We start from the raw sequence: 97512 nt of genomic DNA, 5'->3' as shown, positions 1-97512 counted from the left end.
CCATACTTGTTATGCCCACTGCTATGGTAGGGGAGCTTGTGGATGGGTGTGTCAATCGGATTCTCCGGGAGGAAGATGATATTGCGTCCGTCGTTGATGTCGTAGTTGGTGCGGAGGATGATCTTGATCTGCTCGATCGTCAGTTCTTTGTAAAATACGTTCGCCGGGAGCAGATGGTGGGCCTCCCATGAATAGGGAAGGCTGGTACCGATGAAATCCACTCGCTTCCCTTTCCTCGAGCTCAAGAAGAGAACAGCCGTCTTGCGTCGATAGTACCGGCGCAACACGGGCTCTTTCTCCGCCTGATATTCGGCGTTGGCCGAGTCGTAGCTCCCTAGAGATGGCGTAGGGAAGAGTTGGAAGAAGTTGGAGCGGTAGTCGGGTGCAAAGAACCTGTACTGCGCATACTGCGTCTGATCATAGATGTTACGAACCGCATCGCTCTTCGAGCCAATGTAGTTCCATGCGTTCCAGGCGTAGTACGATTGGACGTAGGCTTGCTTGAGCTTGCCCTCGTGGAAGACATAGGAGTGCCGCCCCGGAGCGAGATTGCCACGGACCCGACTCTGACCATCGATATGATCAGGATTTTGATCCGCCTTCGCTTCATTCTTGGATGGCGTATGCGTCGCTGGGTTCTTGAGCCGCAGCCGGTAGACACGCGCGATGAACTTCTCCTCAAGGGACATGTTCTTCTTGGATTGTCCAGACATTGAAGCACCCCTTGCCTGTGAATTGAGACTAGCACCACAACCACCGCGGCAGAGCCCTGTGCCAGGGAGACAGCAGGGGGCCACTCACCCCGCGCGTGCCACGGCCCGGGTCTTCCGCAGCAACCGGGCCAGCGCCTTCTCGTCCGCGGCCTGTGCCAGCTCGCGCGCCCCCGTTGGGTTTGTACGGTCGGCGAGCGTCTTTTCCCACCGGACGACGTCGGTCACGTAAATGCCTGTCTTGGCGATGCCGAACTGAAAGTCTTGCGGCTTCAGCCTGTCTGAAGGCCCGGCGTGGACGGGCCGCGGACCCGCGGGATGTCGAGGCCCGCCTCCGGTGAGCCCGGAGGCGGGGCATGACGGGCAGGAGTGTTTGCTTCGCCCACCCGGAAACCTGGCGGGTCTCCCGTCTACTTCTTCGCCGCGCCCTTCTTCTTGCCCTTCGCGTCCGCCGCCTTGCCCTGCTTCTGCAACTCGAGGACGTAGTGCGTGAGCGCCCAGCGATCCTGCTCGGCGAGGTGCGTGAAGGGCACCATCGTGCTTCCCGGAATGCCGGTGGTGATCGTCTTGAAGATCTCCTCCGGCTTGTTGCCCTTCTTGAAGGCCTCGGCCACGAAGTTGCGCGGCTTGGGCACCAGATACATGCCGGCCGGACCGTTGCCCTCGCCCTTCTCCCCGTGACACGACTGGCAATACGAGGTGTACGCGGTCTTGCCCTTCTCGAGCAGTTCCGGCGTCGCCTTGGGCGCATCGGCCGCGACGGCGGGACCCACCACCGCGACGGACAGCATCAACCCCATCCACTTCATGGACATCCTCACGACTTCTTTCCTCCAGTGAGCTTGTGGCTGCTGATGGGCAGGGTGCGGATGCGCTTGCCCGTGGCGGCGAAGAGGGCGTTCGTCACGGCCGGCGCGATGGGCGGCGTGCCGGGCTCTCCGACGCCGCCGGGAGCCTCGCCGCTCTCGACGATCTCCACGGCGACCTCCGGCATCTCGTGGGGAGCCAGCATCGTGTAGTCGTGGAAGTTGCTCTGCTCGACACGCCCGTTGCGCAGGGTGATCTGCCCGCGCAGCGCGGCGGACAGGCCGTAGACGACACCGCTCTCCATCTGGGCGATGACCGTGTCGGGGTTGACGTACCGGCCACAATCCACCGCGACCCAGACCTTGTGCACGGTGGGCTGGCCATCCGCGGAGACCGACACCTCCGCCACCTCGGCGACGATGCTCCCGAAGCTCTCGGCGATGGCGATGCCACGGTGCCGCCCCTCCGCCGGCGGAGTCTCCCATTTCGCCATCCGCGCCACGGTGTCGAGCACCTTCACGAAGCGCGGGTGCGACTTCTCGAGCAGGGCCCGGCGGTACTTGTACGGGTCCTGCTTCGCCGCGTGCGCCAGCTCGTCGATGAAACTCTCCACGTAGAAGGCGTTGTGGGAGGAACCCACCGAGCGCCAGAAGCCCACCGGCACGCCCGTGTCGACGACGGCCGCCGCGATGTGCTGGTTCGGGCACTCGTACTTCATGTCCGCCAGGCCCTCGATCGTCGTCATGTCGATGCCACTCTTGGGGAGGCCACCGAACATCGTCCAGCGCTGCATGATGGAGGGGCTGGCGATGCTCGCCGTGAAGGCCACGGGGAGGCCATCCGCACCGAGCCCGGCCCGCATCTTCACGAGGCTGGCCGGCCGGTAGAAGTCGTGCTGCACGTCCTCCTCGCGCGACCAGATGAGCTTGACGGGCTTGCCCACGGCCTTCGAGGCCTCGATGGCCTGGAGCATCACGTCGTTCTCCGCCCGCCGGCCGAAGCCACCGCCGAGGTAGGTGGTGTGGACGATGACCTGCTCCTGGGGCACCTTCGTCGCCATCGAGACGAGCATCTTGGTGAGGGTGTGCGACTGCGTGCCCACCCAGAGCTCGATTCCGTCTGGCCGGACGTGCGCCGTGCAGTTGAGGGGCTCCATCGGCGTGTGGGCCAGGAAGGGCGTCGAGTACTCGGCCTCGACCTTCACCTTCGCCGTGCGCAGCACCTTGTCGGGCTCGCCCTTCGACGCCGCCACCGGGAGCTTCTTGCCGCCGGCCGCGGTGCGCAGCTTCTTCTCGATGTCCTTCGAGGACAGCCCGGTCGTGGCGCCCTTCGTCCACTTCGCGTCGAGGCCCGCGGCGGCCGTCTTCGCGGTGAACCAGCTGTCCGCGACGACGACGATGCCCCCGGTCACCTTCACCAGCGACGTGCCCGCGGGCATGCCCTTGGCCAGCGCCTCGAAGTTCGAGCACTCCCCGCCGAAGACAGGCGAGTGGCGCACGGCCGCGTAGCGCATCTCCGGCACGACGACGTCGATGCCGAAGAGGGGCTTGCCCGACACCTTCGCGGGCGTGTCGAGCCGCTTCATCGGCTTGCCCACGAGCTTGTACTCGGAGGGGGCCTTGAGCTTCGGCTCCTTCGGGATGGCGTCGGCGGGCAGCGCGGCGGCGGCGGCGGTGAGCTCACCGAAACCCGCCTTGCGGCCACTCGCCGCGTGGACGATCTGACCCCGCTCGGCGCGGCAGCTCTCCGCGGGCACGCCCCACTGCTTCGCGGCGGCGGCGATCAGCATGTGGCGGGCGGTGGCGCCGATGCGCTGGAGGATCTCCCAGGTGGAGCGCACGCTCGTGCTGCCACCGGTGATCTCGAAGGGCGCACCGGTGTAGTTGAACTCGGCGTCCGAGGGGGCGGGCTCGACCTGAATCCTGCTCCAGTCGGCCTCGAGCTCCTCGGCGATGAGCATGGGCATGGCCGTGAAGATGCCCTGGCCCATCTCGCTCTTGGCCACGTAGATGGTGATGAGCCCGTCGGGGGCGATGCGCAGCCACGTGTTGAGCTTCGCCGCCTGGGGCGCCTTGCCCTCGGTGGGGCCCGTGGCGGCGAACGCCTCGGCGCGGCGCATCGGGTTGGCGGGAAGGTGGAAGCCGAGCACCAGGCCCGCGACCGTCGCGGCGCCCGACTGCACGAAGAAGCGGCGGGAGAGCCCCACCGGGTTGTTCGTCTCCTGGTCGGTCTTCATGGTCAGGCCTTCTCCTCGGAGTTGAGATCGATGGCGAGCTTCACGGCCTTGCGGATGCGGCCGTAGGTGCCGCAGCGGCACAGGTTCGTCATGGCCGCCGAGATGTCGGCGTCCGTGGGCTGGGGCCTGGCCTTGAGCATCGCGGCGCAGGCCATGATCTGCCCGGACTGGCAGTAGCCGCACTGGGGCGCATCCGCCTCGATCCAGGCGCGCTGCACGGGGTGGCTGTTGTCGGAGCTCAGGCCCTCGATCGTCGTGACCTCGCCGCTCACCGCCGCCACGGGCATCAGACAGCTGCGCACCGCGGCACCATCGATGTGCACCGTGCAGGCTCCGCACATGCCCTGGCCACAGCCGAACTTCGTGCCGAGCAGCCCGAGCTTCTCGCGGAGCACCCACAGCAGCGGCGTTCCGGGCTCCGCCTCGACCGTCACATCCTTGCCGTTCACCTTCAGATTCTGCGCCATGCGACCTCCCTCCGGACCCGAGGGGAGCTTCGTCCGGAGTGTGGAATCCCCAACGCAGGAATATCGGGGAACGAGGCGCGGGCCAACGGCCTTTGACACGGCCAGCCCCCTATGACTGGGGGCTGGGGAAAGGCCCTACACCCGGTACGAATCCATGTGCTCGCTCGGTTGGACGCCGACTTCGGCGTGCACACGCCATCCTCTTGTCGGTTGGCATGCTACTCCGTCCCCCACCTCCTCACCACGTTCTGGGGCTCGACGCTGCGCCACCGGCTCGGGGCACGGAAGCTCGGCCTCCAGAAGCCGGCCTACCGCCTCGCCGAGATGCTCGGGCTCATCGACGACGCGGGGGGAAGATGGCGACCTATGGGGACGGGTGAAACGCTCACATCTTCTTCTCGCCAGTGCTGGCGCTTTGGCCGCTGAAGATCGCGCCGTAGTCGATGACGAGGCTGAGCTGCCCCAGCCACTGGCCCTGCGTGAACATCAGATCGCTGTTGTTGACCTGGACCTCCTTGCCCCACCCGGCCATCGCGGTCAACGAGCCGTAGCTGAAGACGGGCAGGGTCCAACTGAGGTACGCGCCGTAGTCGAGCGGCACCCAGAAGCCGTTCCGGAACGGCTGCGACTTCGCCATCAGGGCCAGGCCCACGATGTCGAAGCCCGCGGTGGCCCGGAGCGCCAGCCCTCCCGCCCAATGCGGCGCGATCATGAAGCCGAGGTTGATCGGCAGCCGGAGGTAGATGTCGTCGGAGCCGGGGACGGACGCCTCCGAGTAGAAGCCGACCGCGGGCCGGGTGCCACCGCCGAAGTACAGCCCCGGCAGCAGGAACTCGTCCCAGCCGGAGAGCATCAGGCCCGCCTCACCGAAGCTCGGGACCTGTCCCTCCGCGCCCGGCTGGAAGCCGCGGTACTCGTTCACCGTGCTCCACTTCACGAAGACGCCGCACGGGTAGCCGCCGAACTCCCCGGGCGCCGCCACGCGATACTTGTAGGTGAGGAAGCCGAACTCGCGGTTGCGCTCCGCCTGCTTGCGCCGCCCCTCGGCGGAGGCCATCGCGTCGCCCGCGGTCATCAGCGAGGCGCACACCAGTCCGCTCGAGTCGAGCAACGCGATTTCCTGCGTGTCCGCCTTGACGCTTCGCTGCGAGAAGTCGAAGGGCTGGCCCTCGGGGTTCTCGTCGGCATCGATGTTGGCGGCCTCCGCCGACATGGCGCCGCGGCTGTAGACGATGTGGCTGCAGCCGCTCAGCGCGACGCAGAGGACGACGGCCAGCGGGAGGACACGACGGGACGACGGAGGCATGACGAGCTCCTCGGAAGAGACGGTGCTGTGAAGGGGGTCAGGGATTGCCAGGCGCGGGCATCAGCGACTCGATGCTGACGACGGCGTTGACGCCGAAGCGCGTGGAGAAGCCGCCGCGGAAGGGGAGATCCAGCCAGAGCGGGGAGCCGTAGACGAAGTCACCCACCACGGTGAGCGGCTTCCAGGGCGTCGTCCACGCCGCCTCGAGGCCGCCGTACCAGGACAGCCGTGGGGAGCCCAGAATCGCCCCCAGTAGCGGTGATACCAGTCCGACGTGCAGCTTCCCGGTCAGGCCGACGTTGCCCGGCAGCCGCACGCCGATCTTCCCGTTCGCGAAGACGTCCAGCCCGAGGTAGTCGTGCTCGAAGCCGATCCCCGCCTGCTCATCGAGGGACCAGCTCTCCAGCAGCATCGAGGCGCCGACGGACGCCATCACCGGCAGCCCCTCCGGGTCCCACACGAGCGGCTCTCCCCCAATGTCGAAGGCGAGGTAGTCCCCGCGCTCGAACCGGCTGCCCCCCGCGCCGGTGAACGTCGTGCTCGCCGGTCCGAGGCCCAGCCGCAGATCCGCGGTGATCCGCGGGCCCGGGAGGATGTCGTAGGGCTTGTAGGAGTACTCGACGACGTCGCCGCTCTTCGCGCCCGCCGCGACGGCCTGGTCGATCGCCGCGTCGCGCGCCGCCGACTGGCGTCCGATGTTCACCAGCGCCGCGAGCAGGATGCCGCTCGTGTCCACCAATCGGAACTGGTGGTACATGCGGGAGTAGTCGACCTGGCGTTTGTACTCGAGCGGCGAGGTATCCGGCGAGGTGTCCACCCGCGCCGCCGCCACTCCGGCGCCGTAACCGACGCTGACGCAGCCCGAGGAGAGAACGCCCACGGCGATGAGCAGCGCCAGTGCACGCTTCGAGTCCACACGCGCGGCCGCCACGTCAGTTCACCGTGTAGACGGAGGCCAGGTTCGCGGCGACGTGGAGCTTTCCGCGGACTTCCGCGGAGCCGCTGCCGATGGCGATGCTCCAGCACCCGGGCGAGACGGTGAACTCGTACGTCTTCCCGTCCTCGATGCCGGTGCGCGCGGGGAGCCGGTTCAGGCCGTAGGTGGAGCTGTCACAGTCGGACAGCAGCACCGCGCCGAGCGTGTAGCCGCTCTTGTTGTCGATCACGATCTTCCCGGTCGGCCCGTTCGGATCGCGGATGAGGGGACCGCCCTGGATGTACGACATGACCGCACCGCAGCCGGTGCTGACGACGGACAGCGCGAGGACGGCACCCACCACGAGGCGTTTGAGCGAAGTTTCAAGCATGCGACAGATGTACCGCCGCATGGATTCATGCCGCTATTGCATGGGCATGTTAGGCCGAAAGGTAGGTGTGGGTAGCCACGCCGACACCCGCGTCCCCTGGGAGGACGACTCCACCTGCGCGGTGCCGCCCACGCTCTCCACCCGCGTCCGGAAGTTCTTGAGGCCGCCCTCGCTCCGCTCGAGCGCGCCGTCGGCGAGTCCCCGGCCGTCGTCCTCGACCAGGAAACGGATGCCGTCCGGCTCGCAGCGGAGCGTGACGCGGATGTGCCGGGGCTGCGCGTGGCGGGCGGCGTTGTGCACCAGCTCCTGAACGGCGCGCACCAGCTCGAGCGCCACCTGCCCATCGAACTCCACGCGCGGGTCGGCGGCGAACGCCTCCACCACCACGTCGCGGTCGCCGCCGAGCTCACGGCACCGCTGGGCGAGCCGCGCCACCACGTCCTCCCAGGGGCGCGCTGGCGCACGCAACGCCCAGACCACGGTGCGCAGCTCGTCCATGCCGGAGCGGAGCCGCTCGAGCAGCTGCCCCACGTCGCTCTGCACGGGGGATCCCTCGAGCCGCTGGTGGAGCATGCGCGCCGTCCAGGTGAGGCTGGCCAGCTCGGTCCCGAGCCCGTCGTGAAGGTCGCGCGAGATGCGGTGACGCTCCTCTCGGAGGCGCAGCTCGGCCAGCTCGGCGCGGAGGCGGTCCCGCTCGTTGCGCGCCTCGGTGAGGCCGACGAACAGCCCCCGGAGCACGGTGCCCACCACCACCACCACGCCGCCGATGACCGCGGAGAGCGCCGCCTTCGCGGGCTCCCCCTGGAGGAGGAATAGCAGCGCGAGCACCTGGGGCGCGACCACGAAGGCCAGGCCCTCGATGATGCGTCCGTTGGCATCCATGGCGACGATCACGCTCAAGCAGGCGAAGAGCAGCCAGAACGGGCTGAGCGGATTCCCCGACGCCCACACCAGGGACAGCATCGTGAGCGCGGTGGTCAACGTCTCGAGTGCACACAGCCACCAGTAGGCCGGCGTGGCCCCCCGGCGCCAGAACACCACCGCCGCGGTGAGCGAGACGAGCGTGAACACCCCCATGGCCAGCGCGGTGTCGCGGAGCGTGACCTCGAGCCGCGCGGAGACGCCGGGGATGAGCGGCACCAGTGCCACCGCCAGCGCCCCCGCCATCAGCACCGCCACCGCACGGGGCGCGCGCATCCCGCGGTGTGACTCCACCAACGGGCCGCTGGAGGGGGGACTGCCGACGAGGAGACTCAGCTTCATGGGACGAAGAGGCCCAACCGGACGGCCGCGCTCACCGCCTCGGCCTTGGAGCTCACCGCGAGCTTGCGGTACACGCTGCGGACATGCGCCTGGATCGTGCTCAGGCTCACCGCCATCCGGGCCGCCGCCGCGTCATAGCTGGCGCCGTGGCAGAGCAGCACGAGCAACTCGCGCTCGCGCGCGGTGAGCGGCTCCTGCTGGACCACTTGCGGAGCCCAGAAGCGCCGGACCACCCTCCGGGCCACCGTCGGCGTCATCGGCGCGCCACCCGCGACGGCCTCGCGGATGGAGCGGAGGAGGACCTCCGAGGTGGAGTCCTTCAGCAGGTATCCCTGTGCTCCGGCCTGCAGCGCGGGGAACAGGTGCGCGTCGTCGTCGAAGATGGTGAAGACGAGGCCGACGGCGGTGGGGTGCGTCGTCCTCAGCTCCGTCAGCACCTCCACGCCGGAGCGATCCGGGAGGCCGAGATCCACCAGCGCGCAGTCCACCGGCTTCTGGCGCTGAAGCCAGGAGATCGCCTCGCCTCCGCGAGAGAAGGCTCCGGCGATGCGCATTCCGGACTCGGGTGCCTCAAGCGCCTGCCGGACCGCTGCGAGCAGGTTGGGGTCGTCTTCCACGACGACGACGTTGAGCATGTAGGCAAGTTTACTGCGAGCGCCTCGGATCATGACAATCCGAGACAAACCCCGCTGCTCGCCTGGGAGTAACGCGCTGCGTCGTACCTCGCTGGAGGGGGCTCAACCCATCCGGCGCATGTCGCGCCGAGCCGTCTCCAGCCGGGCGTACAGGGGACGCACCCACCGCTCCACGGCCTCGCGGGCCGGACCGGTCAACGCCCGCTGCTTCATCGCGGAATCGTCCTCGAAGGGGAGGGCGGGGTTCTTGGCATCCTTCCCCATGGCCTCGCGCATCACCGCGAGCTCCTCCCCCGAAAGCTCCAGGCCGAAGAGCTCCGAGTACAGGGAGGGAATCACCGCGGGAAGCTCGCGGTACTCCACGAGCCGCGCGGGTCCACGGCGGGACTCCCAGGCGCCGAGGGCGGCCTCACAGAGGGAGGCCAGGACGCGGGCCCCATACTCCTCGCGGGGCATGCCGGGGAGCTGCTCCGGGCTCCACCCCAGCAGGGCGGGCTCGAGCACGCCGGGCACCAGATGGGCACCGCTGTGGCGCAGATGCGAGGCCATCACCTCCACGGGGTCCCGGTAGAGGAAGAGCCACGGCACACCCGGGAAGGCGCGCTGAATCAGCGGCCATTGCAGCAGGGCCCACGCGTCGAACTTGATGAACAGGTGCCGCTCGGTCGCATGGCGCTTGCGCCCGAGCACGCTCACCATTCCGCGCAACCACGCGATGCGCTGTTCCTCCGTGGGAGTCTCTTCCCCCCAGCGGGCGCGCAGCACCGTGTCCACGGGGGCCGGCTCGGAGAGCACGATGTTGCGAGGCAAGGCCGCCAGCGTCTGCGCCAGCAGGGTCGAGCCACAGCGCGACATGTGGAAGATGAGGCCCGTGGGAGGCAGCCCGGGGCTCAGGGCCTCCAGCTCCGCCAGCTCGTCGAGTGACGTCTGGTGGCGGAACAACCAGTTGAAGGGGTAGCGGAGCCGCCGTTGAATCGTGTCGTCGAAGAAGGGCTCGGTGAAGCGCTGGCCGCCCAGGTGGCACCACTCCACGTCGAACCCGCCCTCGCGCGCGTGGACGCGGACGGGAAACCACTCGGCCAGCAGCGTCGCGTCCATCGTCATGGCCATCGCTCGAACCAGGTGCGGCGCGCCTCCTGCCAGACGGCCCGCACCTCCTCGGAGGTGAAGTGACAGCCCCGCTCCCCGCCCAACCTCACGACGAGCTCCAGGAAGGCCGCCGGGTCCTGTACGTCCCGGAGCCGTGCCTGCAACTCCGGCTCTCGCAGGACGAGGGCACGAAAGCGCTCGAACGCCTCACGCGGCATCGGCGGCCTCCCGCACCGCGCGCGCGAAGAGCGCCCGCAGCCAGTCATCGAGCACGCAGTCCAGCACCAGGTGGATGCGGTCCACCTCCCCGGTGTTGTCCACCCGGTGCGGCTGGTTGACGTTCAGGTACCAGCACTCGCCCTCGCCCATGAGGACGCGCTGGCCGGACAGGAAGAAGCCCACACCCGCATGGGTCACCACGGGGATGTGGAGCCGGACTTCTCCGTCCTCGTAGCCGAGCCGGTAGTCGCGGTGCTCGCGGATGCGGGCCCCGGCGGCCAGCTTGAGGAACCGGACCGATTCGATCCGGCAGGCGAAGGCGGACAGCACTTCGCGGACTCCGGGGCAGCGCTCCAGCACGGGCGTATCCGCGTAGGGCTCGCTCGCGGCGGGGTCCGGGTACAACCGTCCGGCGACACCTCCCACCGAACGCAACGCCACGCCACTCCACTCGCCCTCGTAGGTGCTCGTGTTGAAGTGGGCGACCCATTCCTCCGGGGCCAGGCGCCCCAAGTCCTCCCTCAGGCGCCGCGCATCGAAGCGCAGCGGCAACCGCAGGCTGTCCGGCACGGCGTCCCTCGAGTCCATTGTCCCCATCATGCCTCCTGCCACCTCCCGGAGGCTTCCGGAAACATTGCGGTGTCGCTATTGGCGGAAGGCCAATAAGATGGCCCCATGGGTCTTCCGGTGCGTGCCGCGGTGCTGCAGGTGGTGAATGGTCCCTTCGCCATCGACGAGGTGGAGCTCGAGCCGCCGCGGACGGGCGAGCTGCGGGTGAGGGTGACGGCGAGCGGCATCTGCCACACAGACCTCACCTACCGGGCGGGCGCGGGCCGCTTCCCGTTCCCGGCCGTGCTGGGCCACGAAGGCGCGGGGGTGGTGGAGGCAGTGGGGGATGGCGTGACGGATTTCGTGCCCGGTGACGCGGTGGTGCTCAGCTACTTCTCGTGCCGCGCGTGTGGCACGTGCACCCGCCGCCATCCCGCGTACTGCGAGCACGGGTACGCGGGGAACTTCTCCGGTGCGAGGCCCGATGGCTCCTTCCCCATGCGGTGGCAGGGGGAGCCGATCCGCTCCAGCTTCTTCCACCAGTCCTCGTTCGCCACGCACATGCTGGCGCACCAGCACAACGCGGTGAAGGTCGACGCGTCCGCGCCGCTCGAGCTGCTCGCGCCGCTGGGCTGCGGGTTCCAGACCGGCGCGGGCGCGGTGCTCGAGGCGTTCCGGCTCGAAGATGGGCAGCAGCTCGCGGTGTACGGAGCGGGCGCCGTGGGCCTGGCGGCCATCATGGCGGCGCGAGTCGCCGGCGCGGCCCGCATCATCGCCGTGGACCTCAGCGCGGAGCGGCTCGAGCTGGCACGCGAACTGGGCGCCACCGACACCTTCCTGGCGGACGAGCCCGAGCTCACGAAGACGATCCTGAAGCGAACCCGGGGCGGTGTGGACTTCGCGCTGGAGTGCGTGGGCTTGCCCCAGGTGCTGCGTCAGGCATTCGACGTGACGCGGCCCCTGGGCACCTGCGCGTTGCTCGGCCTGCCTGGCCGTGGCGCGGAAGTCTCGCTCCCGATGAGCGCGCTCCTCTCCGGGAAGAAGCTGGTGGGCATGCTGGAGGGGAATGCCGACCCGAAGACCTTCATTCCGCGCCTGGTCTCCCTGCACGCGGAAGGACGGTTTCCCATCGAGAAGCTGAGCCGCCCCTACGCCTTCGAGGCCATCAACGACGCGGTTCACGACATGGAGACGCGCACGGCAATCAAGCCAGTGCTGCTCATGCACGGAGGAAGGACGCCATGACCTTCGACGAAGCGGTGAAAGCAGGGCGCATCCACATCGAAGCGGCGCTCGCGTTGTTCGACGGCCTGCCCACGGTGGAGCTCGCCTTCATGCACGGCAGGTGGAAGGGCAGTGAGCTCCAGACGGGGCACGCGATGGACGGAATGCTCAGCGCGACGGGCTGGTACGGCAAGCAGTTCATCGACGCCGAGAGCGTGCACCCGCTGCTGTTCTTCACGGAGGACCGCGCGTCGGTGTTCCCGGTGGACCCACGTAAGTGGCCGTCGCCGGAGATTCAAGGCTTCGTGGGCGCGCACCGGGCCAGGGTGGAGACCGGGAAGTTCAAGGCGCGGCTGCGCATGACGGAGTACCGCGGGAAGCTCAGCGCGACGATGATCTACGACGACTGGCCCACCCTCGACGTGTTCCGGAAGGTCGACGCGGACACGGTGCTCGGCGCGATGGACGCGCGAGGAATGGCGGCGCCGTACTTCTTCGTCCTGCGCCGCGATTCCGCCGGTTTCACAAGAAGCGCTTGAGGAGGCCGAGCTTCCCGCCATAGGGCGGGTAGCGCAGCTTCATGTCGAGCGTGAAGGGCCGCTTCACCACGCTCTTCTTGTGACTGAAGGCATCGAAGCTGGCCTGGCCGTGGTAGCCGCCGATGCCCGACTCGCCCACTCCCCCGAAGGGAAGCCCCTCGACGGCGAAGTGAACGCACACGTCGTTGGCGACCGCTCCGCCGCTCGAGGTCTCCGTGAGGACGCGCTCGTTCACCGCCGCGTCACGCGCGAAGCTGTAGAGGGCGAGCGGCTTCGGACGGGCGCGCACGAAGCGGATGGCGTCGTCGATGCTCGGACAGTCGACGAGCGGGAGGAGGGGACCGAAGATCTCCTCCTGCATCAGGGGGCTCGACAGCGGTGCATCGGTGATGACGGTGGGCGCGAAGTAGCGGCTGGGCGCGTCGCGCTCGCCGCCGAAGGCGATCTGGCCGTCGGCCGCGAGCGCGGCGATGCGCTCGTAGTGGCGAGGGCTGACGATGCGGCCATAGTCGCCGCTCGTGCTCACATCGGCACCGTAGAAGCTTCTGACGGCCTTCTGGACCAGGTCGATGAAGCGGCCCTTGAGCTCGGGTGGAATGAGCACGTAGTCCGGCGCCACGCAGGTCTGTCCGGCGTTGACGTACTTGCCCCAGGCGATGCGTCGCGCGGTGACCTCGAGGTCCGCGCTTCTGTCGACGATGCAGGGGCTCTTTCCACCCAGCTCGAGCACGGTGGGGGTGAGGTGCCTGGCGGCGGCTTCGGCCACCACCCGGCCCACCTGGGTTCCACCGGTGAAGAAGATGAGGTCCCAGCGCTCCGCGAGGAGCGCCTGGCTCGCCTCCACGCCTCCCTCGACGACCGAGACGACTTCCTCCGGGAAGGCCTCGCCCAGCATCCGCTTGAGCACCCCCGAGGTGGCGGGTGACAGCTCACTGGGCTTCAACACGGCCGTGCAGCCCGCGGCGAGTGCCCCGATGAGCGGCGCCATCGACAACTGGTAGGGGTAGTTCCAGGGGGAGATGATGAGCGTCACGCCGAGCGGATCCGCGTATTGGTAGGCCCGCGCCGGCTGGATGATGAGGGGCGCGGACCCCCGCCGAGGCTCCATCCACGCCTTCACGTTCTTGAGCGCGGTCTTGAGCTCTCCGTAGATGTTCCCGACCTCGGTGAGGTAGGCCTCCTCCGGGCTCTTCGAGAGATCCGCCTTGAGGGCGGAGAGAATCTCCGCCTCGTACTTGTGCGCCGCCCGTTGGAGCGCCAGCAGCCGCTCCCGCCGCCATTGGAGCGGGAGCGTGACGCGGGTCTCGAAGTAGGCACGCTGTTTTTCGACGAGCGCCTTCATGTCGGACGAAGGCGGAACGGCGGCGAGGTTGCTGATACTTCGAGCCATGGGACTTCTCCTTCCGGGGGAGGGGGCTACTTCAGGAGCTCGCCTTTTTCGGCCTTCTCGACGAGCGAGGCGGGGGGCAGGAAGTGCTTCCCGTAGCGCTCCGCGAGCTCGCGCGCGCGGGTGACGAAGCCGCGCGGCCCCGTGCCGGTACGCCCTTCGTAGCCGTTGATGTATTGCACGACACCTCCCGTCCACGGCGGGAAGCCGATTCCGAGGATGGAGCCCACGTTCGCGTCGGCGGCGGAGCGGAGGACGCCTTCGTCGAAGCACCTCACCGTGTCGATCGCCTCGGCGAACAACATCCGCTCCTTCATGTCCTCGAAGGGGATGGTGTAACCGGGCCTGGTGTAGTGCTGGGCGAGCCCCGGCCAGAGGCTCGTGCGCTTGCCATCCACGTAGTCATAGAAGCCGCCACCGGTGGAGCGGCCCTTGCGCTGGTGCTGATCGATCATCGCGTCCATGACCGCGTAGCTGCCGTGATCCATCCACGGCTTTCCAGCGGCCTCGGCGGCGGCCTTGGTCTCGAGGCGGATCTTCCGCGGCAGGGTCAACGTCAATTCGTCCACCAGCTGGAGCGGAGCCGCGGGGTAGCCCGCCTGGAGGCCCGCCTGCTCGATGGAGGCGGGAGAAATCCCCTCGCCCACCATGGCGATGGCCTCGTTGAGGAACGTGCCGATCACCCGGCTGGTGAAGAAGCCCCGGCTGTCGTTGACGACGATGGGCGTCTTTCCAATCTGCACCGCGATGTCGATGGCCTTCGCCAGCGTGGCGTCGCTCGTCGTCTTGCCCGCGATGAGCTCGAGCAGCGGCATCTTGTCCACCGGGGAGAAGAAGTGCATCCCGACGAAGTCGGCCGGCCGCTGCACGCCCTCGGCGAGCAGGGTGATGGGCAGGGTGGAGGTGTTGGAAGCAATCACCGCGTCCGGGGCGATCACGCCTTGAATCTCCTGGAAGACCTGGTGCTTGAGCTTCACGTCCTCGAAGACCGCTTCGATGACCAGGTCACAACCCGCGAGCGCGGCGGCATCCGCGGTGGGGTGGATTCGCGCCAGGAGCGCGTCGCCCTTCTCCTTCGTGGACTGGCCCTTCTGGATGGCCTTCTCCACGAGCTTGACGGAGTACTGCTTGCCCTTCTCGGCGGAGGCGAGGCTCACGTCCTTGAGCACCACGTCGATACCGGCCTTGGCGCACACATAGGCAATGCCCGCGCCCATCATCCCGGCCCCGAGGACACCGACCTTCTTCGCCGTGTGCTGCGGGAAGCCCTTCGGACGGCCGCCGCCCGAGTTGATGTGCTGCATGTCGAAGAAGAACGCCTGAATCATGTTCTTCGCGACCTGGCCGGTGACGAGCTCGGTGAAGTAGCGCGACTCGATGGTGAACGCGGTGTCGATGTCCACCTGCGTGCTCTCGACGGCCACCGCCATGATGGCGCGCGGCGCGGGCATGTTCGCGCCCTTGAGTTGCTTGCGCAGGTTGGCGGGGAAGGCGGGCAGGTTCGCCGCGAGGGAAGGGGAGGACGGGGTGCCGCCCGGAATCTTGTAGCCCTTCTGGTCCCACGGCTGCTGTGCCGTGGGGTTCGCCTTCACCCACGCCTTGGCCGCGGGCAGGAGCGCTTCCACCGAGTCCACCACCTCGTGCACGAGGCCCAGCTCCTTCGCCTCCTGGGGCCGGTAACGCTGGCCCTGGAGCAGGACCTTCATCAGCGCGTCCACGATGCCGAGCATGCGCACCGTGCGCACCACGCCGCCGCCGCCGGGAAGCAGCCCGAGCGTCACCTCCGGAAGCCCGACCTGCGTGCCCTTGACGTCGGCGACGATGCGCCGGTGACACGCGAGCGCGATCTCGAGCCCGCCTCCGAGCGCCGCGCCGTTGATGGCCGCGACCACGGGCTTGCCCAGGGTCTCCAGCACCCGCAGCTGCGCCTTGATCTCCTGCCCGAGCTCGAAGACCTTTTTTGCCTCGTCCTTCTTCACGTCGCGCAGATCGTTCAGATCGCCCCCCGCGAAGAAGGTCTTCTTCGCCGAGGTGATGATGACACCCGTGAGGGTGTCCTTCTCCTTGGCCAGGCGGTCCACGGTCGCGCGCATGGACTTCACGTATGCGGCGTTCATCGTGTTGGCGGACTGGCCCGGATCATCCAACGTCAAGACCACGATGCCGTCGGCGTCTCGTTCCCAGCGGATGGTGTTCTGCTCGCTCATGGGTTCGCTCGAATGTTGTCGAAAAGAAGAGGGGAAGAGGTTCAAACGCGCTCGACGAGGGTGGCCACGCCCATTCCGCCGCCGACGCACAGGGTGACGACAGCGCGGCGCGCCTTGCGCCGCTCGAGCTCGTCCACCACCGTTCCGAGAATCATCGCGCCGGTGGCCCCGAGCGGGTGGCCCATGGCGATCGCGCCGCCGTTGACGTTCATCTTCTCGCTCGGGATGGCGAGGTCCTTCTGGTACTTGAGGACCACGGAGGCGAAGGCCTCGTTGAGCTCGAAGAGGTCGATGTCCCGGACGGAGAGGCCGGCGATGTCGAGCAGCTTCCGGGTGGCGGGAATCGGGCCGGTGAGCATGATGGTCGGGTCCGCACCGGACGTGGCGACGGCGGCGATGCGCGCCCGCGGCGTGAGGCCGAGCTCCTTGCCGACCTTCTCCGAGCCCAACAGCACGAGCGCCGCGCCATCGACGATGCCCGACGAGTTCCCCGGAGTGTGCACGTGGTGGATCTTCTCCACGAAGTGGTACTTCTGCAGCGCCACCGCGTCGAAGCCACCGGCCTCGCCAATCCCGGCGAAGGAGGCGTTGAGCTGACCGAGCGAGGCCACGGTGGAGTCCGGACGCATGTGCTCGTCGCGGTCGAGCACGGTGAGGCCGTTCTGGTCCACCACCGGGACGACGGAGTTCTTGAAGTATCCGGCGGCCCAGGCCTTGGCCGCGCGCTCCTGCGACTGCGCGGCATAGCGGTCCACGTCCTCGCGGGTGAAGCCCTCCATCGTCGCGATCAGATCCGCGGAGATGCCCTGGGGCACGAAGTAGGTGTCGTAGTTGGTGGCGGGGTCCAGGGCCCAGGCGCCACCGTCCGAGCCCATCGGGACGCGCGACATGCTCTCCACTCCGCCCGCGATGACCAGGTGCTCCCAGCCCGAGCGAACCTGCTGGGCGGCCAGGTTCACCGCGCTCAGGCCCGAGGCGCAGAAACGGTTGAGCTGGACTCCACCCGTCGTCTCGGGGAGTCCGGCCGCGAGCACCACGGTCCGGGCGATGTCCGCACCCTGGTCCCCGACCGGAGAGACCACGCCGAGCACCAGGTCGTCGATCCGCTGGGGATCCAGGTTCGGGTGGCGCTTCTTGAGCGCATCCACCAGGCCGACGAGCAGCGATACGGGCTTGATTCCGTGCAGCGCGCCCTTCTTGCCCTTGCCGCGAGGGGTGCGAACGGCGTCGAAGATGAAAGCTTCCTGGCTCACTGAGAGCCTCCTTGCGAAACGATTGAGGTGGGTTCAGAGGGAACGGGCGACGAGCTCTTTCATGACCTCGTTCGCGCCGGCGAAGATCCGCAACACGCGGGTATCGGCGAACAGGTGGGCAATAGGGTATTCCTTCATGTACCCGTACCCTCCAAAAAGTTGCAGGCAGCGGTCCACGACGATGCAGGTCTGGTCCGTTACCCAATATTTGGCCATGGCCGCCGTGGTCACGTCGAGCTGGCCCTGGAGGTGGGACTGGATGCAGTCATCGACGAAGGTGCGGCAGACGCGCCTCAGGGTCGCGCACTCCGCGAGCTCGAAGCGGGTGTTCTGCAAGGCGATGAGGGGCTTGCCGAAGACGTGACGCTGCCTGGTGTACTCGACCGTCACCTCCACGGCCCGCTCGAGGCTCGCCATGCCGATGAGCGCCGTGACCAGCCGCTCCTGGGGCAGTTGCTGCATCATCTGGACGAAACCACGGCCCTCCTCGCCGCCGAGCAGATTGACCGCGGGGACCTTCAGGTCATCGAAGAAGAGCTCGGTCGTGTCCTGGCCCTTGCCGCCGAGCTTGTCGAGGATGCGGCCCCGCTCGAAACCGGGCGTCGTGTCGGAGACCTCGGCGCACAACAGCGAGATGCCGGCGTGGCCCTTCTCGTCCCCCGTCCGGACGGCGATGATGAGGAAGTCACAGACGTAGCCGTTGGAGATGAACGTCTTCGCGCCGCTCACCCGGTAGAAGTCGCCGTCCCGCACCGCGCGGGTGGAGATGGCCTGGAGGTCCGAACCCGTCCCCGGCTCGGTCATGGCGATGGCTCCCACCCACTCGCCACTCGCGAGCTTGGGCAGCCACTTCTGCTTCTGCGCCTCGGACGCATAGGCCAGGACGTAGTGCGCGACGATGGAGCTATGCACCGCGAAGCCCATCGAGGGGTCCCCGGCGCGGATCTGCTCCTCGACGAGGACGGCCTCGTGCGCGAACGTCCCGCCGCCTCCGCCGTACGCCTCCGGGATGGACATGCACAAGAGCCCAAGCTCGCCCGCCCGTCGATAGAGCGCCTTGTCCGGATGACCCTGGGCCACGTGCTTGGGCACGTTGGGAAGGACCTCTTTCTTGAAGTAGGTGGCCGCGAGCCCGCGCACCTGCTCGAGCTCGTCCGAGCTCCATGGGGAACGTCTCGTCATGTCTGCCTCTGGGGTTCCGCTCTAGAGTCCGAACGTCTTGCCGATGATGTCGCGCTGGATTTCGCTCGTGCCGCCATAGACGGTGGAGATCACCGTGGCGCGCAGATGCGATTCCATGTCGTACTCGGTGGCGTAACCGTAGCCCCCCATCATCTGCACGCCCTCGAGCGCCACGCGCTTGGCCGTCTCGGTGGCCTTCAGCTTCGCCATGGAGGCCTCGCGGGGGAGCATCCGCTCGGGTGCTTCGTCCGCCATCGCGGCCACGCGGTAGAGGAGCAACTCGCAGCAGTCGAGCTCGGTGGCGAGATCCGCGATCCGGTGCTTGAGCGCCTGAAAGGAGCCGATGGGCCGGCCAAACTGCTTGCGCTCCTTCACGTATGCCACGGCGTCATCGAACGCCCGCCGGCCGCGGCCGAGCATGGTCGCCGCGAGGATGAGCCGCTCGCTGTTGAGTCCCGCCATGAGCTGGGGCCAGGCCTGGTCCACGGCTCCTACGACCGCGCTCTCGGGCAGGTAGCAGTCGGTGAAGTAGACGTCATTCACGTCCTTGCCGTTCAGGGTGGGGATGCCGCGAATCTCCACTCCCGCCGTGCCCGTGGGGACGCAGAACATCGTGAGGCCCTCGTGCCGCGAGCTCGAGGTGTTGGTGCGTGCCACGAGCAGGAGATGGTCCGCGATGTGCGCGTTCGAGCACCAGGTCTTCTGCCCGTTGATGATGAATCCTCCCGGCGTCCGGGTCGCGCGGCAGGTGATGGCGGCGGCGTCCGAGCCAGCCCCGGGCTCGGAGATCGAGATGGCCTCCACGCGGCCCCCGGTGATGCCGCCGAGGATCTTCTCGCGCTGGGCCTCGGTCCCGAACTTCGCGTACGGACCGGCGGCGACCACCGTGGTGACATAGCCCCCCACGGGCGCGAGCCCGTAGGCGATCCGCTCGGCGAAGAGACAGATGTCGGACATCCCTCCCTCCGAGCCGCCATACTTCGAGGGGATGCCCACGCCCAGCCAGCCGAGCTCCGCCATCTGCGCGTAGAGGGCGGGGTTGTGGGCCTCGGTGCCGTTCTGGGTCAAGGTGTCGCGCTGTGCGCGCGTGCCGGTCCTGGCGCGACAGAACGCGTCGATGGAGTCCGCGAACGCGGTCTGCTCCGGTGTTCTCGCATGCATGGATGTCCCCTGGGTGTGGGTTCCGGGAGGTGATGGGTCAGGCGTCCGCGTAGAGCGCGTCGATGCGCCCGGCGTACTGCTCGAGGATCACGCGGCGCTTGAGCTTGAGGGTGGGCGTGAGCTGGCCCGTCGCGGGAGACCACGCCTCGGGGACCACCTCGAAGCGCTTGATCTGCTCCGCGCGGGAAAGCCGGGCGTTGGTCGAGGCGACGAGCGACTCGAGCTCGGCGCGAATCGCCGGATCGCGCGTGAGCTCGGCGAACGAGCGCGACGCGAGGCCATGCGCTTTGGCCCAGAGCGGCGCGGCGTCCGGGTCGAGGGAGATGAGCGCCGTCACGTAGGGCCGACGGTCTCCAATCGTGATCGCCTGGGCGACGAGCGGATGGGCGCGCAGCATGCCCTCGATGCGGGATGGCGCGATGTTCTTCCCGCTCGAGGTGATGAGGAGTTCCTTCTTCCGGTCGGTGATGGTGAGGAATCCGTCGGCGTCGAGCGTGCCGATGTCGCCGGTGGCGAGCCAGCCGTCCGCGTCGACCGCGCTGACGATCTGTCCGTCCGCGGCGAGATAGCCGAGGAACACCACGGGGCCGCGGACGAAGATTTCATCGTCGCTGGCCAGCCGGAGTTGCACCCCGGGAATGGGCCGGCCCACGGCACCGAGGCGGAAGTCCGCGGGCGTGCTGATGGTGGCGCAGCCGGTGGTTTCGCTCATGCCCCAGACCTCGAGCACCTTGAGCCCGAAGCCTCCGAGGTACTCGAGAATGTCGACGGGGATGGGTGCCGAGCCGCTGCTCGCCCACTGGAGCGCATCCAGCCCGAGCGTCCTGCGCAGGGGCTTGAGGACCCTGGCCTCCACCTCCGCGGCCTTCTGCATGAGCTCCGGGGGAACGGTTCTTCCGGCGCCTTCGAGCCGGAAGACCTCCACGGCCACTGCATGAGCGGCGAGGATGGGCTCGCGCTGGGAAGGCTCGAGCGTGCCCAGCCTGGCCCGCAGGCCCGCGGCGAGCTTCTCCCAGACGCGCGGTACTCCGAAGAACGCGGGGGGAGACACCTTGGCCATCAGTGGCACCACACCCGCGGGATCCGTGCAGATGTGCATGTGCAGCGCCTTGTAGAGCGCGCGGTAGAAGCCGAGCTCGCGCTCCGCGATATGCGCCAGCGGGAGATAGGCGATCGACGGGGACTGCATGGGGATGGGGACGGCGATGTCCACCGCGACCGCCTCGTAGAAGGCGTTCCGGTGGCTCAGCACCACGCCCTTGGGATCGCCCGTGGTGCCCGAGGTGTACATCATCGCGATCGGATCCTCGGGCCGGATGGTCCTCCAGGCGTCCTCGAAGACCGCGGGTTCCCCCTGGTGCAATCCGCGGCCCCCGGCCTCGACCTCCGCGAAGGAGACGAAGCGCGTATCCCCGGCTGGGATGGCCGATGCATCGAGGACGATGAGCCGTTTGAGCGCCGGGAGCGTTTCGAGCACCGGCCGCCACCGTGCGACCTCCTCCGCGCCCTCCAGTACCGCTACCGTGGCCCCGCTGTGCCTCGCGACGTAGCCCACCTGCTCGGTGCTCAGGGTCTGGTACGCGGTACAGGGGATGGCACCGAGGTGGACCGCGGCGAAGTCGATGATCCAGTGCTCGGGCCGGCTGGACATCATGATCAGCATCCGCTCGCCTCGCCTCAGCCCGAGCGCGCCGAGCCCGCGAGCGAGCGCGGCGGTCTGTTCGCGCAACTGCGCCCAGGTGAGCGTCTTGTCTCCGGCGGTGAGGGCGGGAGCGCCCGCGTATTCCTCGGCATTGCGTTTGAGGAGCAGCGGCAGCGTGAGCTTGCTTGCCTGTGATTGGCACTGCGCTTCCAAAGCTGCGAGAGACGGACCCATGGGCACCTCCTCGACTCAATGGCCAGACGTGGGGGGATGTTTCGCTTCAGGGGTCGACGTAGAGGTCGAGCAGGACGTCGGGGCCGCCCCCGTAGTGGCTGAAGTCGGTGATGCCCTCGGCGCGAAGGACGTCTTCGTCGATGAAGGTCTGTCCCGTGCAATCGCGTGGCGGACGCTGGAGGATGGCCACGGCCGCATCCGCCATGATCTCCGGCGAGCGGGCCCGCTGCATGGAGGCGTCGCCTCCGAGCATGTTCTTCACGGCGGCGGTGGCGATGAGCGTCCGGGGCCAGAGGGCGTTCGCGGCGATGCCGGCCTCGGCCAGCTCCGCGGCCCAGCCGAGCGTGAGCAGGGTCATCCCGTACTTGGCGAGCGTGTACGCCGGGTGCAGGCCCATCCAGCGCGGTGCGAGGTTGACCGGTGGCGAGAGCGAGAGGATGTGCGGGTGGGGAGACTTCCGCAGGTGCGGAATCGCCGTGCGTGTCAGAAGGAACGTGCCCCGCAGCTGGATCTGCTGCATCAGGTCGAAGCGCTTGACCGGGAGCTCTTCGGTCTTGAGCGGAGCGAGGGCGCTCGCGTTGTTGACGCAGAAGTCGATGCCACCAAAACGCGCCACGGTCTCGTCCACGGCCCGCTGCACGGCCGCTTCGTCGCGCACGTCGCCGACCACCGCGAGCGCCTGGCCGCCCGCGGCTTCGATCTCCGCGGCCGCCGTGTGCACCGTCCCGGGCAGCCGTGGATCCGGGGTGTCGGTCTTCGCCAGGAGCGCGACATTGGCCCCCAGCCGCCCCGCGGCGACGCCAATCGCCAGCCCGATTCCGCGGCTTCCTCCGGACATCAACAGCGTGCGTCCCGCGAGCGGCTTCGAGGTCATTGCTCGTCCTTTGCCCGCTTGCGCCCCTGCCCCCGGGCGTCGCCGCGCTCGGACTGGGCGTTTTGATGGAGCTGGGGGAACACGTCGCGCACGATCGTGATGAGCGCTTCGCTCAGGAGCAGGTGCGCGTCTTCGCGCGAGAGTGTCCCGCCGCGGATCCACTCGCGGATGGTGGCCTTCACCAGACCGCCATAGGAGCGAATCATCGCCCGTTGCCGCGCGTCACTTCCGACCTCGACCTTGAGGCCCAGGAACTCGAGCGTCTTCAACGCGGACACGTCGTCCGCCTCCGAGATGATGCGCTCGATCTCCGGATCCGCGCCGATCCCCCCCGCGCTGGTGATCGCCACATACGTCTTTCCGTGGATCGCCACCGTATCGAGGTACCACTGCACGCTGCGCTCTACCCGCTGCCGCAAGGTTCCCGTCATGGGCACGCTCTCTTCCAGGCCGGGCATCAGCAGCATCCTCTTCACGACCTTCAAATAGAGATCCCGCTTCTGCCCGAAGTAGTGATTGATCAATCCCCGGGCGACACCCGCCTCCCGGGCGATGTCCGTGGTCGAGACTTCCGAGTACGGACGCTCGCCGAAGAGCCGCATGGCGCACGCCAGGATCTGTTCCCTGCGCGTGTCCGGCTCGAGCCGTTTCCAACGAGGAGCGAGGGCCGGGCTCATGATTTCTGCTCCCTCCAGGGCAGGAACGTCGGCAGGTCCCGCTCCAACGTTCGGGGGAACTTCGCGGGCCGCTTCTGCAGGAACGACATCACACCCTCCTCGGCGTCCGCGTTCTGGGCACAGCTCGCGATGAGCTGGCTGTCGAGCACGAAGGCGGGCTCGGGAGACGGGAGCGCGCTCATACGATAGAGGGCCTGCCGGATGACCGCCACGGATACCGGCGCGGTGTTCTCGACCAGATCGCGGGCGAGCGCATGGGCGGCATCGAGCAGCGCGCCGGGCTCGTGGAGGGACTGGACCAGGCCCGCGCCGAGCGCCTCTTCCGCCTGGATCAGACGGCCACTCACCATCCAATCGAGCGCGCGCCCCATTCCGACGAGGCGCGGCAGGAACCAGCACGAGCCCGCCTCCGGATAGATGCCACGCCGGCTGAAGACGAAGCCAAAGCGGCTGTCTTTCGCGGCGAGGCGGAAGTCCGCGGGGAGGATCATCGTCGAGCCCACGCCCACCGCGGCACCACGGACAGCGGCGATGACGGGCTTCCGCAGCGCGAACATCTTGCGAGTCACCCGGGTCGCTGGCTCGATCCATCCTCGCTCCAGGTGCTCGAGATTCGACACCTCGAACGAGCGGCCGCTCAGGTCCGCTCCCACGCAGAAGTCCTTGCCAGCGCCGGTGAGGATGACCACGCGCACGTCTTCGTTCGCGTCGGCGTTGGCGAGCGCGTCGCCGAGCTCGTCCGCCATGGTCACGGTGAATCCGTTCCTCGCCTCGGGACGGTTCAACTCCAGGGTCGCGACCCGGTTCGCAACGGAGAACCGGATGTGTTGGTAGCTCATGAGTGGGGCCTCAATGCGGGGGATGATGGGGGCTTGTTGGCAGCATGTCAACAGCAACAGTCTTTGAAGGACTTCCTGTGAGGGCATGCCGGGTGTCCGACGTATTGCGTCATGCTGGACGCGCGGGTCAAAGTCCCCCAGGCTGCGTGGCAAGATAACGGCGGAGATATGGGCGAAATCTATCTGGTGCGGCACGGTCAGGCGTCGTTCGGCACGGATGACTATGACCGGCTCTCGGCCGTCGGGGTCGAGCAGGCGCGGCGGTTGGGGAACTGGTTCCGCATGCGCGGTCTCACCTTCGATCGTGTCGTCGTCGGATCGCTGTTGCGCCACCGCCAGACGCTGGAGGCGACGGGCTACACCGGACTCGAGCCCGAAATCCTGCCGGGCCTCAACGAGTATCACTTTCACGCTCTGCTCGAATGCCATCTGGAGCAGTGTCCGGTCGAACCGCCGTTGGACCTCAAGGACGCGCGCGTCTTCTACCGCCAGTTGCGCCTGACCCTCGGCGCCTGGGCTGACGGTACGCTGCGGCATCCTCGGTTGCCGGAGAGCTGGAGCGACTTCGAAAGCCGCATCCGCGCCAGCCTCCGCGCGATGGTCGACCCGCCCGATGCGCAGCGCGTGCTCGCCATCAGCTCCGGCGGTGCCATCAGCGCGCTGGTGCGCGAAGTGCTCGGCCTCACGGTCGAACAGATGATCACCATGAACCTGCAAATGGTGAATACTGGCATCACCCGTCTGATGTTCAAGGGCGACAAGGTGCGGCTGCAGTCCTGGAATGCGCAGCCGCATCTGGAGCGCCCGGATGCGGAACACCTGATCTCGTATACCTGACTGTCTTCAAAGGGGAACCCATGGACTTCGAACATTCGCCCCGAGTCACGGAGCTGCGGAATCGGCTCAATGCCTTCATGAAGGAGTACGTCTATCCGAACGAACACACGTTCGCCCAGCAGGTGCAGAAGAACCGCTGGGTATCGCCGCCGATCGTCGAGGAGCTGAAGGCCAGGGCGAAAGCTCAGGGGCTGTGGAACCTGTTCATGCCGGGCACCGAGCATGGTGGCGCCGGCCTGACCAACCTGGAGTACGCGCCGCTGGCGGAAATCATGGGCCGCGTGTTCTGGGCCGCCGAGGTCTTCAACTGCTCCGCGCCCGACACCGGCAACATGGAAGTGTTCTCGCGGTACGGGACGCCCGAGCAACAGAAGAAGTGGCTGGAACCGCTGCTGGAAGGGAGGATCCGCTCGGCCTATGTCATGACCGAGCCGAATGTGGCTTCCAGTGACGCGACCAACGTCGAGCTCTCGATCCGCGCTGACGGCGACGAGTACGTCATCAACGGCACCAAGTGGTTCGCCACCGGAGCGATGCACGAGAACTGCCAGATCTTCATCGTCATGGGCAAGACGGATCCGGACAATCCGAACCGCCACCTGCAGCAGTCCCAGGTGCTGGTCGAACGTGGCACGCCGGGCATGATCATCAAGCGGCCCCTGTCGACGCTGGGTTACTGGGAGGAGCCGCACGGCCACGCCGAAATCGTGTTCGACAACGTGCGCGTGCCGAAATCGAATCTCCTGCTCGGCGAGGGCCGCGGCTTCGAGATCGCCCAGGGCCGCCTGGGCCCGGGCCGCATCCATCACTGCATGCGCGTGATCGGCGCCGCCCAGCGCGCACTGGAGTACGCCTGCAAACGCGTGGAGAATCGCGTGGCCTTCGGCAAGAAGCTGAGCACGCAGGGCTCGGTGCGCGAGGCCATCGCGGTGATGGCGTCCAAGGTCGAGATGTGCCGCCTGCTGACGCTGCGCGCGGCGGACAAGATGGACCGCGCCGGCAATAAAGAGGCGAAAGACCTGATCGCGATGGCGAAAATCATGGTGCCGCAGCTCGGCTTCGAGGTCATCGACATGGCGATCCAGATGCACGGGGCCGGTGGTCTGACCGGGGATTATTTCCTCGCCGAGGCGTTCAACTACGCACGCTGGTGCCGCATTGCCGATGGTCCCGATCAGGTCCACATGATGGCGCTCGGCAAGCAGGTCATCCAGGAGCTGTCCGCGCTTTGAGCGAGGAGGCGTATCCATGTCTGAAGCAATCGACACGCTGAATGTCGAAAATCTGCAGGAGTATCTGGCTGCGCGGATCTCCGATTTCGGCACGATTCAGGAATGCACCAAGTTCGCGGGCGGTCAGTCCAACCCGACCTTCCTGGTGCGTACCGAGAAGAGCAGATACGTCCTGCGCCGGAAGCCGCCTGGAGTGCTGCTGAAATCGGCGCATGCGGTCGACCGCGAGTACCGTGTGATGAAGGCGCTGGCCGCGACCCAGGTACCGGTGCCACGGATGTTGACCCTGTGCGACGACGACAGCGTCATCGGCTCGATGTTCTATGTGATGGAGTTCGTCGAGGGCCGCATCTTCTGGAACAGCGCGCTGCCGGAACAGACACCGGCCGAACGCCGCGCCATCTATGGAGAGATGGTGCGTGTACTCGCCGCGATGCATACGGTCAACCTGGAGCAGGCCGGTCTCACCGACTACGGCCGCCCCGGCAATTACTTCGAGCGTCAGATCAAACGCTGGACCGAACAATACAGGGCCAGCCAGACCGGTACCCTGCCGGCAATGGAAAAGCTGATGGAGTGGCTGCCCGCCAACGTGCCGGCCGACGACGGCCGGGTCGCGCTGAACCACGGCGACTACCGCATGGACAATGTCATGTTCCACCCGGCCGAATCGCGCATCGTCGCGGTGCTCGACTGGGAGCTGTCGACGCTCGGCCACCCGTGGGCGGATCTCGCGTATCAATGCATGAATCTGCGCCTGCCGCCGGACGCGGCGATCCCTGGCCTCGGCGGTCTCGACCGCGAGGCACTCGGCATTCCCTCGGAAGAAGAGTATGTCGCGCGCTATTGCGAGCTGACCGGTATCAAGGCCATCCCGAACTGGGATTTCTACATCATCTTCAGTTTCTTCCGCATCGCCGCGATCCTGCAGGGCGTCTACAAGCGTGCGCTCGACGGCAATGCGTCGAGCAAGAAGGCCATGGACTACGGCGCGCTGGCCGGTCCGATCTCGGAAATGGCCGTGGCGATGATCCGATGACCCCGTCAGAACGCAGGAGGGCACCATGAGCAAGAATCGTTTTGATCTGACCGGCCGTGTGGCGCTGGTGACCGGTGCGTCGAGCGGTCTCGGCGAACATTTCGCGCGGGTCCTGGCCGAAGCCGGCGCCAAGGTGGTGGTCGCCGCGCGCCGTGTCGAGCGCTTGCAGCAGCTGGCCGAGAGCATCAAGAGTGCCGGTGGTGATGCCGCGGCCGTGGCCATGGATGTCACCGATCCCGACAGCGTGAAAGCCGCATTCGAGGAGGCGGGCAGGTTCTTTGGCACCATCGATGTGCTGATCAACAACGCAGGTGTCGCCCGATCGATGCTCTTCGCGAAGACGCGGGAAGAAGACTGGGACTTCGTCGTCGACACCAACCTGAAAGCGGCGTGGCGCGTTGCCCGTGCGTTCGTCGATCAACTGAGCGCGGCCGGCAGGCCGGGCACCATCGTCAACATCTCCTCGATCCTCGGTATCGGAGTCGGCTACGGAGAATCGCTGTATGCCACGTCCAAGGCGGGCTTGATCCAGCTCACCAGGCACATGGCGCTGGAGTTGATGCGCAACAACATCCGCGTCAACGCGCTCTGCCCCGGCTACATCGAAACCGAACTCAATTCCGGTTACTTCCAGTCAGAGCGCGGTCAGGCCTACCTCAAGAACAACATTCCGTCGAAGAAGCTGGGGTCGGTGGAAGACCTTTCGGGCGCGCTGCTGCTGTTGGCCAGCGACGCCGGCGCCTTCATCACGGGTGTCGCACTGCCCGTCGATGGCGGACATCTGCTGCATTCACTGTAATCACCCGGCCTCTGGCTGGATTGAAGCCAGAGGCCGGGGTTCTTGTTTCGGAGCTCTAGAGCGTCTTCATGTACTCGATGATGGCCCAACGCTCGGTGTCCGTGAGCGATTGGGTGAAGTCGTGCCCGCCGTTGCCCTGTCCATAGAGGTGCGAATTGAAGATCATTCGCGAGCGGATCTGCTTCTGGGTGACGGGCGGCGGTGACTGGTAGGCGAGCGAGTTGTAGTTCGCGACGAGGTTGGCGATGTTCGCGAAGACGATGTCAGGCGTCGCCATCTCCTGGCTGCAGGGGATGAACGGGTCGTTGAACGGGACATCACCGCAGGCCAGTGGCGTCACCTTCCAGCCGAGCTTCGCGAAGTCATACGAGTCGTAGCTCGCGTCGTAACCCGCGTTGGTTCCCAGCACGTTGGCGGAGGTCTGCTGGCGCTTCCACACCGCCCGGCGGTCCGACGGCTTCAGCACATCCCAGAGGGTGGGCACGCTCCCGTTGTGGAAATAAGGCGCGGAGGCCCATGCGCCGTAGAGCGGCGTCGCGATGTAACCGAACGGCTCGAGCCACGTGTTCGGCCCTTCGGGCGAGTAGATGGGCCCGGTGCCCCTGTCATACGCGCCGCGCGGCACGCGGCGCAGTGCGCTCGTGATGGGATCGTCGTAGAAGGGGCCGTGGTCGGGCGCCTGGTCGTTGTAGGCGAGGAAGGACGTGTTCCAGGCCCTGCGCTTGCGCTCGTCGGCCATCAGTTGTTCGCGCGCGGGATCCGTCCGGATGGTCTCGATGGGCGTGATGACGCCGGAGATTCCCTTGAGCCGGGGATCGGGCAGGTACGCGGGGTTGGCGGCGTAGCGCGGCGAGTAGACGCCATGGCAGCTCGCGCAGGAGCCGTTGCCTGGAGTCTTCGGGATGTTGGCGTTGGCACCGTTCGCCCAGAGGTCACGCTCGTGGAAGAGCACGGCCCCTTGCTCGGCGAGCGCGGTGTTGATCGGCTTGGGATAGAGGGGAGGCGAGAGCGAGAGGAAGAAGTTGTCGTTGTCCTCGAACTCGACGGTCAGCGCGCGGCGCTCCGCGGGCGAGCTCCCCAGGTTCGCGATTCCAAACGCCATCTCCGAGCGGACGTTGTCCGAGGTGAGCGCTCCATCCCAGAACTGGCGCGTCTTGAACGCGCGGTACCACCAGTTGGGCGCACGGGACATGCCTCCCGCATGGGTCGGGAAGTACTCGAGCAGGCTCGGCACCATCGCGAGCGAGTCCATGTCGAAGAGAGCGGGCAGGAGGTCAACGATGCCGATGGCATCACTGGTGCCGCGGCCCACGCTCCAGGGAACGGGCGCGAGCTGGAGCACCGTCCCCACGCCCGTGGAGCGGAAGAAGTCGGACTGGATCAGCCCGGCGTCGATCGCGTCGTTCGAGCGGCCCCACACGAAGCTGGCCTCCTGCTCGGTCCCGAGCCGTGAGTCGTGGCAACCCGAGCAGCCGGAGCTGATCTTCCCCGTGTAGCGTCCGTTCTTGTCCCTCTCCTGGACGATGCCCAGCGGAAGCTGCCCGCTGCCGCCATTGGTGAGGTTGGGGTCCTCCCACGGAAGCGGGTAGGGGTTGCGGAAGGGAGCCTTCGCGAGCCCATACCGTTTGATGATCTGCTCGTCGAAGTCAGAGGGGCGGAAGAGGTAGCCCCAGAGCGTATAGAGATAGTAGTAGGAGCGCGCGTCAGTGAAGGGCTGGAAGTAGGCGCGGGTCTCGATGTTCTGCTTGCCCCGGGCGACGCTTGCGCGAAATTCGCCGCAGGTCGCCGGATTCGGAGGCAGGTTCGAGATGAACGGCGCCGGTGGCGTGTGAAGGTCCACCCAGTAGGCATTGAACTGCACCGCCGCCCCAGGCTTGTTGACGCCGGGCACCACCAGGGTGCGCGGATCCACCGGCAACGGAGTGGAGTCCGGTTTCCCAGCGCATGCCGCGGCGAACGGCGACCGGGTGGTCGTCGAATCCAACAACGGCAGCGGGTCCGCGGCTGCCTGAGACCCGCTCAGGGCAAGAAACAGGACACCCGAAAACGCTAACTCACGCTTCCACCTCAGTCTCATGGCGCAGTCTCCATCTCGTATTGGCACGGTGCCAACAAGGCGCTTTGTAAACTGCCAGTGTGGGCAGCCACAATGCGCAGTGCGTCAACGAGTAGCGTCGCGGGCCGCATCATCCGGTGGAAGACAGAGAGAATCTGACTCGAGCAGTTGGCCGAGGAGCGGGCACTGGAGAGGTGTTGTTTCGAGGTGTTGTTCGGGGTGCCGGCCGTGTCGACGGCCAGCCAGTTCGCGAAGTTCAGAGGACCCATGCTGTGCGGGCGACGTTGGACCCAGCCCTTCAGGCTCCCTCAGGGCACGAGGCCGAAGACGTTCAGGGTGGCCGTGGAGCCGGTGGGGTCCTGCACGTATTCCTTGCCTCGCCGCCTGCTCGCATCACCGTGCCGGGCGTACCCAGCCCGCCTGCGACCGCTCCCCGCGGCATAACGACCGTTCGGGCAACGTCCCGAATCATCGAGCGCCGGTACTGTCACATTCCTCCCGCTGACGAAGCACGCCGACCTTGTGACCGGCGTCGCTGAGGCCTTTCCGCACGTATGAAGAGAGCACCGTGGAACTGCACATTCGAGGCGTATCCAAGACGTATCTCAACGGCGTGCAGGCGCTGAAGGACGTGACGCTCACGATCCCCGCGGGGATGTACGGTCTGCTCGGGCCCAACGGCGCTGGCAAGTCCACGCTGATGCGCATCCTGTCCACGCTGCAGGAGCCCGACGCGGGTAGCATCCGGCTCGGCGACATCGATGTCCTGAAGCAGAAGGATGACGTGCGGAAGACGCTCGGCTACCTGCCGCAGGAGTTCGGCGTCTACCCGAAGGTGAGCGCGGAAGAGCTGCTCGAGCACTTCGCGCTGCTCGAGGGCATCGCGGAGCGTCGTGCACGGAAGGAAGTCGTTGAAGCGCTCCTGCGGCAGGTGAACCTGTGGGAGGTGCGCAAGCAGAAGCTGGACGGCTACTCGGGCGGCATGCGTCAGCGCTTCGGCGTCGCCGTCGCGCTGCTGGGCAATCCGAAGCTGATGATCGTGGACGAGCCGACGGCCGGCCTCGATCCCGCCGAGCGCGTGCGCTTCCTGAACCTGTTGAGCGAGCTGGGTGAGAACAGCGTCGTCCTGCTGTCGACGCACATCGTCGAGGACGTGAGCGAGCTGTGCACGCGGATGGCGATCATCGACCAGGGAGAGATCCTGCTGGAGGCAGAGCCGCTGCGCTCGGTCGCCGACCTGCACGGCCGCATCTGGCGCCGGATCATCTCGAAGCACGAGCTGCCCGCGGTGGAGCGCGAGCATGCGGTGATCTCCACGAAGCTCCTCTCCGGGCGCACGGTCGTGCACGTCTTCAGCGACGCGTCGCCCGGCCTCGGCTTCGAGCCCGTCAAACCGGACCTCGAGGACGTCTACTTCAGCACGATGGCGGGGCACATCGGCCGGCGCCGCGAGCAGCCGCGGCCGGAGGTCGCGCCATGAAGTTCCTGGCGATCTTTCGCTTCGAGCTCGCCTACCAGGGACGCCGTGCCTGGCCCTGGCTCTTCTTCGCCGTCCTGCTCGTCTTCGATTTCCTGATGACGAGAGATGCCTCCCTCTCCGAGGCGCTCTACGAGGACTTCTTTCTCAACTCGTCATTCGCCATCGCGAAAACCACGGTCTTCGGCAGCCTGATCTGGCTCCTGGTGGCCGCGCCCGTAGCCGGCGACGCGGCGGCGCGGGACGTGGCGGCGGGCATGCATCCCCTCATCTACACCGTCCCCGTCAGCAAGGCCGAGTATCTCGGGGGGCGATTCCTCGCCGCCCTCGTCCTCAATTCGTTGATCCTGCTCGCCGTGCCCGTGGGCATCCTGCTGGCCGTCTACGCGCCTGGGGTGGATGCCGAGGCGATCGGTCCGTTCCGGCCGGCTGCATACCTCACGGCCTACGCCTTCATCGCGCTGCCGAACGCCTTCGTCGCGACGGCGCTCCAGTTCTCGCTGGCGACGTGGAGCGGCCGTGCCACGGCAAGCTACCTCGGAAGTCTGCTCCTCTTCTTCATGGCCTTCTTCGTCGCCTCCGTCGTGCTCTTCAAGCGGGGTCTGGGGACGCTGCTGGATCCGATCGGTATCCGCTTCATCGTCGAGGATCTGTCGCATTCATGGACGACGAACGAGAAGAGTTGGCGCCTGCTCGCGCTGAAGGGCACGGTGCTCACGAATCGCCTCCTGTGGCTCGGCATGGCGCTGGGCGCTCTCGCAATCACCTCCCTGCGCTTTCGCTTCGCCCATCGGACCGAGCGCAGGAGGTGGAGGCGAGGGATGCGCCGCCGGGATGCGCACTCTCCGATGTCAGAAGATATCGGCGTCACGGCGAGCGCGCCCATCTCCGTCCCGCGGGTCCCTCGGACGTTCGGCTTCGCCTTCCACGTGCATCAGACGCTCGCCATCGCGTGGATGTCGTTCCGGACCATCGCGACGAGCTGGGCAGGACTCGCCCTGCTGGTGGGCATTCCGATGCTGACGGTGCCCGTGGTGCTCGATCAAATGGTGTCCATCGGCGCCCCGCTGGTCCCCACGACCGCGCGAGTCCTCAGTGAACTGACAGCCCCTCTCTCCGCCGAGCTGAGCCACTGGGTGATCATCCCGCTCCTCATCGTGTTCTTCGCCGGCGAGCTGGTCTGGCGGGAGAGGGATGCCGGACTGGGCGAGATCACCGGCGCATTGCCGGGGTCGGAATGGGCCCCTCTCCTTGGCAAGTTCCTGGGACTCGGCCTCGTGCTCGCCGTGTTCATGGCTCTCCTGACCACGGCCGGGATGCTTGCTCAGGTGATTCGGGGGTATCAGGACTTCGAGCTCGGGCTGTACCTGAAAGTCCTGTTGGGGCTTCAGCTTCCCGAATACCTCCTCTTCGCGCTGCTCGCGCTCGTGGTGCACGTGCTGGTGGACCAGAAGTACGTCGGCCACCTGGTGGCCATCATGGCCTTCGTGTTCATCGCCGTGTTGGCGGCGGTCCTCGGGATCGAGCACAACCTGCTCGTCTATGGGGCCGGCCCGGGGTGGACCTACACGGAGATGCGCGGGTTCGGTCCGTTCCTCGGGCCGTGGCTGTGGTTCAAGCTCTACTGGGCCGCGTGGGCGCTGCTGCTCGCGGTAGTGGCGAGGCTGCTCTGGGTGCGTGGCAAGGAGAGAGTCCTTGGGGTGCGGCTCCGGCTGGCGCGCCATCGTTTCATGCGGCCCACGGCCTGGGTCGCCGGCGCGGCGGCGGTGCTCATCCTGATGCTGGGCGGCTTCATTTTCTATAACACCAACGTCCTGAACCCGTATCTCAGCGGGTCCGACATCACCGAGCGGCGCGCCGAGTACGAGCGACGCTACAGGCGGTACGAGAGCATCCCGCAGCCCCAGCTGACAGGAACCCACCTGCGAGTGGAGATCTACCCCGAGCGGCGGGCGGTGGAGATCCGCGGCTCCTACCGCCTGGTGAATGGCAGCGCACTGCCGATCGATTCCATCCACGTGGCCACGGCGATGAGTGGTGTCGAGACCCGAGCGGTCACCTTCGACCGGACGGCGACGCTCGCGGTCGACGACGCGGACCACGGCCACCGGCTCTACGCCTTCGAGAGGCCGCTCGAGCCCGGCGACACGCTGCGGCTCGACTTCGAGGTGCATGTCGAGCAGCGTGGCTTCGGCAACCGCGGCGTCGACCCTTCGGTGGTGGCGAACGGCACCTCCTTCACCCATGGGGCGTGGTTCCCCTCCGTCGGCTATCAGCGGCATCGCGAGCTCGTGAGCGCTTCGGACCGGCGGGCACACGGGCTCGAGCCGCGCCCGGTGATCGCCTCTCTCTCCGACGTCGAAGCACGCGAGCCCGCGTCGCGTGGTGGGGGGAGCGCCTTCGAGGCGGTGGTGGGAACGGACGAGGACCAGGTCGCCGTCGCGCCGGGAGCGTTGCGCCGGGCGTGGACCGAGGGCGGCCGCCGCTACTTCCACTACTCCAGCGATGCCCCGATCGGGAGCGAGTGGGCCTTCTTCTCCGCTGACTACGCGGTGCACGAAGGACAGTGGAAGGATGTCGCGATCCGGATCTTCCATCACCCGGAACACACCGCGCACCTGGACCGCGTGATGCGAAGCGTGCGGGCCTCGTTGGGCTATTACACCGAGCAGTTCGGTCCCTATCCGTACCGCCACCTCAGCATCGTCGAGCATCCCGGCCGCCTCGGTACGGGGCTGCACGCCGAGCCCAGCATGCTCACCCATGGAGAGGGCTTCCCCTTCTGGAGTCCCGAGGATGAAGAGAGGAGCCTCGATTTCCCCTCTGCGGTGGTGGCACACGAGATGGCGCACCAGTGGACCCTCCCGTACGCACTCGTCGAGGGGGCACCGTTTCTGAGCGAGGGGCTCGCCTGGTACTCCGCGATGCAGGCCGTGAAAGCGTCACGCGGGGAGGAGCAGCTTCGGCGGCTCCTGGCCTTCATGCGCCAACCCCATCCGTACCCGCCGATCCGCCGCGGTGAACCGTTGCTCCGGGCGCTCGATCCGTACCTCGCCTACCGCAGGGGTCCCTTCGCGATGTACGCCTTGAGCGAGTACGTCGGTTCGGAGCAGGTGAACCTCGCACTCCGGCGCCTGATCGAGAAGCACGACGCGGCCGGGGCTCCCCGGGCAACCACCCTGGACCTGTATCGCGAGCTCCGCGCGGTCACGCCTGACTCGCTGAAGCCCCTCCTGCACGACCTGTTCGAGGTGAACACGATCTGGGAGTTCAAGACGGAGCGAGCCATGGCGGAGCAGCTCGGAGCAGGCACATGGCAGGTGACGCTCGACGTGCGGGCGCGCAAGGTGGTGTACGACAGCACGGGCGTGGAGACAGAGGTGCCGATGGACGAGGATGTGCCGATTGGCGTATTCGGCCCGGCCGGGGAGGGCGCTGGTGGGTTGAGCGCGCCGCTGGATGTGCGGCTGCATCGCATCCGTTCCGGCGAGCAGACGATCACGGTGACGGTGCCGCGCGAGCCCGTCCTGGCCGGTATCGACCCGTACCACCTGCTCGACTGGGAGGAGCGTGCTGATGACGACAACATCGAGGCGGTGAAGGCCAGGCGCTGAACGACGGGCGGCCTGGCGATGTTCTAGCGCAGCAGCTCGCCGAGGTACTCGGTGGCATACGGGGCCAGCAGATCGCTCTGGAGGCGGAACCTGTCGCTTGAGCGCGTGGTAGCGCGGCGAGAGCACGGTGTATTGGGTGCTCTTGCCCTGCCACAGAAAGGTGAGCGTCCCCTTCATGAGCAGGACGGGGCGCTCCTCGGTGCCGAGGCGGGCGGTATAGGCCTTCCGGGCCCCCGTGTACTGCTGGTGGAAGAGCGTATTGAGGGCGGTGAGAGGCTGCTCCGCCGGGGCTGGGGTGGCGCTCCGGACCGCCGCGGGAGGCGCGGCGTCTGGAGTTGAGGCCGGTGCGACCGCGGTGGCGGCGGTCTGGCAGGCCGTGAGGCAGAGCCCCACGCAGGCAGAGAGCAGCAGGAGGCGGGCGGAGACGCGGGCGGGCGGCATGGTGCGCGGAGTCTCGGAGTGGGTGTGCCCACCATCAATCACCGCGCCTGACGGGTGCAAAGGCCGCGTCAGGTTTTCTTCAAGTGCGCTTGCCCGAAGCGTGGAGTCACGGGTCTCGGTTTACAGCCGGTGTTTAGATCGGCATGAAGACCTTGAAGCCGCTGCGGCCGCCCGCGCCCAGGGTGTTGCTCTCCACGAAGTCGCTGTAGGAACTGCGGCCGTCGCCCGAGGTGATGGCGGTATGGCCGTAGATGCTGCCGAGGCGGGTGGAGGTCTTCTCCCAGGTGAGCACGAGGCCGGGAATCTTCAGCGCTTCGGCAAGCGACAGGTTCACCTGCTTGAACTTGTCCCTCGGCAGGTTGTTGTCGATGTCATTGCCGTTGCCCCACACCTTGATGCCGTAGGTGTTTTGAATGGCGCGGCTCACGCCCGTGGCGCAGAGGCCCTGGCTCGAGTAACCACCCATGCTCAACGCCACCGAGCGGGCGTTGTTGGCGAGAGCGGAGTTGCCGCGCACGCCACCGCTGCTGGGGGGGGTCGTGGGCGTGCCGCTCACCGTGATGCCAAGCTTGTTCCAGGTCTTCGGCCCGACGACGCCATCGGCGACGAGGCCCTTCGCGCTCTGGAAGGCCTTCACCGCCGCGGTGGTCTTCGGACCGAACTGGCCATCCGCCGCACCGGCATTGAAGCCGAGCTGATTGAGCCGGTTCTGAAGCGCGGTCACCGGAGCGCCACTGTGGCCCTGCTTGAGCGTGGGGCCGCTACCGCCCGTTGCTGGCGCCGAGGGAGCCGTCGCGCCATTCAGCTTGCTCCAGGTCTTCGGCCCGACGACGCCATCGGCGACGAGGCCCTTCGCGCGCTGGAAGGCCTTCACCGCCGCGGTGGTCTTCGGACCGAACTGGCCGTCGGCCGCGCCCGGGTTGAAGCCGTGCTGGGCGAGGCGCTTCTGCAGGTTGGTGACGGAGGCGCCCGTCGCCCCCTGCTTGAGCGTGGGGGTCGCACCGCCGGCGGGAGCCGCGGTCAGCCTGGCCCAGGTCTTCGGCCCGACGATGCCGTCGGCGACGAGGCCCTTCGCGCTCTGGAAGGCCTTCACCGCCGCGGCCGTCTTCGGACCGAACTGGCCGTCGAGCGCGCCCGGAGAAAAGCCCGCGTTGGCCAGCGCCTGCTGAAGAGCCTTCACCGAAGGACCGGACGCGCCGAGCTTCAATGTGGGCTTCGAAGGCGAGCTGGCTGCGGCGAGGGTGCTGCGTGGGGCGGCGGAGACACGCATTTCGAAAACCTCGTAAAATGTGACTTGCCGAGGGTTATCGCCCTCAGGGGACCGCAAGTTGCGTCCCCTCTTCGCCACAGCAGTCATTCCGGGGGGTTGCGACACACGCGCTCCCGGGGGCCGCTTTTCCCGCACTGTCAGTGATCCAATCTGTCTGGATTCCTTCAATACCCCAGGAAACGGTTTTTCAGCCCCAGAGGGGGGAGTCATGCGGATCCTGGTATCGCTGCTCGCGGCAGCACTCGTGCTCACGGCCTGTGAGCCCTCGGTCTTGGACCGGAGCTTCGCCACGACGACGCTGGAGGCGGCCACGCTGGAGCCGGCCAGCGGCACCCCGAGTGACACCCCGCATCTAGAGGAGGAGGTCACGACCCTCGAGGCCGCCGTCACCGGGACGCCGAACCTCACCCTCTCCCTGCCCTACAGCCCCACGCCGCTCACCGGGACGATCACGGTCCGGGTGTTCGCCAACAACCTCTCGGGGGTGAGCGATTACGACGTCCTCCTGGACGGCACCACGCAGATCGCGCACGGCTGGCTCGTCCATCCCTATGACTCCGACGAGACCTCCTGGAACACGAGGCCCGTGGCGAATGGCGCCCACACGCTGATCGCGCGGCTCAAGGACCACTCCGGCAACGTCATCGCCACCACGCCGGTGATGAACGTGACGATCGACCAGGACCTCGTCCCGCCCACGGTCTCCATCCTCTCTCCGGCGGACGGCACGACGGTCCACGAGACCGTGAGCGTCCAGGGCACCGCGTCGGATGACCGGGGCATCTACATGGTGCGGGCTTTCGTGGATGGAGTCCTGTTCAACATCGACTTCAGTGCGCCGTACGCCTTCGACTCGCTGTACGTCAAATACCTCTCCAATGGTCCGCACACGTTGACGTTGGAGGCGTGGGACTTCTCGCAGAACGTGACCACGTCGGCGCCCATCACCCTCATCATGGACAACGACAACACCGCGCCGAGCGTGGTCCTCACCGCGCCCTCCAGCGGGACGGTCGTGCCGGGAGGACTCGTCACCCTCACGGCGGACGCCTCGGATGACCGGGGGCTCGCCAAGGTCGTCTTCCTGCTGAACGGCTCGTGGCTCGGGGAAGACACGACGGCTCCCTACTCCGTGCAGTGGAACTTCGACTACGCCATCAGCGCGGACTACACCCTGACCGCCCAGGCCCATGACCTGGCGGGCAACACGACCACGAGCGCCCCGGTGCCCATCACCCTGTTCAAGCCCGGCACCGCCGTGTTCGACCCCGTGCTCGGCGTCCCCGTGTGCGACACGGTGAACAAGGTGTGCGACACCGCGAAGCTGGTCGAGGACCGGAACACCTCGGAGCCGCACGCGCCCAACACGCTCGACGGCTGTGCCGACGGGCCGGGGCTCGACCAGGTCTATTCCGAGCGGATTCAGCGCATCATCGTGACGCGCGTCGGTGGGGAGCTCCTGGCCGAGAACCGGCGGGCCCGGGTCGACGTCCTCGTCTCCGGAGACCCGGTCGGTGAGGATGTGCTCGACCTGTTCTCCGCGAGCGATGCCACGAACCCCTCGTGGACCTGGCTGACCTCGGTCACGGGGACCATCTACGGGACCCACTGGCTCTCGGCGGAGGTGGTGCTGCCCTCGGGCGACCTGCAGGCCATCCGCGCCCAGTTCCAGGCGGTGCGCACCAGCCCGGTGTCGTCGTGCAGCACGGGCTCGCGCGACGACCATGACGACCTCGTCTTCGCGGTGGGCCCGCCGACGGATGCCTTCCCGCCGACGGTGAAGATCACCAGTCCCTACAGCACCACCAGCTACAACCTGCCGGTCGGTGGCGTGGTGCCGGTGGTCGTGGCGGCCGAGGACGACATGGCGGTGACGCGGGTCGAGGTCTACGTGGACGGGACGCTGCTCGGCACCGACACCAGCGCGCCCTACGAGGTGATGTGGAACAGCGGCGCCGTGGCGGATGGCACCTACTCGCTCACGGCGAAGGCCTATGACCCCGCGGGCCGCGTCACCACCTCCACGGCGGTCGTGATCAAGACCGACAACACCGGGCCGAGCACGGTGCTCGTCTCACCGGTGCCGGGGGCGCTCCTGCGGGGCAATGTCGTGCTCGATGCCACGGCGAGCGACCCCACCGGCGTCATGGACATCGAGTACTTCTCCGGAGAGACGGAGCTCAGCGCGTTCCCCATCTCGCCCCAGACGTCCCACGCGGCGACCTGGAACACCAGCTGGCCGAGGCGGGACGGGGTCCATCGGCTCACGGCGAGGGCCGTGGACCGCCTGGGCAACGTCGGCATCTCCACCGAGGTGGTGGTGACGGTCGACAACACCCCGCCGTCCACGGAGTTCACCGCTCCGCAGGCGTACACCTGGCTTCGGGGAATCGTCCCGGTCAGTGTCAACGCCACCGATCTCAATGGTGTGACGAAGGTCGAGTTCTACGCGGGCGAGACGTTGATCGGCACGGACACCACGGCGCCCTACGAGGTGAACTGGGACTCGAGCACCGGACCCGATGGCAACGTCTCGCTCAAGGTGCTGGCCTACGATCTGGCGGGGAACGACACGCGGAACGTCGTGACGGGCGGCCGTCCCGTCTACGTGGACAACACCGGACCCACGGTGGCCCTCACGTCTCCCGCCAACGGGGCCTCGCTGTTCCTGCTCACCACGTTGCAGGCGAGCGCGAGTGACGCCCAGGGTGTCACCCAGGTGGTGTTCTACGACGGCACCAAGGTCATCGGCACGGACACCACGTCGCCCTACAGCGTGAGCTGGAACCTGCTGTCGGTGACCAAGGGCTTTCACACGCTGACGACCAAGGCCTACGACGCGGTGGGCAACGTCACGACGTCGGCGCCCATCACCGTGAAGGTCAACTGACCGGCTCGGAGCGGCGGGTAGCTTTCAATGGAGGCGGCGGGAATCGAACCCGCCGCCTGGCACTCCCTCACGAGGTTCCACGGCGTCTTCGCTCCAGGCGCGCAACTGCGGCCATTTCTGGTCCCCCAAGCAGGGGCGAGGTCGGAGCCGGAGGAGGAGAGCCCGTCCTTTGCCGCGACGATGGAGGAGCCGAAGAAGGAGCGCACACCACGATTGGACCAAGCTGGGCTGCTACGTAGGACGGAAAGCGCTGGACGTGTTCGCTTGCTCGAGGTGTGGAGGCAGGAGGTGGGTCTTCACTCTGGGTGATTCAAACCTCGTCGAACCGGGCGCCCGTCACGCCCAGTCGTTGCATCGCCTCCTTGATGCTCTCCGAGACGATGAGGGCAATCTCCCATCCCCAGGGACGGAAGAGGTGCACGCCTCCGACCTGAGTGGGATCGATCCTCAAGCCGTACACGGAAAAATATTGCCCGGTCTTCTCTGGTACTCCGTCTTCGGGCGTCCAGTGATTGACCTCTTCGCAAGCGGCATCATCGATACATTTCACGACGCGCAGCACATTCAAGAGGCAATATTGCTCAGGCTGTGTATCAACGTTCGCCGGGATGAGCTGTACGTCGGTCGGTGCCAGTTCGGCCAGGACCGAGGCCACCTTGGCGTGGACGACTGGTGCTGTATCCGCCAGGGAGAAGTCGAGCGCTCTTCCGGGCTGGAGGAAGGGAGCTCGAACAGGTCCGGTGACGCGTAGGGGCTGGCCCTTGAGGAATACGCCACTTAGAGGCTGGCCCGTCCGTGCATCGGTCGGGGTTCCCAGTATCCACCCACCCGGGACATTCACGTCATCCATCAGTTGGAAGTAGCGCATCCGCCGGGTATCCCTATCCTGCCGCAGGTGTCGTAATCAACTGGTTCAGTCTTGTTCCAGGAGTCGAGCACTCCACGCCCAACCGCCAAAGCGCTCGCGTGAGTCGTTCACGGCATTGCACCACGCCGACGCAGTCATCCGTGGCGAGCTTCAATACGTCACGAACCTGCCGATGGTACTGCTCGGGATGCGGGCCCCGGTGGCCTTTGACCCTCACCGTGTTGGCGGGGTCGTTCAAAGTCATTCCCGCCTTTTCGAATATCTCTCGGAACCTTGGCGTCCACGGCCCTCCACGGGCGTCGGACGTGTCATTCTTGTTGGTTGCGAGGTGGTGGATGTCTCCGTCCTCGTCCTCCTCCTCGTCGAGCCGGGCGGACTTGGGGGCAGGGGACTTGCTGGCCTGCTCGATTTCCGATTTGACCTGTTCGGCCGCGCGGCCGATTTCCCGGAGTTGCTCTTCCAGCACCCGTTTCTGACGGGATTCGTAGAGCGTGGGATCCTCATCGCTCTGGATGGTGACCAGGGAGAGGAAGATAACGCCCACTCTCCCGAGCACCGAGACCGTGCTTCGGGCCGCCATGGCCTCGCCTTCGGCCGCGAGAACCTCGGAGCTTGCCGCGGTGCTCGCTTGGGCGGTGACCATCGTTCGTCCCGTCTTCGCGGCGAACTGGTTGTAGTCCGCCAGGGCCTTTTCCGCGCCCGTGAGCTTGCCGCTGAGCAATGCCCACTGTTCCGGCGTGAGCTGGCCACGAGTCGCCGTCAATGCCGCCTTCGCATGGTCCAGACGCGCGGCGATCTCCGCGCTCGTGTCGCCGTAGGCGGGGCTTGTCCCGAGCAGAAGCGCAGCCACCGCGAGCCATGCCCTGAGTGCCTTCGCTGACATTTCAGTCTCCTTGGAGTACGCGAGCGTAGACGAGCATCGGGCTCACCCACCATCAATTGCGTCTCCCGGTACTCGCGGGCCTCCGTGCTCATCGTTCATTGAGCGTGAAGCCCCATCTCGTCCAAGACACCCAAGAAACCCAGGACCCCTGCCGCGCACCTCCAGGGAGGGCGGCCTGGGTTGGCGTGTACTCCGGATTTGGTCCAAATTTGGTCTGACAAGAACCGATTGGGTCCCCTGAGGCGCTCCGCGCCTCCTCGTTAGGAGTGGGGTCGACTCAAGGCGGCGGGCAACCTCTAAGCCACCCGAACTAAGTTCGGTCAGGGGGTACAACCGCTGAGGCCGAGAAATCGGGCCTTGGCGCTGGGCCCCCTGAACGGAATTACTTCTCTTGGCTTAGTGGAGGCGGCGGGAATCGAACCCGCCGCCGGAGGCTTCAGAGGTACCCGCGCGCCTTCAGGTTCTTCTCGATGCGCGCGTGCACGTCGCCCACGTTCAGCTCCAGCGGTGTGCCGGTAATCTGCCCGTAGGCCGCGAGGTACTTCTCCGCGAGCGACACGCGCACGTCATCCGGGATCGCCGGCGGCGTGCCGTGGCCCTGGAAGCCCCGCTCGCGGATGAGCCACTGGCGGATGTTCTCCTTGTCCAGCATCCGCTGGTCCTCGCCCTTCGCGAAGCGCGCCTCGTACTCGTCCGCCACCCAGTAGCGGCTCGAGTCCGGCGTGTGGATCTCATCGATGACGTACAGCTCATCGCCCACCTTGCCGAACTCGTACTTCGTATCCACGAGGATCAGCCCGCGCGTGCGCGCCCACTTCTGGCCCTCGAGGAACAGCCCCTTCGCCGCCTCGGTGATGCGTGCCCAGTCACGCGCGCTCGCCAGGTTCTTCGCCAGGATCTCCTTCTCGGAGATGGGCTCGTCGTGCTGGCCGTACTGCGCCTTCGTGGACGGCGTGATGATGGGGGAGGGGAACGCCTCGTCCTTGCGCATCCCGTCCCCGAAGGGCACCCCGTAGGCCGTGTGCGTGCCCTTCTGGTAGTCGCGCCACAGGCTGCCCGTCAGGTAGCCGCGCACCACCACTTCCACCGCGAAGGGCTCGCAGGCCCGCGCCACCGTCACGTTCGCGTCCGGCACGTCCAGCACGTGGTTGGCCACGATGTGCTTCGTGCGCTCGAACCAGAACGTCGCCAGCCGGTTGAGGACCTCGCCCTTGAAGGGGATGGTGGTCAGCACATGGTCGAACGCCGACAACCGGTCCGAGGTGACCAGCACCAGCCGGTCTCCCTGGCGGTACGTGTCACGGACCTTCCCCTGGTAGTGCTGGCCCAGGGTGGGCAGGTTCGTCTGCCGGAGCGTATGCGGAAGCTGCGCGTGGAGTGCGGAGGTGTTCACAGGAGGCGCCTCTGCCCCGAAGCGGGGCGGAAAGGAGGCGCGACTCTACTGGCCCGCGCCCGGCAGGGAAGCGGGACCTTGGGCCGCCGCCATGTACAGGAACGCCGGGTTGATGCGCAGGATGCCGTCCACGTACGCCACCGCGTACGGCGCGCCCGAGGCCCGATCCACCTGCACCCCTCCCGCCGGGTTGATCCGCCAGTGCGCCAGCAGCGTGCGGGCCACCAGCTCAGCCGCCTCGCGCTCCGACAGGCCCTGCAGGCCCTCGCGCCGATCCTCCGGCCAGCGCTCGCCCGCCCGTCCATCGAAGCTCAGCTGCAGCGGCGCTCCCGCGTCTGGCGCCAGGAGCAGATCCGTCCGCGCCTCGAAACCCGGGGCCGCCACCAGCTCACCTCGCTGACTGATGGGGAACAGCACCGGTGCCTGTGGAGACAGACCCGCCTCCGTCTCGGAGATGCGGGCCACCTCGCGGTACAGCTCCAGGCGGGTGGTGGATGTCTCGAACTCGAGCAGCTCTGGCGGACTGGTGAGTGCCTGACGCGCGCTCAACGAAGCGCGCACGGGTGCACCCCCGACGCCACAACCGGTCAGGGTTACGAGAGAGAGAAGCAGGCTTGCGACCCAGCGACGCATCACCCGGGAATATACCGATGCGGGTCTGACACGGAAAGCTAAACTCGGAGGCATGCTCGCGGCCGTGAACTTGACCGTCGTCCTCCACCAGACGCGATCACCGGACAACCTGGGGGCGGTGGCCCGGGTGATGGCCAATTTCGGATTCTCCCGTCTCATCTTGTCCGACCCCGCCACCTACGCCTTCCGAGCGGCCGAGCGCCTCGCGGTCAAAAGCGACTCCGTCCTGGACGCCATGGCCGTGGCCCAGAACCTCCCCGAGGCCCTCAAGGACTGCGTGTACGCGGTTGGCACCACTTCTCGCACACAGCTCGAGGGCCGCACGGCGCTCACCCCCGAGGAGGCGATGGCGCGGCTGGCGGATCAGAGCCGGCGGGGGAGGGTGGCGCTGGTGATGGGGGGTGAACAGCGGGGGCTGTCCAACGAGGAGCTGGCCTTCTGCACGGACTTCCTCGTCATCCCCACCAGCGAGGTGCAGCCGTCCATGAACCTCGCCCAGGCGACGGCGGTGCTCCTCTATCTGTGTTCGCGCGAGGGCCGGAAGCTCGCGGAGCAGCCCGTGGCGCCGGTGGCCCCGGAGCAGGAGGGCGCGAAGATGGGGACGGTGCGCGCGCTGGGCGAGCGGATGCGCCAGGTGATGCTGGAGGCGCAGTTCCTCAACCCGCAGGCGCCGGAGCACATCCTGATGGAGCTGGAGCGGAGTCTGTTGCGTGCGGAGCTCACCCAGCGCGAGGCGGAGCTGTGGCTCACGGCCTTCAAGCACGTGGGACGAGCGATGGGCGGGGGGAAGGGCACTCCCGGGAAGGGAGCGCCCTCGCGAGGCCCCGGCCAGGACGGCTAGGCGGCGGCTTCGGCCTTCTTGTACGTCTCTCCGTAGTGCTTCTCGCACAGACCGGCCTTGGACGTCTTCACGCGGCAGTCCGGCTTGGAGCAGGTGCGGTAACGGGAGTGGGGCAGCTCGCCCTGCCGCCACTTCTTGAAGTGGAAGAAGCAGTAGCTCTTGGCGCGGTAGGGACGCTTGCAGCCCTCGACGGTGCAGGCCTTCTTGCCACCGGCCTTGGCCACGCGCGGCCACTTCTTCAGGGTCGTCTTCTGTGCTTCAGCCATGGAAATGCTCCTGTTGCGATAACGGTGCCTCGCGTCACCATGGGGAGACCCGCGGGGCGTGCAAAGGCGCTGTCTGTAGCTCTGGCCGTATCGGAACGCAAGGAGGCAGGCGGGGATGCGGGCGCATCCCCCGTTTTCCGGCTTACGGGGAGGGGGCGTCCGGGCCGCCGCTGCCCCCCACCCCTGGCTGCTCGCTCGCCGGGGGCCCCTTGGCGGCCTGCTGGACCTCGGCGGGGAGCTCCTCGAGCCTCACCCGGAGCTTCAGGGGCCGCTCCCCCCGGCGCACCCGGAGGACCACGCTGCGGCCCACGCCCTGGGCCGCCACCTGCCAGCGCAGCCTGGCGGCGCGCTCCACCTTCGCGGTGTCCAGGGCCTCGATGACGTCGCCCACCTGGAGCCCGGCGCGCGAGGCGGGGCCCCCATCCGTCACCTCGGACACCACCACGCCCCGGGCGTTCGCCAGCCCGTAGGCCTCGATGGCGTCCGGGGTGCAGTCCAGCACGGACACGCCCATCCACCCGCGGCGCACGCGCCCGTACTTCCGCAGGTGCGGCACCACCGCCTTGGCGATGTCCACCGGGATGGCGAAGCCGATGCCCTGGCCCGCCACGTTGACGGCGTTGGCGATGGCCACCACGTCCCCGTGCACGTCCAGCACCGGCCCCCCCGAGTTGCCCGGGTTGATGGAGGCGTCCACCTGCATGTAGTCGAAGTCCCCGTCCCGGCCGTTGGGCGTCACGTCCGTGCGGCCCTTGGCGCTCACCACGCCCGCCGTCACCGAGTGCGTCAGCCCGAAGGGGTTGCCGATCACCACCACCCAGTCGCCCACGTCCACCCGCGACGCCGACGCCAGCTTCAGCACCGGCAGCTTGCGGCCCGCGTCGATCTTCAACAGCGCGAAGTCCGTGCGCTCGTCCTCGCCCACCAGCTCCGCGGGGTACTCCTCGGGGTAGCCCCGCTCGGAGAGCACCGAGACGGAGATGCCCTCCGCGCCTTCAATCACGTGGGCGCTGGTGAGGATGTAGCCGTCCGGATGGATGAGGACGCCCGAGCCGATGCCCTTCTGCTGCTCGCCATCGGCGGTGGTGCCCGGCTGCACCGTGGTGATGGACACCACCGCGGGCATGGCCGACCGGGCCACCTGGCTCAACACCGAGCGCTCCTCTCGGACGGAGCGCTGTTGCGCCTCCACCCACAGCCGCTCGCCCTCTCCCCGCCGCGCGCCCCACGCTGGCGCACCCAGGGTGCCGCACAGCACTGTCGCCAGCGAGACACCCCACCACCACCGTCCACCCGTCATCGTCCCGCCTCCGACCCCCGCCCGCCTCGCAAGAAGCTAGGGAGGGGGGGTCCAGAGGGGAAGCGGGGCGGCCGGCAAGGGTGGGGAACCCTACTTCTTCTGGGCGATGATTTTGTCGATCGCCGCGCGATCCTCATTGGTGATGCGCTCGCGCGGCGCCGCGGCGGCCTGCTTCGTCGTCCGGGTGACGGTCTCCTTGGCGTCGTCGAGCGCCTCCCTCAGCTCGCCCTTCACCCGCTCCACCTTCGCCGGCTGGACGTGGCGCTTCCACTCCCGCTGCGCGTACTCCATCGGCGTCCGTCCATCGATCTCACCGATCGCCAGGAAGACCCCGAGTCCCACCGCACAGCCCGTCCACACCAGGAACTTCAAGAAGCCCATGGTTTACATCCTCCTACCCCCTCATACACGGGGGAGGGGGAGTCGGCCAGTTTCTGGCAGGAGGTGGGGAAGGGCGCTGACAGCGAGCGGGGGGCCCTCTAATGTGCGCGGCCTTGCAGCCCGAAGAGCTCTTCCAGGCCGCCCAGAAGCGGGCGGCGACGATCTCCCTCCCGCGAGCGCAGGAAGCGCAGGAGCAGTTGCGCGCGCAAGCCTTGGCGTTGTTCGCCCGGATTCCGGAGCCACCGGTGTACCACCGGGCGGAGGACCCCGCCCGGAAGGCGGCCGAGGCGCTGTTGCCAGAGCTGGAGAAGGTGCTGGCGATGGCGTTGGCGGTGGCTCGCGAGGCGGGACACTGGGAAGCCACGGAGCGCATCCTCGCGGCGCTGAAGGCGCACGGCGAGGCGCTGTGCCACACGGTGGGCGGGAGGCTGGTGCAGGCGGAGGAGGCGTGGCGGCGGGCGATCGAGCTGGAGCGCCAGGCACATCCCACGCGGGCGCTCGGGACGAAGGAGGCGGTGGTCCCGGCGGTGTACGACCGGGCGTCGGGGGCCTCGCGGTACGACCCGCGGCAGGAATCGGTGGCGCAGGTGAAGCTCATCTGCCCCAACACGGGCTGCAAGCGCATCAACGACTTCGGGTTCGTGCCGGGGCCGGGGACGCGCCGCTACGTGTGCCCGGCGTGCGGCACGCCGTTCCTCGCGTACTTCGGTGAGCTGCGCGGACTGGAGATCGAGCACAAGAGCAGCTCGCGGCGCTACTTCTTCACGGTGGACGAGGTGAGGGGCTCGGGCAGCTCGCGCATCGAGTTCGAGGAGGCGAGCGGCGAGGAGTTCCCGGTGGCGAGGAGGGACCTGCTGGTCTTCCTGTACACCGAGGCGCGCGAGCTGAAGGTGGTGCGCAACCTGACGAACGACCGGCTGATGTGGATTTCGCCGGCGGGCTCGTGCTTCGTGGTGACGGCGGCGTTCGGCGAGGGGGCTCCGGAGCTGGTGGCGTTCCGGGAGTTCCGGGACGAGGTGTTGCGCCGCCACGGGGTGGGGCGGGAATTCATCCGGGTGTACTACCGGTATGGGCCAGGGGTGGCGGAGTGGGTGGTGAGGAGGCCTGGGGTGAGGCGGGGAGTGCGGGGGGTGCTGAAGCAGGTGCACCGGGTGTTGAAGACGACGAGGAGCGCAGGCACGTGACGGAGCAGCGGAACGCGGACACCGAGGGACGGCCGGAGCAGGTGGGCGAGGGGAGCACGCCGGCGCCCGAGCGCCAGGGTTGGAGCAAGGTGCTGCTGGTGGTGACGGCGCTGCTGGGCCTGGCGGGGTTGGGGTACCTGGGCGTGCAGGAGGCGCTGAGGGGGCGGCTGGCGTCGGATGGGATGTCGGCGCCGTCGGTGTCGATGCAGACGTATGACGGCAAGAAGCTGTCGCTGTCGGATCTGCGGGGCAAGGTGGTGATGCTGGACTTCTGGGCGACGTGGTGCCCGCCGTGCCAGGCGGAGATGCCGCACCTCATCAAGCTGGCGAAGGAGTACGAGCCGAAGGGGCTGGTGTTCGTTGCGGCGAGCCGGGACGAGATGCCGGACGCGCCGCTGTTCGTGGAGGAGTTCATCATCAGCCGCATGCCGGACCTGGCGCCGTACGTGGTGTACGCGCCGGACGAGATGGCGGCGGCGTTCCAGGTGACGGCGTTGCCGACGCTCTACTTCCTGGACCGGGAGGGCCGGGTGGTGGACGCGCAGCGGGGCGCGCTCTCGGAGGCCGCGCTGCGAGCGCGAATCGAGCGCGCCCTGGGGCAGTAACCTCAGAACAGGTGGTTGAAGTCCAGGTAGAACCCCGAAGTGCCATCACTCGGGCTGACGCCGTAGTCGAGCCGGAGGATGAAGTTGTCCTGCCAGGCGATGCGAAGCCCGCCGCCGCCCGCGTAGCGAGGGCGCCCCCCGTCCAGGAAACGCAGATCGGCCCAGGCCTGACCGGCGTCGAGGAACGTGACGAGGGTGAAGTCCAGCTGCTGATTCCACGGAGCCACCGAGAGGAACTTCCAGCGCAGCTCTCCGTTGGCGAGCGCCTTCACCTGGCCCTGGAGCCGGTTCTTGATGATGCCGCGGGCGGTGTACACGCCGCCGATGCCGCCCCAGCCCTCGCGCCACTCCACGCCGCTGAAGGAGGAGAGGAGGAAGAAGGGAACATCTCCGCCCATGACATCGACGAAGAGGCGCAGGGCGGCCACGAGCCGGTCGTCGAACACGGGGTGGTAGAAGCGCAGGTTGGCGGTGGCGCCCCAGTATGAGAAGGCGCTGCCCGTCACCCCGGTGGCCCCGCGCAGCGCGAGCTCGTGGAACATGCCGCGCAGGGGTGCCGGCTCGTTGTCGCGCAGGTCCAACAGCAGGCCGGCGGTGACCTCGGCGGTGCGGAAGACGTCCGGCGCGTCCGAGTCACCGTTCAGCCCGGTGAGCATTCCCGCGTGGGCGTCCTCCATCAGCCGGGAGCTCCTCGCCTGTCCCAGATCCTCCGCGTTGTAGCGTGTCCGCACGGTGGTGAGGCGGAAGCGATAACCCAGCGCCACCTGCAAGGGGCCGATCAGGGGCCGGCGCACGTTCAGCATCACGCTGGGCAGGGAGCGTTGCTCGAAGGTGTAGTAGCGCAGGCCGCGGAAGTCCGGGTTGCCCGGGCAGGCGTTCGGGTTCGACGCCAGGGCACCGCGGTCCTCGCACGCGGCGAAGGCGGGCTCGTACCCCGCCGAGCTCCCCAGGCCGTAGTACGGCGAGAACCGGTCATTGAGCAGGCTGACGTCCGAGGTCAATCGCCAGGGGGAGGACAGGAAGCCCGGCGCATCCATGATGAGGCGGTGCATGCCCACCCCATTGGTCGTCTGGAAGAACTGCGCGATGAAGGCCATGCGGTAGGGCCGCTGGGTCCCATCGCCCGAGTCCACCACCATCAACCGGGCGCCATACCCGAAGCCCTCGTCGCTGTTGAAGTTGACCAGCGGCAGGCCCTGCACGCCCCAGCCCGTCCGGGGCGCGGGAGCGGGCTGGGGTGTGGGGAGGGGCTCGGGGCCGGGGGCCTCGAGGGCTTGCTTGGGGGCCTCTTCCGCCCACGCGGGGGCGGTGGCCAGCGCGGCGGAGAGCACCACTGCCCACGTTGTCCGAATCGGATGCATGGAAGACTCCAGGTACGTCAGGGCCGCAGCAACCAGGCCACGGCAAGTCCGAGATAGGTGCCCACCGCGTAGCCCATGATGCCGGTGGTGAGACCGGACACCATGAGCTCGCGGTTGCCCAGGGCGCGTGCCACCGGACCGATGAAGGGGGGACCGAAGATGGTGGCGGTGGAGGTGATGAGGGCGGTGTCCGCGTCGATGCGGAAGAGGGCGGCGAGGGCGAAGTGCATCCCCACGGCGAGCACCACCATGCCCGCGCAGAAGACGAAGACGAAGAGGCCCGTGTCGCGCATGCGGCTCGCGTCCGCGAGCGTGCCGACGGCCACGCAGAAGACGAGCAGTGCGTAGTCTCCCATGGCGTAGCTGCCGGGCAGCTCGCGCACGGAGGGCAGGAAGGACGCGGCCAGACTCAGCGAGGTGATGAGCAGCAGCACCACCGGTGCCTCCATCCCGCCGAACACCAGGAGCGTCCCGCCCACGGACACGCCCACGATGAGCGCGGCGAGGAGGAAGGCCAGTGCCATGCCGCGCGCCTGGCTCCAGGTGAATCCCCCGGTTCCTTCCGCCTCCTGCGCCTCACCGTCATCCCAGCCGGTGGCATTCGGGAAGCGGGGCAGGAAGAGCAGGGCGATCCGCTGGGCCACCGTCACCAGGATGAGGAGGTAGACGGCGCCAACGATGATGTCCGCGGTGTTGAGGAGGATGAGGGTCTCCTCGCGGACGCGGAGCGCCAGGCCGATGGCGTTCATGTTGGCGGTGCCGCCGGTGTAGACGCCCACCAGCATGCCGGACATCTTCCACCACTCGTCCGAGCGGTCCGACAAGGCGAAGCCCACGACGGCGGCGCTCACCATGGCGGACAGGCACGCGAGGCCGAAGGACAGCAGCGTGGGCCGCGCGAGCCGCATCCACCGGGGCACGTTCGTGGTGAAGAGGAGCAGGGGGATGGCCAGCGGCACGGCCGCCTCGCTGACCGAGAGACTCAGCCGCTCCTGCAGCCCCAGCCCCGGGATGTTGCCGAGGATGATGCCGAAGGCATAACAGACGACCACGGGGCCCACCCAGGCCACGGGTTTGAGGTGGCGCGCGGCGAGCAGGGAGAGCCCGGGGAAGCCCACGAGCGCGAGCACCTGGAAGAGCCCCATGGAGGTCATGGGCTCACTCCTGCTCGGGGACGTCGTACAGCCCGTCCATGAATTGGAGGATGAAGCCCTCGGCGTCCTTGGGGTCGGGGAGGGCGCCGAGCATGCCGTACATGGCGGCGCTGCCATCCGGAGCGGGCTCACCAGAGGCGAGGCTGGTGGCGCACGCGCGCAGGTCCGCGAGGAAGGGCTTCACCACCGCCGCATGGGCCGGCGTCACCATCAGGTGCAGCGCGGGAGGCATCATCTGCCGGTCCAGCTTCCAGCCGCGCGCCTCCATGGCATCGCCCAGCGCGTAGACGTCCAGCGTGTCCGAGGAGAAGGCGAAGATGCTGAGCGAAGGCTTGCCCAGCAGCTTCAACCCGGGGATGGCGGCGATGCCCTCGCGCAGCGACTTCGAGGTATCGAGCACCGTGCGGGCCAGCCGCAGGTAACCCTCCTCGCCGAGGTACTTGAGGATGGCCCAGGCCGCGGCGATGGCACCACCGGGGCGGGTGCCGGCCATGGAGGGAGAGGCGTAGATGCCGCCGCTCCAACCCGCGTAGGTGAAGAACTGGTGCCGGCGCAACTCGGGCGTGCGGTAGAGCACGATGGAGGCGCCCTTGGCGGCGTAGCCATACTTGTGCAGGTCCGCCGACAGGCTGGTGACGCCGGGCACGGTGAAGTCGAAGTCGGGGATGTCGTGGCCGAGCCGCTTCGCGAAGGGCAGCAGGAATCCGCCGAGACAGGCATCCACGTGGAAGAGGACACCCTTCTCCTGGGCCATGGCGGCGAGCTCGGAGATGGGGTCCATCACCCCGTGCGGGTAGGAGGGCGCCGAGCCGACGACGAGCACGGTGCGCGGGCCCACGGCGGCGCGCATGGCCTCCACATCCGCGCGGAAGTCGGACGCGACGGGGACGTTGATGGGCTTCACCCCGAAGTAGTGGGCGGCCTTCTGGAAGGCGGGGTGGACGGAGGCGGGCAGCACCATCTCCGGCTCGGTGATGCCACGCTCGGCGCGAGCGAAGTCCCGGGCCGTCTTGATGGCCATGAGGATGGACTCGGTGCCACCGGACGTCATCGTCCCGGCGGCGGTGGGGCCGTGGAAGAGATCCGCCGCGATGGTGAGCACCTCGGCCTCGAAGCGCCTCAGGCTGGGGAAGGCCAGGGGGCTGAGGCCATTCTCCGACATGAACTCGGTATAGGCCTCGGCCGCCACCCGGCGGATGTCCTCTCCCGCGTTGTAGACGAGACTCCACGTCCGGCCCTCCTGCCAGCGTGCGTCCTCGGTGCGCATCGCGCGCATCCGGGCGAGCACGTCTTGATGGGACAGACCCTGGGAAGCCAGGCGGGGGCTCTTCGACATCGCATCTCCGGGAGAGGTGGGGGGAAGGCTGCTCCCGGTACTATAGGGGAAAGGCCGGGAGGATTGCTCCCGGCCTCCCCCTTCGGCTCACTCGCTCCGGTCGTTCCAGGGCTTGCATGGCCCGAACAGGCGGGCATCGGTGTCCTTCTCGTAAGGCATTCCCCTGGGCATGTTCAGGACCTCCATCTGCATGCCCCACGGGGTCAGGAAATAGACCCAGCGGTCACCGGCGATGGGCCCCTCGGTGAGGGTCTGCGGCTCGCCGAGGATCTTCACGCCGGGCACCGAGCGGAGGTAGTCGACCGCGGCATCCACGTCCTCCACGTCGATGGCCAGGTGATGGCCGCCCCAGTCGCTGTTGCGCGGGAGCTCCCGCCGCTGCTCGGGCGCCGTGTACTCGAACAGCTCGAGGTTGGTGACGGGCCCGAAGCGGAGCATGGCGATGTGCGTCGAGGCCCGGGGGTGCACGTTGAGCTGGCGCGTCATCCAGTCGCTCTTCGTGTCCTCGACGGGGCCGATCCGGTACAGCAGCTCGGCACCCAGGACGTTGACGAAGAAGTCGACCGCCTGATCCAGATTGGGAACGGTATAGGCGAGGTGGTGGACGTTGCGTGCTCCGGGAATGCCCTGGCTGGTACGGCTCATGAGGAAGTCCTTTCGTGTGTCTGGGTTGAATCCATTTCGATTGGAATGTGATTACGGGCGGCCCGCGTACTCCTGGTTGGCGATGGCGCTCATCAACAGCAGCCCGCCATCCACGGTGACGGTGACGCCCGTGATGTAGGCGGCGTCAGGTTCCGCCAGGTGGGCGATGAGCGCCGCGACCTCGCGGGAGCGCCCGGGCCGGCCCATGGGAATCGCGGGCCGGGAGAGCTCCGCCGCGTCACGGCTCTCGGGGACTCCGTTCATCGGCGTGGCCGTCTCTCCCGGGCTGACCGCGTTGACGGTGATGCCATGCGGCGCCAGCTCCAGGGCCATCACCTTGGTGAGCAGGCCCAGCCCGCCCTTGGAGGCGCAGTAGGAGGAACCTCCCCGGATGGGCACCAGCTCGTGCACGGACGTCACGTTGACGATGCGCCCGCCCCGCCCTCGAGCCACCATGCGGCGCGCCGCCACCTGGGCACACAGGAAGGGGCCGGTGGTGTTGATGGTGAGGATGCGCTGCCAGTCCTCCGGCGTCTCCTCGAGGAACGAGGCGCGGCGGTTGACCCCGGCGTTGTTGACGAAGACATCCACTCCGCCCAGCTCGCTGGCCGCCCGTTCCACCGCCTCCGCGGCGGCGCTCGGGTCCGTCAGGTCCATGCGGAAGGCCAGGGCCCGTACGCCGTGGGCCTCCACCTCCGCGGCGACCTGCCGGGCTCCCTCCGCGTTCGAGTTGAAACCAATCCCGACATCGAAGCCCTTCTGGGCCAGGGCGATGGCGGTGGCCTTGCCGATGCCGGAGCTGGCACCGGTCACGATGGCGATTCGCTCGTTCATGTCTCTTCCTCCAGCAATTCGTATCCAGCCTGGGCGAGGCTTCCCGCGCCCAGGTAGCCGTAGACCGTCCGGGTGGTGACGCCGGGATCGGTCTGGAATCCGTGCCATTCGCCGGCCGGGATGTAGGCCAGGTCGCCCGGGTTCAACCGCACCGGGCCGTCCTTCGTGAGGTGCTCGCCACCGCCTTGCAGCACCAGGAAGAACTCATCGGCATTCGGGTGCCGGTGGAGCTGGTGGCTGCCTCCCGGGGTGAACGTCGAGGTGGCCACGACCACCGAGCGCGTGCCGACGGTCTGGCTCGTCGCCAGCCAGTGCACGCCCATGTCGATGAAGCCACCGGCCTCGCCCAGGGGACTGTGGTTGCCCTGGTCCGCCGTCCGGGAGATGCGGCACCCGCTGCCGGCGCTGTGCGCCTCGTGGGGCTTCGCGTCCCGCGGGTCGTTGGTTCCGCCGTACACCACCAGGAGCATCGTGTCCTGGCCGTGCTCGGTCTCGAAGGCGCGGCGGGTCCCCGGCGCATTGAACACGCCCTCGCCAGGGGTCAGCCGCCAGGTGTGCCCGTTCGCGCGCCAGTCCCCCTTGCCGGACAACAAGAAGGTGACCGACTCGGCTCCCGGCAGGCTGTGCTCCGGGAGCACGCTTCCCCCGGACAGCTCGTGGATCATCAGCATTCCGAGCGCCTCGGGGATGAGCTCCCGGTTGACCAGCCACTGCACGCCGCCAGTCCGCTCGAGGGTTCGCCGGATCATGACGTCCTCCCTTCGTTGAAGCGCAGCAGCACCTTGGGGGGACCCGAGCGGCCATGCTCGAGCAGCTCGAAGGCGTGCGCGGCCTGTCCCGGCGAGAGCACTCCGGCGATCAGCGGCTTCGCGTCCAGCACGCCATCGACGAAGAGCTGGATCGTCCGGTCGTAGTAGTCCAGGCCATGCCGGATGCCGAGCAGATCGACTCCACGCAGGACGAGCTCCCCCGGCACGAAACCAGACACCGGCTCGTTCGCGACGCCCACCACCGCCACCCGGCCACCCGTCGCGGCGAGCTCCACGCCGCGCAGGAAGGCCCGCGAGGAGCCGGAAGCCTCGATGACCAGCGAGTAGGCCCCGCTCCGGGCCTGCTCGGGCCGCAGCGTGCGCCGGGCACCGCAGGCGGCGGCCAGCTTCAGCCCCGCCTCGTCGATGCCGATCGCATCCACGTGCCGGGCCATCCGCGAGGCGAGCTGCACGGCGAGCAGGCCGATGGTTCCGGTCCCCACCACGGCGACCTCGTCCTTCAGGCCGCAGCCGGCCTTGTCGAAGCCACCCACCACGGTGACCGTCGGCTCGATGAACGCGGCGTTCACGTCGGAGAGGGCCTCCGGCAACGCGGTGAGCGAACGCATGGGCATGCGGATGTACTCGGCCGCGGCGCCCTGCAGGCCATACAGGCCCACCTCCACCAGCCGCTCGCAGTGCGCCCGCTGTCCTCGGTGGCACATCCGGCACAGGCCGCAGGGAACCATCGTCTGGCCCACCACCCGGTTGCCCACCGAAATCCCTCGCACCTCCTTGCCCACGGCGGCCACCTGGCCACACCACTCGTGGCCGAACACCAGCGGAAGGCTCGCCCGGCCATCCCGCAGGTACGAGGCGGTGCCGTGCAGCAGCTCCAGATCGGTTCCGCACAGCCCGACGTACGAGGGGCGGATCAACACCTCGTCCGGCCGGGGTCCCGGGATGGGAATCCGGGTGAGCTCGACCCGTCCCGGCGCTGTGATCGCCACCGCTGTCATCGAGCCTTCCGGCCAGGCTCCTGTTGCCATCGTACTCATGCCACGGGCCTCCTCATGGGCAGGGATTGGGAGATGGAGCGGGGCATCACGACGAGCCAGAGCAGCTCCAGGCCGTCAGCCCCACTGGTGATGCGGGCGTCCGCCCCGGTGGGCAGGAGCACCAGCTCGCCGGCGTCGAGGGTTCGTTCCCCGGCCTCGGAGCCCTGCTCCCGCAGCAGCCCCGAGCCCGCGAGGACGAACCAGGTACTCTCGGTGCCCTCGCGGCCTCGGAGCGCGAACTCGGTCCCCGGCGACAGCCGCACGTAGTCGACGGAATCGCACTCGGAATGCAACATCCCGCGCCGTGCCAGGGAGCGCCAGCGGATCTCCTCGCCGCCCTGGCGCGTGCGGGAGGTCCTGTCGATGGTGGAGATGATCATCGCGCTCCACCTCCCGGCACCTCGAGGCTCGCCAGGAAATACTCCAGCCCCGCGTCACCGGCGGTGACGGTCATCCCCGTGCCCAGGGGCAGCGTGACGGAGACGCCGTACTTCAGGGGGATGGCCCCCTCGTCCGAGGAGATCTCCCCGGAGCCACTGGTGGTGAACAGGGTGTGCTCCTCGCCCGCGGCGGACAGCTCCGCCCGCTGCCCGGGCTTCAGGTTCACCAGGCGGATGCTGCGCAGCGGTCCGGTGAAGACGCCGCGAGGATTCACTTCGTAGGTCTGACGCAGGTTGAGAACCACGGCGTTCGTCACGTCTTCTTCTCCTCGTTGGGTAGGGGGCCGGGGGGCACGGCCCGGGGGCTCCGCGCCGCGCAACACCGCCGCGGTGTGGGGGCTCAGCAGTTCGATCACCAGCCAGCCCAGGCCCACGTCTCCGACGTTGCGCAGGCCATGCTTCGTCCCCAGGCCCGTCAGGATGAGGCTGCCCGGGCCCACCGGGTGCGGCTTGCCGTCGAGCGTCATCTCTCCGCGGCCCGTGAGGATGAAGTAGAGTTCCTCGGTGCGGGTGTGCACGTGCTCGCCGCTGACGCCGCCCGGCGGAATCCACGCCCACTCCACCGCCTCCCACGCGCCGAACAGCCCGGCCCGCCGTGCCAGGCACTTCCACTGGGAGAGCCCCGTGGTGCCGTGCACGCCGTGGACCACGGAGGGATCCTCGAGATCTCCGATGATCACTCCCTCACGCATGGGCGGCCTCCCATATGGGCGCGGAGCCGGAGGAGGCGTCCATCTCCCGGAGGGCGGTGGCCGCGGCGGTCATCTCCTCCGGCGTGACGTCATTGACGAAGCACGCCGAGCCGATGCCCATGGCCAGCGGCAGCCGCTGGAGCCCGTCGCGGTGGCGGACGGTGTCGGCCAGGGCGTCCACCAGCACCGCCGGCTCGCAGGTCCGGTGGTACACGGGCAGCTCCAGCTTGCGCATGAGCGCGAAGATCCGGTCCCGCTCATTGGGGGTGATCATCCCGCGCTGGACGGAGATCAGCGTGGTCAGCGCCATGTCGATGTTCACCGCCTCACCGTGCAGCAGCTCGGGCAGGGCCAGCATCTCGATGGTGGGGCTGAAGGAGTGGCCGTAGTCGACCACGCGCTCGAGCTTGTGCTCCCACAGGTTCATCTCCAGCTCCTCGAGCATTCCCGTGATGGCCCGCTCGATGACCTGGGTGGCGGCGCGGTTGCTCTCGGGGGTCCTGCCCTGCAGGCGCTCCGTGATGAGCGTGGTGCCGTGGCGATCGAGCAGCTCGAACAGGGCCCGGTCCTTGATGAGGGCGATCTTCAGGATCTCCGCGAGGCCGTTGACGATGTGCCGGGTGTCCACCGTCTTCAGGAAGCCGCGGTCCAGCAGCGTGTCCCGGGCGGGGAAGTACGTGCCGAGCCGGTTCTTGTGCGCGGAGTGGTTGACGCCCGTCTTGGCGCCCACGCCGGCGTCCACCAGTCCGATGAGCGTGGTGGGCACCCGCACATACGGAGTGCTGCGGCGGTAGAGGCTCGCGGCGAGCCCGACGATGTCCATGAGGACGCCTCCGCCAATGGCGATGATGGGCTCATGGCGGCGCGAGATGCCGAACTCGTTGATGCCCTTCACCACGGCGAAGACGGACTCCATGTTCTTCTCCGTCTCGGAGATGGGCAGCGAGATGATCTGGTGCTTCACGCCGTGGTGCTGGAAGTAGTGGCGGAGCTGGACGCCATAGAGGCGGTCCACCTCGGCGTCGATCACCACCAGCCTGCGGAGCGTCCCGGTGCGCTGGGTGGCGCCCGCCTCCAGCAGGGCCTGGCTGCGGGGATCGAACACGCCATCGACCACCCGCACCTGATAGTGGACGGGCAGGGCCGCATTGACGATCCAGGTACGTGACATGTCGTGAGTCAAGGTTCCTCTCCTGTGGCGATGTGGGGGGGGGGGGTGGGAAGCCGGCGTGTGTCGCGCGACTTGTCTGGAGGGAGTGAAGGGGGTGCGGATGTGACGACGGTCATCCGTGCCGGGCCGCGAGCATGAAGCGCGAGGCCTGCTCACCAATGAGGATGGCGGGGGCGTTGGTGGGGCCCGAGGTGATCTCCGGCATGATCGACGCATCCGCCACGCGCAGGCCCTCGAGGCCATGGACGCGCAGCCGCGAGTCCACCACCGCGCGCTCGTCCACGCCCATGCGGCAGGTGCTGGTGGGGTGGAAGAAGCAGGTGGTGGCCTTGCGGATCCACTCCACCGTCGCGGCGCGGCCGTGCGGTCCGGGCATGAGCTCGCGCTTGCGGAACCCGTCGAAGGCGCGCGAGGCGCCAATCTCCCGGCACAGCTCCACGGCGATGCGCAGGGCCTCGACGTCCGCCTCGTGGCCCAGGTAGTTCATGTCGATGATGGGCCGGGCGAGCGGATCGGCGGAGGTGAGCCGCAGATGGCCCCGGGAGGCGGGACGGACCAGGCCGGGGACGAGCGCGTAGCCATTGTCCGGCACGGGGCCGAGCTCGGGGGTGACGAGGGGGAACTCGTGGAGGACGGGTTGGATGTCGGGGCGCGAGAGCGCCGCATGGGAGCGCCACCACAGCGTCGCCTCGGCGCCATTGCCGCGGGGCTTGGGGAGCGGGACGCTGCTCTCGTAGTTGATGCCGGCCACCAGGATGTGGTCCTGCAAGTCCTGCCCCACGCCAGGCAGATGCCGCACCACGGGGATGCCCAGCGCCTGGAGCTCGTCCGCGGGCCCCACGCCGGACTGCATCAGCATCTTGGGAGAGTTGATGGCCCCGGCGGACAGCACCACCTCGCGCGTGGCGCGCACGCGGCGCACCTGGCCTCCATGGCGGAACTCCACGCCGGTGCACCGGTTGCCCTCGAAGAGCAGCCGTGTCACCTCGGCGTGGGTGAGCACCGTCAGGTTGGGACGGCTCATCGCGGGGAAGAGCAGGCCACGGGCCACGTTGAAGCGCTCGCCATCGGCGATGCACAAGTCGAAGAAGCCCGCCCCCTCCATCCGCGCGCCGTTGTAGTCGCGGGTCATGGGCACGCCGGCCTGTTGGGCGCCTTCGATGAAGGCGTGGGCGAGGGGATGGGGGTCGGCCGCCCGGGAGATGCGCAGCGGGCCGCCCACGCCGCGGTACTCGTCCTCGCCGCCCGAGTAGTCCTCCAGCTCCTTGAAGATGCGGCGAACCGTCTCGCCATCCCAGCCGGGGTTGCCCTGGGCGACCCAGCTATCGAAGTCCTGGCGGTGGCCGCGTACCCAGACGCTGGCGTTGTTGCTGGCACAGCCGCCCAGCATCTTGCCGCGCGGGCAGGGGATGACCCGGTCCGCGGCGTGCCGCTGGGGCACCGTCTGGTAGCTCCAGTCCAGCTCCGTGCCGAGCAGGTACCGCCAGCGCGAGGGGTCGAACACGTCCGGATTCGTGCCAGGGCCGCCAGCCTCGAGGACCAGCACGTGATTCGCCGGGTCCTCGGACAACCGGGCGGCCAGCACACAACCCGCCGAACCCGCGCCAATGACGATGAAGTCGTGGGCCTCTCGGGGGCTCGCTCGCAGCCGGCGCTGGTTCTCCCAGGCGGCCAGGGCTTCCCCGGCCAGTTGCCAGGCACGCTCCGCTGGGACGCCCGCCTCCTTCGCCGCCTGGAGGAAACCCTCCCGGTCCAGTTCTCCGCTGCGCACCTGGTGGACGAGCAGTCCGAGGGTGCTGTTGCTGATTCTTTCCATGATCTCCCCCACGGTGTTCGCGGGGGGAGAGTCAGGGGTCGTTTTCTGTGAGACGTGCCCGGCTGCTCAGCCTCCTGGTCGGTTCCGGGCCCGGAATCACAGGCGGCACGGGTCCTCTCGACCTGTCTTGCAAGGACGAGGAAGCCAAGACCGGGAGCGAGTGGATGATGAGGCAATCAGCGGTGAGGGCATGGGACGAGAGCGAGGCGGACGTCGAGCAATCCAGGGAGATTCCCGAGCCGTGCACGATGATCCTCTTTGGTGCCTCGGGTGACTTGTCGGGACGCAAGCTCGTCCCGGCGCTCTTCCGGCTCTTCCAGGAGGGGCTGTTGCCCGCGGAGTTCACCCTGGTGGGCACCGCGCTCGTCCCGATGGGACACGAGGGCTTCCGTTCGCGCATGCGGACCGCGGTCGAGCAGGCGCTCGGGGCAGGTGGTGTGGACCCGGCCGCGTGGAACGCGTTCGCCCGGGGGCTCTACTACGTGCCGCTGGATATCTCCTCGGCGGGGGATTACGCGCGGCTGGGCGGGCTGCTGGAGCGGGTGGAGGTGGAGCGCCGGACTCGGGGCAATCGCCTCTTCTACCTCGCGGTGTCGCCCGCGCTCTTCGGTGACGTGGTGGATCGGCTGGGCGAGTCGGGGCTGACGAGGTCCGACTCGAGGCGCTGGTCACGCATCGTCGTCGAGAAGCCCTTCGGGACGGATCTCCCCAGCGCGCGGCAACTCAACACCCGGCTGCGCCGGCACTTCGACGAGTCGCGCATCTACCGGATGGATCATTACCTCGGGAAGGAGATGGTGCAGAACCTGCTGGTGCTCCGGCTCGCCAACGGCATCTTCGAGCCGCTGTGGAACCGCCGGCACATCGACCATGTCCAGGTGACGTGTGCCGAGCCATTGGGGGTCGAGGGACGGGGCGGGTACTACGAGCAGGCGGGGGTGGTGCGGGACATGATCCAGAATCATGCCTTCCAGGTGCTCTCGCTCATCGCGATGGAGCCGCCCGCGAGCCTGGAGCCCGAGGCCGTGCGCGACGAGAAGGTCCGGGTGCTGGAGTCGGCACGGCCCTTCACCCCCGAGCGCATCCGCGCCGAGTGCGTGCGCGGGCAGTACGGGCCGGGTCTCATCGCGGGCGCTCCCGTGTCTGGCTACCGCCAGGAGCCGGGGGTCTCGCCCACGTCGGGCGTGGAGACCTACGCGATGCTGACCATGCGCTTCGACAACCCGCGCTGGGCGGGGGTGCCCTTCTACGTGCGCTCCGGCAAGCGGATGAAGGAGCGCCTCACCGAGGTGGTGGTGCAGTTCAAGGAGGGGAGGGAGAACCTCTTCGGTGCGGGACAGCGGGAGAGGATGTCCGCCAACCAGCTCATCATCCGGATCCAACCGCACGAGAGCGTCACGCTGCGCGTGGCGATGAAGGCGCCGGGGCGGGCGGTGCGCGTGCGCGACATGGACATGAGCTGCTTCTACGCCGCGTCCCACGAGGGGCCACCCCCGGAGGCCTACGAGCGGCTGCTGCTGGACGGAATGCTCGGAGTGTCCACGCTCTACACGCGGGAGGACATGGTCGAGCGGGCCTGGGAGCTGGTCACGCCCGTGCTGGACGCCTGGTCCCATACGGGCGCCGAGCCGAACTACGCCGCCGGGACGTGGGGCCCAGCGGATGCCAGCCGGTTGCTCGCGCGCCATGGACACGCCTGGAACGGGGCGTGAGCGCGGCGCCGAGCGGTCCGCTCAGCGCTTCCCGGCGCCGTCCTCGCCCTTCTTGTCGGCGGGGACGGTGCGCGCGGGCGTTTCGATCTCCGCCTTGATGAGGCGGAAGTCGACGCGGCGGTTCTTGGCGCGGCCGAGCGCGGTGGCGTTGGTCGCGATGGGCTTGGACTCACCGAAGCCCTTGGCGCGCAGGCGGTGGGACTCGATGCCCTTGGAGACGAGGTAGTCCAGCACGGACTGGGAGCGCCGCTGGGACAGGTTCAGGTTGAGGGTGTCGGAGCCGACGTTGTCGGTGTGACCCTCGATGAGCACCGGCCCCAGCTCGGGGTTGCGGTCGAGCACCACGGCCACCTCGTCGAGCAGCTTGAGGGACTGCTTCTGGATGGTGGCGGAGCCTGTCTCGAAGAGGATGTTGCCCTTGATGCGGATGCGGTCCGACTCGATGACCACGAGCGGCGGGTTGTCGATGGGGCAGCCATCGGCCTCGGGAGGACCGGACTGGTCGGGGCACTTGTCCACGTTGTCGGGCACCTCGTCGCCGTCGGTGTCCGGGCAGCCGTCATAGCCCTTGGGGCCGACCATGTAGGGGCAGAGGTCCTGGCCATCGGGAATGCCGTCGCCATCCGAGTCGCCGCAGCCCCCGTCGGCCTTGGAGCCAGCGGAGTTGGGGCACTGGTCCTCGCCATCCGTGACGCCGTCGCCGTCGTTGTCCGGATCCGGGCAGCCGTCGTTGTCCCCGAAGCCGTCCAGGTCCTCGGCCTCCGTGGGGCACCGATCGCGCGAGTCGGGCACGCCGTCGCCATCCGAGTCGATGAAGACCTCGTCGTAGCGCAGGGCGAACATGACGCGCAGCTCCTCGCGGCCGTAGCCGCTGCCGACCGTCACGCCGCGGCCCACGTTCAGCTCCACGCCCCAGCCTCCGTAGAAGTGGGCGCGCACGCCGCCGAGCACTCCCCAGGGCGTCTTGAGGGAGTCCGCCTGGCTGAAGTTGAAGGGCGCCGTGGCGGGCGTGGCCAGGTGCATCTCGGCGATGGCCTGCACGTCGGTGAAGCGGCCCACGTTGGGCAGGTCCACCACGGCGCCGCCGCCGAACGTCACCTCGTTGCCCACGTAGAGGTTGAGGTACTGCCCATGCTGGGGACGCAGACGCATGCCGAGGTTGCCCAGCACGCGCACCGGACCGAAGGCGCGTTCCACGGCGATCCGGGGGGCGATCAGCACGCTCTGTTCCCCAAGGAAGCTGTTGCCATCCCCGGTGGGCAGGCGCACCTCGGCGGTGAGGGCGACGCCCACGGGGAACTCCTCGGGCAGCAGGAGGAAGACGCGGGGTTGCAGCCTCACGTCGCCGAAGCCGAACCGGCTGACGCCAGCGGCGCCGGGGAAGTCCGGGGCGTTGAGGCTGTCGCGCAGCAGCTGGAAACCATCACCCTGCGTGAGGGTGAAGGGCACGTCCGCGGCGAGCTCCAGCCGACGGTGCAACTGCCAGGCGAAGAGCGCGTGGACATCCAGCCGGTAGGGGAGGAGATCCCCCAGCTTCTCGTCGCCCAGCTTGAGCGCGAGGATGCCGCGGTTGTAGTCGAGGAGCAGGGCACCCCGGAAACTGCCAGCGGGCTCGGCTTTGGCGCCCTCGAGGGCGATGCCGCTCCTCTGGGCAGGGGTGGCCTTCAGCGGCACGGCATCGAAGCCGCGCGCGAAAGGATCATGGTCCGCCCGCGCCGCGATACCAGCCAACAGCAGGCACACCACTGCGAGTCGGGTTGCTGCGCTTCGCAAGGACCGCTCCCAGGGAGAGGCCCGGAAATTCGGGCCCTTCAGTGGCTCGGCTCATACCACCCACTCCCGGGGGGCGGAAGAAAACCCCCGCGAGAGTGCCTGCTTGCTACAGCCTGGTGCTACTTCTCCATGAAGGACTGCGCGGGCACCACCTGGATGGCGTCGGCCCGGATGGGCAGGGGCCAGGTGATGATGGCCTTGTCGTCCTCCAGGAGCGCGGGCGCCTTGGCGGAGGCGTAGGTGATGGGCGAGGGCGGCTGCTCCTCGAGGTTCTTCGCGAACTCCTGGGCGTCCTGGGTGACGAAGGCGAAGTTGAGGGCCTCGGGGCGCAACTGCCGGCGGACGGCGGCGTTCACGGACTCGGGGGTCATCTTCGCGAGCGCGGCGCGGTACTCCTCCAGGAAGCCGGGCGTGCCGTAGAAGAGCGAGTCGATGGCGTAGCCCAGCCGGCGCTGATCCGTCTGTTCCCACAGGCGCGTGTAGCCGAGGAGGAAGCCTCGGCTGAGCTCGAACTTCTCCTGGGGTATGCCCTGTTTCACCAGCCGATCCAGGAAGTAGAGGGCGCCGCGGGTGGCGAACACGCCGTTGGCGGGCACCACGGGGCGGATCCACACGGAGATGTGCTGCTGGGTGCGCGCGATGTTGGTGCGGTTGTAGGTGGTGCCGGGCTGCTCGATGAAGTGCTCGGCGTAGGCGTAGTCGCCGTAGTTGAGGCCGCGCTTCTCGCGCAGCTCGTTGAAGAGGACGCCGGAGGACTGGCGGTGCTCGCCGAGGTACGAGAGGGCGAGGGACACGGGGAAGAAGTCAGGGTCTCCCCGGCGCAGGGGCGTGACGTAGCCCATGGACACGGCGGTGGAGAGCGTGGGCTTCTGCACCACGAGGGCGCGGCCTCCGGTGGTGGGCACGGGCGGCAGCTCCACGCGCGGGGCGCCGGAGGCGGGGAGCTCGGACAGGCGCGAGACGACGGTCTTCTGGAGCGCCTCGTCCACGGGGCCCGCCAGGCCAATGACGAGCCGGTCCTGGGTGAAGACGCGCGCGGCGTGGGCCTTCACGTCCTCCAGGGTGATGGACTCGAGCCCCTTCTCGGTGCCGCCCACGAAGTGCGCGTAGGGGTGGCCCTGGTAGAGGAGCGCGTCGAGCGCCACCTTGCCGAGCAGCTCGTCGTTCTCGCTGCGCAGCCCGTTGCGGACGTCACTGAGGGCCCGCGCGCGCAGCCGCTCGAACTCCTGGGGCGAGAAGCGCGGCTCGAGCAGCACGTCGGTGAAGATGTCCAGGAAGCGCGGCAGGTGGTCCTTGTGGACGCGGCCGGCGAAGACGGTGAACTCCTTGTCGGTGGAGGAGCTCAGCTCGGCGGCCATCGGGAAGAGGGCCTCGAGCAACTGGGCCGAGGTGAGGCTCTGCGTGCCGCCCTCGGCCAGGAGGTCGGCGGTGAGCGAGGTGAGACCCTCCTTGCCCTTCGGGTCATCCACCGAGCCCGTATGGAAGACGAGCCGGAAGCTGACGATGGGGCTGGCCGGGTTGGCCTGGACGACGAGCCGCAGGGGCTCGGGGCGCTCGAGGGGCGCGGCGGGCACGGACGTGGGGGCCGCGGGGGCCTGGGGCTCGGCGGGAGCCTGCGCCTGCTCGGCCTGGGGTGGAGGCGCCTCGGGAGCGGGAGCGGTCTGGGACGTGGTGGCGCAGCCGCCGAGGCACAGCGCGGCGCAGAGGGCGAGGGAGCGGGACACGAGGGGACGCATCAGTTCTGGCCTCCGGCCTTCTTGGGAGTGAGGGTGAGCTGGGTGCGGTTGGCGGCGGTGAGGTACTTCTTGGCGAAGGTGATGAGGTCGCCCGGCTTCACCTCGGAGACCTTCTGGTAGTGGACGGCGAGCGCGTCCGGCGTGCCGAAGATGCCGGCGAAATAGGACAGCTGGGTGGCCACGGACTTGGCGGTCTCCATGCCCATGAGGAGCCCGTAGCGGGTGTTGCTCTTGATGGCCTCGACGCGGCTGGCGTCCACCTTGCCGGTGGCGAGCTCCCTCACCGCGGCGTTGAAGGCATCGCGGACGGCGGCACGGTTGCCTTCCTCCTGGAGGACGGCGACGAGGCCGAAGAGGTGGGGATCCCGGTGGATGGAGAAGTCGCCGTAGAGCTCCTGGGCGAGCTGCTTGTCCAGCACGAGCTCCTTGTAGAGCGGGCTGGTGGGGCCGACGAGGTAGTCGGCGAGGACCGTCTGGATGGCGGCGTTGGCGGTGTCGAGCCGGGAGGCGGGGGTGCGCCAGGCGAAGATGTGGCGTGGCTGGGTGCTCTGGGGCCAGTCGATGTGGACGGAGCGCTCCTTCGTCTGGGGCGGCTCGGCGGGCACGGTGATGGTGGGGCTCTTGCGGTCCCACGGGCCGTAGTGCTTGCGCACGGCCTGCATGAGCGTGTCGTCGTTGAAGTCACCGACGACGACGAGGATGACGTTGTCCGGAGTGTACCAACGCTCGAAGAAGGTACGGCTGTACTGGTAGGCCTGGGGCATGGCCTTGATGTCGGCGTAGTGGCCGATCGTGGTGTGCCCGTAGGTGTGCTTCGTGAAGATGGTGCGGCCGAGCTCCTCCTCGATCTTCAGGTAGGGCTGGGCGGCGCTCTTGTGGTACTCGCCGAGCACGGCGAGCGCCTCGGTCTGGAAGGAGGGCTCGGAGTACTCGAGGTTGCGGAAGCGGTCGGCCTCGATCTCCACCAGCTTCTCCAGGCCGGCGGTGGGGCCGTACGAGTGGTAGACGGTGAGGTCGTCGGAGGTGAAGGCGTTGTCGTCGAAGCCGTAGGTGCTGATGACCTTCTCGCGCTCGCCCTCGGGGAAGTTCTTCGTGCCCTTGAACATCATGTGCTCGAAGAAGTGGGCGAAGCCCGTCTTGCCCGCTTCCACCTCGTTGCGCGAGCCCACGCGCACCACGGTCTGGTAGGCGATGAGACCCGGCGAGTTGAAGGGCACGCGGACGACCGTGAGCCCGTTGGGCAGGCGGTCGACCTTCATGGGGTAGGGGAAGAAGGGAGAGGCGGCCAGCTCGGCTGCCGCGGCGGGAAGGGCGACTCCCAGCAGGAGGAGCAGGAGGGGGATGAAGCGGCGTTGCATGCGTGTCCTCAGGTCGCTGAAGCACCCACGAGGTGGGGGCCAGGAAACGGCGCAGCCTACCTGCTATTCCCGCGAGCGGGCGGGCGGAGGAGGCCGGCGTTGGAGGACGACAGGACGGGGCGTCAGAAGGATTGACCGGGCGCCGTCAGCGGTTATGGTGGATGGAGCAACGAGGAAGTGAGCGAAGTTGAAGTGCCCGAAGGGGGCGACCTGGTTTCGACGGGGGCATGGAAGTTCGAGACGCGTGCCGAGCTTGTTGGTTCGCTCGTAAAACCAACCGACAAAGACACAAAAGCCAACGACAACGTTGAGCTCGCGCTGGCTGCCTAACTAGCAGTTCCTGGTGCGCGGTCCTCCCGCTCTCGGCCCGTGGGGTGGGGCAGGACCGTCATAATGCGGGCTGGCCGTCGAGGGTGCCTGGACTCTCGGCGGTGAGATCATCCAGGACCGGCTCACAGAATCCCGTCCGTGGGAGTCTGGGGGACGTAGCAAATCGCGGACTACGCACGTAGGGTCAAAGGACGGAAGGCTTTCGGACGCGGGTTCGATTCCCGCCGCCTCCACTGGAAGTAGCAAGGCCCCGGCCGCCATCAGGCGAGCCGGGGCTTTCTTTTTCCACCGAGGCCGCGAGGGATTGACGAGCCGCCCCATCAATGGGGGCACGGACGGAGGGCACCGCGGCTCCACGTCACGTCTCCGAGCACGGGCGGCCCCAGGTTTTGCTAGCCTCCCCACTCCCGAGGTTGAGCACGTGACCGAACTCCTACCGTTACACTCAGGTGTCGCTGGAGAGGCACCATGAAGCCCACGCTGGAGGACGTGGTGCGGCCAGACATGGTGGTGGGCGGCTACCGCATCGAGAAGAAGCTGGGAGCTGGCGGCTTCGGCAAGGTGTTCCTCGCGTGGCGCGATGGCAGCCCGTGCGCCCTCAAGTTCATCCACCTGGAGAGCGTCGGGGAGTGGGGCTGGCGCGAGCTGTTCATCATGCTCCGCCACGAGTTCCCCAACGTGGTGCGGCTGCTGAGCCACTTCAAGTGGCCGGAGGAGAAGCCCGAGTACCTGGTGCTCGTCATGGAGTACGTGCCGGGAGTGACGCTCTACCGGTGGGCGCGGGACAACAACCCGTGCGCCCGCGAGCTGGTGGAGAAGCTGCTGCCGCTCGCCCGGGCGTTGAAGGAGGTCCACGCCAAGGAGGTGAAGCACCGCGACTTGAAGGGCGACAACATGCTGGTGCGCGAGGCTGACGGAGCGTTGGTGCTGGTGGACTTCGGCGCGGGCACCATGCCGGGCGCTCCTCGCGTTACCGGAGCCCTGGCTCCGGCCAACCTCCGCTACCGCAGCCCCGAGGCCGTGGCCTTCTTCCTGCGCGAGAACCGAAAACGGGGGGAGCGCTACGACTACACGGTGAAGGACGAGCTGTACGCGCTGGGCGTCATCCTCTACGTGCTCGTCACGGACGTGTACCCCTTCAACGGCCCGGATGACGAGCTGATGGCGGAGATTCGCGCGGGCAAGCCCAAGCCCCCGCACGTGCGCAACTCTCGTGTGCCTCCGGCGCTGAGCAACCTGTGCCTGCGCCTGCTGGCCAATGCGACTGCCCGCGTGCCGGACGCCGAGGCCCTGTGCAAGGCGCTGGAGAAGTTGCTGGAAGAGGCGAAGGTGGACCCCCACCGCTGGGAGATGGCGCTGTGCTACGGCTGGACGGCGGACGGACGCACCACCGATGACGCGCCGGAACTGGTGGGCAAGGATCCGCAGGCGTGGCTGCGCAGGTGGATCCGGCAGAAGCCCAAGCGGGGCAGGCCACCCCCGCCTCCCGTTGCTCCCGCCCCTCCCATCGAGCCTCCCGCCCTACCCGAGCCGCCCACCGCATCAACCGTCCCCACCCTTCGTACCCGGGTGAGACGCGCCGTTCCGCTCCTCGTGGCCGTGACCGTGGTGGGCCTCGTGCTGGGTGTGGTGAACGTCCTCGGCCAGCTCCGGCCGACGCCTCCCGTTCCAACGCCGTCCCCTGCTCCAGGCCAGCCGGTGTTGACGTCTCCCGTACCTGCGGAATTCTCCTTCGGCGGACCGATGCCATGGGCCACGCACGTCCATGAAGTAGCGCCCCCGTGGAAGCCGCCCGAAGCTGACGCAGGCGCAGCGCCCTCGAAGGCGGACACCCCTGCGCCCGTCACCACCGTGACGCTCAGCTCGGGAACGACTCGCATGAAGAAGAAGGCCCCCGGCTCACAGGCGGAGAGGGAGAAGAAGGGCAACGGCTCCACCGGGGCCAACGTGCTGCTCGCCGTGGCCGCCGCCGCCAACATGGCCTGTCCCGGTGCCCAGGTCCGCAAGGCGCCCGCGCCACAGGCGTGCCCGGCCGGTGCTGTCGAGACCATGACCCGCCAGCTCGGCATCCCCATCGGTGACATGGGCGGAAGATCCAGCTTCCCCGGGTGGGAGAAGCGCAAGCCCGTCCCCGTGAAGGAAGGCCCCTTCTCGCTTGAGTTGGAGGCCGACTGGGACGTGGATGGGCGAACGGCATTGCCAAGAGGCACCCGTCTCTCCGGGCAGCTCTGCATCGGGGAGAAGCGCGTCTACGGCCTCATCACCCAGGCCGTGACGCCTACCGGGGACACGTTCACCGTCTGCATGGAACTGAGGGAAGCCGGTATCGAGCGTGGCCTGGAGATCAGGCCCGATGGCGAGGCCATCAGGGTCAACCCCTTCGTGGAGGTGAGGACGGTGAACCGCTTCCAGTAGCGCCATCCGAGTGCCTGGCGGGCTGGATGCTGGGGGCAGCTCGCGCACGACCGGGGAGGAAGGTGTGTTAGAGCCCACGTCTCCGGTCTCTTCGCTTTCTTCGTAGAGGTGCCCGCTCCGTGTTCGCCTTGTCCTCCACCGCCCTGCTCGGACTGGCCCTGCTCGCCTCACCCACCGACGCGGCCGAGCAGGTGCCGCTCCCCACCTGCGAGGCGGGTACGCGCTACATCGAGCTGTACGCGGACGCCCCGAGCAATCCGCCGGAGGTGTGCATCCGGCCGGAACTGACCCTCAACCTGCTCTTCGACGCAACGCTGGCGCGCGTGGTGGTGGAAGGGCGGGAGCGGTTCCGCCGGGTGAAGGTGGTGGACGACACCCTGATGCTCGTGGCCTCGGAGGCGCTGCACGACGGAGAGCGCGTGCGGGTGACGGTCTACTTCGAGGACGGTGCGACCCCGTCGAGCGCCACGTTCGTGCTGGTGGTCCACCCATCCCAGGCGGAGCGCCAGGTGGAGGTGTCGCGCCACGAGCGCACCGTGGCCTCCCTCCGCCAGGGTGAGCAGCAGGCGCGAGCCGAGGTCCAGCAGTGCCGGGAGGAGAAGGCGCGTCTCCAGGCCGAGTGCAGCAGACAGGTGGGGCTCACGGGTCTCATCGAGAATGGATGGCTCGACGAGAAGGACATCGTCGCCAAGGTGATTACCCTCAACGTCACCCAGCGTCCGGGAAACTCGCTCGTCGCGCGGAAGGTCATCAGCTACCGGGCCGTTGGACCCAAGGGGCGAGGACGAGTAGCCGTGAAGGTGGAGTTGCGCAACACGGGAACGGTGCCCTGGACGCCTACGGCGGCGGCCCTGGTGGGCTCCAAGCGCGAGGCGCTGACGGGGCTGACGGTGTGGCCCCTGGAGCCCATCCCGCCGGGGAGGTTCCAGAGCATCACCGTGGAGATGAACGCGGCGGAGAGCGAGGCCCGAGGCACCTACACGCTCAAGCTATGGGGCGAACAAGGCGGAGCTGAGGGCATGACCCTCGACGGCGTGACATTCCCCTAGACGTGCCGGGAGACGTAGGGGGCGTGAGCCCCTTCCGGGTGACACGCTGCTTGACGCTGGCGATGGCGGCCAGGGCCTGCTTCCGTACCTGGTTCCCCCGGCGCATGCGTCGGAGCCGACGTTCAGCATCCTCCACCATCGCCCAGCCCAACGGGGCCTTGGTGGGGTCACGGTCGGCCGCCCACTCCAAGGTTTCGCAGGCAGCGTGCATCCGGTATTCCAAACTCGGATACCCGAGCCGCCGCACGCGGAGCAGCGCCCCCTGATACTCCACCCAGGTGCGCGCCCGGAAGTGCGCGAAGCTCAAGATGTGATGCGCAACCAACCGTCTGATGTGCCGCCGCTCCCACTCCGTCCCCGCCTCGCGCAGCAGCCTCTTCTGGAGAGCCAGATACTCCCGGTTCCCCTCCGCGAAGGAGGCCGACACATTCTGGAGCAGGGCCACGCTGAGCTTGTCGAACTCCATGGCGACTCGCCGCCAGAAGAACTCGCGGGAGGGTTTCATGGTTCAGGCTCCTGGACACTTCTTCTTGTTCATGCGCTCGGGCCAGAAGCCGTGTCGCGCGCAGTAGCCGAAGCAGTCCCGACACTGGGTGGTGCCATACAAGCTACCCGGCTTCTTTCCGATCTCCTCGATGCAGCGGGCGTAGTAATCGGCACACCTCTTCTCCCTGTCCTCTTGAGTCTCCTCGTTGTCATCCCGAGCCTCTTCCTTCTCTCCGTCTTCCAGGGATCGGAGCCCGGGCGGGCCCACGTTGATGGGTTCCGACCGCGCTGGGGGCGTCGCACCGCACAGCTCGTACTGGCCGGGGTGCTGCTTGAGGCAACAGGTGACGGTGCTGTCCGTCTGGTTGCACTCCGCGCCGTTCAACGCGAATGCACCTGAGCCGTACCTGTAAGCCTCTGTAGAGGCACACCCCGAGGCCAACACCACGGCGAAGACGACCGCCACGAACGGAGTGGGCAAGTTGCCCGCCCTACCAGGTCCCAAGAAGCGCATGAGCCCTCCCACGGTGGGTTGCCATGCGATCTCTGGACTAAGCCACTAAAACCATCAATCCAGGCAATGCGATAATTCCTCGTCGCGTGGGGTGATCAACACGTCCACCCGTCTACTGGCCAATCAGCAGGGTTTCAGGTGAGGCGTAGGACTTGAAACTCCTCTGGAGTGCGCCGGGGCACACTCCTCACGCGCTAGCTACCCACTCCAATAGGTTGAGGCAAGCTACCGACTTGCGCGGTTGCCCGGGACTTTCTTCAGGGGATCAATCGTGTTACCTGAAAGGAACCAATATTCACACATGAGAACCTGAAAGGTTCAGGGAGTGCCCTCGTGAACGATCCATCGACCAACGACAGCTTCCCCATCCACCCCACGGGTCCCGACGGTCTTCTTTTCGAGGGACCCACATACCGCTACACCTTCGTCTCCGCGCTGCTGGACTCGCCGGACCCCATGGCCATCGCCCAGCGCACCCCCGTGAAGGGAGAGGGCGCTGCGTGCCGCGTCATCCTCAAGCGGGTGCAGATGCCGCCCGAGGACGAGCGCCGCCAGCGGGCCGTGGAGGAAGTGCGGCTCGCCACGCGGCTGCACCACCCGGGTATCGCCCAGGTGTACGAGCTGGCGGAGCACGAGGGCACGCCCTACGTGGTGATGGAGCACTCCCCGGGCCTCTTCCTGGCGACGGCCATGGAGACGGCGCTGCTGCTGGGCAGGAGGCTCGCACCGGCCCATGCCGTCTACATCGCCGCCGAGGTGGCCGACGCGCTCCACTCCGCCTGGAACAGCCAGGACGAGGAGGGACGCCCGCTGCATGTTGTCCACCGGGCGGTGAGCCCCATGAGCATCCGGCTGGAGTCCAGCGGCCGGGTGAAGCTCACCGACTTCGGCGTGGCGTACTCGCGGATGGTGGGACGGCTGGACACGCCCTCCAAGGTGCTGCGCGCGGAACTGGACCATGCCGCGCCCGAGGTGGTGCGCCACCAGGAGCCGGATGGGCGGGCCGACCTCTACTCGCTGGGCATGGTGCTGCTGGAGATGTTGTCGGGTCAGTACCCGCTGGACTCCCCGGACGAGAGGCTGCCGTTCCGCGAGACTCCGGAAGCAGTCCGGTACAACGCCCGCGTGCGCGCCGAGCGTCCCACCTGGACGAGCGTGGGGGAGCTGGCTGACCGCATCCTGAGCTTCGGCCCGGAGGACGTGGAGCGCGTGGCCCGGAAGGTGCCCGAGCCGCTCAAGCGGATTCTCCACAAGGCCCTGCGCGGCAACCCGGACGAGCGCTACCAGAGTGGCGGTGAGATGAGGGACGAGCTGTGCGCATGGCTGAGCGGCCAGGGCAAGCGGTTCGGACGCTCCAGGGCAGCGGCGGAGCTGCGAGCCCTCGACCGCGACAAGCCAGCGCCGCAGGAGACAGGCGCCTTCCCCATCGAGAAGGGCGTCCTGCTCACTCCCGAGGAGGAAGCCACGGCCGAGGAGGAAGAGATGGAGCGGAGTAAGTGACCATGAAGAACAGCGCGCACCTGACGAAGAAGAAGCTGACCGTCCACCTGGGAGAAATGCTGAAAGAGGCCCGGCTCGAGGCCGAGCTGACCCAGGCGGACGTGGCCGAGCGCGTGGGAGTGGTCACCGAGGTGTACGGGCGGATGGAGCGGGGCAACCTGACGCCCAGCGTCCTCACCCTGCGCAAGCTCTGCATGGTGCTGCGGGTGGATGCCAGTGCCGCCCTGGGACTGCAAACGGGCGAGGCGGCGGCCTGGTTGAAGGAGTCCGAGCCCACCCCGGAGGAATCGCCGCAGATGCGCCGCCTGCTGCGCACCCTGCGCCAGTTGGACGACAAGCAACTCGCCGCTGTCGGTTACATGGCTCGCAGCCTCGTGCCGCCCGAGGCCCGTTAGCTCTCGTCGGAGAGGTGGGTATCGGCCGTCTCCAGCAGCTTGCGCAAGAGCGCCAACCTCTCCGGCGGCCAGCCCTGCAAGATGTGGATGATGCGGCTGAGTTCCGGGTGCTCACCGGCCTCGGGTGGAGGGGTCGGCACCGTTGCCTCGTGGGCCTGAGTACCCAGGGACAGGAGCGCATCCGAGGAGATGGCCAGGGTCTCGCAGATGCGCCGAAGCGAGGGCACGCTGGGCACCATCGCGCCCCGCTCGACCCGGCCGTAGACGCCGGGCTTCAGGCGCACCTTCTTGGCCACCTCCGCCTGCGTGAGGCCCAGCCGCAGGCGAGCAGCCCGGGCCGCGTCCCCCAGCGCGTGTCGCAGCTTCTCGTCCATGGTGTCCGTCTATCGGAAAGAGTAGGGGAGCGCGATATCCAGCCTGGTGGAGCAGTGATTCGCAGAGAAACCTGGGTCGCTCCCGTGCCGGGGCCAGGCTCGTGGGCGGCGAGGGCAATTGCACGTGTCCCGATATCGAGCGTACCCCACCAGAAGCCGTCAGGTACGCCAGCCCCGGTGCCTGCCTCCACTCCTCACGCAGGCGAACACGTCCAGCGCTTTTGTCCTGCGCAGCAATCCAGCCCAGCCCACTCGCGGCGTCCGCTCCTTCTTCGACTCTTGCCTCGTCGCTGCATCAGGTGCCACGCTCGTCTTCTCCGTTCCCGCTTGGGGAGCCTGTCGGTCGCCATGCACGTGCAGCGGTATCGCGACGTGAACGGCAAGGGCGTGCTGACGTTGTGGACGGGACACAGCCGCGAGTAGTGGGAGCTGGATGGCCGACTGTTCCCCACTCAGTGGGAGTCCGTCTGGCACCTGCCGGAGGGGGACTTCCCGGCCGTGCGCATGGAGATCCTCCACCTCCAGACCGGGTAGGGCGGTGATGGGGTAACCTCAGGGTCGTGTCGCGCCGCCCAGAGTCGGCGCTCATCGCCGGTCTACCTCATGAACCAAGGAACAACACGCCTGTTGAAGTTCCTGTTCAACCCAGGCCTTCCTGGCCAGCTGGCCTTCGAGCTGACCGAAGGTTCCGTGTTGATCGGGCGGACGCACGAGTGCGACGTCTACATTCCGCATAAGAGCTTGTCCCGACAGCACGCCCGGCTTGAGTGCAGCGAAGGCCGGGTCACGCTCGTCGACCTCGCGAGCAAGAACGGCTCCTTCGTCAACGGCGTTCGGATTGAGCGCTGCGACATCCAGCCCGGCGATGACATCCAACTGGGTGAGGTCCCGCTGGCCTTTCTCCCCAATGACCTCTCCAGCGCGGCAATTCACGCACCCGCGGGTCTTTCGCCGCACGACAACGCTGGCGAGTCGCTGGATGCCGCGATGCTCAAGCCGACATTGGTGCGGGACCTGAGCAAGATTACCGTTCAGGCCGTCTTGCAGCAGGCGTTGGCGGCGGGCGAGAGCGAGAAGGCTCAGCGAGCGCAGGAGCGGCTCCGAGCTCTCCTCGACGCCAGCCACCTCCTCTCGTCGCCACGCGACCTCCAGGTTCTCCTCGGTGAGATTCTCGACTTGGCCTTTCGCATCCTCGGGGTCGATCGTGCCGCCATCCTCCTCGTCAATTCGAGCACCGGTGTGCTCGAACCGAAAGTAGTCAAGTCCGCCAACGCCGCCATTCCCGCCACGTACAGCCAGCAGATCGTCGACTACGTTCACGCGCATGGGGTCTCCGCAGTCTTCACGGACGCCGTGAGCGATCCTCGGCTCGGTGCTTCTGAGTCGGTAGCCCTCCAGTCTATCCACGCTTCCGTGTGCATCCCCCTCCGGCCGAGGAAGGAGGCGCTCGGGGTGTTCTACGTCGACAGCCTCTCGGCGACGGGCCTGTTCGGGAGCGATGACCTCGAGTTCCTCGCTGTTTTCGCCAACCAGGCCGCCATGGCCATCGAGAACTCGATGCTCTACCGGCGCATCGAGGAGGAGACGGTCTCGCGGATGCAGCTCATCATGGACGCGAAGCTCGCCTCGCTTAGCGCGCTTGTCGCGGGCATTGCGCACGAGCTCAAGAACCCGCTTCACTTCATCAACAACTTTGCCATGCTCTCGACGGAGCTGACCGATGACCTCGCCGCGGGCTTACAGTCGCGGGGGGATGGCACGGCTGCCGCCTTGGTCAAGAATGCCGAGGACTCCCTGGAGATGCTGCGCGACAACCTGCAGAGGATTGTCGGGCAGGGGCGGCGAGCGACGAACATCCTCAATGACATGCTGCGCCACGGGAGCAGTGCCGCCGGGGCTCGCGAGAAGGTCGACCTGAATACGGTCGTCGCCGAGAGCATCAAGCTCGCAGGCTCTCGCTTGCAGGGCTTCGAGAATTCCCTCCAGCTCGACACCACGTATGACGGCTCGATCGGCTCTGTCGAGGTGCTCCGCATTGGGCTCTGCCGTGCCTTCCTCAACATCATCGAGAATGCGTGCGATGCGATGAGCAAGAAGCGCCGCGAGCTGGGGCCCTCCTATACGCCCCAGCTCCGTATCCACACCATCGCCCGCGAGAACCACGTCGAGATCCAAATTCGCGACAACGGGCACGGCATCCCTCCGGAGATCGCCGAGAAGATCTACAACCCCTTCTTCACCACCAAACCACCCGGGGAGGGCACTGGGCTCGGCCTGTCGCTTAGCCACGACATCATCGTCCAGGGCCACCAGGGCAAGCTCCAGATGAATTCGATTCCCGGCGAGTTCACTGAGTTCATTATCAGCCTCCCCAGGAAGCCGTCGCCTAGCACGAAGGCGAGCTGAGCGACGTCAGGTCCGCGGGTCTGGGGCGGTCAGGCGCAGGAAGCACCACTCGCGCAGGACCGCGCGGCGCAGCTCCTCGGCATCCGCGAAGCCGGAACTCCGCGCGAAGGCGTCCACCTCATCCGGCATGGGCCGGCCGAGGCGCTCACCGAAATACCACTGCCAGAGAGCCTCCGCCGTGAGCCCCGCGTCCGCGAGACTCGGGGCCTCGAGCCCATTGGCCGCCAGCAGGCGCTGCTTCTCCCATGCCCTTGGAATAAGGCGGGCGTACTCGCCCGTCGTGCGCAGGTGGTCGGGCAGGCTCCTCGTCACCTCCGGCTCGAAGAGCAGGGCCATGCGTCGCACCTGTGCCTCGTCTCGCATCAGCCGCGTGAAGTCCTCGAGCCCGAGGCCTTGCGTCGCCATCCACCGTTCGGTGTCGGCGGGGTCGAAGAGTTCGCGCTCGCGCCGGAAGGCATCGACCGTGCCCTGCAGCGTCTCGGAGCTCACGGCGAGCCCCTGGCGCCGCGCCTCTTCCAAGGCCAGCACGCGCAGGAGCGCGCCCTGTCGGGCCCGCTCATGGGTTCCTCCGACCCGCAGCTCCTCGACGAGCGCTTCGGTGGGGACGGCCTCGTTCGTCCCGGCGGAGGTGCGCAATTGGCCGGTGCGGCGCCGCACCTGGTCCCAGGCGTCGGTGTACTCGAACGAGTACCGGACGCGTTTCGGCTCGCGGCTCCCCGAGAGGCGCTCGCGCATCACCCGGAGCATCGCGAGCGCATCCACTCGCTTCTGGTTCACCCGTCCCCGTGGCAGCCAGGACCGTAGCGCCTCGAGCTCACCGGCGGGCAGCTTCTGCTCGGCGCCACGAGCGAGCACCACCGGCCAGGAGCGCTCCGGGTAGAACAGTTCCTTGGCGAGCCGCTCGAGCCTGGTGTGCGTCTCGGGTCCGAGCACCCCGGCTTTGACGGCGGCCTCGAGCGTCGCGCGGATGTTGACCATCGCCTCGGAGACGGTGCGATAGCCATCCTCTGCGGCTCCGTGCAGGACCGCGACCTCGTCGTCATCCTGGAGCGCGCCGCTCGCGAACGCCTCGTAGATGGTGCCCACCCCCTCCATCCCGAAGGCCGCGAGCTCCGCGGCACGCAGCGCGCCCATGCTGGCGCTGCCGAAGACGTGAATCCCCTGGGAAATCGCCCAGAGGATTTCCTTGTGCCACACGGAAGGGATGCGCTCGAAGTAGCCGTCGATGATGCCAATCGCTCGCGGCTGGTCCAGGCTGGCGCGGTATACGTCGCCCTGGGCGGCCGGCGGGAGGAAGACGGCGTCGAACTCGGCCCGTCCCTCCTCGGGAGAGAGGCTCGGACCGGTGAAGATGTAGATGCTCATGCGCCACGCCCTTCCAGCACCTGGCGGGCCCGCGCGCCGGGGACATAACCGGGCACGTCGTGCATGGTCTCGAGCCCGGGGATGATGACCCGCGCAACCGGGATGCTGAAGGCCCGTTGGGTCAGCTCGACGACGGCCACCTGCCGGATGCCCGCGGCGTACAACCGCTGGAGCTGCCAGCGGAGGTCCTCGTCCACGGTGGCGTGCTCTCGGGTGGGGATGCTGCGGAAGTCGCGCGAGGGCCCGTGCTCGGCCATCTCGGCCAGCACGGCGCGCACTGTCTCGGGATCTCTCGTGCGCTCGTACTTGCCACGCCCGCCGTCATCACGGGAGCCGGCGATCATGGTCAGGCGGCTCTGCGCGGCCTCGGTGAGTGCCCGGAGCAGCGCCACCCCGCGCGAGGGATGACATCCCATGCCGGCCGAGGAGTAGAGCAACCGGAGGGGGTCCGGCGTGCGGTCGGCGATCGTGCAGAGGAACGAGGGGAGGCCCACGTCCGTAGTCGTCTCCCAGACCGCGACGGCGATGCCCGCGCGCTCGTACTTCTCCAGGACCGACAGGCACGCGGCATCGTCGACGGTGGAGAGGTCCACCCGGGTGCGGCGCCGCGTCTGCTCGCCACCGAGATACCAGAGCGTGGTCGCGTCGCGCTCGACGACCTCGCAGATGCCATGGGTGATGGCCTCGAGCAGGTGGTTGCCGGAGGCGAGCCCGTTGGAGCTGTTGACGAACGTGCCACTCCCCGGCGGCAGGGGGAGCACGTAGTTGGTATGGACCATCTCGTACGGCACCCAGAGGGGCTTGCCGCCCATCAACTCCCACCCCTCCACCCAGAGGATGCGGAGGTCATCGTGGAAGGGGCTCACCGGGAGCCGCGGCAGCGCGTCCACGTCGACGAGGGGATGGGTGAATCGCAGTTCGGTGCGCGTCGCGAGCTTGAGCGGAAGGGTGATGGTCTCCGCGTGGTAGAGCTCGATGGCCTCCATCAGCCCGGAGGCGCGGGCCGCCTCCAGGCTGAGCCCCTTGCCCTGGGAGACCGACAGCGAGCGCGCGTTGGGTCGGCAGACCATCACGACGGGAATGCCAATCGCATCCAGCCCGGTGACGTTGGCGACGCGGGTGATACCCATGACGGGCAGCAGGGGCCGCACCCGCTCCACGGTCTGCTCGGGGGCAACGGAGCGGTGCGTGCCGGCGAGGAAATGCTTCTGGACGGGCGCGGGGGGGCGCGGAGGTGAGGGGTCCGTCATGGGGTGGGAGCGCGTGGACGACCGCGCGCACGGCGCTCCTGGGGAGGAACGCCGTGCGACGCGAAGGCGCTCACTTGGGCTTGGGATAGGAGGGAATCTCGCAGGACTGGCCTTCGGGCGTCGGCTCGAAGATCCGGCTCCTGTTGATGCTGGCGAGGTTGAGCACGTAGCACACGCAGTCCGTCGTCCTCGACGCCGGCGGGATGTAGGCGAACGTGGTGCCTCGCTGGAGCATCTGCAGGACGAAGGTGGAGTCGCCAGCGCGCAGGCGATTCTTTCTCCAGTCCTCCTGGCTCAGGCGATACATGCCGCCCGGGGGCTCCGGGTATTCGTCCGGAGGCGAGCCGATGGGCAGGTCGTCGTTGTTCACCATCGAGAAGTTGGCCAGGTAGTAGCCCGTCCTGGGCTCGGGATCCTGGACCCCACCGGGGGCCTCGGGCGACGTGTCGAGGCTGTTCTGCTTCGAGGAGGGCTGTCCCTCCAGCCGGAGGTACGCCAGGACGGCGTCGTTTTTGACGCCCTCCTTCAGCGCGGTGGGAAGCTTGTTGTAGTCCTTGATCTTGTGGGCGTCGTTGTACCAGGCATTGACATGCACATGGTACAGGATGCCATGGCCATGGCCCTTTTCATCGAGTGCACCGATGATGATGTCCTGCGCGTGCATGTCCTTCATCGCCGCTTTGGTCGGGGCGACGATGTAGATGTCCTGATTCTTGGGCGTGGTGTTGGACATATCGGGTCTCCCAGCCTGTGATTACTTGAGGAGGTTCGGGTAGGCGATTACCTGATAGGAAACAGCACGCAGGAGGGTGGAGATCTCCTCCTTCGCGATGAGCTGTTTGACCTGCTCGTAACTCTCCCTGAGCTCGGGGTCCTTCGCCAGCAACCCGGGCAGCTGCTTGGGCGCATCCTCGCTGGGGAGCTGCCAGTGATTGACGAACTGGTCCTCCTTGATCGGCTGGCTCGAGTTGACGGCCTCGAGGGTCCCGATAAGCCCCCAGCCATATCTGGCCAGGTTCTCGGCGAGCCTGCGCATCCGGAGCGCGAACTCAGGCCGTACATCCTTCGATTTGAGCGTACCGATTACCAACGCGTCATACTGCATAGGGTCCCCTCCCATGGTTGCTCGACGAGGCGCCCCTTGCGGAGCGCCCCGGCGTCATAGATAGCCAAATTCTTCCGCCAGTGCTACCGCACGCGAGAGCGAAGCGCGGGCGGCTTCCTCCTGCCCGCGCTCCCACTCGGCCACGCTCTCCTGGAGGACGAACTCCAGCGAGGCTGGCAGCCGCTGCTGGGTAGGCTTCACCAGGGCGCGTGCGTGCTCCACCGCCTCGGAGAGCCGGCCCGCCGGCAGCGCCACGGCCAGCAGCGGGAAGAGCGCCGACCATTGGAAGGGATAGACGAGGGAGATCTGCCCCCAGAAGCCCTGCGCCGCGCGGCCCTTCTCCACCACCTCGGCCAGGTCCTTCCGGAGCCAAGCGAGCCAGGCCTGATTGGCCCTCGCGGTTCCGATGTACTCGACCATGTTCCCGGCCAGGGCGACCGACAGGCTCTCCTCCGCGCACCGTTGGACCTCGGACGCATGGCCGCGCCTCCTGCGGTGCACGATGGCGAGGTAGGTCAGCGCCCGCGAAAGGAGCGCGACGTCGCCCACGCGCTTGGCCAAGCGGACGGCCTCGTTCATCTCGTGAGCGGCCTCGTCGAGGCTCTCGTGGAACAGCAGGGAGGCGGCGAGACCGAACTGCATCAGGGCGAGCTCGCCGAGATCTCCGGAGGCCGAGGCCGCGTCTCGTGCGGACCGCGCATAGCGCACGGTCTCGTCCGGCACCTGGTAGCGATCGCGCCGGAAGCTCGTGTAAACCAGCGCCTGGAAGAACTTGGCGCGTTGCATCGGCGTACCATGCGCCTCGATGACCGGCCTCACGCTCTCCGCCAGCTTGCTCATCTCCGGGACGCGCGCCAGCCAGTAGTAGACCCAGATTTGATCCAGTCGGATCTGCACCCACGCGCGCCACCAAGCCTCGTCCGCGCCGGCCACCTCGGGGCCGAGCGCGGCCTCCGCCTCCTGGTGGGCGCGGAGCGCCTCTTCGTGCTTGTGGTGCGTCTCCCAGGTCTTGCCAATCTTGCGGTGGAGGTTGGCGCGCCGGACCCGTTCGGAGGGAGGCAGCAGCGCGAACGTATCCGCGTAGGCGCGTCGCGCGTCCTCCTGTCTGCCGCTCAGCGAGAGCACGTCGGCCAGGTTTTCGTGCACCACGCCCAACGAGTCGCGCCACGTTTCCTCGCGGGCTGTCTTCAGGCGGAGGAGCTCATCGAGCAGTCCGATGGCCGAGCGGTAGAACCCGATGGCCTCTTCGTTGGCGAACGTTCGCTTGGCGTGCTCTCCCGCGCGGACGAGGTAGTGCACCGCCTTGTCCCGGATCTCCGCCTTGGACCAGTGGTGCGCGAGGCTGGGGTAGAAGCGCGCGGCGGAAGGCGAGTGGGTGTAGCGCGTCTCGATGGCCTCGGCCGCGGCGTGGTGCAGGGAGCGGCGCCGTGACGCCTCGATGTTCTCGTAAGCGATTTCGCGCAGCTTGTCGTGGACGAAGCGGAAGTGTCCGTCTCCCGCGTCCTCGAGGATCTGCCGTGTGCGCAGCTCCTCGATGGCATCCATCTCCTCCGTGTCGCCCACCACGGCGGCCGTCGTCAGGAGGCTGCCGTCGAACTCGCGGCCGAGCACGGAGGCGAGCTGCACCAGGGTCCGGCTCGTGGGACTGAGCAGGAGGAGTCGCGCCTCGATGAGCTCGGCGAGCGTGCGCGGCAGGGGCAGCGACTGCTCGAGCGGGCCCGACGCGTCTTGCTGGGCGAAGTGCCACATGCCGACCTGGGTCCGGTGGAGGACGCCCCGGGCAATGGCCGCGCGCAGGTACTCGGCGATGAAGAACGGGTTACCGCCCGACTGCCGGTCGAGGAAGTCGACGAGAACCTGGGGCGGCGTGCGCAGCGCGAGCATGTCGCTCACGATGGCGCGGACGATGGACGCCTCCAGCCGGCCGAGCTCCACGCCCAGGGCGCTAGGGGAGCGCACCAGGGCGCGCAGAGGCTCGCTCATTTCCTCAAGCCGGTACGTGCCCATGATGAGCAGGCGGCTGCCCTCCATGCTGTTGGCGAGCATCCAATGCAGGAAACCCAGTGACAGTTCGTCTGCCCACTGCAGGTCGTCGATGATGAGCAGGACGGGCTTGGACTCGGAGAACGCGAAGAGCGTACCGCGCAGCGTCTCGAAGAGACGGTTGCGTGCTGCCTGCGCCGGGAGCGCAGCGGGCTCGGGCTGCGCCGACAACCCGGGCAGCTCCGCCAGGCTCGGCTCGTACGGGGCGAGCAGCTTGCCGTTCAACCCGAGCAGCCGCTCCGTTTCCGCGGCGCCCTGCTGCTGACAGCGATCCGCCACGGCGAGCAGCATCGGCCGGAAGGGGTGCAGCGGGCCGGCCTTGATGGCGTCACCCTTCGAGTCGGCCACGCCGACCGCGACGCACTCGCCGGTCACCACCTGGAAGCCCTGCCGCGTGGCCTCGGTGGCCGCCTCCATCGCGGTGCGTGTCTTGCCGACGCCGCTCTCCCCGCCGATAAACACGCACCCGCCCTGCTTCCCGGCGGCACGCCTCAGCGCGCCCCGGAGCTTCTCTATGATGTCGGTGCGACCGGAGAACGCCGGGCGGTAGAGGTAGGGTTGCGCTTGGGGCGCCTCGGCGCTCCAGCCCTCGGCGCCGAGTTCGGAGAGCGCGAGGGCCACGTCATCGGCGTGCCCCAGCCGCTGGCGGGAGCTCTTCTCGAGCAGCTTGAGGATGAGCTCCTCCAGTTGAGGTGGCACTCCCTCCACGCGCTGCGACGGTGGCTGCGGGCTCTCGAAAAGGATCTGCTGCAGGACGTGATGGGAGCGGGTGCCCGCGAAGGGCGTCTGCCCCGTCACGCATTCATAGAGGATGGCGCCGAGCGCGTAGAGATCGGCCCGAGCGTCGACGAGCTGGCCGCGCAGTTGCTCGGGAGCCATGTACGAGATGCTGCCCATGACCCAGCCACCGACCTCGAGGATCTCCCGCCCCTTGGCGCCGCCGAACTGAGAGGAGACGCCGAAGTCCACGAGGCTCGGCATTCCGTCCGCGCGGATGAAGATGTTCTCTGGTTTGAGGTCTCGGTGGATGATGCCCTTGCCGTGGAGGTATGCCAGCGTCGTGCAGAGGCGCCGCACCATCGTCAGCAGCGGCGCGAGCGCACTGGCGGAAACGGCGCGCGGGGTCGTTCGTCGCGTGGGCACGGCGGGGCTGGAGACAATACCGGGGCTGGAGGGAGTAAGGAGGGGCCCGTTGGGGGTGGCGGAGGTCGCCGTACGCACGCCGCTGCCAGAGATGGTCTCGGTGGCTCCATCCCTCGTGGTCTCTTCCCTCCAGAACTCCGTGAGATGATGGCGCAGCGTCCGGCCCTGGAGCAGCTCCATCGCGTACCAGGGCAGGCCTCCGTGGACTCCCTGCTCGACGATTCTCACCACGCCGGGATGCCGGAGCTGCTGGAGCGCGTGAATCTCACGCCGGATGCTGGCCACCGTGCCTTCACCCGCAGTGGCCACGGTCTTGACCGCGGTCAGCTCGCCCGTGTCGACATGTTGGCTGCGGTAGACAACCCCCATCCCTCCACGACCGAGCACCCCCAGAATGCGGTACGGTCCAATCCGCTCCGGAATCAGCGCTCTCAACGAACTCGCCTGAATCGTCATTGCTGAGAGTTTAACTTTATTCTATGGGCGGATTCCAAGAGGGGGGACACGCTTGGCCCAGGGTCGTCGGGATGCCCCAGCTTTGTGCGAAGCAGTGCGCCAGCACCCCGCACTCCAGGTACCTGGCGAAGTCCCGCCACACATACCGGGGCAGGCCTCTCCCCACCTTGCTCGCCTCCGCCAGCAGTGTGGCGAGGTTGTCTCTCACCGCCTCGTACAGCACCGTCCCCTCCGGCTGCCTCCGCCGGTACGCCCACCTGCGCTCCTCCACCTGCCCCTCCCCGGCCACACCTCGCCAGGGCACACGCTACCGTTAGCCTCCCACGGTCCTCCGTGGAGCCCCTGCCTGCTTGTGGGGTTCGGGGCCTACGAGAGCAGAAGGCGCAGAAGGGTCGCGGCCCGCACCGGGTTGCCTCCTTCCAGGGCAGCCAGGGCCGCCGCGACGTGCCTTGCTACATTGCTACAGCAGACCCGCGTTGGAGCGTCCTCAACACAGCTCGGCGTGGGGCAGGGGGCGGCGTAACCGGCCGGAAGTCCTACGGAAACCGCTCTCGACCGCGCTGGAGCGCTCTCACCGGAAGCCTCCAGCCGCGGGTTCGATTCCCGCCGCCTCCACTGGAAGTAGCAAGGCCCCGGCCGCCATCAGGCGAGCCGGGGCTTTCTTTTTCCGCCGAAGCCGCCAGTCATGTCCTACACCAGTCGCTTGTAGCCGAGTGGCGTTGACGTGGGACCCCATCTACCGGCGGTGGAGGGCTCGAAGCAGAAGCTGGACTGCGGCGTGCGGCCCACGCGCGGCAAGGACAACGGGGACCGCTTCTTCGTGCACCGCTTCGACAAGCCGAACAAGGACGGCGACCACGGCATCTTCTACGTGGGCTCCGTCACCGCGTCGCTGCCCGCCGAGCGCCGGGGATTGGGCCGTCCTGGCTCGCGCGACAACTCGCTCCAGCCGCTCGTGGAGCAGGGGGACTCGCTGGCCTCGCGGCGGTAACCTGGCGATTCCTGGGGCGGAGCGTCCAACCGGGCGCCCCGCCCTTTTTCGTGCGTCGCGCGCTGGCGGTGGAGCCGCGCTCAGCTTCCGCTGCGCGGATAATGCTCGGTGCGGCCGTCCGCGGACAACTCGGTCAGCCCGGTCACCTTGCCCGAGGCATCCTTCTCGATGCGCAAGCGGAGGATGTCCATGCCATCGTCGAGCATGAGCGTGTCCGCGGTCATCGGGACGGCCCGGATCTTCGGCCCATCCTGGCGCCACTGGTACCAGAGCGAGCCGTTCTCGTAGAGCAGCGTGTCGCGCCCATAACGCCCCGCGAAACTCTTCAGCAACTCGGGGCTCAGTGTCACCGGCGTGGCGAGCGCCTCCACTTTCTGGATGGCCCACGCGAATTGCTGCTTCTGTTCGCCGTCCGTGGCCTTGGATTGCAGCTTCTTCAGCGCGTTCAGGTGGGCGGTCTCGAGCGCCTTGTCCGCCGGGACCTGGATATCTGGCGCCACGCCGGTGCCTTCCCAGTTGGTGCCGGTGATGGGGTTCACCGCCCGGCCGAAGGGAACGAACGCCAACAGCTTCACGTCGGCGAGGAAGTGGGGCTCGACCGGATGGGCGCCACCGCCGGTCGTCTCGCCGACGAGGGTCGCCCGCTTGAGGTTCTTCAAGTTGTAGGAGAACTCCTCGGCCGCCGAGAAGGTGTGCGGGCTGGTGAGGACGTAGACGGGGACGTTGGTCATCCGCTTGCCGGTCACATGGGCGGAGGTCCAGAACTGGTGGGTGGTGTTCCCCTTGCGGATGTAGAAGCTGTTGAGGTGCGTGGGCTCGTCGAAGAAGTAGCTGGTGATGAGCTGGATCATCGACGGCTCGCCGCCGCCGTTCTTGCGCAGGTCGATGAGCACCGCATCGGAGTTGGCCAGGAAGTTCATGGCGGAGATGGCGGTCTCCCCCGCCAGTTCCGCGCCGACGAAGCTGCGCAGATCCAGGTAGCCCACGTTCCCCGCGAGCCGCTCCACCTTCGCGAAGCCGAAGTTCATGGAGGCCAGCTCGCGGCGGCGCTGCTCGTGGGCGGCCTCCTGCCTGGGCTCGTTGGGGTCCATGCCCGGAGGCATCGCGGGTGCGTAGCGGATGCTCAAGTGCTTGTCCTTGCTCACCGCCTGGAGGTCGCGGGTCAGCGCGTCAGCGAGCTCGGCCGAGTGGGTCAGCTTGTCGTAGGCGCCCGCCTTCAGCTTCTGGCGGATGGCCGCCTCCATCTTCTTGGCCACGTCCGGAAAGACGTAGGCCTCGTTCAGCACCGCCGAGACGCGAGCCACCCTCTTCGCGCGCGCCGCCGCGTCCAGCGTCTCACCCGCGCCGCGTCCTGGCTGCGCCTGGGAGGTGCCAGAGAACAGCAGGAGCGCAGTGCACAACAGGGCGCCCACGCTGCCAGCTACGCGTTCACGTCGGTTCCGACCGCTTGCTGCCGTCATTGGAGCTCCTTGGGATATGGGGCATCCGCATGGTCCTATAGGAAGCCTCCACTTCTTCGTCATGGTTTGGTCATGACCTGAGAACGGCGAACGGAAGGGGGCCTATCCCCGAGCGCCTCCTCCAAGAAGGGCAAGCGCGCGGTGCTGCGTTACGACGCGGTGCTGTCGCCGCGCAAGGAGGGCGGGGACGAGCTGAAGCTCGACAAGTTCCGGTTCCCTCGCATTGAGGTGGGCTGCTGGATGCACGCGCGGCGTGGCTTCGAGCTCGCCTACGTGGCCGGCGACGCTCGCGGCGGCACGGTGCTCACGCTCGTGCAGAAGCTGTACGCCGTGGAGCGGCAGGCTCAGCAGGAGGGGCTGTCCCCTCGAGGCGCGCCTGACCCCGCGCCTTTCGCACAGCCGCCCCGTCTACGAGGAGCTCTTCGGCCTGCTGGAGGAGTGGGCCCCTCACGTGCCCCCCCAAGACTCCCCTGGGCAAGGCCATTGCGTACGCGCGCAACCGCTACGCTCGGCACACCGGCGAGCCCGTTCCGCGAGGTGACGCTTCTCTCGACCGCGACGCGGGCGCTCGTGAGCGCGATGAAGCTCGAAAGCCCAGCCGCGAGACGATCCGCGCGCTCACGGATCTATCCAGCTTCCATGGCGGAGCCATATCGCGAGCAGACGTCGCGAGGTTCGCTTTGGACCAGGTGCGCGACGACACCTGCGCTTTGGAGGGCCGCTGCCCGAAGGGCGAGACGTACTCGCATCAATCGAGCCGTGATTCAGCCCGCTGTGTGCTTAGACTGGCCGCATGGGACTCTTGACCTTCATCATCAACGTCACCCTGGACGGCTGCGTCGACCACCAGGAGGGAATCGCCGACGACGAGACACACGCCTTCTTCACCCGCCTCATGGACGAGAGCGGGGCCATGCTGTGGGGCCGCGTCACCTACGAGATGATGGAGAGCTATTGGCCGGCGGTCGCCCGGGGCGATGAGTCGGCGCCGCCAGCGATGCGCGAGTGGGCGAGCAAGCTGGAGGACAAGCCAAAGTACGTGGTGTCGTCGACGCGAAAGGACTTCCCGTGGACCAATAGCCACCACATCGCCGGCGACTTACGCACGGCTGTGCAGAAGCTCAAGGATGCAACCCCGTCCGGCGTGCTCCTCGGTAGCGGCAAGCTCGCGACCGAGCTGGACCGACTGGATCTGATCGACGAGTACAAGTTCCTCGTCCACCCCAGGATCGCCGGCCACGGCCCGACCCTGTACCAGAGCGGGCTGCCCAGCACACGACGGCTCGAGCTGGTCTCGGCGAAGCCGCTCCGCTGCGGCGCGGTCGCCATGCACTACCGGCGCGCGCTGACCCCAGCACAAGCTTGAAGTCCCTCTCCGACGAGGCCCTGCTGCGCGCCATCCAGGACCAGCGGGCCCAGGAGGACACCACGTAACGTCCCCTCACGCCATCGCGGCGCGGATGGCGGCCTCGAGCGCATCGACAACCACCCGCACGCGCTTGACCTGGCGCAGCTCGCGGTGGAACGCGAGGTACACCGACACCTCCGGCAGCTCGACGTCCGTCTCCAGCCGCACCAGCGGCGAGGACAAGGCCGCGCTCAGCACCAGGATGCCCTGCCCCTGCTCGGCCGCCTCCAGCAGCGCGAAGTAGGAGTTGCTCCGGAACACGAACCGCTTCGCCCCCTGCGCCGCCAGCCACTGGGCCTGCGGCAGCTTGTCCAGGTCGACGTCGAAGCCCAGGAAGTCGTGCCGGGCCATGTCCTCGCGCCGCAGCCGCCCATCGCGCAGGCGCCGCTCGATGTACGACGGCGCCGCGTAGAGCCCCAGGCGCACCGCCCCGAGGTGCTTCTGGATGAGCACCGGAGACGTGGAGCGGCTGTTGCGGATGCCGATGTCCGCCTCGCGCCGCGCGAGGTCCACCAGGCGCGTCTCGGCGCTCAGCTCGAAGTGCAGCGCCGGGTGCAGCCGCCGCAGCGTGGCGAGCACCCGCGTCACCGGCCGGAGGAAGCCATCGGACAGGGACAGGCGCACCGTGCCCGCCATCGCCTCGTCGCCCTCGTCCCTCCGCACCGCGTGCAGGCCCAGTTCCAGTTGCTCGGCGAGGCGGATGAGCTCCAGCGCCTCCGGCTCCACGGACGTGCCCGCGCTCGAGCGATGCACCAGCTGCCGGCCCAGGGCCCTCTCCAGGGCCTCGATGCGCCGGGCCGCCGTCGAGGTGGACACCCCGAGCGCGCGCCCCGCGGCGAGCAGGCTTCCGTGGCGGTGCAGCGCGAGCAGCACGCGCAGGTCATCCCAGATGGGGGCGCTTGGGTTTTCCATGAATGGAAACCTGATTACCAGACATGCCCGTTCCCGGAAAATGCCCGGCGCGTATGTTGGACGCATGGACGACTTCGACTTCAAGGGAAAGACGGTGGTGGTGACGGGCGGCTCCATGGGCATCGGCGAGGCCTTCGCCCGCGAGCTGGATGCGCGGGGGGCCCGGCTCGTGCTCGTGGCGCGCGGTCAGCCCAAGCTCGAGGCCCTCGCCGGCCAGCTCCGCGACGCCCAGGTCGTCGTGGAGGATCTCACCCAGCCCGGCGCCGCGCGGCGCGTGTTCGACGAGGTGGTGCGGCGGGGGCTCGAGGTCGACGTGCTCATCAACAACGCGGGCTTCGGCATGCACGGCCCCTTCCTGGACACGCCCCTGGAGACCCAGCGCGGGCAGATCGACCTCAACGCCGGGGCGCTCATGGAGCTCACCTACCTGTTCCTCCCGATGCTCGAGCGGCGCCAGGGCGGCGTCCTCCAGGTGGCGTCCGCGGCGGCCTACCAGCCCACGCCCTACATGGCGGTGTACGGCGCGACCAAGGCCTTCGTGCTCTCTTTCAGCGAGGCGCTCTGGGGCGAGTACAAGGACCGTGGCGTGCGGGTGGTGGCGCTGTCTCCGGGCGCGACGGACACGCCCTTCTTCGCGCGCGCGGGGGAAGGCGCGGGGGCCGGCGTGCCGCGGGCGCGCCCGGAGGACGTGGTGCGGCTCGGGCTCGACGCCTTCCAGAAGAACCGGCCCTCGGCCATTCACGGCGTCATGAACGCCGTGGCCGCCTTCTGCTTGCGGTTCTTCTCGCGGGCCTTCGCCGTGAAGCTGCTCGCGCGGGTGAGCGCGCCCAAGCGCCCGGCGCTCCCCACCTCCGCCGCGCGGTGAGGCTCAGAAGATGCCGCCCAGCCCCACGAGGGCGCCCTTCTGGGAGAAGGACAGCACCGGCTGGAGGAGTCTATAGGCGGGAGCTTTCAGCGTCGACACCTGGCTGGCCGCGCGCCCACGACTTCGGCTTCCCCTGGCGGGTGGGGTGGGGGTGCTCGGCCTGGCCCTGGCTCTGCCGGCGCTCGCGGCGCAGCCGACTTCTCCCGGAGCCCCGCTCAGGCGCGCCGCGGGCACCCCGGAGCGGGTACTCTTCCTCGTGCAGCCGCCGCCGCAGCTCAAGGCCGCGCTGTCCACTGGCCAGCAGGCGCTTGCCGGGCGCGGCTTTCCCGCGCGCGAGGTGGAGGTGCTGGTGTGCGGGCCCGCCATCACTTCCCTCCTCGCCGGGGGCGCCCTGGAGGCTCGCCTCGCCGAGGCGAAGCAGGCAGGCATCCGGGGCTGGGCGTACCGCGGTCACCTGGTGGGTTGCTTGTCTGAGCCCCGGTCATCTCAGCGGTCGAAACCTCGCGCCGGGTTCTCGATTCTCACAAACGTGGCGAGGCCTCTCCATCAAAACAGGAGCAGGCCATGGCCAAGGCTACACACCCCTCATCTCGGGGCATCAGTCGTTCACCTGGGTTCCGCACGTGCCTTGTAGACGTGGGCGACCAACCGCCCCGCGGCAGGGAGCCACCGGCGGGTCAGCCCGAAAAACGACCGCGAGTGCGGACGCCCGAGCACCTGGTTCTTTCAGGCGGAGACCGCTACGGGGCGATCGCTCACGACCGCCGCATTCTGTTCTACCGCTTCGATGACCTGCCCGCGGATGGCGGCGTTGCCCGGCCGGTCGCGGAGATCAAGACGGAGTCGCCGGTGCTCGGGCTGGCGAGCCGGCCCGGTGAGCGGAGGCTGGCCCTTGTCGCCGCGCTGGCGGATCGGTCGCTGGTCGAGCTCGAGCTGCCCGAACCCCTGGGGAGGGACTCCCATGTGAAGCCACGCAGCCGCGTCCTGCTGAAGGACCTGGGCGGCGAGCTGCGTTACCTCGTCTGCACGCGGCGGAGTACGCTGGCGGTGGTCGACCGTGCGCGTGGAGCCGGGCCGGTCCTGGTGGCGGTCAGCGCGGAGGCGGGTGGGGCGACCCGGCGGGCAGAACTGCCGCTGGCGAACCTGACGAGCGTCTCCGCGCTGGAGCCGCAGCGGAGCGACCTGCTGGTCGCGGTGGATGCACGGCATGGCGCGCACGTGCTGGGGTTCCCAACCGGCCAGGACAGCGCGACCCTCGAGGTGGCGCAGGTCGACGCCGAGGTGCGGGCGACCGCCGTGGCCGCGCTGAGCGACCAGTGGCTTGTCATCGCCCGCAAGGGGGGCGAGCTGCTCCAGGTGCGCGCCACACCGGCCACCGGCGGCCGCGTTCCTACCGCGGCCGAGGTGTGCCGGCGGCTGAGGCACCTGCTGCGCGCCTGTGGCTGTGAATGCCGCGAGCCCCGCCCGCCCGACGGCCCGGGGACCCCTGGGGATGGGGCCCCCCCGGATGGGCCGATTCCTGACGACGAGCCCTGCCAGGAGCGGCAGCGCGCCACGCTCGGCTGGACGGTGGCACAGCTCCGGCGCTCCGGCCGGTATCTCGTCGCGCTGGCCAAAGGCGGCGAGCGCATGGCCGTGCTCGACCACAACCTCAACGTGGCCTTCGAGCGCTACCTGGGCCCGCGCGGGTCGCTGGTCGCCACCAGCCCGGTGGGCTCCGACCGCATGCTCGTGATGCAGCGGGGGACGAACACGCTGGAAGCCTGGTCGCTCGACGAATACGTCCCCGCCCTCCGCGGCGTGCCCGCGACGGACCCCGGGCGCAGGCCGGTTGATCCGGCGCTGGCCCGCCCGGTGACGTTCCACGGGCGGAAGTCCCGCCCCGCCTCGCCGAACCCGCACCTGCGCGTGTGCGTCTTCACCGTCACCGAACCCGGCCAGGCCTTTACAGACCCCGACCAGGCCAGGATGCAGGCGCTGCTCGAGACCAACGTCTACGACATCGCCTACGACTACTACCGCGAGAACAGCTTCCAGACGCTCGAAGCGGAGTTCACCGTGTTCGGCGTGCACCTCGGCGCGCCGCGCCCGCCGCTGGTGCTGCCGCGCTCCTTTGCCTCGTACTTCTACGACGACTACTCCCCGGGCGGCATCGAGACGGTCATGCCGGCCGATTGGGCCGACCCGCCCGTGTTCGATGGGACCGAGGCGATGACGCTGCACTCCGAGCCGGCGCTCGGCGTCGGAAAGGATTACGCCATCCCGTTCGCCGCGCTGTGGACGACGCACACGCACAACGCCTATCCCGTGGTGGTGAACTTCGCCGGGACGGAAACGCTGCGGCTCGACGTCGAGGATGAAACGGGCTCCACCCGGGTCCTGAACCTCGCCTTTGGGGCGCTGGCGCTCAACCACGCGCAGGGCGACGACGAGGCCGCCTTCCTCGACGCGCTCGGTCAGCACGTCACGAACGCCATCCGGGCGGCCGAGTCCGCGGCCGGGACTCCGGTCGTGATTCAGGACGTCGTGTTCCGGCGCATCCGCACCTCGGACGACGATACGCAGTTCGGCCGGCTCCAGGGCCAGATCCGGGTGGCCGCGGCCGGCGGCGCAACCCAGAAGGGGCGCGTCACGCTGACCCTGCCGGGCCCGGCGCCGGCCGCGCTGGTCGCGACCGGGCTCGATGGCGCGGGCTCGCGCCCGGGGGTGTTGGGCAGCCCACTCCAGATCGCCAGCTACTTCGCCGAGTGCCTGCACGCCGCACGGCGCGACGCCGGCGAGGGCGCAGGCCTGAACGACCCTCATCTCGACACGGTCGTCGAGACCGAGGAAGACGCGGCCGCGCAGGAGGTGCGCGTGCGCATCAACCTCGCACCGGACAAGGGCGGCAACGGCGCGCGGATCACCCTGGTTTCGACCAGCGAGCTCGAGGGGAGCGGGTGGCCAGAGGCCGCGCCAGTCGCGGGGAGCGACAGCAACGTCAACAACCAGAACACGATGCGCTATCACCCGGACCTGGCGAACGACGTTTTCACCGCCGCGATGGAGCACCTCCGGGCGACGGGCCCCTGGGACGCCGAGGCCGTGCGCGCTCAGTTCGCCGACTTCGACGCGATGATGATCGGCTTCGTCGGCGCGTGCCCGGCGTCCGTCCCCGCGGCCGACCGCTGGAACTGCACCAACGCGGTCGACTTCGCTCGGCTGCGCATGTTCGTTCGCTACCACCAGGCGACCGACCTGAACAACCCGGACCCGGACGACCCGCCGGTCACCATGGGCACTGATTTGCTGATCGGCCAGCGCTTCAACCAGTTCGATCCGGCGGTGATGAGCCACGAAATCGGCCACGGGCTGGGCCTGCCCGATCTGTATTCCGCCAGCGGCTTCCGCGACGACGTCGAATACATCGACCGCTGGTGCCAGATGGCCGGCGGGAATTTCCGCTTCAACCACTTCTGCGCCTGGTCCAAATGGGCGGTCAACTGGATCGTGGAAGACCCCGGCAACCCGAGCCTCAACCGGGTGGTGAACGTGCCGATGCCGGACCCGGCGGGGGTGACCGAGACCGAGGCCTGGCTTTGCCCGGTGGAGTACTGGGACAACGCCATGCGTGCCGACATCGAAGCCGAGGTGGGCGCGGGGTTGCCGATCGGCCAGATGATGAAGGTCCATCTGGGCAGCGACGGGGGCGTGGTCGACCTGATCGAGCTGCGCGCGCCCGGCGTGTCCTACTCCCAGCTGCTGCCGCCGACCCCGGCCGTGATCGTCACCAACGTGCTCCAACCGGGGACGGACCGCCGTTGGGCGGTCAACGGGCTGTACCGCCGCAGCGTCCACCTGCTCAATGAAGGGCGGGAGCTGACGGCGGTTGGCGACACCTTCGACTTCGCCGCGTCACCCGAGTTCCCCGTCAAGGGCACCAGGGTCGAGCTGGTGGACCTGCGGACGATCCGCGGCGGGACGATCCCCATCGCCCGCGTGAGGGTCGTGCGCGAACCGGCCGAGTTCATCGATCTCTTCTTCCAGGACAATGTCCCGTCCTGGCGCAGTCCCGACATCTGGGTGGACTGGCCCGCTGACAACCCGGACCCCACCGTGGCGCGGATCTATCCCGAGGGCACGCCGACCGACCAGGGCGAGACGGTGCGGTTTCCGAGCAGCGGCGTCGAGCCGCATTTCCTGGTGGTGCGGCCGCACAACGCGGGCGCCGTCCACGCCGAGGATGTCAAGGTGCGCTGGTTCATCTGCGACCCGCCGGGCGCGGGAGACGACGGCCGGTGGGTGCAGCGCGACACGATGACGCTCCCGCAGATCAACGGCGGCACGTGGGAAACGGCCCCGTTCACCTGGAACGTGGATCCGGCCACCAACGCGCATCAGTGCCTCCGCGCGGAGATCATCGATTGGACCATCCCGGCTGGAGTCGACCCCACGACGGGCGACACGCTGGCGCTGGCGTCCGATGACGTGCTGCTCCAGAACAACAACGCTCAGAAGAACGTGTTCGAATTCGAGGCGACGACATGAGCTACGACCTGATTGAATTCCCATTCCAGGTCCACAGCGACGCCCAGGTCGTCGAGCGGGCCTACCTGGTCCCGGAGGGTCTGCCGTGGGGCGCGACGCTGGAGGTCACGCCCGCCCAGGCCGACATCCCGCCCGGCGAGACAGCCATCTTCACCTGCCGGTTGACCCTGGACAACGACATCATCCGGCCGGGGTGCACCAACGATCAGGGTTTCCGCCTGACGGCGTGGCGCATCGCCGAAGACGCGGACGAGCGCTGGGGCAGCTGCTTCTACTTCATCCGCCCGCGGGTGCGGACCCGGATCCGTATCCTGAAAGCGCAGTGGCACGAGACGCGGCTGCTCGTGTACGGCGTGCTGAGCCTCGACACCGACCAGGCGGTGGACCTCAACGCGCAGCTTCCGCTCAGCGTGCGGGTGCGGCTCGAGCACGACCACCCCACCGGCAACCTGCGGCAGTGGGTAACGGCCCCAGTCCAGCCGGGCGGCGCGTTCAGCATCACGCGCGAAGATTTCAACGGCCCGCCGGGGGTGGAGCTGCGCATCCAGGCCTGGTTCGATCGCACCGACCTGTTGGCTTCCTCGCGCTCGGACGTGTTCCAGTGCCCGCACCACACCGTGCCAGTGATTGGATGACCCGCGGGGGCCCTGGGTTTCCCCGGGGCAGGGCCTCTTCGGGGGGCCATTTGCATGGGACGCCGCGGGGCGTCAAAGGGCGGGGTGACACAGGGGGGTGGGGGACGCAGGTCATGGCAGGCCGGGTCGATGTTGATGACGAGTCGCTCGGCACCTGCCTCATCATCATTCACCACGGGTTCTGCATGGACGCCTCCCAATTCTCTTCGTTCTGCTCTTGCTGCTTCTGCTCGTCCGCCGCGATCTCTTCTGGTGTGCGCAGCTGCTCATCGATCGTCAGCTCGCTGATCTGGTGCTGATCGTCGAAGGCGAAATCGATGAAGCTCTTGGCGAGGAAGCCTCCGAAGCCGATGGCCGCCCCGATGACGGGCGCGCCCAGGACGGCCGCCCCGAAGGCGCCAGCGCCCGCCACGATGTCCACGGACCCCTTTGAGTCCGCGGAGCGAGTTGTGCGCCGCGTTCGCCGCCGCGGTGAACTCCATGGAAGAGCCCGTGAGCTGGAAGCCCGCCAGGGCCTGAGCAGCCCTGTCCTTGTCCTGGATGGCCTCCTTGAGCGAGATACCCGCGCCCACGATACCCGTGGCGCCCACGAGCCCCTCGAATGTCTTGGTGGCTTTCTTGGCGTTGTTGAGGGAGTCGTCGATCTTGCCCGCACCGAGCGCGCTCTCGGCCCGGGTGAACTTGTCGGCCAGCGCTGAACCGACCACGCCGCCCTCGGACATGGCCTTCGAGGTGGTCGCGGCCGTCAGCGCCAGATTCTTCTCGTCCTCGCTCTGGAACTGACCGGGGTCGGTGATGTCGCGCACCTCGCCCTGGGCGTTCTGGAACGTGAGCCGATCGCCGTTCTCGTTCACCTCGTGGACGACCGTACCGGCCGGTCCGGTCACCTCGCTCCGGAGGCTGATGTCCTTCTCGCCCTGAGGGGTCTGCAGCGAGACGTGCTCCTGCCGCGCGGAGGTGGGGTTGTTGTCCTTGTCCCAGAACCTGCTGTCGGTCTTCTCCGTGTGCCGGATGCCGTCCGCCGTGGTCTCCGTGGTCCGGGTATAGTGGTGCTCCTGGCTCGAGCCGTCCCGGTCCTTGCGGGTGATGTCCAACTGGTCGAGCTTGCCATCCGCGCCGTACCTGCTGGTGGACTGGCCGCTCACGTCGACCAGGTCCTTGCCGTCGGGCGAGAAGGTCTTCCCGCTATAGGTCTCGCTCACCGTGTTGCCCTCCCGGCGGCGAATGGTGCTGATCGTGGCGTTGGGCGTGCCCTCGACGAAGGTCTGGGAGCCGTAGGTGTTCTCGTCCTTCTTCATCTCCACGAGCCAGCGCTTGGGGGGCTGCTTCGGGATGTAGCTGTCGTCGTTGTCGGCGTCGAACTTCGCTTCCCAGCCGCTGTCCCGGTGCGTCTGGCGCAAGGCCGTCAGGTCCGCGCGGTTGTGCGGCTGGTTGCCCGCCGCCTCGGCCCCCGGAGGGGTGATGGAACCACTCACCCGAGAGAGGGAGTAACGCCTTCCCCGCCATGGGTAGACGTCAGACTCCGAATCCCGCGTCCCCTCGTCCGAGCGCGCTCCGGAGGAGAGCAGGAGCCCCGCCCCAAGGACCCCTGCGCGACATCCTGCTCGAGGAAGAAGGTGGCGCCTCGCGCCGGAACGCAGTCGCCCCGCACTGCGTCGAGCACGCGCGTCCAGGCCTCCGAGAGGGAGCCTCCTACGTTCCGCGCCGCGGCGATGCCCTGGTCGTACAGCTCCTCGAACGCCCGCGAGAGCGGGGGGGGGCGGCGGGCTCCCTCTACCGGGGGAGGTGCTTGGGGTGGAGGCGGGTGCAGTGTTACCCGGTCTCCTCTTCACCCCGGAATGCTCGATGACCCAGACTCGCACGACGCCCGATACGATTGTCTTGATTCATGGACTCTGGATGACGCCCCGCAGCTGGGAGCACTGGAGCGAGCGTTTCAAGAGCCGCGGCTTCAAGGTGCTCGCGCCCGCGTATCCGGGGCTGGAGGTCGAAGTCGAAGCGCTGCGGAAGGACCCGTCGCCCATCGAGAAACTCACCATCGAGCACGTCGCCCACTACTATGAGACGTTCATCCGCGGCCTGGAGAGCCCGCCCATCATCATGGGCCACTCGTTCGGCGGCGCGCTGACACAGATGATGCTGGACCGCGGGCTGGGCGCGGCGGGCGTGGCCATCGACTCCGTGCCGACGAAGGGCGTGCTGCGCCTGCCCCTCACCACCATCAAGGCGACGTTCCCCGTGCTCGGCAATCCGGCGAACCGCCACCGCGCGGTGCCCTTCACCCACGAGCAGTTCCACTACGCCTTCACCAACACGCTCACCGAGGAGAAGTCCCGGGCCGCGTACGAGCGCTATCACGTGCCCGCGCCGGGCCGCTTCGTGTTCGATGGGGCGCTCGCCAACTTCAACCCGCACGCGCCCACGAAGGTGGACTTCGACAAGGAGGACCGTGCGCCGCTGCTCTTCATCGCTGGCGCCGAGGACAACATCATGCCGGCGGCGGTGAACAAGTCGAACGCGCGGCACTACAACACCGGCATCGTGGCCTACAAGGAGTACGCTGGCCGCTGCCACTTCACCGTCGGGCAGGACGGCTGGGAGGAGGTCGCCGACTACGCGCTGTCCTGGGCGCTCAACCCCACGGCCTGATGCGCGTCACGCCACTGGCGGCTGCTCCTTCGCCGCCAGCGACTACAAGCGCTCGAGCAGCTCCGGCTAAGCGCCCGCCTCGTCCCCGCGCACCGCCTTCAGCACGCCCAGGTGCACCCGAAGCTCCACGCTGAACGGCTCCACCGCCAGCGCCCGGTTCGTGACGCGATCCGCCTCCTCGTACATCTTCCGCCGGATCAGCTCGTGGCTCAGAGGGCCACCGGGCCGAGCCACACGAGCAGGTTCACGCCCTCGGCCTTGGGCTGGAGCAGCACCCACTCGCCGTAGCGGGCCACGAAGTAGTCACGGACCTCCTGGTCCGACTTCCCCTCGGGCGCATAAGAGGAAGAGGGGCAGGGTTGAGGGCAGGGGGTTGGGGCAGAGAGGCGGGGGATGGCAGCTGACGGGAGCCCAAGAGAAGTGAGCCATGCCAGTGCACGCAGGGTGAGGCCGCCTTGAGGCACACGTCGGCCCCGGCCGTCCTGCCAGCAGGGGCAGCGCAGGGGTGGACTTCACCGCAGGGCTCTCCCCTGTCGGGGCCATCCGAGCTATGCGGTCTCGACCGTCTACCGCTTCGGGACTTTCACCCGATGGATCCATGGGCAGCCTCCAGGCATCACTCAGACGACTCGTAGGAACTCCGGCTTACGAGTTCTTTGACACCTTCTCAGGCCTTCCGAGAGGCGGCGGCTCGGTAGAGGTGAGGAGATTTCTCGGCCTGATTTCCTCTCTTCGCCTTCCTGCCGCGTGTCGTGCCGCGTGCCGTGCCGGGTCGTGTCGCTCAACTTCTTTGACACCTTTCGCCCTTTTGAGCCTACTCGGAATCCTCCTCCGATTCGTCTTCCTCCACCTCTTCGTCTTCAAGAGGTGCGCTCATAAACGTTAGCCTCCCTGGCAATTGAACGACCATGAACCCCTTACCGGCGATTCTGACGCGCTCGGCGTCCTCCGCGTTTCCGCTGGCAAGCCATTTATCTGCATCTTCCCGCGTTGCAAACTCATGGGAGACCTTGAGCTTGAATGAGGGATCAAAGAATTCTTTGTAGAACCTGCGGAAGTCATCCTCTTTCCGGATGTGGCGAGGGTAGACCAACGCGATCTGCGCGAGTTCGATGACGTCCCTCTCCGGGGAGCCCTCCGGATGCTTCTGGCTGATGGCGTTAAGAGCGCTGAGGATTGCGTCTGTGTCGAAGTCTGGAATGTAGGGCATGGTAGCGCCGAACCTTTCGGGGTTCTGTTTTATTATGATACGTTCGGCTTAGATGGGAACAAGAAAGAGTGCGCCGCCGACTATCGCAATAACAAATCCTACTCCGGCCACGACTACATGGGTTCCGGGCAGCGCCTTGGGTGTGTGTTCTTTGAGCCATTCGAGCGCTTCGTTGATGTTTTGGAATTGAAGCTTCTTGCTCTGTGACTCCTGTCTCTCCAGTTCCTCCATTTTCTTGACGCAATCCATAAACTCATTGAGGCATTTTGTAGTGCAATGTTCCTTGTGCTTGCCAGAGTGCTTCGGTATGGATGGGATCTCAGGTTTGCGCCTCATGCACTTGGCGTAGCACTGCTTTTGTAGCTCGTTGCAG

Annotated in this window: 79 protein-coding genes, 1 other RNA gene and 4 pseudogenes; 25 read left to right on the top strand and 59 right to left on the bottom strand. The window is 67.9% G+C overall.

Features of this window, described 5'->3' with window-relative positions:
• The 13 genes from Q664_RS04990 to Q664_RS04935 all read right to left on the bottom strand — a co-directional run.
• Positions 1 to 689, bottom strand: a 689-nt coding sequence (locus tag Q664_RS04990; RefSeq protein ID WP_043390353.1) for an AHH domain-containing protein, incomplete at its 3' end; no start/stop codon positions are given.
• Between the two features lie 108 nt (positions 690 to 797).
• Positions 798 to 938: a hypothetical protein gene (locus Q664_RS58840; RefSeq protein WP_160174336.1), complete on the bottom strand. Its 141-nt coding sequence runs from the start codon at positions 936 to 938 to the stop codon at positions 798 to 800.
• Positions 939 to 1120: 182 nt separating this feature from the next.
• A complete protein-coding gene (locus tag Q664_RS04985) occupies positions 1121 to 1525 on the bottom strand; it encodes a c-type cytochrome (RefSeq protein WP_043390350.1) in 405 nt (134 codons plus the stop codon).
• 2 nt (positions 1526 to 1527) lie between these two features.
• Entirely contained in the window at positions 1528 to 3753 is a 2226-nt protein-coding gene (locus tag Q664_RS04980) for a xanthine dehydrogenase family protein molybdopterin-binding subunit (RefSeq protein WP_043390347.1), read from the bottom strand.
• A 2-nt stretch (positions 3754 to 3755) separates the two neighbouring features.
• Entirely contained in the window at positions 3756 to 4220 is a 465-nt protein-coding gene (locus Q664_RS04975) for a (2Fe-2S)-binding protein (protein ID WP_043390346.1), read from the bottom strand.
• A 385-nt stretch (positions 4221 to 4605) separates the two neighbouring features.
• Positions 4606 to 5526 carry a hypothetical protein gene (locus tag Q664_RS04970; protein WP_043390344.1) on the bottom strand — a complete coding sequence of 307 codons (921 nt, stop codon included), beginning with the start codon at positions 5524 to 5526 and terminating at the stop codon, positions 4606 to 4608.
• 37 nt (positions 5527 to 5563) lie between these two features.
• Positions 5564 to 6457, bottom strand: a complete 894-nt coding sequence (locus Q664_RS04965; protein WP_043390342.1) for a hypothetical protein — start codon at positions 6455 to 6457, stop codon at positions 5564 to 5566.
• A gap of 1 nt (position 6458) precedes the next feature.
• The gene (locus Q664_RS04960; protein WP_152621918.1) at positions 6459 to 6833 is read right to left on the bottom strand and encodes a hypothetical protein; all 375 of its coding nucleotides are present in this window, start codon (positions 6831 to 6833) and stop codon (positions 6459 to 6461) included.
• A 33-nt stretch (positions 6834 to 6866) separates the two neighbouring features.
• Positions 6867 to 8096, bottom strand: coding sequence for a sensor histidine kinase (locus Q664_RS04955; protein WP_152621917.1), 1230 nt, complete (start codon positions 8094 to 8096; stop codon positions 6867 to 6869).
• Positions 8093 to 8731, bottom strand: coding sequence for a response regulator (locus Q664_RS04950; RefSeq protein ID WP_043390334.1), 639 nt, complete (start codon positions 8729 to 8731; stop codon positions 8093 to 8095). The genes Q664_RS04955 and Q664_RS04950 overlap by 4 nt, the downstream gene beginning before the upstream one ends.
• Positions 8732 to 8833: 102 nt before the next feature.
• Positions 8834 to 9835 carry an aspartyl beta-hydroxylase gene (locus tag Q664_RS04945; RefSeq protein WP_052517682.1) on the bottom strand — a complete coding sequence of 334 codons (1002 nt, stop codon included), beginning with the start codon at positions 9833 to 9835 and terminating at the stop codon, positions 8834 to 8836.
• Positions 9832 to 10038 carry a Nif11-like leader peptide family natural product precursor gene (locus tag Q664_RS04940; RefSeq protein WP_043390333.1) on the bottom strand — a complete coding sequence of 69 codons (207 nt, stop codon included), beginning with the start codon at positions 10036 to 10038 and terminating at the stop codon, positions 9832 to 9834. Before Q664_RS04940 ends, Q664_RS04945 begins: the two co-directional genes overlap by 4 nt.
• Positions 10028 to 10639: an aspartyl/asparaginyl beta-hydroxylase domain-containing protein gene (locus Q664_RS04935; RefSeq protein ID WP_235216560.1), complete on the bottom strand. Its 612-nt coding sequence runs from the start codon at positions 10637 to 10639 to the stop codon at positions 10028 to 10030. The genes Q664_RS04940 and Q664_RS04935 overlap by 11 nt, the downstream gene beginning before the upstream one ends.
• A gap of 75 nt (positions 10640 to 10714) precedes the next feature.
• On the opposite strand from Q664_RS04935, the gene Q664_RS04930 reads away from it, so the two are divergent.
• Together Q664_RS04930 and Q664_RS04925 are read left to right on the top strand one after the other, a co-directional pair.
• Positions 10715 to 11833, top strand: a complete 1119-nt coding sequence (locus tag Q664_RS04930) for an NAD(P)-dependent alcohol dehydrogenase (RefSeq protein ID WP_043390329.1) — start codon at positions 10715 to 10717, stop codon at positions 11831 to 11833.
• Positions 11830 to 12351, top strand: a complete 522-nt coding sequence (locus Q664_RS04925; RefSeq protein WP_043390327.1) for a DUF4334 domain-containing protein — start codon at positions 11830 to 11832, stop codon at positions 12349 to 12351. The genes Q664_RS04930 and Q664_RS04925 overlap by 4 nt, the downstream gene beginning before the upstream one ends.
• Here the strand turns inward: Q664_RS04925 and Q664_RS04920 are convergent.
• Genes Q664_RS04920 through Q664_RS04880 form a run of 9 tightly spaced genes read right to left on the bottom strand, consistent with a single transcriptional unit; the run spans position 12335 to position 23807 of the window.
• Positions 12335 to 13741, bottom strand: a complete 1407-nt coding sequence (locus Q664_RS04920; protein WP_052517679.1) for an aldehyde dehydrogenase family protein — start codon at positions 13739 to 13741, stop codon at positions 12335 to 12337. The genes Q664_RS04925 and Q664_RS04920 overlap by 17 nt on opposite strands.
• 26 nt (positions 13742 to 13767) lie before the next feature.
• Positions 13768 to 15945: a 3-hydroxyacyl-CoA dehydrogenase NAD-binding domain-containing protein gene (locus Q664_RS04915; RefSeq protein ID WP_043390325.1), complete on the bottom strand. Its 2178-nt coding sequence runs from the start codon at positions 15943 to 15945 to the stop codon at positions 13768 to 13770.
• Between the two features lie 41 nt (positions 15946 to 15986).
• Entirely contained in the window at positions 15987 to 17198 is a 1212-nt protein-coding gene (locus Q664_RS04910; protein ID WP_043390323.1) for an acetyl-CoA C-acetyltransferase, read from the bottom strand.
• A gap of 33 nt (positions 17199 to 17231) precedes the next feature.
• On the bottom strand, positions 17232 to 18380 hold the full coding sequence (locus Q664_RS04905) for an acyl-CoA dehydrogenase family protein (protein WP_043390321.1): 1149 nt from the start codon (positions 18378 to 18380) through the stop codon (positions 17232 to 17234).
• A gap of 21 nt (positions 18381 to 18401) precedes the next feature.
• Complete coding sequence (locus tag Q664_RS04900; protein ID WP_043390319.1) at positions 18402 to 19541, bottom strand: acyl-CoA dehydrogenase family protein; 1140 nt, start codon at positions 19539 to 19541, stop codon at positions 18402 to 18404.
• A gap of 37 nt (positions 19542 to 19578) precedes the next feature.
• Positions 19579 to 21417, bottom strand: coding sequence for an AMP-dependent synthetase/ligase (locus tag Q664_RS04895; RefSeq protein ID WP_043390317.1), 1839 nt, complete (start codon positions 21415 to 21417; stop codon positions 19579 to 19581).
• 46 nt (positions 21418 to 21463) lie between these two features.
• On the bottom strand, positions 21464 to 22291 hold the full coding sequence (locus Q664_RS04890; protein ID WP_043390315.1) for an SDR family oxidoreductase: 828 nt from the start codon (positions 22289 to 22291) through the stop codon (positions 21464 to 21466).
• Positions 22288 to 22968 (bottom strand): TetR/AcrR family transcriptional regulator, encoded by a 681-nt coding sequence (locus Q664_RS04885; RefSeq protein ID WP_043390312.1) that lies wholly within the window; start codon positions 22966 to 22968, stop codon positions 22288 to 22290. The genes Q664_RS04890 and Q664_RS04885 overlap by 4 nt, the downstream gene beginning before the upstream one ends.
• Positions 22965 to 23807 carry an enoyl-CoA hydratase-related protein gene (locus tag Q664_RS04880; RefSeq protein ID WP_043390311.1) on the bottom strand — a complete coding sequence of 281 codons (843 nt, stop codon included), beginning with the start codon at positions 23805 to 23807 and terminating at the stop codon, positions 22965 to 22967. The genes Q664_RS04885 and Q664_RS04880 overlap by 4 nt, the downstream gene beginning before the upstream one ends.
• A gap of 111 nt (positions 23808 to 23918) precedes the next feature.
• Between Q664_RS04880 and Q664_RS04875 the strand changes: the two genes are divergently transcribed.
• From Q664_RS04875 to Q664_RS04860, 4 genes are read left to right on the top strand one after another with little or no spacing between them, the layout of a single operon-like run.
• Positions 23919 to 24644 carry a histidine phosphatase family protein gene (locus Q664_RS04875; RefSeq protein WP_084609526.1) on the top strand — a complete coding sequence of 242 codons (726 nt, stop codon included), beginning with the start codon at positions 23919 to 23921 and terminating at the stop codon, positions 24642 to 24644.
• A gap of 20 nt (positions 24645 to 24664) precedes the next feature.
• Positions 24665 to 25876 (top strand): acyl-CoA dehydrogenase family protein, encoded by a 1212-nt coding sequence (locus Q664_RS04870; RefSeq protein ID WP_043390307.1) that lies wholly within the window; start codon positions 24665 to 24667, stop codon positions 25874 to 25876.
• Between the two features lie 16 nt (positions 25877 to 25892).
• Entirely contained in the window at positions 25893 to 26915 is a 1023-nt protein-coding gene (locus Q664_RS04865) for a phosphotransferase family protein (RefSeq protein WP_043390305.1), read from the top strand.
• Positions 26916 to 26940: 25 nt separating this feature from the next.
• A complete protein-coding gene (locus Q664_RS04860) occupies positions 26941 to 27714 on the top strand; it encodes an SDR family NAD(P)-dependent oxidoreductase (protein ID WP_043390303.1) in 774 nt (257 codons plus the stop codon).
• 55 nt (positions 27715 to 27769) lie between these two features.
• Here the strand turns inward: Q664_RS04860 and roxA are convergent, their stop codons facing one another.
• Positions 27770 to 29791, bottom strand: coding sequence for a rubber dioxygenase RoxA (gene roxA, locus Q664_RS04855; protein WP_043390301.1), 2022 nt, complete (start codon positions 29789 to 29791; stop codon positions 27770 to 27772).
• Positions 29792 to 30404: 613 nt separating this feature from the next.
• On the opposite strand from roxA, the pseudogene Q664_RS04850 reads away from it, so the two are divergent.
• Together Q664_RS04850 and Q664_RS04845 are read left to right on the top strand one after the other, a co-directional pair.
• Positions 30405 to 31250 (top strand): annotated as a pseudogene (locus Q664_RS04850) (ABC transporter ATP-binding protein); the annotation flags it as partial.
• Entirely contained in the window at positions 31247 to 34861 is a 3615-nt protein-coding gene (locus Q664_RS04845; RefSeq protein ID WP_043390296.1) for an ABC transporter permease/M1 family aminopeptidase, read from the top strand. The pseudogene Q664_RS04850 and the gene Q664_RS04845, both read left to right, overlap by 4 nt.
• A gap of 574 nt (positions 34862 to 35435) precedes the next feature.
• Here Q664_RS04845 and Q664_RS62595 read toward each other — a convergent pair.
• Positions 35436 to 36482 carry a peptidoglycan-binding domain-containing protein gene (locus tag Q664_RS62595; RefSeq protein WP_075207342.1) on the bottom strand — a complete coding sequence of 349 codons (1047 nt, stop codon included), beginning with the start codon at positions 36480 to 36482 and terminating at the stop codon, positions 35436 to 35438.
• A 298-nt stretch (positions 36483 to 36780) separates the two neighbouring features.
• Here Q664_RS62595 and Q664_RS04835 point away from each other — a divergent pair, with 298 nt between their 5' ends.
• The gene (locus Q664_RS04835) at positions 36781 to 39462 is read left to right on the top strand and encodes an Ig-like domain-containing protein (RefSeq protein ID WP_043390294.1); all 2682 of its coding nucleotides are present in this window, start codon (positions 36781 to 36783) and stop codon (positions 39460 to 39462) included.
• 310 nt (positions 39463 to 39772) lie between these two features.
• Here the strand turns inward: Q664_RS04835 and Q664_RS04825 are convergent, their stop codons facing one another.
• The 4 genes and pseudogenes from Q664_RS04825 to Q664_RS04810 all read right to left on the bottom strand — a co-directional run bounded on the left by Q664_RS04825 (position 39773) and on the right by Q664_RS04810 (position 43167).
• Positions 39773 to 40330, bottom strand: a complete 558-nt coding sequence (locus Q664_RS04825) for an imm11 family protein (protein ID WP_043390287.1) — start codon at positions 40328 to 40330, stop codon at positions 39773 to 39775.
• Between the two features lie 13 nt (positions 40331 to 40343).
• Positions 40344 to 40670: pseudogene (locus Q664_RS63175) on the bottom strand (AHH domain-containing protein); the annotation flags it as partial.
• 979 nt (positions 40671 to 41649) lie between these two features.
• Positions 41650 to 42606 carry a phosphoribosylaminoimidazolesuccinocarboxamide synthase gene (locus Q664_RS04815; protein WP_043390281.1) on the bottom strand — a complete coding sequence of 319 codons (957 nt, stop codon included), beginning with the start codon at positions 42604 to 42606 and terminating at the stop codon, positions 41650 to 41652.
• 45 nt (positions 42607 to 42651) lie between these two features.
• Complete coding sequence (locus tag Q664_RS04810) at positions 42652 to 43167, bottom strand: hypothetical protein (protein ID WP_235216559.1); 516 nt, start codon at positions 43165 to 43167, stop codon at positions 42652 to 42654.
• 136 nt (positions 43168 to 43303) lie between these two features.
• Between Q664_RS04810 and Q664_RS04805 the strand changes: the two genes are divergently transcribed.
• A complete protein-coding gene (locus tag Q664_RS04805) occupies positions 43304 to 44080 on the top strand; it encodes an RNA methyltransferase (RefSeq protein WP_425117394.1) in 777 nt (258 codons plus the stop codon).
• On the opposite strand, the gene Q664_RS04800 is transcribed toward Q664_RS04805, so the two are convergent.
• The 3 genes from Q664_RS04800 to Q664_RS04790 form a co-directional block, all read right to left on the bottom strand.
• Positions 44077 to 44346 (bottom strand): hypothetical protein, encoded by a 270-nt coding sequence (locus Q664_RS04800; RefSeq protein WP_043390278.1) that lies wholly within the window; start codon positions 44344 to 44346, stop codon positions 44077 to 44079. The genes Q664_RS04805 and Q664_RS04800 overlap by 4 nt on opposite strands.
• Positions 44347 to 44488: 142 nt before the next feature.
• The gene (locus Q664_RS04795; protein WP_052517678.1) at positions 44489 to 45646 is read right to left on the bottom strand and encodes a S1C family serine protease; all 1158 of its coding nucleotides are present in this window, start codon (positions 45644 to 45646) and stop codon (positions 44489 to 44491) included.
• A 90-nt stretch (positions 45647 to 45736) separates the two neighbouring features.
• A complete protein-coding gene (locus Q664_RS04790; RefSeq protein WP_043390275.1) occupies positions 45737 to 46027 on the bottom strand; it encodes a hypothetical protein in 291 nt (96 codons plus the stop codon).
• Positions 46028 to 46140: 113 nt separating this feature from the next.
• Between Q664_RS04790 and Q664_RS04785 the strand changes: the two genes are divergently transcribed.
• Positions 46141 to 47211: a CFI-box-CTERM domain-containing protein gene (locus Q664_RS04785; protein WP_235216558.1), complete on the top strand. Its 1071-nt coding sequence runs from the start codon at positions 46141 to 46143 to the stop codon at positions 47209 to 47211.
• Positions 47208 to 47816 (top strand): TlpA family protein disulfide reductase, encoded by a 609-nt coding sequence (locus tag Q664_RS04780; protein WP_326938666.1) that lies wholly within the window; start codon positions 47208 to 47210, stop codon positions 47814 to 47816. Before Q664_RS04785 ends, Q664_RS04780 begins: the two co-directional genes overlap by 4 nt.
• A 2-nt stretch (positions 47817 to 47818) precedes the next feature.
• Here Q664_RS04780 and omp85 read toward each other — a convergent pair whose 3' ends face one another.
• From omp85 to Q664_RS04725, 11 genes are all read right to left on the bottom strand, one after another.
• Positions 47819 to 49177, bottom strand: coding sequence for an Omp85 family outer membrane protein (gene omp85, locus Q664_RS04775; RefSeq protein ID WP_043390270.1), 1359 nt, complete (start codon positions 49175 to 49177; stop codon positions 47819 to 47821).
• Between the two features lie 17 nt (positions 49178 to 49194).
• Entirely contained in the window at positions 49195 to 50331 is a 1137-nt protein-coding gene (locus tag Q664_RS04770; protein ID WP_235216557.1) for a DUF819 family protein, read from the bottom strand.
• Between the two features lie 4 nt (positions 50332 to 50335).
• Positions 50336 to 51667, bottom strand: coding sequence for a pyridoxal phosphate-dependent decarboxylase family protein (locus Q664_RS04765; RefSeq protein WP_052517677.1), 1332 nt, complete (start codon positions 51665 to 51667; stop codon positions 50336 to 50338).
• 87 nt (positions 51668 to 51754) lie between these two features.
• Positions 51755 to 52312 carry a VOC family protein gene (locus tag Q664_RS04760; RefSeq protein ID WP_043390267.1) on the bottom strand — a complete coding sequence of 186 codons (558 nt, stop codon included), beginning with the start codon at positions 52310 to 52312 and terminating at the stop codon, positions 51755 to 51757.
• Between the two features lie 51 nt (positions 52313 to 52363).
• Entirely contained in the window at positions 52364 to 53146 is a 783-nt protein-coding gene (locus Q664_RS04755; protein ID WP_043390265.1) for an SDR family oxidoreductase, read from the bottom strand.
• Positions 53143 to 53895: a cupin domain-containing protein gene (locus tag Q664_RS51560; protein ID WP_052517676.1), complete on the bottom strand. Its 753-nt coding sequence runs from the start codon at positions 53893 to 53895 to the stop codon at positions 53143 to 53145. Before Q664_RS51560 ends, Q664_RS04755 begins: the two co-directional genes overlap by 4 nt.
• Positions 53892 to 54953: a zinc-dependent alcohol dehydrogenase gene (locus Q664_RS04745; RefSeq protein WP_200883659.1), complete on the bottom strand. Its 1062-nt coding sequence runs from the start codon at positions 54951 to 54953 to the stop codon at positions 53892 to 53894. The genes Q664_RS51560 and Q664_RS04745 overlap by 4 nt, the downstream gene beginning before the upstream one ends.
• Positions 54950 to 55333, bottom strand: coding sequence for a cupin domain-containing protein (locus tag Q664_RS04740; RefSeq protein WP_043390260.1), 384 nt, complete (start codon positions 55331 to 55333; stop codon positions 54950 to 54952). The genes Q664_RS04745 and Q664_RS04740 overlap by 4 nt, the downstream gene beginning before the upstream one ends.
• Positions 55330 to 56085: a cupin domain-containing protein gene (locus Q664_RS04735; RefSeq protein ID WP_043390258.1), complete on the bottom strand. Its 756-nt coding sequence runs from the start codon at positions 56083 to 56085 to the stop codon at positions 55330 to 55332. The genes Q664_RS04740 and Q664_RS04735 overlap by 4 nt, the downstream gene beginning before the upstream one ends.
• A complete protein-coding gene (locus Q664_RS04730) occupies positions 56078 to 57256 on the bottom strand; it encodes a sedoheptulose 7-phosphate cyclase (protein WP_052517675.1) in 1179 nt (392 codons plus the stop codon). The genes Q664_RS04735 and Q664_RS04730 overlap by 8 nt, the downstream gene beginning before the upstream one ends.
• A gap of 112 nt (positions 57257 to 57368) precedes the next feature.
• On the bottom strand, positions 57369 to 59072 hold the full coding sequence (locus tag Q664_RS04725; RefSeq protein WP_052517674.1) for a GMC family oxidoreductase: 1704 nt from the start codon (positions 59070 to 59072) through the stop codon (positions 57369 to 57371).
• Between the two features lie 164 nt (positions 59073 to 59236).
• On the opposite strand from Q664_RS04725, the gene zwf reads away from it, so the two are divergent.
• Positions 59237 to 60784, top strand: coding sequence for a glucose-6-phosphate dehydrogenase (gene zwf / locus Q664_RS04720; RefSeq protein ID WP_235216556.1), 1548 nt, complete (start codon positions 59237 to 59239; stop codon positions 60782 to 60784).
• 21 nt (positions 60785 to 60805) lie between these two features.
• Here zwf and Q664_RS04715 read toward each other — a convergent pair whose 3' ends face one another.
• From Q664_RS04715 to Q664_RS04705, 3 genes are all read right to left on the bottom strand, one after another.
• Positions 60806 to 62557, bottom strand: a complete 1752-nt coding sequence (locus Q664_RS04715; RefSeq protein WP_043390254.1) for an OmpA family protein — start codon at positions 62555 to 62557, stop codon at positions 60806 to 60808.
• Positions 62558 to 62676: 119 nt separating this feature from the next.
• Positions 62677 to 64293 (bottom strand): M16 family metallopeptidase, encoded by a 1617-nt coding sequence (locus Q664_RS04710; protein ID WP_043390252.1) that lies wholly within the window; start codon positions 64291 to 64293, stop codon positions 62677 to 62679.
• Complete coding sequence (locus Q664_RS04705; protein WP_043390250.1) at positions 64293 to 65651, bottom strand: M16 family metallopeptidase; 1359 nt, start codon at positions 65649 to 65651, stop codon at positions 64293 to 64295. The genes Q664_RS04710 and Q664_RS04705 overlap by 1 nt, the downstream gene beginning before the upstream one ends.
• A gap of 201 nt (positions 65652 to 65852) precedes the next feature.
• Here Q664_RS04705 and ssrA point away from each other — a divergent pair.
• The 3 genes from ssrA to Q664_RS04695 all read left to right on the top strand — a co-directional run bounded on the left by ssrA (position 65853) and on the right by Q664_RS04695 (position 69445).
• Positions 65853 to 66217, top strand: a transfer-messenger RNA (tmRNA) gene (ssrA, locus tag Q664_RS54045).
• Positions 66218 to 66449: 232 nt separating this feature from the next.
• Positions 66450 to 68396, top strand: coding sequence for a serine/threonine protein kinase (locus Q664_RS04700; protein ID WP_043390248.1), 1947 nt, complete (start codon positions 66450 to 66452; stop codon positions 68394 to 68396).
• A gap of 119 nt (positions 68397 to 68515) precedes the next feature.
• Positions 68516 to 69445, top strand: a complete 930-nt coding sequence (locus Q664_RS04695; protein WP_052517673.1) for a DUF2381 family protein — start codon at positions 68516 to 68518, stop codon at positions 69443 to 69445.
• 508 nt (positions 69446 to 69953) lie between these two features.
• Here Q664_RS04695 and Q664_RS04685 read toward each other — a convergent pair.
• Positions 69954 to 70445 carry a hypothetical protein gene (locus Q664_RS04685; RefSeq protein WP_152621915.1) on the bottom strand — a complete coding sequence of 164 codons (492 nt, stop codon included), beginning with the start codon at positions 70443 to 70445 and terminating at the stop codon, positions 69954 to 69956.
• 333 nt (positions 70446 to 70778) lie between these two features.
• Here Q664_RS04685 and Q664_RS04680 point away from each other — a divergent pair, with 333 nt between their 5' ends.
• Positions 70779 to 71945: a serine/threonine-protein kinase gene (locus Q664_RS04680; RefSeq protein WP_052517672.1), complete on the top strand. Its 1167-nt coding sequence runs from the start codon at positions 70779 to 70781 to the stop codon at positions 71943 to 71945.
• 2 nt (positions 71946 to 71947) lie between these two features.
• Positions 71948 to 72340, top strand: coding sequence for a helix-turn-helix transcriptional regulator (locus Q664_RS04675; RefSeq protein ID WP_043390240.1), 393 nt, complete (start codon positions 71948 to 71950; stop codon positions 72338 to 72340).
• On the opposite strand, the gene Q664_RS04670 is transcribed toward Q664_RS04675, so the two are convergent.
• Positions 72337 to 72714, bottom strand: coding sequence for a helix-turn-helix domain-containing protein (locus Q664_RS04670; RefSeq protein ID WP_043390238.1), 378 nt, complete (start codon positions 72712 to 72714; stop codon positions 72337 to 72339). The genes Q664_RS04675 and Q664_RS04670 overlap by 4 nt on opposite strands.
• A gap of 627 nt (positions 72715 to 73341) precedes the next feature.
• Between Q664_RS04670 and Q664_RS04665 the strand changes: the two genes are divergently transcribed.
• Entirely contained in the window at positions 73342 to 75120 is a 1779-nt protein-coding gene (locus tag Q664_RS04665; protein ID WP_052517671.1) for an ATP-binding protein, read from the top strand.
• A gap of 6 nt (positions 75121 to 75126) precedes the next feature.
• On the opposite strand, the gene Q664_RS04660 is transcribed toward Q664_RS04665, so the two are convergent.
• From Q664_RS04660 to Q664_RS04640, 5 genes are all read right to left on the bottom strand, one after another.
• Positions 75127 to 76485, bottom strand: coding sequence for a TfuA-like protein (locus Q664_RS04660; protein ID WP_043390237.1), 1359 nt, complete (start codon positions 76483 to 76485; stop codon positions 75127 to 75129).
• Positions 76482 to 77735: a YcaO-like family protein gene (locus Q664_RS04655; protein WP_043390235.1), complete on the bottom strand. Its 1254-nt coding sequence runs from the start codon at positions 77733 to 77735 to the stop codon at positions 76482 to 76484. Before Q664_RS04655 ends, Q664_RS04660 begins: the two co-directional genes overlap by 4 nt.
• 70 nt (positions 77736 to 77805) lie before the next feature.
• Positions 77806 to 78468 carry a hypothetical protein gene (locus Q664_RS04650; protein ID WP_043390233.1) on the bottom strand — a complete coding sequence of 221 codons (663 nt, stop codon included), beginning with the start codon at positions 78466 to 78468 and terminating at the stop codon, positions 77806 to 77808.
• A gap of 21 nt (positions 78469 to 78489) precedes the next feature.
• Complete coding sequence (locus Q664_RS04645) at positions 78490 to 78771, bottom strand: hypothetical protein (RefSeq protein ID WP_152621914.1); 282 nt, start codon at positions 78769 to 78771, stop codon at positions 78490 to 78492.
• 123 nt (positions 78772 to 78894) lie between these two features.
• Positions 78895 to 82482 carry an ATP-binding protein gene (locus tag Q664_RS04640; RefSeq protein ID WP_043390228.1) on the bottom strand — a complete coding sequence of 1196 codons (3588 nt, stop codon included), beginning with the start codon at positions 82480 to 82482 and terminating at the stop codon, positions 78895 to 78897.
• Positions 82483 to 83206: 724 nt separating this feature from the next.
• Between Q664_RS04640 and Q664_RS04630 the strand changes: the two genes are divergently transcribed.
• On the top strand, positions 83207 to 83473 hold the full coding sequence (locus Q664_RS04630; protein WP_152621913.1) for a hypothetical protein: 267 nt from the start codon (positions 83207 to 83209) through the stop codon (positions 83471 to 83473).
• Positions 83474 to 83553: 80 nt separating this feature from the next.
• On the opposite strand, the gene Q664_RS04625 is transcribed toward Q664_RS04630, so the two are convergent.
• A complete protein-coding gene (locus Q664_RS04625) occupies positions 83554 to 84885 on the bottom strand; it encodes a S41 family peptidase (RefSeq protein WP_052517670.1) in 1332 nt (443 codons plus the stop codon).
• 841 nt (positions 84886 to 85726) lie between these two features.
• Here Q664_RS04625 and Q664_RS04620 point away from each other — a divergent pair.
• Positions 85727 to 86299, top strand: a complete 573-nt coding sequence (locus Q664_RS04620) for a dihydrofolate reductase family protein (RefSeq protein WP_043390222.1) — start codon at positions 85727 to 85729, stop codon at positions 86297 to 86299.
• Positions 86300 to 86374: 75 nt separating this feature from the next.
• On the opposite strand, the gene Q664_RS04615 is transcribed toward Q664_RS04620, so the two are convergent.
• Positions 86375 to 87253: a LysR family transcriptional regulator gene (locus tag Q664_RS04615; RefSeq protein WP_043390221.1), complete on the bottom strand. Its 879-nt coding sequence runs from the start codon at positions 87251 to 87253 to the stop codon at positions 86375 to 86377.
• A gap of 64 nt (positions 87254 to 87317) precedes the next feature.
• Here Q664_RS04615 and Q664_RS04610 point away from each other — a divergent pair, with 64 nt between their 5' ends.
• From Q664_RS04610 to Q664_RS04600, 3 genes are all read left to right on the top strand, one after another.
• The gene (locus Q664_RS04610; protein WP_043390218.1) at positions 87318 to 88118 is read left to right on the top strand and encodes an SDR family NAD(P)-dependent oxidoreductase; all 801 of its coding nucleotides are present in this window, start codon (positions 87318 to 87320) and stop codon (positions 88116 to 88118) included.
• A gap of 699 nt (positions 88119 to 88817) precedes the next feature.
• Entirely contained in the window at positions 88818 to 92645 is a 3828-nt protein-coding gene (locus Q664_RS04605) for a metallopeptidase domain-containing protein (protein ID WP_043390216.1), read from the top strand.
• On the top strand, positions 92642 to 93280 hold the full coding sequence (locus Q664_RS04600) for a hypothetical protein (RefSeq protein WP_043390214.1): 639 nt from the start codon (positions 92642 to 92644) through the stop codon (positions 93278 to 93280). Before Q664_RS04605 ends, Q664_RS04600 begins: the two co-directional genes overlap by 4 nt.
• A gap of 266 nt (positions 93281 to 93546) precedes the next feature.
• On the opposite strand, the gene Q664_RS04595 is transcribed toward Q664_RS04600, so the two are convergent.
• Both Q664_RS04595 and Q664_RS63170 read right to left on the bottom strand, forming a co-directional pair.
• The gene (locus Q664_RS04595) at positions 93547 to 94755 is read right to left on the bottom strand and encodes a hypothetical protein (protein WP_052517669.1); all 1209 of its coding nucleotides are present in this window, start codon (positions 94753 to 94755) and stop codon (positions 93547 to 93549) included.
• Positions 94752 to 95090 (bottom strand): DUF6891 domain-containing protein, encoded by a 339-nt coding sequence (locus Q664_RS63170; RefSeq protein ID WP_481954993.1) that lies wholly within the window; start codon positions 95088 to 95090, stop codon positions 94752 to 94754. Before Q664_RS63170 ends, Q664_RS04595 begins: the two co-directional genes overlap by 4 nt.
• 35 nt (positions 95091 to 95125) lie before the next feature.
• Here Q664_RS63170 and Q664_RS04590 point away from each other — a divergent pair, with 35 nt between their 5' ends.
• The gene (locus tag Q664_RS04590; RefSeq protein ID WP_043390212.1) at positions 95126 to 95929 is read left to right on the top strand and encodes an alpha/beta hydrolase; all 804 of its coding nucleotides are present in this window, start codon (positions 95126 to 95128) and stop codon (positions 95927 to 95929) included.
• Positions 95930 to 96141: 212 nt separating this feature from the next.
• On the opposite strand, the pseudogene Q664_RS54480 reads toward Q664_RS04590, so the two are convergent.
• The 3 genes and pseudogenes from Q664_RS54480 to Q664_RS57320 form a co-directional block, all read right to left on the bottom strand.
• Positions 96142 to 96261, bottom strand: a pseudogene (locus Q664_RS54480) (cytochrome c-type biogenesis protein); the annotation flags it as partial.
• 482 nt (positions 96262 to 96743) lie between these two features.
• Complete coding sequence (locus Q664_RS04585) at positions 96744 to 97139, bottom strand: hypothetical protein (RefSeq protein ID WP_043390209.1); 396 nt, start codon at positions 97137 to 97139, stop codon at positions 96744 to 96746.
• Positions 97140 to 97187: 48 nt separating this feature from the next.
• Positions 97188 to 97512: pseudogene (locus Q664_RS57320) on the bottom strand (hypothetical protein); the annotation flags it as partial.

Origin of the sequence: Archangium violaceum Cb vi76 (assembly GCF_000733295.1) — a bacterium.
GTDB lineage: Bacteria > Myxococcota > Myxococcia > Myxococcales > Myxococcaceae > Archangium > Archangium violaceum.
Note: the sequence above shows the minus strand (reverse complement) of the source record. Positions and strands in the feature narration are given on the sequence as shown.

Coding starts and splice junctions, on each gene's coding strand:
- Q664_RS04985 (WP_043390350.1), bottom strand. CDS start 1,525: ATGTCCATGAAGTGGATGGGGTTGATGCTGTCCGTCGCGGTGGTGGGT.
- Q664_RS04980 (WP_043390347.1), bottom strand. CDS start 3,753: ATGAAGACCGACCAGGAGACGAACAACCCGGTGGGGCTCTCCCGCCGC.
- Q664_RS04975 (WP_043390346.1), bottom strand. CDS start 4,220: ATGGCGCAGAATCTGAAGGTGAACGGCAAGGATGTGACGGTCGAGGCG.
- Q664_RS04970 (WP_043390344.1), bottom strand. CDS start 5,526: ATGCCTCCGTCGTCCCGTCGTGTCCTCCCGCTGGCCGTCGTCCTCTGC.
- Q664_RS04960 (WP_152621918.1), bottom strand. CDS start 6,833: ATGCTTGAAACTTCGCTCAAACGCCTCGTGGTGGGTGCCGTCCTCGCG.
- Q664_RS04955 (WP_152621917.1), bottom strand. CDS start 8,096: ATGAAGCTGAGTCTCCTCGTCGGCAGTCCCCCCTCCAGCGGCCCGTTG.
- Q664_RS04950 (WP_043390334.1), bottom strand. CDS start 8,731: ATGCTCAACGTCGTCGTCGTGGAAGACGACCCCAACCTGCTCGCAGCG.
- Q664_RS04945 (WP_052517682.1), bottom strand. CDS start 9,835: ATGACGATGGACGCGACGCTGCTGGCCGAGTGGTTTCCCGTCCGCGTC.
- Q664_RS04940 (WP_043390333.1), bottom strand. CDS start 10,038: ATGCCGCGTGAGGCGTTCGAGCGCTTTCGTGCCCTCGTCCTGCGAGAG.
- Q664_RS04935 (WP_235216560.1), bottom strand. CDS start 10,639: ATGATGGGGACAATGGACTCGAGGGACGCCGTGCCGGACAGCCTGCGG.
- Q664_RS04930 (WP_043390329.1), top strand. CDS start 10,715: ATGGGTCTTCCGGTGCGTGCCGCGGTGCTGCAGGTGGTGAATGGTCCC.
- Q664_RS04925 (WP_043390327.1), top strand. CDS start 11,830: ATGACCTTCGACGAAGCGGTGAAAGCAGGGCGCATCCACATCGAAGCG.
- Q664_RS04920 (WP_052517679.1), bottom strand. CDS start 13,741: ATGGCTCGAAGTATCAGCAACCTCGCCGCCGTTCCGCCTTCGTCCGAC.
- Q664_RS04915 (WP_043390325.1), bottom strand. CDS start 15,945: ATGAGCGAGCAGAACACCATCCGCTGGGAACGAGACGCCGACGGCATC.
- Q664_RS04905 (WP_043390321.1), bottom strand. CDS start 18,380: ATGACGAGACGTTCCCCATGGAGCTCGGACGAGCTCGAGCAGGTGCGC.
- Q664_RS04900 (WP_043390319.1), bottom strand. CDS start 19,541: ATGCATGCGAGAACACCGGAGCAGACCGCGTTCGCGGACTCCATCGAC.
- Q664_RS04895 (WP_043390317.1), bottom strand. CDS start 21,417: ATGGGTCCGTCTCTCGCAGCTTTGGAAGCGCAGTGCCAATCACAGGCA.
- Q664_RS04890 (WP_043390315.1), bottom strand. CDS start 22,291: ATGACCTCGAAGCCGCTCGCGGGACGCACGCTGTTGATGTCCGGAGGA.
- Q664_RS04885 (WP_043390312.1), bottom strand. CDS start 22,968: ATGAGCCCGGCCCTCGCTCCTCGTTGGAAACGGCTCGAGCCGGACACG.
- Q664_RS04880 (WP_043390311.1), bottom strand. CDS start 23,807: ATGAGCTACCAACACATCCGGTTCTCCGTTGCGAACCGGGTCGCGACC.
- Q664_RS04875 (WP_084609526.1), top strand. CDS start 23,919: ATGCTGGACGCGCGGGTCAAAGTCCCCCAGGCTGCGTGGCAAGATAAC.
- Q664_RS04870 (WP_043390307.1), top strand. CDS start 24,665: ATGGACTTCGAACATTCGCCCCGAGTCACGGAGCTGCGGAATCGGCTC.
- Q664_RS04865 (WP_043390305.1), top strand. CDS start 25,893: ATGTCTGAAGCAATCGACACGCTGAATGTCGAAAATCTGCAGGAGTAT.
- Q664_RS04860 (WP_043390303.1), top strand. CDS start 26,941: ATGAGCAAGAATCGTTTTGATCTGACCGGCCGTGTGGCGCTGGTGACC.
- roxA (WP_043390301.1), bottom strand. CDS start 29,791: ATGAGACTGAGGTGGAAGCGTGAGTTAGCGTTTTCGGGTGTCCTGTTT.
- Q664_RS04845 (WP_043390296.1), top strand. CDS start 31,247: ATGAAGTTCCTGGCGATCTTTCGCTTCGAGCTCGCCTACCAGGGACGC.
- Q664_RS04835 (WP_043390294.1), top strand. CDS start 36,781: ATGCGGATCCTGGTATCGCTGCTCGCGGCAGCACTCGTGCTCACGGCC.
- Q664_RS04825 (WP_043390287.1), bottom strand. CDS start 40,330: ATGCGCTACTTCCAACTGATGGATGACGTGAATGTCCCGGGTGGGTGG.
- Q664_RS04800 (WP_043390278.1), bottom strand. CDS start 44,346: ATGGCTGAAGCACAGAAGACGACCCTGAAGAAGTGGCCGCGCGTGGCC.
- Q664_RS04795 (WP_052517678.1), bottom strand. CDS start 45,646: ATGACGGGTGGACGGTGGTGGTGGGGTGTCTCGCTGGCGACAGTGCTG.
- Q664_RS04790 (WP_043390275.1), bottom strand. CDS start 46,027: ATGGGCTTCTTGAAGTTCCTGGTGTGGACGGGCTGTGCGGTGGGACTC.
- omp85 (WP_043390270.1), bottom strand. CDS start 49,177: ATGCATCCGATTCGGACAACGTGGGCAGTGGTGCTCTCCGCCGCGCTG.
- Q664_RS04770 (WP_235216557.1), bottom strand. CDS start 50,331: ATGACCTCCATGGGGCTCTTCCAGGTGCTCGCGCTCGTGGGCTTCCCC.
- Q664_RS04765 (WP_052517677.1), bottom strand. CDS start 51,667: ATGTCGAAGAGCCCCCGCCTGGCTTCCCAGGGTCTGTCCCATCAAGAC.
- Q664_RS04760 (WP_043390267.1), bottom strand. CDS start 52,312: ATGAGCCGTACCAGCCAGGGCATTCCCGGAGCACGCAACGTCCACCAC.
- Q664_RS04755 (WP_043390265.1), bottom strand. CDS start 53,146: ATGAACGAGCGAATCGCCATCGTGACCGGTGCCAGCTCCGGCATCGGC.
- Q664_RS51560 (WP_052517676.1), bottom strand. CDS start 53,895: ATGATCCGGCGAACCCTCGAGCGGACTGGCGGCGTGCAGTGGCTGGTC.
- Q664_RS04745 (WP_200883659.1), bottom strand. CDS start 54,953: ATGAGTACGATGGCAACAGGAGCCTGGCCGGAAGGCTCGATGACAGCG.
- Q664_RS04740 (WP_043390260.1), bottom strand. CDS start 55,333: ATGATCATCTCCACCATCGACAGGACCTCCCGCACGCGCCAGGGCGGC.
- Q664_RS04735 (WP_043390258.1), bottom strand. CDS start 56,085: ATGCGTGAGGGAGTGATCATCGGAGATCTCGAGGATCCCTCCGTGGTC.
- Q664_RS04730 (WP_052517675.1), bottom strand. CDS start 57,256: ATGTCACGTACCTGGATCGTCAATGCGGCCCTGCCCGTCCACTATCAG.
- Q664_RS04725 (WP_052517674.1), bottom strand. CDS start 59,072: ATGGAAAGAATCAGCAACAGCACCCTCGGACTGCTCGTCCACCAGGTG.
- zwf (WP_235216556.1), top strand. CDS start 59,237: ATGATGAGGCAATCAGCGGTGAGGGCATGGGACGAGAGCGAGGCGGAC.
- Q664_RS04710 (WP_043390252.1), bottom strand. CDS start 64,293: ATGCGTCCCCTCGTGTCCCGCTCCCTCGCCCTCTGCGCCGCGCTGTGC.
- Q664_RS04705 (WP_043390250.1), bottom strand. CDS start 65,651: ATGCAACGCCGCTTCATCCCCCTCCTGCTCCTCCTGCTGGGAGTCGCC.
- Q664_RS04700 (WP_043390248.1), top strand. CDS start 66,450: ATGAAGCCCACGCTGGAGGACGTGGTGCGGCCAGACATGGTGGTGGGC.
- Q664_RS04685 (WP_152621915.1), bottom strand. CDS start 70,445: ATGCGCTTCTTGGGACCTGGTAGGGCGGGCAACTTGCCCACTCCGTTC.
- Q664_RS04675 (WP_043390240.1), top strand. CDS start 71,948: ATGAAGAACAGCGCGCACCTGACGAAGAAGAAGCTGACCGTCCACCTG.
- Q664_RS04670 (WP_043390238.1), bottom strand. CDS start 72,714: ATGGACGAGAAGCTGCGACACGCGCTGGGGGACGCGGCCCGGGCTGCT.
- Q664_RS04660 (WP_043390237.1), bottom strand. CDS start 76,485: ATGAGCATCTACATCTTCACCGGTCCGAGCCTCTCTCCCGAGGAGGGA.
- Q664_RS04655 (WP_043390235.1), bottom strand. CDS start 77,735: ATGACGGACCCCTCACCTCCGCGCCCCCCCGCGCCCGTCCAGAAGCAT.
- Q664_RS04650 (WP_043390233.1), bottom strand. CDS start 78,468: ATGTCCAACACCACGCCCAAGAATCAGGACATCTACATCGTCGCCCCG.
- Q664_RS04645 (WP_152621914.1), bottom strand. CDS start 78,771: ATGCGCAGGCTCGCCGAGAACCTGGCCAGATATGGCTGGGGGCTTATC.
- Q664_RS04640 (WP_043390228.1), bottom strand. CDS start 82,482: ATGACGATTCAGGCGAGTTCGTTGAGAGCGCTGATTCCGGAGCGGATT.
- Q664_RS04620 (WP_043390222.1), top strand. CDS start 85,727: ATGGGACTCTTGACCTTCATCATCAACGTCACCCTGGACGGCTGCGTC.
- Q664_RS04615 (WP_043390221.1), bottom strand. CDS start 87,253: ATGGAAAACCCAAGCGCCCCCATCTGGGATGACCTGCGCGTGCTGCTC.
- Q664_RS04610 (WP_043390218.1), top strand. CDS start 87,318: ATGGACGACTTCGACTTCAAGGGAAAGACGGTGGTGGTGACGGGCGGC.
- Q664_RS04600 (WP_043390214.1), top strand. CDS start 92,642: ATGAGCTACGACCTGATTGAATTCCCATTCCAGGTCCACAGCGACGCC.
- Q664_RS04590 (WP_043390212.1), top strand. CDS start 95,126: ATGACCCAGACTCGCACGACGCCCGATACGATTGTCTTGATTCATGGA.
- Q664_RS04585 (WP_043390209.1), bottom strand. CDS start 97,139: ATGCCCTACATTCCAGACTTCGACACAGACGCAATCCTCAGCGCTCTT.